This window comes from Nonomuraea antri, from assembly GCF_013283785.1.
GTDB classification, from domain to species: Bacteria; Actinomycetota; Actinomycetes; order Streptosporangiales; family Streptosporangiaceae; genus Nonomuraea; species Nonomuraea antri.
This window is the reverse complement of sequence record NZ_JABCPZ010000012.1, coordinates 1-93,302: the sequence shown is the minus strand read 5'-3', so window position 1 is coordinate 93,302 and position 93,302 is coordinate 1. Positions and strand designations below refer to the sequence as shown.

109 protein-coding genes and 1 tRNA gene are annotated in these 93,302 nt (G+C 69.2%); 65 read left to right on the top strand and 45 right to left on the bottom strand.

Going from position 1 to position 93,302, the window contains the following annotated elements; genetic code table 11:
- Window positions 1-350: ArsR/SmtB family transcription factor (locus HII36_RS06795; protein WP_173522193.1), on the bottom strand; the 350-nt coding region annotated here is incomplete at its 3' end.
- Window positions 351-438: 88 nt separating this feature from the next.
- Between HII36_RS06795 and HII36_RS06790 the strand changes: the two genes are divergently transcribed.
- The gene (locus HII36_RS06790; RefSeq protein WP_328807609.1) at window positions 439-1,590 is read left to right on the top strand and encodes an MFS transporter; all 1,152 of its coding nucleotides are present in this window, start codon (window positions 439-441) and stop codon (window positions 1,588-1,590) included.
- On the opposite strand, the gene HII36_RS06785 is transcribed toward HII36_RS06790, so the two are convergent.
- Window positions 1,539-2,132 (bottom strand): TetR/AcrR family transcriptional regulator, encoded by a 594-nt coding sequence (locus HII36_RS06785; protein ID WP_173522191.1) that lies wholly within the window; start codon window positions 2,130-2,132, stop codon window positions 1,539-1,541. The two genes, HII36_RS06790 and HII36_RS06785, sit on opposite strands and share 52 nt — an antisense overlap.
- A 72-nt stretch (window positions 2,133-2,204) precedes the next feature.
- Here HII36_RS06785 and HII36_RS06780 point away from each other — a divergent pair, with 72 nt between their 5' ends.
- Window positions 2,205-3,164, top strand: coding sequence for a hypothetical protein (locus tag HII36_RS06780; protein WP_173522190.1), 960 nt, complete (start codon window positions 2,205-2,207; stop codon window positions 3,162-3,164).
- Here HII36_RS06780 and HII36_RS06775 read toward each other — a convergent pair.
- Both HII36_RS06775 and HII36_RS06770 read right to left on the bottom strand, forming a co-directional pair.
- The gene (locus HII36_RS06775) at window positions 3,161-3,985 is read right to left on the bottom strand and encodes an undecaprenyl-diphosphate phosphatase (RefSeq protein ID WP_173522189.1); all 825 of its coding nucleotides are present in this window, start codon (window positions 3,983-3,985) and stop codon (window positions 3,161-3,163) included. The two genes, HII36_RS06780 and HII36_RS06775, sit on opposite strands and share 4 nt — an antisense overlap.
- 37 nt (window positions 3,986-4,022) lie before the next feature.
- A complete protein-coding gene (locus HII36_RS06770) occupies window positions 4,023-4,904 on the bottom strand; it encodes a MurR/RpiR family transcriptional regulator (RefSeq protein WP_217369234.1) in 882 nt (293 codons plus the stop codon).
- A 115-nt stretch (window positions 4,905-5,019) separates the two neighbouring features.
- On the opposite strand from HII36_RS06770, the gene HII36_RS06765 reads away from it, so the two are divergent.
- Genes HII36_RS06765 through HII36_RS06730 form a run of 8 tightly spaced genes read left to right on the top strand, consistent with a single transcriptional unit; the run spans window position 5,020 to window position 12,520 of the window.
- The gene (locus tag HII36_RS06765; protein WP_236003246.1) at window positions 5,020-6,153 is read left to right on the top strand and encodes a C45 family autoproteolytic acyltransferase/hydolase; all 1,134 of its coding nucleotides are present in this window, start codon (window positions 5,020-5,022) and stop codon (window positions 6,151-6,153) included.
- Window positions 6,150-7,757, top strand: a complete 1,608-nt coding sequence (locus HII36_RS06760) for an ABC transporter substrate-binding protein (protein WP_217369233.1) — start codon at window positions 6,150-6,152, stop codon at window positions 7,755-7,757. The genes HII36_RS06765 and HII36_RS06760 overlap by 4 nt, the downstream gene beginning before the upstream one ends.
- A gap of 3 nt (window positions 7,758-7,760) precedes the next feature.
- A complete protein-coding gene (locus HII36_RS06755; RefSeq protein WP_328807608.1) occupies window positions 7,761-8,675 on the top strand; it encodes an ABC transporter permease in 915 nt (304 codons plus the stop codon).
- Window positions 8,672-9,511 carry an ABC transporter permease gene (locus tag HII36_RS06750; RefSeq protein ID WP_173522186.1) on the top strand — a complete coding sequence of 280 codons (840 nt, stop codon included), beginning with the start codon at window positions 8,672-8,674 and terminating at the stop codon, window positions 9,509-9,511. The genes HII36_RS06755 and HII36_RS06750 overlap by 4 nt, the downstream gene beginning before the upstream one ends.
- Window positions 9,511-10,452 (top strand): ABC transporter ATP-binding protein, encoded by a 942-nt coding sequence (locus HII36_RS06745; protein WP_173522185.1) that lies wholly within the window; start codon window positions 9,511-9,513, stop codon window positions 10,450-10,452. The genes HII36_RS06750 and HII36_RS06745 overlap by 1 nt, the downstream gene beginning before the upstream one ends.
- Entirely contained in the window at window positions 10,452-11,213 is a 762-nt protein-coding gene (locus HII36_RS06740) for an ABC transporter ATP-binding protein (protein WP_173522184.1), read from the top strand. Before HII36_RS06745 ends, HII36_RS06740 begins: the two co-directional genes overlap by 1 nt.
- A gap of 57 nt (window positions 11,214-11,270) precedes the next feature.
- On the top strand, window positions 11,271-11,759 hold the full coding sequence (locus HII36_RS06735) for a SigE family RNA polymerase sigma factor (RefSeq protein ID WP_173522202.1): 489 nt from the start codon (window positions 11,271-11,273) through the stop codon (window positions 11,757-11,759).
- Window positions 11,756-12,520 (top strand): hypothetical protein, encoded by a 765-nt coding sequence (locus tag HII36_RS06730; protein ID WP_173522183.1) that lies wholly within the window; start codon window positions 11,756-11,758, stop codon window positions 12,518-12,520. Before HII36_RS06735 ends, HII36_RS06730 begins: the two co-directional genes overlap by 4 nt.
- Before the next feature lie 15 nt (window positions 12,521-12,535).
- On the opposite strand, the gene HII36_RS06725 is transcribed toward HII36_RS06730, so the two are convergent.
- Window positions 12,536-13,342 (bottom strand): NmrA family NAD(P)-binding protein, encoded by an 807-nt coding sequence (locus HII36_RS06725; RefSeq protein WP_217369232.1) that lies wholly within the window; start codon window positions 13,340-13,342, stop codon window positions 12,536-12,538.
- Between the two features lie 74 nt (window positions 13,343-13,416).
- Here HII36_RS06725 and HII36_RS06720 point away from each other — a divergent pair, with 74 nt between their 5' ends.
- The 4 genes from HII36_RS06720 (at window position 13,417) to lipB (ending at window position 15,743) form a co-directional block, all read left to right on the top strand.
- Window positions 13,417-14,337, top strand: coding sequence for an AraC family transcriptional regulator (locus HII36_RS06720; protein WP_173522182.1), 921 nt, complete (start codon window positions 13,417-13,419; stop codon window positions 14,335-14,337).
- The gene (locus tag HII36_RS06715; protein WP_173522181.1) at window positions 14,334-14,840 is read left to right on the top strand and encodes an HAD domain-containing protein; all 507 of its coding nucleotides are present in this window, start codon (window positions 14,334-14,336) and stop codon (window positions 14,838-14,840) included. Before HII36_RS06720 ends, HII36_RS06715 begins: the two co-directional genes overlap by 4 nt.
- Window positions 14,841-14,904: 64 nt before the next feature.
- Window positions 14,905-15,087 (top strand): PspC domain-containing protein, encoded by a 183-nt coding sequence (locus HII36_RS06710; RefSeq protein WP_173522180.1) that lies wholly within the window; start codon window positions 14,905-14,907, stop codon window positions 15,085-15,087.
- Between the two features lie 20 nt (window positions 15,088-15,107).
- Entirely contained in the window at window positions 15,108-15,743 is a 636-nt protein-coding gene (gene lipB, locus HII36_RS06705; protein WP_173522179.1) for a lipoyl(octanoyl) transferase LipB, read from the top strand.
- A 103-nt stretch (window positions 15,744-15,846) separates the two neighbouring features.
- Here the strand turns inward: lipB and HII36_RS06700 are convergent, their stop codons facing one another.
- Complete coding sequence (locus tag HII36_RS06700) at window positions 15,847-17,376, bottom strand: amino acid permease (RefSeq protein ID WP_173522178.1); 1,530 nt, start codon at window positions 17,374-17,376, stop codon at window positions 15,847-15,849.
- 208 nt (window positions 17,377-17,584) lie between these two features.
- Here HII36_RS06700 and HII36_RS06695 point away from each other — a divergent pair, with 208 nt between their 5' ends.
- From HII36_RS06695 to HII36_RS06685, 3 genes are read left to right on the top strand one after another with little or no spacing between them, the layout of a single operon-like run.
- Window positions 17,585-18,478, top strand: a complete 894-nt coding sequence (locus HII36_RS06695) for a cucumopine synthase-related protein (protein WP_217369241.1) — start codon at window positions 17,585-17,587, stop codon at window positions 18,476-18,478.
- A complete protein-coding gene (locus HII36_RS06690; RefSeq protein WP_173522176.1) occupies window positions 18,475-19,593 on the top strand; it encodes an NAD(P)/FAD-dependent oxidoreductase in 1,119 nt (372 codons plus the stop codon). Before HII36_RS06695 ends, HII36_RS06690 begins: the two co-directional genes overlap by 4 nt.
- Window positions 19,590-20,807 (top strand): class I adenylate-forming enzyme family protein, encoded by a 1,218-nt coding sequence (locus HII36_RS06685; RefSeq protein ID WP_173522175.1) that lies wholly within the window; start codon window positions 19,590-19,592, stop codon window positions 20,805-20,807. Before HII36_RS06690 ends, HII36_RS06685 begins: the two co-directional genes overlap by 4 nt.
- A gap of 16 nt (window positions 20,808-20,823) precedes the next feature.
- On the opposite strand, the gene HII36_RS06680 is transcribed toward HII36_RS06685, so the two are convergent.
- Window positions 20,824-21,369 carry a type 1 glutamine amidotransferase domain-containing protein gene (locus HII36_RS06680; RefSeq protein ID WP_173522174.1) on the bottom strand — a complete coding sequence of 182 codons (546 nt, stop codon included), beginning with the start codon at window positions 21,367-21,369 and terminating at the stop codon, window positions 20,824-20,826.
- Window positions 21,370-21,492: 123 nt separating this feature from the next.
- Between HII36_RS06680 and HII36_RS06675 the strand changes: the two genes are divergently transcribed.
- Window positions 21,493-21,765 (top strand): heavy-metal-associated domain-containing protein, encoded by a 273-nt coding sequence (locus HII36_RS06675; protein ID WP_173522173.1) that lies wholly within the window; start codon window positions 21,493-21,495, stop codon window positions 21,763-21,765.
- Between the two features lie 16 nt (window positions 21,766-21,781).
- On the opposite strand, the gene HII36_RS06670 is transcribed toward HII36_RS06675, so the two are convergent.
- Window positions 21,782-22,135 carry a ribosomal maturation YjgA family protein gene (locus HII36_RS06670; RefSeq protein WP_217369231.1) on the bottom strand — a complete coding sequence of 118 codons (354 nt, stop codon included), beginning with the start codon at window positions 22,133-22,135 and terminating at the stop codon, window positions 21,782-21,784.
- Between the two features lie 147 nt (window positions 22,136-22,282).
- Between HII36_RS06670 and HII36_RS06665 the strand changes: the two genes are divergently transcribed.
- Genes HII36_RS06665 through HII36_RS06640 form a run of 6 tightly spaced genes read left to right on the top strand, consistent with a single transcriptional unit; the run spans window position 22,283 to window position 28,710 of the window.
- The gene (locus HII36_RS06665; RefSeq protein WP_173522171.1) at window positions 22,283-24,094 is read left to right on the top strand and encodes an ABC transporter substrate-binding protein; all 1,812 of its coding nucleotides are present in this window, start codon (window positions 22,283-22,285) and stop codon (window positions 24,092-24,094) included.
- A complete protein-coding gene (locus HII36_RS06660) occupies window positions 24,091-25,146 on the top strand; it encodes an ABC transporter permease (RefSeq protein ID WP_173522170.1) in 1,056 nt (351 codons plus the stop codon). The genes HII36_RS06665 and HII36_RS06660 overlap by 4 nt, the downstream gene beginning before the upstream one ends.
- Window positions 25,143-26,024 (top strand): ABC transporter permease, encoded by an 882-nt coding sequence (locus tag HII36_RS06655; protein ID WP_173522169.1) that lies wholly within the window; start codon window positions 25,143-25,145, stop codon window positions 26,022-26,024. The genes HII36_RS06660 and HII36_RS06655 overlap by 4 nt, the downstream gene beginning before the upstream one ends.
- Window positions 26,021-26,995, top strand: a complete 975-nt coding sequence (locus HII36_RS06650) for an ABC transporter ATP-binding protein (RefSeq protein ID WP_173522168.1) — start codon at window positions 26,021-26,023, stop codon at window positions 26,993-26,995. Before HII36_RS06655 ends, HII36_RS06650 begins: the two co-directional genes overlap by 4 nt.
- Entirely contained in the window at window positions 26,992-28,008 is a 1,017-nt protein-coding gene (locus HII36_RS06645) for an ABC transporter ATP-binding protein (RefSeq protein ID WP_173522167.1), read from the top strand. Before HII36_RS06650 ends, HII36_RS06645 begins: the two co-directional genes overlap by 4 nt.
- Window positions 28,009-28,053: 45 nt before the next feature.
- Entirely contained in the window at window positions 28,054-28,710 is a 657-nt protein-coding gene (locus HII36_RS06640) for a hypothetical protein (RefSeq protein WP_173522166.1), read from the top strand.
- Between the two features lie 7 nt (window positions 28,711-28,717).
- Here HII36_RS06640 and HII36_RS06635 read toward each other — a convergent pair whose 3' ends face one another.
- Together HII36_RS06635 and HII36_RS06630 are read right to left on the bottom strand one after the other, a co-directional pair.
- A complete protein-coding gene (locus HII36_RS06635) occupies window positions 28,718-29,542 on the bottom strand; it encodes an NAD(P)H-binding protein (protein WP_173522165.1) in 825 nt (274 codons plus the stop codon).
- Window positions 29,543-29,603: 61 nt separating this feature from the next.
- The gene (locus HII36_RS06630) at window positions 29,604-30,779 is read right to left on the bottom strand and encodes an FAD-dependent monooxygenase (RefSeq protein ID WP_173522164.1); all 1,176 of its coding nucleotides are present in this window, start codon (window positions 30,777-30,779) and stop codon (window positions 29,604-29,606) included.
- Window positions 30,780-30,839: 60 nt separating this feature from the next.
- Here HII36_RS06630 and HII36_RS06625 point away from each other — a divergent pair, with 60 nt between their 5' ends.
- Window positions 30,840-31,406 carry a TetR/AcrR family transcriptional regulator gene (locus HII36_RS06625; RefSeq protein WP_173522163.1) on the top strand — a complete coding sequence of 189 codons (567 nt, stop codon included), beginning with the start codon at window positions 30,840-30,842 and terminating at the stop codon, window positions 31,404-31,406.
- Window positions 31,407-31,410: 4 nt separating this feature from the next.
- Here the strand turns inward: HII36_RS06625 and HII36_RS06620 are convergent, their stop codons facing one another.
- The 3 genes from HII36_RS06620 to HII36_RS06610 are packed head-to-tail and all read right to left on the bottom strand — an operon-like array spanning window position 31,411 to window position 33,005.
- The gene (locus HII36_RS06620) at window positions 31,411-32,049 is read right to left on the bottom strand and encodes a maleylpyruvate isomerase N-terminal domain-containing protein (RefSeq protein WP_173522162.1); all 639 of its coding nucleotides are present in this window, start codon (window positions 32,047-32,049) and stop codon (window positions 31,411-31,413) included.
- Window positions 32,050-32,067: 18 nt separating this feature from the next.
- Window positions 32,068-32,382 carry a DMT family transporter gene (locus tag HII36_RS06615; RefSeq protein WP_173522161.1) on the bottom strand — a complete coding sequence of 105 codons (315 nt, stop codon included), beginning with the start codon at window positions 32,380-32,382 and terminating at the stop codon, window positions 32,068-32,070.
- Window positions 32,379-33,005, bottom strand: coding sequence for an FMN-dependent NADH-azoreductase (locus tag HII36_RS06610; RefSeq protein WP_173522160.1), 627 nt, complete (start codon window positions 33,003-33,005; stop codon window positions 32,379-32,381). The genes HII36_RS06615 and HII36_RS06610 overlap by 4 nt, the downstream gene beginning before the upstream one ends.
- 74 nt (window positions 33,006-33,079) lie before the next feature.
- On the opposite strand from HII36_RS06610, the gene HII36_RS06605 reads away from it, so the two are divergent.
- Window positions 33,080-33,634 (top strand): TetR/AcrR family transcriptional regulator, encoded by a 555-nt coding sequence (locus HII36_RS06605; protein WP_173522159.1) that lies wholly within the window; start codon window positions 33,080-33,082, stop codon window positions 33,632-33,634.
- On the opposite strand, the gene HII36_RS06600 is transcribed toward HII36_RS06605, so the two are convergent.
- Genes HII36_RS06600 through HII36_RS06580 form a run of 5 tightly spaced genes read right to left on the bottom strand, consistent with a single transcriptional unit; the run spans window position 33,603 to window position 37,383 of the window.
- Window positions 33,603-34,346 (bottom strand): nucleotidyltransferase, encoded by a 744-nt coding sequence (locus HII36_RS06600; protein WP_217369230.1) that lies wholly within the window; start codon window positions 34,344-34,346, stop codon window positions 33,603-33,605. The two genes, HII36_RS06605 and HII36_RS06600, sit on opposite strands and share 32 nt — an antisense overlap.
- Window positions 34,347-34,379: 33 nt before the next feature.
- Window positions 34,380-35,270: a hypothetical protein gene (locus HII36_RS06595; protein ID WP_173522158.1), complete on the bottom strand. Its 891-nt coding sequence runs from the start codon at window positions 35,268-35,270 to the stop codon at window positions 34,380-34,382.
- Window positions 35,271-35,296: 26 nt separating this feature from the next.
- Complete coding sequence (locus tag HII36_RS06590; RefSeq protein ID WP_173522157.1) at window positions 35,297-36,235, bottom strand: ribose-phosphate diphosphokinase; 939 nt, start codon at window positions 36,233-36,235, stop codon at window positions 35,297-35,299.
- Window positions 36,236-36,253: 18 nt separating this feature from the next.
- Window positions 36,254-36,745, bottom strand: coding sequence for a GNAT family N-acetyltransferase (locus HII36_RS06585; RefSeq protein WP_217369229.1), 492 nt, complete (start codon window positions 36,743-36,745; stop codon window positions 36,254-36,256).
- On the bottom strand, window positions 36,742-37,383 hold the full coding sequence (locus tag HII36_RS06580; RefSeq protein ID WP_173522156.1) for an HAD family hydrolase: 642 nt from the start codon (window positions 37,381-37,383) through the stop codon (window positions 36,742-36,744). The genes HII36_RS06585 and HII36_RS06580 overlap by 4 nt, the downstream gene beginning before the upstream one ends.
- Window positions 37,384-37,527: 144 nt before the next feature.
- Here HII36_RS06580 and HII36_RS06575 point away from each other — a divergent pair, with 144 nt between their 5' ends.
- Complete coding sequence (locus HII36_RS06575) at window positions 37,528-39,360, top strand: alkyl/aryl-sulfatase (protein ID WP_173522155.1); 1,833 nt, start codon at window positions 37,528-37,530, stop codon at window positions 39,358-39,360.
- Window positions 39,361-39,381: 21 nt separating this feature from the next.
- Here the strand turns inward: HII36_RS06575 and HII36_RS06570 are convergent, their stop codons facing one another.
- Together HII36_RS06570 and HII36_RS06565 are read right to left on the bottom strand one after the other, a co-directional pair.
- Entirely contained in the window at window positions 39,382-39,969 is a 588-nt protein-coding gene (locus HII36_RS06570) for a hypothetical protein (RefSeq protein WP_173522154.1), read from the bottom strand.
- A 36-nt stretch (window positions 39,970-40,005) separates the two neighbouring features.
- On the bottom strand, window positions 40,006-40,371 hold the full coding sequence (locus tag HII36_RS06565; RefSeq protein ID WP_173522153.1) for a hypothetical protein: 366 nt from the start codon (window positions 40,369-40,371) through the stop codon (window positions 40,006-40,008).
- Between the two features lie 14 nt (window positions 40,372-40,385).
- Between HII36_RS06565 and HII36_RS06560 the strand changes: the two genes are divergently transcribed.
- Window positions 40,386-40,928 (top strand): hypothetical protein, encoded by a 543-nt coding sequence (locus tag HII36_RS06560; protein WP_173522152.1) that lies wholly within the window; start codon window positions 40,386-40,388, stop codon window positions 40,926-40,928.
- Here HII36_RS06560 and HII36_RS06555 read toward each other — a convergent pair.
- From HII36_RS06555 to HII36_RS06545, 3 genes are all read right to left on the bottom strand, one after another.
- A complete protein-coding gene (locus tag HII36_RS06555) occupies window positions 40,903-41,346 on the bottom strand; it encodes a GNAT family N-acetyltransferase (protein WP_173522151.1) in 444 nt (147 codons plus the stop codon). The genes HII36_RS06560 and HII36_RS06555 overlap by 26 nt on opposite strands.
- A gap of 31 nt (window positions 41,347-41,377) precedes the next feature.
- The gene (locus HII36_RS06550) at window positions 41,378-42,979 is read right to left on the bottom strand and encodes a BCCT family transporter (protein WP_217369227.1); all 1,602 of its coding nucleotides are present in this window, start codon (window positions 42,977-42,979) and stop codon (window positions 41,378-41,380) included.
- Between the two features lie 157 nt (window positions 42,980-43,136).
- Window positions 43,137-43,442, bottom strand: coding sequence for a YrhB domain-containing protein (locus HII36_RS06545; protein WP_217369226.1), 306 nt, complete (start codon window positions 43,440-43,442; stop codon window positions 43,137-43,139).
- Window positions 43,443-43,487: 45 nt separating this feature from the next.
- Between HII36_RS06545 and cutA the strand changes: the two genes are divergently transcribed.
- Entirely contained in the window at window positions 43,488-43,814 is a 327-nt protein-coding gene (gene cutA, locus HII36_RS06540) for a divalent-cation tolerance protein CutA (RefSeq protein WP_328807607.1), read from the top strand.
- A gap of 5 nt (window positions 43,815-43,819) precedes the next feature.
- The gene (locus HII36_RS06535; RefSeq protein WP_173522148.1) at window positions 43,820-44,164 is read left to right on the top strand and encodes a hypothetical protein; all 345 of its coding nucleotides are present in this window, start codon (window positions 43,820-43,822) and stop codon (window positions 44,162-44,164) included.
- A 9-nt stretch (window positions 44,165-44,173) separates the two neighbouring features.
- On the opposite strand, the gene HII36_RS06530 is transcribed toward HII36_RS06535, so the two are convergent.
- Window positions 44,174-44,314 carry a hypothetical protein gene (locus HII36_RS06530; protein WP_173522147.1) on the bottom strand — a complete coding sequence of 47 codons (141 nt, stop codon included), beginning with the start codon at window positions 44,312-44,314 and terminating at the stop codon, window positions 44,174-44,176.
- Window positions 44,315-44,387: 73 nt separating this feature from the next.
- Here HII36_RS06530 and HII36_RS06525 point away from each other — a divergent pair, with 73 nt between their 5' ends.
- The 4 genes from HII36_RS06525 (at window position 44,388) to HII36_RS06510 (ending at window position 47,614) form a co-directional block, all read left to right on the top strand.
- Window positions 44,388-45,590 carry a cytochrome P450 gene (locus tag HII36_RS06525; protein WP_173522146.1) on the top strand — a complete coding sequence of 401 codons (1,203 nt, stop codon included), beginning with the start codon at window positions 44,388-44,390 and terminating at the stop codon, window positions 45,588-45,590.
- A gap of 99 nt (window positions 45,591-45,689) precedes the next feature.
- Entirely contained in the window at window positions 45,690-46,298 is a 609-nt protein-coding gene (locus HII36_RS06520) for a cadmium resistance transporter (RefSeq protein WP_173522145.1), read from the top strand.
- Between the two features lie 92 nt (window positions 46,299-46,390).
- Window positions 46,391-46,705 carry an SCO4225 family membrane protein gene (locus HII36_RS06515; protein WP_173522144.1) on the top strand — a complete coding sequence of 105 codons (315 nt, stop codon included), beginning with the start codon at window positions 46,391-46,393 and terminating at the stop codon, window positions 46,703-46,705.
- A gap of 63 nt (window positions 46,706-46,768) precedes the next feature.
- Window positions 46,769-47,614: a DUF1963 domain-containing protein gene (locus HII36_RS06510; RefSeq protein WP_217369225.1), complete on the top strand. Its 846-nt coding sequence runs from the start codon at window positions 46,769-46,771 to the stop codon at window positions 47,612-47,614.
- An 11-nt stretch (window positions 47,615-47,625) separates the two neighbouring features.
- On the opposite strand, the gene HII36_RS06505 is transcribed toward HII36_RS06510, so the two are convergent.
- Window positions 47,626-48,540 carry a zinc-binding dehydrogenase gene (locus tag HII36_RS06505; protein ID WP_173522143.1) on the bottom strand — a complete coding sequence of 305 codons (915 nt, stop codon included), beginning with the start codon at window positions 48,538-48,540 and terminating at the stop codon, window positions 47,626-47,628.
- A 91-nt stretch (window positions 48,541-48,631) separates the two neighbouring features.
- On the opposite strand from HII36_RS06505, the gene HII36_RS06500 reads away from it, so the two are divergent.
- Complete coding sequence (locus HII36_RS06500) at window positions 48,632-49,165, top strand: TetR/AcrR family transcriptional regulator (protein WP_173522142.1); 534 nt, start codon at window positions 48,632-48,634, stop codon at window positions 49,163-49,165.
- A gap of 17 nt (window positions 49,166-49,182) precedes the next feature.
- On the opposite strand, the gene HII36_RS06495 is transcribed toward HII36_RS06500, so the two are convergent.
- Both HII36_RS06495 and HII36_RS06490 read right to left on the bottom strand, forming a co-directional pair.
- Complete coding sequence (locus HII36_RS06495; protein ID WP_173522141.1) at window positions 49,183-49,773, bottom strand: hypothetical protein; 591 nt, start codon at window positions 49,771-49,773, stop codon at window positions 49,183-49,185.
- Between the two features lie 15 nt (window positions 49,774-49,788).
- On the bottom strand, window positions 49,789-50,421 hold the full coding sequence (locus HII36_RS06490; RefSeq protein ID WP_173522140.1) for a histidine phosphatase family protein: 633 nt from the start codon (window positions 50,419-50,421) through the stop codon (window positions 49,789-49,791).
- A gap of 55 nt (window positions 50,422-50,476) precedes the next feature.
- On the opposite strand from HII36_RS06490, the gene HII36_RS06485 reads away from it, so the two are divergent.
- Window positions 50,477-50,944 (top strand): hypothetical protein, encoded by a 468-nt coding sequence (locus HII36_RS06485; protein WP_173522139.1) that lies wholly within the window; start codon window positions 50,477-50,479, stop codon window positions 50,942-50,944.
- Between the two features lie 168 nt (window positions 50,945-51,112).
- On the opposite strand, the gene HII36_RS06480 is transcribed toward HII36_RS06485, so the two are convergent.
- Both HII36_RS06480 and HII36_RS06475 read right to left on the bottom strand, forming a co-directional pair.
- Window positions 51,113-51,646, bottom strand: coding sequence for a DUF6461 domain-containing protein (locus HII36_RS06480; protein ID WP_173522138.1), 534 nt, complete (start codon window positions 51,644-51,646; stop codon window positions 51,113-51,115).
- Between the two features lie 60 nt (window positions 51,647-51,706).
- Window positions 51,707-52,078 (bottom strand): hypothetical protein, encoded by a 372-nt coding sequence (locus HII36_RS06475; RefSeq protein ID WP_173522137.1) that lies wholly within the window; start codon window positions 52,076-52,078, stop codon window positions 51,707-51,709.
- Between the two features lie 121 nt (window positions 52,079-52,199).
- On the opposite strand from HII36_RS06475, the gene HII36_RS06470 reads away from it, so the two are divergent.
- Window positions 52,200-52,649 (top strand): DUF6086 family protein, encoded by a 450-nt coding sequence (locus HII36_RS06470; protein ID WP_173522136.1) that lies wholly within the window; start codon window positions 52,200-52,202, stop codon window positions 52,647-52,649.
- On the opposite strand, the gene HII36_RS59140 is transcribed toward HII36_RS06470, so the two are convergent.
- Both HII36_RS59140 and HII36_RS59135 read right to left on the bottom strand, forming a co-directional pair.
- Window positions 52,638-53,186: a hypothetical protein gene (locus HII36_RS59140; protein ID WP_217369224.1), complete on the bottom strand. Its 549-nt coding sequence runs from the start codon at window positions 53,184-53,186 to the stop codon at window positions 52,638-52,640. The two genes, HII36_RS06470 and HII36_RS59140, sit on opposite strands and share 12 nt — an antisense overlap.
- Before the next feature lie 63 nt (window positions 53,187-53,249).
- The gene (locus HII36_RS59135; protein ID WP_217369223.1) at window positions 53,250-53,759 is read right to left on the bottom strand and encodes an Imm21 family immunity protein; all 510 of its coding nucleotides are present in this window, start codon (window positions 53,757-53,759) and stop codon (window positions 53,250-53,252) included.
- 265 nt (window positions 53,760-54,024) lie between these two features.
- On the opposite strand from HII36_RS59135, the gene HII36_RS06460 reads away from it, so the two are divergent.
- From HII36_RS06460 to HII36_RS06440, 5 genes are all read left to right on the top strand, one after another.
- The gene (locus HII36_RS06460; RefSeq protein WP_173522135.1) at window positions 54,025-54,258 is read left to right on the top strand and encodes a hypothetical protein; all 234 of its coding nucleotides are present in this window, start codon (window positions 54,025-54,027) and stop codon (window positions 54,256-54,258) included.
- A 122-nt stretch (window positions 54,259-54,380) separates the two neighbouring features.
- Entirely contained in the window at window positions 54,381-54,656 is a 276-nt protein-coding gene (locus HII36_RS06455) for a hypothetical protein (protein WP_173522134.1), read from the top strand.
- Between the two features lie 114 nt (window positions 54,657-54,770).
- Window positions 54,771-55,349, top strand: coding sequence for a hypothetical protein (locus HII36_RS06450; protein ID WP_173522133.1), 579 nt, complete (start codon window positions 54,771-54,773; stop codon window positions 55,347-55,349).
- A 472-nt stretch (window positions 55,350-55,821) separates the two neighbouring features.
- Window positions 55,822-56,481 (top strand): hypothetical protein, encoded by a 660-nt coding sequence (locus tag HII36_RS06445; protein ID WP_173522132.1) that lies wholly within the window; start codon window positions 55,822-55,824, stop codon window positions 56,479-56,481.
- A gap of 884 nt (window positions 56,482-57,365) precedes the next feature.
- Window positions 57,366-57,515 carry a hypothetical protein gene (locus tag HII36_RS06440; RefSeq protein ID WP_173522131.1) on the top strand — a complete coding sequence of 50 codons (150 nt, stop codon included), beginning with the start codon at window positions 57,366-57,368 and terminating at the stop codon, window positions 57,513-57,515.
- Here the strand turns inward: HII36_RS06440 and HII36_RS06435 are convergent.
- From HII36_RS06435 to HII36_RS06415, 5 genes are all read right to left on the bottom strand, one after another.
- Entirely contained in the window at window positions 57,510-57,788 is a 279-nt protein-coding gene (locus tag HII36_RS06435) for a hypothetical protein (RefSeq protein WP_173522130.1), read from the bottom strand. The two genes, HII36_RS06440 and HII36_RS06435, sit on opposite strands and share 6 nt — an antisense overlap.
- Window positions 57,789-57,811: 23 nt before the next feature.
- Window positions 57,812-58,261, bottom strand: a complete 450-nt coding sequence (locus tag HII36_RS06430; protein ID WP_217369222.1) for a WapI family immunity protein — start codon at window positions 58,259-58,261, stop codon at window positions 57,812-57,814.
- A gap of 4 nt (window positions 58,262-58,265) precedes the next feature.
- Window positions 58,266-58,505 (bottom strand): hypothetical protein, encoded by a 240-nt coding sequence (locus HII36_RS06425; RefSeq protein WP_173522129.1) that lies wholly within the window; start codon window positions 58,503-58,505, stop codon window positions 58,266-58,268.
- A 238-nt stretch (window positions 58,506-58,743) separates the two neighbouring features.
- On the bottom strand, window positions 58,744-58,971 hold the full coding sequence (locus HII36_RS06420) for a hypothetical protein (protein WP_173522128.1): 228 nt from the start codon (window positions 58,969-58,971) through the stop codon (window positions 58,744-58,746).
- Window positions 58,972-59,188: 217 nt separating this feature from the next.
- Window positions 59,189-59,782 (bottom strand): hypothetical protein, encoded by a 594-nt coding sequence (locus HII36_RS06415; RefSeq protein ID WP_173522127.1) that lies wholly within the window; start codon window positions 59,780-59,782, stop codon window positions 59,189-59,191.
- 839 nt (window positions 59,783-60,621) lie between these two features.
- Between HII36_RS06415 and HII36_RS06410 the strand changes: the two genes are divergently transcribed.
- The 3 genes from HII36_RS06410 to HII36_RS06400 all read left to right on the top strand — a co-directional run bounded on the left by HII36_RS06410 (window position 60,622) and on the right by HII36_RS06400 (window position 62,807).
- Window positions 60,622-61,143: a DinB family protein gene (locus HII36_RS06410; protein WP_173522126.1), complete on the top strand. Its 522-nt coding sequence runs from the start codon at window positions 60,622-60,624 to the stop codon at window positions 61,141-61,143.
- Between the two features lie 286 nt (window positions 61,144-61,429).
- Window positions 61,430-61,714 (top strand): hypothetical protein, encoded by a 285-nt coding sequence (locus HII36_RS06405; RefSeq protein ID WP_173522125.1) that lies wholly within the window; start codon window positions 61,430-61,432, stop codon window positions 61,712-61,714.
- A gap of 262 nt (window positions 61,715-61,976) precedes the next feature.
- Window positions 61,977-62,807, top strand: coding sequence for a DUF6461 domain-containing protein (locus HII36_RS06400; RefSeq protein ID WP_173522124.1), 831 nt, complete (start codon window positions 61,977-61,979; stop codon window positions 62,805-62,807).
- A 741-nt stretch (window positions 62,808-63,548) separates the two neighbouring features.
- On the opposite strand, the gene HII36_RS06395 is transcribed toward HII36_RS06400, so the two are convergent.
- On the bottom strand, window positions 63,549-64,220 hold the full coding sequence (locus HII36_RS06395; RefSeq protein WP_173522123.1) for a hypothetical protein: 672 nt from the start codon (window positions 64,218-64,220) through the stop codon (window positions 63,549-63,551).
- A 436-nt stretch (window positions 64,221-64,656) separates the two neighbouring features.
- On the opposite strand from HII36_RS06395, the gene HII36_RS06390 reads away from it, so the two are divergent.
- On the top strand, window positions 64,657-64,857 hold the full coding sequence (locus tag HII36_RS06390) for a hypothetical protein (protein ID WP_173522122.1): 201 nt from the start codon (window positions 64,657-64,659) through the stop codon (window positions 64,855-64,857).
- Window positions 64,854-66,209, top strand: coding sequence for a hypothetical protein (locus HII36_RS06385; protein ID WP_173522121.1), 1,356 nt, complete (start codon window positions 64,854-64,856; stop codon window positions 66,207-66,209). The genes HII36_RS06390 and HII36_RS06385 overlap by 4 nt, the downstream gene beginning before the upstream one ends.
- A 21-nt stretch (window positions 66,210-66,230) precedes the next feature.
- Here the strand turns inward: HII36_RS06385 and HII36_RS06380 are convergent, their stop codons facing one another.
- Window positions 66,231-67,043, bottom strand: coding sequence for an inositol monophosphatase family protein (locus HII36_RS06380; RefSeq protein WP_173522120.1), 813 nt, complete (start codon window positions 67,041-67,043; stop codon window positions 66,231-66,233).
- An 816-nt stretch (window positions 67,044-67,859) separates the two neighbouring features.
- Here HII36_RS06380 and HII36_RS06375 point away from each other — a divergent pair.
- Window positions 67,860-69,062: a Shedu immune nuclease family protein gene (locus tag HII36_RS06375; RefSeq protein WP_173522119.1), complete on the top strand. Its 1,203-nt coding sequence runs from the start codon at window positions 67,860-67,862 to the stop codon at window positions 69,060-69,062.
- A 412-nt stretch (window positions 69,063-69,474) separates the two neighbouring features.
- Here HII36_RS06375 and HII36_RS06370 read toward each other — a convergent pair.
- Window positions 69,475-69,545, bottom strand: a tRNA-Gly gene (locus HII36_RS06370).
- Window positions 69,546-69,644: 99 nt separating this feature from the next.
- On the opposite strand from HII36_RS06370, the gene dcd reads away from it, so the two are divergent.
- The 3 genes from dcd (at window position 69,645) to HII36_RS06355 (ending at window position 72,309) form a co-directional block, all read left to right on the top strand.
- Window positions 69,645-70,220: a dCTP deaminase gene (gene dcd / locus HII36_RS06365; RefSeq protein WP_173522118.1), complete on the top strand. Its 576-nt coding sequence runs from the start codon at window positions 69,645-69,647 to the stop codon at window positions 70,218-70,220.
- Window positions 70,221-70,681: 461 nt separating this feature from the next.
- Window positions 70,682-71,299 carry a DUF47 domain-containing protein gene (locus tag HII36_RS06360; protein ID WP_173522117.1) on the top strand — a complete coding sequence of 206 codons (618 nt, stop codon included), beginning with the start codon at window positions 70,682-70,684 and terminating at the stop codon, window positions 71,297-71,299.
- A gap of 5 nt (window positions 71,300-71,304) precedes the next feature.
- Complete coding sequence (locus tag HII36_RS06355) at window positions 71,305-72,309, top strand: inorganic phosphate transporter (RefSeq protein WP_173522116.1); 1,005 nt, start codon at window positions 71,305-71,307, stop codon at window positions 72,307-72,309.
- Between the two features lie 33 nt (window positions 72,310-72,342).
- On the opposite strand, the gene mshD is transcribed toward HII36_RS06355, so the two are convergent.
- Window positions 72,343-73,266, bottom strand: coding sequence for a mycothiol synthase (gene mshD / locus HII36_RS06350; RefSeq protein ID WP_328807606.1), 924 nt, complete (start codon window positions 73,264-73,266; stop codon window positions 72,343-72,345).
- 108 nt (window positions 73,267-73,374) lie between these two features.
- Here mshD and HII36_RS06345 point away from each other — a divergent pair, with 108 nt between their 5' ends.
- On the top strand, window positions 73,375-75,168 hold the full coding sequence (locus tag HII36_RS06345) for a bifunctional metallophosphatase/5'-nucleotidase (RefSeq protein WP_173522114.1): 1,794 nt from the start codon (window positions 73,375-73,377) through the stop codon (window positions 75,166-75,168).
- A 6-nt stretch (window positions 75,169-75,174) separates the two neighbouring features.
- On the opposite strand, the gene HII36_RS06340 is transcribed toward HII36_RS06345, so the two are convergent.
- A complete protein-coding gene (locus HII36_RS06340) occupies window positions 75,175-76,569 on the bottom strand; it encodes a sensor histidine kinase (RefSeq protein WP_173522113.1) in 1,395 nt (464 codons plus the stop codon).
- A 149-nt stretch (window positions 76,570-76,718) separates the two neighbouring features.
- Between HII36_RS06340 and HII36_RS06335 the strand changes: the two genes are divergently transcribed.
- The gene (locus tag HII36_RS06335; protein ID WP_173522112.1) at window positions 76,719-77,252 is read left to right on the top strand and encodes a DUF2243 domain-containing protein; all 534 of its coding nucleotides are present in this window, start codon (window positions 76,719-76,721) and stop codon (window positions 77,250-77,252) included.
- Complete coding sequence (locus HII36_RS06330; protein WP_173522111.1) at window positions 77,249-77,995, top strand: cytochrome c oxidase assembly protein; 747 nt, start codon at window positions 77,249-77,251, stop codon at window positions 77,993-77,995. Before HII36_RS06335 ends, HII36_RS06330 begins: the two co-directional genes overlap by 4 nt.
- 326 nt (window positions 77,996-78,321) lie before the next feature.
- Here HII36_RS06330 and HII36_RS06325 read toward each other — a convergent pair whose 3' ends face one another.
- Window positions 78,322-78,867, bottom strand: a complete 546-nt coding sequence (locus HII36_RS06325) for a hypothetical protein (RefSeq protein ID WP_173522110.1) — start codon at window positions 78,865-78,867, stop codon at window positions 78,322-78,324.
- Between the two features lie 69 nt (window positions 78,868-78,936).
- Entirely contained in the window at window positions 78,937-80,340 is a 1,404-nt protein-coding gene (locus tag HII36_RS06320; RefSeq protein ID WP_173522109.1) for an MFS transporter, read from the bottom strand.
- Between the two features lie 100 nt (window positions 80,341-80,440).
- Between HII36_RS06320 and HII36_RS06315 the strand changes: the two genes are divergently transcribed.
- From HII36_RS06315 to HII36_RS06300, 4 genes are read left to right on the top strand one after another with little or no spacing between them, the layout of a single operon-like run.
- Entirely contained in the window at window positions 80,441-81,853 is a 1,413-nt protein-coding gene (locus HII36_RS06315) for a purine-cytosine permease family protein (protein WP_173522108.1), read from the top strand.
- 36 nt (window positions 81,854-81,889) lie between these two features.
- Window positions 81,890-82,429, top strand: coding sequence for a hypothetical protein (locus HII36_RS06310; RefSeq protein WP_173522107.1), 540 nt, complete (start codon window positions 81,890-81,892; stop codon window positions 82,427-82,429).
- 44 nt (window positions 82,430-82,473) lie between these two features.
- The gene (locus HII36_RS06305; RefSeq protein ID WP_173522106.1) at window positions 82,474-82,800 is read left to right on the top strand and encodes a hypothetical protein; all 327 of its coding nucleotides are present in this window, start codon (window positions 82,474-82,476) and stop codon (window positions 82,798-82,800) included.
- A 3-nt stretch (window positions 82,801-82,803) separates the two neighbouring features.
- Window positions 82,804-84,933: a carbon starvation CstA family protein gene (locus HII36_RS06300; protein ID WP_173522105.1), complete on the top strand. Its 2,130-nt coding sequence runs from the start codon at window positions 82,804-82,806 to the stop codon at window positions 84,931-84,933.
- Window positions 84,934-85,027: 94 nt separating this feature from the next.
- On the opposite strand, the gene HII36_RS06295 is transcribed toward HII36_RS06300, so the two are convergent.
- Complete coding sequence (locus HII36_RS06295) at window positions 85,028-85,408, bottom strand: VOC family protein (protein ID WP_173522104.1); 381 nt, start codon at window positions 85,406-85,408, stop codon at window positions 85,028-85,030.
- Entirely contained in the window at window positions 85,405-86,250 is an 846-nt protein-coding gene (locus HII36_RS06290) for a hypothetical protein (protein ID WP_173522103.1), read from the bottom strand. Before HII36_RS06290 ends, HII36_RS06295 begins: the two co-directional genes overlap by 4 nt.
- A 585-nt stretch (window positions 86,251-86,835) precedes the next feature.
- Here HII36_RS06290 and HII36_RS06285 point away from each other — a divergent pair.
- The 7 genes from HII36_RS06285 (at window position 86,836) to HII36_RS06255 (ending at window position 93,294) form a co-directional block, all read left to right on the top strand.
- Complete coding sequence (locus tag HII36_RS06285) at window positions 86,836-88,167, top strand: FAD-dependent monooxygenase (RefSeq protein ID WP_173522102.1); 1,332 nt, start codon at window positions 86,836-86,838, stop codon at window positions 88,165-88,167.
- Between the two features lie 354 nt (window positions 88,168-88,521).
- Complete coding sequence (locus tag HII36_RS06280; RefSeq protein WP_173522101.1) at window positions 88,522-89,391, top strand: hypothetical protein; 870 nt, start codon at window positions 88,522-88,524, stop codon at window positions 89,389-89,391.
- A gap of 328 nt (window positions 89,392-89,719) precedes the next feature.
- Window positions 89,720-90,238, top strand: coding sequence for a hypothetical protein (locus HII36_RS06275; RefSeq protein ID WP_173522100.1), 519 nt, complete (start codon window positions 89,720-89,722; stop codon window positions 90,236-90,238).
- Window positions 90,235-90,813 carry a hypothetical protein gene (locus HII36_RS06270; protein ID WP_173522099.1) on the top strand — a complete coding sequence of 193 codons (579 nt, stop codon included), beginning with the start codon at window positions 90,235-90,237 and terminating at the stop codon, window positions 90,811-90,813. The genes HII36_RS06275 and HII36_RS06270 overlap by 4 nt, the downstream gene beginning before the upstream one ends.
- Before the next feature lie 321 nt (window positions 90,814-91,134).
- Window positions 91,135-91,659 carry a sigma-70 family RNA polymerase sigma factor gene (locus HII36_RS06265; RefSeq protein ID WP_456238009.1) on the top strand — a complete coding sequence of 175 codons (525 nt, stop codon included), beginning with the start codon at window positions 91,135-91,137 and terminating at the stop codon, window positions 91,657-91,659.
- Complete coding sequence (locus tag HII36_RS06260; RefSeq protein WP_173522098.1) at window positions 91,656-92,345, top strand: anti-sigma factor family protein; 690 nt, start codon at window positions 91,656-91,658, stop codon at window positions 92,343-92,345. The genes HII36_RS06265 and HII36_RS06260 overlap by 4 nt, the downstream gene beginning before the upstream one ends.
- Window positions 92,346-92,415: 70 nt before the next feature.
- Window positions 92,416-93,294, top strand: a complete 879-nt coding sequence (locus tag HII36_RS06255) for a PHP domain-containing protein (RefSeq protein WP_173522097.1) — start codon at window positions 92,416-92,418, stop codon at window positions 93,292-93,294.
- The last annotated feature ends 8 nt before the right edge of the window (window positions 93,295-93,302 follow it).

Here is a 93,302-nt window from a genome sequence, read left to right as displayed (position 1 = left end):
ACCTTGAGTTGCTGCAGTGTGAAGGTGGCGGGGCACGCTGGGCAAACCGCGGCGGACAGCACCGAGTCGAGCAGCCCGGGGAAGCGGGCGTCGAGGTCGTCGCGGCGCAAGCTCATGATCTTCATCCGGCCCACCTGCCTGGTGCAGACGACCCCGGCCTCGCGCAGCGAGCGGTAGTGGTGCGAGGCGGTCGACTTGTGCACGCCCAGCTCGTCACCGGCGGTGCTGCACGACAACTCGCCGCTGGCGGCCAGCCGGAGCACGATCTGCAGGCGCACGGGGTCGGCCAGGGTCCGCAGGATCTCCGTGAGCTGGATGTCCTCGGTGGCCGGATGGGGCAGCAGGCGCATGTTCCGACCCTACCTCCCTTGGATTGTTTGACAACAATCCAACTATACGACAGTTTGATGGAAGTCCAACTTTCGTGATGGAGGCTCAGTGAGCTCTCGGCTCTATCCCCTCGCTGTCGGAAATTTCGCCATCGGTACTGGCATGTTCGTGACGGCGGGGCTGTTGTCCCCGATCTCGGCGGATCTCGACATCTCGTTATCCGCCGCGGGTCAGCTCATGACGATCTTCGCGCTGGCCTACGCGGTGCTCTCGCCGCTGCTCGCCGCGATGACCGCGCGCCTGCCGCGCAAACGCGTGCTGCTCATCGGGATCGGCGTGTTCGTGCTGGCCAACGTGCTGACGGCGGTGGCGCCGACGTACCCGCTGGTGATGCTCACCCGCGTGGTCGCCGCGGCCGGGGCGGCCATGTTCACCCCGATCGCCTCCGGTGTGGCGAGCGCGCTGACCGAGCCGGAGCGGCGCGGGCGGGCGCTGGCGGTGGTGATGGGCGGCCTGGCCGTGTCGTCCGCGCTCGGCGTGCCGCTGGGCACCTGGCTGGGCGACGTCTCCGGCTGGCGGGCCACGCTGTGGCTGGTCGCCGGGCTCGGGGTGATCGGTTTCGCCGGGGTGGCGGCCGTGGTGCCCGACGTCCAGATACCGGTGGCCGGCGGGCTGGCCGAGCGGTTCGCGCCGCTGGCCGACCGGCGGGTGCTGGCCGTGCTGGTGACGCAGCTGCTCTTCTTCGCCGCCGGGTTCACCGCGTACACCTACATCGGCTCGCTCATCGACCTGCCGCTCACCGCCGTGTTGTGGGCCTGGGGGCTGGGCGGCGTCGTCGGCAACCACGTCGGCGGACGGCTCACCGACGCCTACGGCCCGCGCGCGATGGTGCTGATCGGCCTGGCCGCGGCCACCGTGTTCATGGCGCTCATCCCGGTGGCGAACCTGGCGCTGCCGGTGGCGCTGGTCTGGGCGTTCCTGTGGGGCGCGCTCGGCTGGGTGATCGCGCCGGCCCAGCAGTACCGGACCGTGGCCGCCGTCCCGGGCAACGTGCCGATCGGGCTCGGGCTGCTGTCGTCCGCCCAGTACGTCGGCCTGTTCGTGGCCGGGCTGTCCGGCGGCGCCGCGCTCACCTGGTACGGCAGGACCGGCGTGATCGTCCTGGCCGTCGGGCTCGGCCTGCTGGCCCTGCTGTTCACCCTGGTCACCTACCGTCCGGCGGCCTCCGTCTCGGCGAGGGAGAGCGTCCCGGTCAGGTAACGCTGCAGGTTCGGCGACACCGCGGCCACCACCTGGGCGGCGGGCATCGAGGCCAGCGGCTCGATCCGCAACACGTAACGGGACATGGCCAGGCCGATGAGCTGGGTCGCCACCAGCGCCGCGCGGACGTCCGCGCGGTCGCCGGTCAGCCGGGTGGTCAGCGGCCTGAGCAGTTCACCGGCCATGAGTCCCTTCAGCAGTTCGGCCGTGCCCGGCGTGGCGGTGGCCGCGTGCAGCACGGCCGAGAGCCGCCCGCCGTGCAGCGGGTCCTCCCACAGCTCCAGATACCTCGTCATGAGGCGTTCGCCGAGGCCGGCCGGGTCGCCGGCGAACGCCTCGGTCATCAGCCTGACCGGCATGCTGCCTTTGATCGCGGCCTGGAACAGGCCGTCCTTGGTGCCGAAGAAGTGCATCACCAGGGCGGGATCGACGCCGGCCGCCCTGGCCACCGCCCTGATCGTGGTCCCGGTGTAGCCGGTGGCGGTGAAGGAGGCGATGGCCGCCTCCAGGATCAGTTCCCTCGTCGGAGGTTCTTCGGTCATGGGGGTATTCAACCACGTTGAATTCATCTACCGTCGAGTTCAACATTGTTGAAGTCATCAGGTGGTGAAAAAATGCGGAAGATCATCGGGCTCGTGATCGGGGTCTCGCTGCTCGGCATGCTCTTCGCGGGCTCGTTCCTCGGCGCGTTCCACCAGCCGGAACCGCATGGGGTGCCGGTCGCCGTGGTCGCGCCGGCCGAGCTGGTCCAGCGGCTCCAGTCGGGCATCGACCAGCGCAAGGAGGGGGCGTTCTCGCTCGGCGCGTACCCCTCGTTCGACGCGGCGCGGGCGGCGCTGCTCGACCGTGAGGTCGACGCGGTGCTCGTGCCCGGAGAGGACCGGCTCGTGGTGGCCGGCGCGGGCGGCAGGACGGCCGCGACCGTGATCACCGCGGCCTTCCAGGGCGCCGCGCAGGCGCAGGGCCGCGTGCTGCGGGTGGAGGACGCGGTGCCGCTGCCGCCCGGCGACTCGGGCGGCATCTCCGGCATGTTCTACGTGCTCAGCCTGGTGCTGCCGGGCCTGGCGCTGGCACTGCTGCTCTCACGCGCCGCGCCCGGGCTCGGCCTGGCCGGCCGGCTCGGCGCCTTGGCGGCCGGCGCGCTGACGGCGGGCACGGCGGTGGCCTGGCTGGCCGACCCGGTGTTCGGCGCGCTGCCCGGCAGGTTCGGCTGGCTGGTGCTGGTGTCGTCGGGGATCGTGCTGACGATCGGGCTGGTCGTGTCGGGCCTGCTCAAGACCGTCGGCATGGCCGGGATGGGGCTGGCGGGGCTGCTGTTCATCCCGATCGGGCTGCCGGCCAGCGGAGGGCCGCTCGGGGCCAGGTTCATCCCCGAGTGGTACGCCGCCGTCGGGCAGTTCCTGCCGATCGGCCCGGCCGGCCAGGCCGTGCAGAACACGGTCTTCTTCGACGGCGCGGCACTCGGCGCCCCGCTCGGCGTGCTGACCGGCTGGGCGCTGCTCGGCCTGGTGCTGCTGATGCTGCCCGGCCGCCGCCCGGCGCCGGCGCCCGTGCCCGCGCCGGTCGCGGTCTAGGCGTCGATCCAGCCGAACGACACGGCGATCAGGATGAAGACGCCCAGCAGGATGCGGTAGACGACGAAACCGGTGAAGCGATGGTGGCTGATGAAGCGCAGGAACCAGGCCACCGCCGCGTAGCCGACGGCGAAGGAGATCACGGTGGCCAGGATGGTCGGGCCCCAGTCCGGGGCCTGGTTCTCGCCGATCTGCGACAGCTCCAGCAGCCCCGACGCCAACACCGCCGGGATGGCCAGCAGGAACGAGTACTTGGCCGCGTCTTCGCGCCGGTAGTCGAGCAGCAGGCCGGCGGTGATCGTGCCGCCGGAGCGCGAGACGCCCGGGATGAGCGCCAGCGACTGGGCGAAGCCGTAGACGATGGCGTGCGTGAAGCTGAGGTGCTTCTCCAGCGTGAGCTTGTTGCGCGCGGTGTGGTCGGCGATCCACAGGATGATCGCGAAGATGATCAGCGTGGAGCCGATCAGGCGCAGGTCGCGGGCGACGGTCTCGATCTGCGTCTTGAACACCACGCCGAGCACGCCGATCGGCAGCGAGCCGACGATGACGTACCAGCCCATGCGGGCCGCCCAGTTCGAGCGCAGTTCCTTGGTCCACAGCGAGCGCGTCCAGGTGGAGACGATCTCCCAGATCTCCTTGCGGAAGTAGATCAGCACGGCCGTCTCGGTGCCGAGCTGGATCACGGCCGTGAAGGCCGCGCCGGGGTCGTCCCAGCCCGCGAACTCGGAGACCACGCGGATGTGGGCGCTGGAGGAGATCGGCAGGAACTCGGTGAGCCCTTGGATCAAGCCCAGCACCACCGCTTCGAACCAGCCGATCACGACGACACCTTCCGTACGCGGGAGTGACGAGGTGAGGCTAGCGGAAACGGGGGCCCAGAAGTTGCTCGCGCAGGGCGTTCAGCGCGTGGGAATGTTCGACGGAACGGGGCTCGTCGAGTGAGTCGAGCGCCAGCAGCAGGGCGTCGGCGACGATGATCCCGGTCAGCGGCTCGGCGGTGATGCCGGTGGGCGTGTGCGGCGCGGCGAGGACCGCGTCGACCAGGTCGGCGAAGGCCCCGCCCAGTTCGTCGGAGATGAGGACGATCCCCGCGCCGACCGCGTGTGCGCGGTCGATGAGCACGGTGATCTCCTTGAGCTTGCGCCCCGGCTGGAAGATGACCAGCGCCTCGCCGTGGCTCAGCGACAGCAGGTCGTCGGCCAGCGCGAAGCCGGTGGCCGAGGTGGCCCTGGCCCGGTGGCCGCGCCGGCCCAGCTTGAGCGCCAGGTGCCTGGCCGCCGGGTCGGACGCGCCTGCCGCGTAGACGAGCACGCCGGGCGCGTTGACCAGCATCTCGACCGCCTTCTTGAACGCCTCGGAGTCGAACAGGCGGCGGCAGTGGTCGATGCGCTCGCGCGCCTCGTCGAAGACGCGTTCCCAGATGGCCGACAGGTCCTGCCCGACATGGCTGATGCGCTGCTGCAGCCGCACGTCGGGGGCCACCGACGAGGTGAACTCGGCGGCCAGCGCGCGCTTGAGCCCGGGCAGCCCGCCGAAGCCCAGCCGCTGCATGGTGCGGATCACGGTGGCGTTGCTGGTGCCGGTGGCGCCGCCCAGCTCTTGTGCGCTGGCGAACAGGATCTGCTCGGGCGAGGCGGTGATCAGGTATTGGCACACGGCCCGCTCGGCAGGCGACAAATCATCCCAGAGCTGCCTGACCACCGCTCTGAGCTGCTCAATCGGGCTGTGTGTATTTTCCATTACGACTCTTGACTCCCGTGTAGCGCTCATTACTCTTGGCTTGGAAACGACCGCTACAGACTTGCCGCCTCGTGAAATGAACGTTACAGGCATTTGGCCGGTCCAAGGAGCACCATTGAGCCTCACTTCCCTGCCGCTCGTCGAGATCTCCGGCGCCCCGCTCGAACGCGGCCGCCAGTACGGCGAGCAGGCCCGCGAGCGCGTGCGTCTGGCGCTGACCTACTACGCCGAGGCGTTCGCCCATTCCAGCGGCCTGACCTGGGAACAGGTCACGCAGCGGGCGGCGCGCTGGGTGGCGCCGAGCCAGGCGTTCGCCCCTGAGCTGGTCGAGGAGATGCGGGGCATCGCCGAAGGCGCCGGCGTCACGTTCGAGGACGTGCTGGCGCTCAACGCCCGCGGCGAGATCATCTACGACACCACGTTCAGCTCCATGGAGCCCGACGGCTGCACCTCGTTCGCGCTGCTGCCCGAGGCTTCCGGCGACGGCCACGTCTACGCCGGCCAGAACTGGGACTGGCGCGACGGCGTCTCCGACACGCTGATGGTGCTGCGGGTCGTCCAGCCGGGCAAGCCGACGGTGATCATGCATGTGGAGGCGGGGCAGGTCGGGCGGCAGGGGGCCAACTCGGCGGGCATCGCGCTCAACGCCAACGGGCTCGGCGGCCGCTTCGACGACACGGTCGGGGTGCCGCAGACGCTGATCAGGCGCCGGGTGCTCGACAGCGCCAACCTCAACGCCGCGCTGGAGGCGCTGACCAAGTCGCGCGCGCACATCGCCAGCAACGCGCTCATCACCCACCGCGACGGGTTCGCCGTCGACCTGGAGACCACGCCCGGCGCGGTCGGCTGGATGTACCCCACCGACGGCCTGCTCGTGCACGGCAACCACTACCAGGCGTTCATGCCGCCGCAACTGGCCGCCACCTACCGCCCCGGCTCGGCCGACTCGCTGTTCCGCGTGCCCAGGGCGGAGGCCGGGCTGCGCGCCGTGCGCGAGGCGTCGGGCAGCGCCGAGGCGCGCAAGCGCATCAGGGCGGCCATGTCCGACCACCTCGGCTATCCCGAGTCGCTGTGCACCCACCCCGACGAGACCCAGCCCGCCGTCAAGCGGTGGGCGACCCTGCTGTCGAGCTGCGTCGACCTCACCACCGGCGACTACTTGATCGCGGCCGGCACGCCCTGCGACCACGAGTACGAGCGCGTGCCCTGGAACCTCTACGACGGACCGCATGGAGAAGTGACCCCGTGAAGAAGACCCTCGCACTCGCCGGGCTGATCTGCCTGACCGCCGCCTGCGGCGGGCCGGCCGCCACCACCAAGGCCCCCGACCCGGCCAAGCTGACACTGGTCGACCAGACGGCCAAGGCCACCGGCGCGCTCGAATCGGCCGTCTGGCTGCTCGACGAGGAGCCGGGCACGCTCGACCTCGACGCCGACGGCGGCACCCCCAACCGCACCGTCATGGCCAACGTCTGCGAGCGCCTGATGCAGACCCAGCCCGACATGACGGTCAAGCCGTGGCTGGCCGAGAAGGTCGAGCAGCCCGACCCCAAGACCATGGTGCTCGACCTGCGCACCGACGCCACCTTCCACGACGGCACCCCCATCACCGCCGACGACGTGGTGTGGAGCCTGAAGCGGCACGCCGGCGAGGGCATGGACGAATCGGACGAGTTCGAGGACGTCGCCTCGGTGACCAAGACCGGCGACGCCCAGGTCACCATCGCATTCAAGAAGCCCAACGCATTGTTCGTGCAGGCCCTGGCAGGCGGCGCGGGCATCGTGCTGAACCAGAAGGTCATCGACGCGCAGGGCAAGGACTACGGCACCCCGGGCAACGACGACGCGTGCAGCGGCCCGTACCGGCTCAAGGAGTGGAAGTCCGGCAGCGAGCTGACCATCGAGCGTTACGACGCGTACTGGAACAAGGACGTCAAGCCGCTCACCAAGAGCGTCACGTTCAAGTGGGCCGACGAGACGGCGCTGGTCAACAGCCTGACCACGGGCGCGGCGCAGGGCGCGTACCTGTCCGACACGGGCCCGGCGGTGGCGCTGCAGGCCAATCCGGCGGTCAGCGTGACCTACGGGCCGACCACCCGGGTGTTCGTGCTGCTGCCCACCGACAAGGGCGTGATGAAGGACCCGAAGATCCGCCGCGCGCTGTCGCTGGCGATCGACCGGGCCGGCATCGCCAAGTCGGGCTTCGCCGGGGTGGCCAGGCCGTGGAAGGTGCCGGTCGGCGCGGGCGCCTGGTCGTACGAGAAGGCGGCCTTCCAGAGCGCCTACGACCAGCTCCAGGGCGCTCCCGACTCGCCGCGGATCGAGGAGGCCAAGAAGCTGGTGCAGGAGGCGGGCTCGCCCAAGGAGCCGATCGTGGTGGCCACCAACGGCGAGCAGTCGCGCACGGTCATCGCCAACGCGGTCGTCGACGCGGCCACCAAGATCGGCCTGACCGCGGAGATCAAGACCGTCCCGGCCGCGGAGTTCGGCAGCTTCTACACCGACAAGGCGCTGCGCGCCCAGGTCGACCTGGTGCCCGACGACTGGTACATCACCAAGTCCGACCCGATCGGCTTCTACGACAACGGCCTGACCGGCTCGTCGAACAACTGGGTCGGCTTCAGCTCGCCCGACTACGACCAGTTGGTCGCCAAGGCGCTGGAGACCACCGACGACGCCCAGCGCGCGAAAGACGTCATCGAGCTGCAGCGCCGCTTCACCGCCGACATGGTGTGGATCTCGCTGGTCGAGGTGCCGTCCGCGGTGGTGCTCGGCGGCAAGGTGACCGGGCCGCCCGCCTCGCAGGTGTTCATGGGCTACCCGTGGGCGGCCGACCTCGGGGCCAAGGGCTGAGCTGTGGTCCGCAAGCTCGCCGGGCTGGTCGTCACGCTGCTGGCCACCTCGTTCGTGATCTTCGGGGCGTCGTACGCGGCGCCCGGTGATCCCGTCACGTTCCTGGCCGGCGGCAAGGAGAACCTGACGCCCGAATACCTGGCCGCGATCCGCGCCCAGTACCACCTGGACGACCCGTTCCTGGTGCAGTACGGCCGCTGGCTCGGCGACGCGGTCACCGGGAACCTGGGCCGCTCGCTGCAGTACAACGACCAGGTCGGCGACCTGCTGCTGGCCCGGCTGCCCAGCACGCTGGGGCTGGTGGCGTACGCGGCGGTGCTGTTCGTGGTGTTCGGCGTGGCGCTCGGCGTGCTGGCGGCGGTGCGCGGCGGCCGCACCGACTCCGCCGTCGTGGCGGGCACCACGTTCGCCACCTCGGTGCCGCCGTTCGTCACCGGCACCGCGCTGATCTCGCTGTTCGGCGTGCAGCTCGGCTGGTTCCCGGTCATGGGCGGCGGCTCGCTGTGGCACCTCACGCTGCCCGCGATCACGCTCGCGCTCGGCGCGCTGGCCATCATCAGCCGGGTCACCAGGCAGGCCATGGTGGAGCAGCGCGAGCTCGACCACGTGAGCGTGGCCCGCGCGTCCGGGCTGGCCGAGCGGCTGATCGTGGTCAGGCACGTCTTCCGCGGCGCGCTCGGGCCGATCGTGACCATGTGCGGGCTGGTCACGGCCGGCATGCTGGCCGGCACGGTGACCGTCGAGACCGTGTTCGGGCTCAACGGCGTCGGCTCGCTGCTGGTGCACGCGATCAACACGCACGACTTCCCTGTCACGCAGGCGGTGCTGCTGCTCATGGTCACCGCCTACATCGCGGTGACCACGCTGGTCGAGCTGGTCCAGCCGCTGATCGACCCCCGAGTCAGGAGGACCTCGTGACCGCGATCGCGACGCTGTCGCCGAAGGCGGCCCAGCCGCTCGGCTACCGGCTCGCCGCCGCCTTCCTCGGCCTGGTCGTGGTGGCCGCGATCGCGGCGCCGCTGGTGGCGCCGTACGAGCCGGCCGCCGTCGACTTCGCCGCCACGCTCGCGCCGATGTCGCCCGACCACCTGCTCGGCGCCGACCAGTCGGGCCGCGACCTGCTGTCCAGGGTGCTGTACGGCGCGCGCACCTCGCTCATCGGCCCGCTGGCGCTGCTGGCCATCGCCTCCGTGCTCGGCGTCGCGCTGGGCACGCTGGCCGCCTGGCACCGCGGCTGGGTCGACGCCCTGGTCTCGCGGCTGACCGACGTCATGTACGCCTTCCCCGGGCTGCTGTTCGTGGTGCTGATCGTGGCCGTGTTCGGCAACGGCATGACCACGGCCGTGGTCGCGCTCGGCCTGGCCTACACGCCGACGATCGCCAAGTACACCAGGAGCGTGGCGATCGGCGAGTGCGGCAAGCCGTACATCGACGCCTATCGGGTGCAGGGCATGGGCGGGTTCACGATCTGCGTGCGGCATCTGGTGCCCAACCTGTCGCGGTCGATCGTCGGCTACCTGGTCGTGCTGTTCGGCGAGGGCCTGATGAGCCTGGCCACGCTGAGCTTCCTCGGGTTCGGCGCGCAGCCGCCGTCCTCCGACTGGGGGCTGATGGTCAAGGAGGGGCAGCCGGCCATCGTGCAGGGCGCGTTCCTGCCGGTGCTGGTGCCGGGCGCGGCGATCGCGCTGGTCGTCGTGTCGTTCAACGTGATCGGCGTACGCCTCGCCGACCGCATGGGCGTGAGGGGGACGTGATGTTGTTGTCCGTCGAGGGGCTGACGATCGAGGCGGGCGGCAGCCGGCCGATCCTGCGCGAGGTGTCGCTGAGCGTCGGCCAGGGCGAGATCGTCGGCCTGGTCGGCGAGTCCGGCTCGGGCAAGTCCACCATCGCCCGCTCGGTGCTCCGGCTGCTGCCCCAGCACGCGCGGGTGTCAGGACGAGTGCTGGTCGAGGGCGACGACGTGCTGACGATGGACCCGGGCGCGCTGCGGAACCTGCGGGCCTCCCGGGTGTCGATGATCTACCAGGACCCGCGTTCGTCGCTGAACCCGGTGCGGCGGATCGGCGACTTCCTGACCGAGCGCATGGTGCACACCCTGGGCCGGTCCAAGGCCGAGGCCCGGGCCAGGGCGCTGGAACTGCTGACCGCGGTCGGCATGCGCGAGCCCGAGCTGCGCCTGCGGCAGTACCCGCACGAGCTGTCCGGCGGCATGCTGCAGCGGGTGGTCATCGCCGCCGCGCTGGCCGCCGACCCGGCGCTGCTGCTGGCCGACGAGGCCACCAGCGCGCTCGACGTCACCACCCAGGCCGAAACGCTCGCCCTGCTGCGCAAGGTCCAGTCCGAACGCGGCCTGGGCATGTTGTTCATCACCCACGACCTGCACCTGGCCGCCGCCTTCTGCGACCGCGTCCATGTGCTGTACGCGGGCACCGTGGTCGAGTCGCGCCCGGCCAAGGAGCTGTTCGACGACCCGCGCCACCCGTACACGGCCGGGCTGCTGGCCTGCACGCCCGACCTGGCCGATCCCCGGCCGATCCAGCCCATTCCCGGCCGGCCGCCGTCGCTCGACGACGTCTTCGACGGCTGCCCGTTCGCGCCCCGCTGCCCGCACGCCGCCGACGTCTGCCTGACCGGGCGGCCAGAACCCGTGACCGTCGCCGGCGGATCCGCGGCCTGCCATCTGGTGGAGGTCTGATGCTCGCCGTGACCGATCTCAGCAAGGCCTTCCACCGTACGGTCGCCGCCGACCGGGTCTCCTTCGAGCTGGCCAGGGGCGGCTCGCTGGGCCTGGTCGGCGAGTCCGGCTCGGGCAAGACCACGATCGCGCGCATGCTGGTCGGCCTGGTCACCCCCGACTCCGGCACGATCAGCGTCGACGGCCGCGTCCGGGGAGCCAGGGAACGCGGCAGGGCCGCCAGGCTGCGCCGGGCCCGCGAGATCCAGATGGTCTTCCAGGACCCGTACGTCTCGCTCGACCCCCGGCTGACCGCGCTCGAATGCCTGCACTCGGTGCTCAGACTCCACGGCAGAGACCGGTCGCTGGCCGCCGGCCTGCTCGACCAGGTGGGCCTGGGCAGCCGCGAGGCCGGGGCCAGGCCGCACCAGCTCAGCGGCGGGCAGCGGCAGCGCCTGGCCATCGCCAGGGCGCTCGCGGTCGAGCCGGCCGTGCTCGTGCTCGACGAGGCCGCGGCCGCGCTCGACGTGTCCATCCAGGCGCAGATACTCGAACTCCTGGCCGAGGTGCGCCGCGAGTCCGGGGTCGCGCTGCTGTTCGTCAGCCACGACCTGGCCGTCGTCAGGCACCTGTGCGACGACACGCTCGTGCTGCACCGGGGCGTGGTCGTCGAACGCGGGCCGGTCGAGCGGGTGCTGGCCGAGCCCGAGCACGCCTACACCCGGCTGCTGCTCGACTCCGTGCCGCGTCCCGGGTGGGACCCGGCCCGGGTGACCCGATAGGAGAATTCCGCTCGAAGGTGTCATCCGATTCGTGCCGCCAGACGGTAGAGATCGGTGATGGATGCGTTCGGCGAGTACGTGACGGCGCGGTCGGCGCGGCTGCGCGGTACGGCGTACCTGCTCACCGGTGACTGGGCGACGGCTGAAGACCTGGTGCAGACCGCGCTGGCCCGGGCCTGGGCGGCCTGGCGGCGGATCGAGGGCGACCCCGACCCGTACGTCTACCGCGTGCTCGTCAACACCCACGCCTCGTGGTGGCGGCGGCGCTGGCGCGGCGAGGTGCCGACCGAGCGGCTGCCGGAGACCGCCGCGTCCGGCGACTTCACCCGCGAGGTGGGGGAGAAGGACGCGCTCTGGAACGCGATCAGAGGGCTGTCCGAGCGGCAGCGCGCGGTGATCGTCCTGCACTACTTCGAGGAGCTGACGCTGCCGCAGTGCGCCGGCGTGCTGGGCTGCTCGCTGGGCACCGTCAAGACCCAGCTCGGCCGGGCGCTGGCCAAGCTGCGCGTCCATCCCGAGATCAGGCTGGCGGAGGTGGAGCGATGACGTACACCGAGGAAGACCTGCGCGAGCTGCTGACCGAACGCACGGCCCTCGGGCCGGGGAGGAGCGTGAGCATCGCGATGATCAGACGACGGGGGCGGCGGGTCAAGGCGGCCAGATGGGCGGCGGGCGTGGCGCTGGCAGGGGCCGCCGCGGCCGTCGTGGTGTGGGCGCTGCCCGCGACCGTGCCCACGAACGCGCCCGCGCCCGCCGCGCAGCCGTCGGCGGCGGGCTCGACCACGACCTCGGCCACGACCTCGGCTTCTGCTTCGCGCAAGCCGGTCGACCCGCGGGGGCCGCTGCCGAAGACCTTCGGCGACCTGGTGAACATCGGCGGCGCGGGCTCCGACAGGTCCGCCGTCAGCGTGCCCGTCACGGTAGAGCCGACGAGCCATCTCACCACGGTCAGCGTCAGTTGCACCGACCCGGGGGGCTGGGTGGTCACCCAGGTCAAGAACAGCTCGGCGGCCAAGGTGACCGACTGCGCGGGCGGCCGGGTGGAGCACCGCTACGCCAAGTCCGCCCTGCCGCCCGACTGGACCAGCAAGCCGCAGATCATCCGGGTCTGGGTGTTCCCGGCCACGTCGCTGGTCGAGCGGGTCTCGCTGGCCGACTGCGAGGTGCCCGACAAGGTGAAGGGCACCTGCAACGGCAGGTTCGCCGTGGAGGAGCTGACCAGGTTCGAGGTGACCATCGGGCTGGGCGCCGAGCTGGGCGGCGTCCAGCCGGGCGCGTGGAGCGCGGCGGTCTTCGACAAGCGCTGAGCGGACCGCGCAGGTCTACGCCGTGCCCTGGGCGAACGTGCGGGCGAAGTCGGTGAAGTCGCGGGCCGGGCGGCCGAGCGCCTGGCGCACCCCGTCGGCCACGTACGCGTTGCGCCCGTCCAGCACGTCGGTGAACAACGCGTTCAGCCCGGCCGCCTCCTCCTCGGGCACCCCGTGCTCGACGGCCGAGGCGAGGAACTCGGCGGAGGTGACCGGCAGGTACACGATGTCCCTGCCGGTCGCCTTCGACAGCTCGGCCGCCACGTCGGCGAACGTGAGCAGCCTGGGGCCGGTCAGCTCGTAGTGCCGTCCGGCGTGGGCGTCCCCGGTGAGCGCGGCCACGGCGATCTCGGCGATGTCGTCCACGTCGAGGAACGGCTCGGCCACGTCCTGGGCGGGCAGCGCGATGACGCCGCTGAGCACCGGGTCGAGCAGGAAGCCCTCGCTGAAGTTCTGCATGAACCAGCTGCAGGTCAGGATCGTCCACTCCAGCCCGGAGCCCTTGACGACCTCCTCGGCGGCCTGGGCCTGCTCCTCGCTGCGGCCCGACAGCAGCACCAGCCGCCCGACCCCGGCCGCCTTGGCCTGCTCGACGAACGCCTCGATGTCCGCGAGCGCCCCCGGGAAGGCCAGATCGGGATAGTAGGAGAGATAGGCGGATTCGACCCCGTCGAGCGCGGGGGCGTAGGTGGCGCGGTCGGCCCAGTCGAAGGCCGGCGTGGCCGAGCGGGAGCCGGAACGTACCGGCAGCCCGAGCGCGGTCAGCCGGTCGGCGATGCGGCGGCCGGTCTTGCCGGTGGCGCCCGTGATCAGAATCGTCATGTTCCTAGTAAGCCGCCATTCGGTTGGACTCTCCATGGTTGAGAAGCGCAATCCCATATGCGATCGTCTAACCCATGGATCAGCTGGCCGCCCTCCTCGACGGGCCTCGGGCGCGTAACGCGTTCCTGCTGCGCTCGTTGCTGAACCCGCCGTGGTCGCTGCGCATCCAGGACGAGGCCCCGCTCACGCTGGCCGCGCTCGTCCGCGGCTCCGCCTGGGTGCTGCCCGACCGGGGCGACCCGATGGAGCTGGCGCCGGGCGAGGTGGCGATCCTGCGCGGGCCCGAGCCGTACACGGTGGCCGACCACCCGGAGACCGCGCCGCAGATCATCATCCACCCCGGGCAGCACTGCACCACGCTCGACGGGCAGTCCCTCTACCAGGCGATGGACCTGGGCGTGCGAAGCTGGGGGAACGACCCCGACGGGGCCACCGTACTGATCACCGGGACGTACCAGATGGAGGGCGAGGTCAGCAGACGGCTGCTGGAAGCGCTGCCCGCGTTGCTGAAGCAACCCGGCGGCCCGGTCATCGGCCTGCTCCGCGACGAGATCGTCAAGGACGAGCCGGGCCAGGAGGCGGTGCTCGACCGGCTGCTCGACCTGCTGCTCATCGCGGCGCTGCGATCCTGGTTCGCCACCCACGAGGCGCCGGCCTGGTACCGGGCGATGGGCGACCCGCTGGTCGGGCGGGCCATGCGGATGCTGCAGAACAACCCGGCACACCCCTGGACGGTCGCCGCGCTCGCCGCCCAGGTGGGTGTCTCGCGTGCCTCGCTGGCCAGGCGTTTCACCGACCTGGTCGGCGAGCCGCCGATGGCCTTCCTCACGGACTGGCGCCTGGCCATGGCCGCCGACCTGCTGCGCGAGCCGGACGCCACGGTCGGCTCGGTGGCCAGGAAGGTCGGCTACGGCAGCCCGTTCGCGCTGAGCACCGCGTTCAAACGGGTGCGCGGCGTCAGCCCGCAGGAGTATCGGGCGGGAGTGCTCGGATGAAGCCGCTGCTGCTGGTCGACGTCGACGGGGTGCTCAACCCGATGAGCCGTCCCTCGCCCGACTTCCGCCGCTACCGGTGCAGCATCGGCAGCGAGGTCTACACCGTGCACCTGAACGCCAAGCACGGGCGCGGCCTGCTCGATCTGGCCCTGGCCACCGGGGCCGAGCTGGTCTGGGCCACCACCTGGGAACACCACGCCAACGACTGGATCGCGCCGCGGATCGGCCTGCCCCCGCTGCCCGTCATCCCCATGACCCCCGTGCTGCCCAACGAGCACGGCGAGATGTTCAAGACCCCGCACGTGGCCGCGTACGCCGAGCGTCGGCCGTTCGTCTGGTTCGACGACCAGGTGTGGGCGGAGGACGAGGAGTACCTCAGGGTGCATCAGGGTCTCGATGATTTCCTGCTCGTCCACGTCGATCCCAGACATGGCCTGACCAGGGAACATCTGGCCATGGCGCACGAGTGGCTGACCCTTACAGGGTTTTCTCAGGGTCCGTAGTGGGAGAGGTACGACCTGGCCGACCGTTTCACAGATAGGTCGTAACCACACGGAGGAACAAGGAATGTACCGCTCAAGAGACCACAAGATCATCGCTGGCGTCTGCGGCGGTCTCGCCGACAAGATGGGTCTGCCGCCCACGCTGGTCCGGATTCTCTGGCTGATCCTGTCGCTCCTGCCCGGCCCGATGTGGGTGCTCTACATCGCCATGTGGATCCTCGTCCCCCAGGAGCCGAAGAAGTACTAGGGCGGCATATCCTCGAAGGCATGAGGGCAAGGCCGCTGACGCTCGTCCAGGATGAGCTCGTCGACTACGACATGGCGATGGAACGCATGGCCGACCTGGTCGGCCGGCGCCAGCGGGACGAAAGTCCCGACACACTCTGGCTGCTCAGCCATCCGTCGGTCTACACGATCGGCCGTCGTACGCCGATGGAGCACCTGCCCGACCCTTCACGTGGCATCCCCGTGGTCGAGACCGGCCGCGGGGGCCAGCTCACCTACCACGGCCCCGGCCAGCTCGTCGGCTACCTGATCGTCAAGCTGTCGGAAGACCAGGGCATCGTCGACTACGTCCGCGAGGTGGAGCTGCGCCTGGTGGAGGCGCTCGGCAAGCTCGGCCTGCCCGCCGAGCGCCGTGACACCCCGCCGGGTTCCGAACTGCTGACGGGCGTCTGGACGGCCGAGACCGGCCGCAAGATCATCTCGATCGGCATGCGCCAGAGCCGCGGCGTCACCAGCCACGGCTTCGCGCTCAACGTCGACGGCGACCTGGAGCCGTGGCACTGGGCGGTCGCCTGCGGCATGCCCGACGTGGACATGACCTCGCTCAAGCGCGAGCTGGGCGACGTCGCCATGGCCGACGTCCGCGCCGCGGTCGCCGCCGCCTTCGAAGCGTCCTGACACTTTCCTGCCGAGGGGCGCGCTCCTGGCGAAGGGCACTCTCCTGACGAAGGGCGCTCTCCTGACGAGGGGCGCGGCCGGCACCACGCCCCTCGCCGGAGTCTCAGGGGACGGGCACCTCGTCGATGGTGCGGCGGGGGCCCTTGAACCAGTGCTTGGCCGACACCGCCCACCACAGGGCGATGCCGATGAGCACCACGCCGACCGCGATCGGCGCGTAGTTCACCGACGTCCAGGTGAAGTCGGCGTTGCCGGGCACGCCGGCCGGTGAGAACGGCATGATGAAGTAGATCGAGACGATCACGATCTCGACGCAGGCGATCCAGCACAACACCCGATACTTCCTGCCCAGCGTCCACGGGCCGGGCTGGAACGCCTCGCCCATGCGCAGCCGCAGCCAGATCGGGATGAGGAAGGCCAGGTAGAGGCCGATGACCGCGATCGAGACCACGGCGTAGAAGGCGACAGGGGTCGAGGAGCCGGGCGGGGCGTACAGGGCGGGCAGGGTGAGCAGGGCGGCGGCCACGCAGCCGCCGATGATCGCGTAGACCGGGGTGCGGTTGCGGTCGACCTTCGACCACAGCCGCCAGCCGGGCACCGCGCCGTCGCGGGAGAACGCGTACGTCATCCGCGACATCGAGGTCACGCAGCTCATGCCGCAGAAGAACTGGCCGATCGTGGAGATCGCGAAGATCGCGGTGGCCAGCGGCGACGACAGCGCGGTCTCGAAGATCGCGCCGACGAATCCGCCCTGTTTGTTGATCTCGTCCACGTTGGTGGCGGCGAACAGGAACGACAGCAGCAGGATCCAGCCGCCGATCGCCGAGTAGAAGATCGACTGCCACAGGCCGCGCGCCGCGGACCTGGCCGCGCCGTGGGTCTCCTCCGAGACGTGGGCGCAGGCGTCGAAGCCGGTGATCGTGTACTGGGTGAGCAGGAAGCCCAGCGGCAGCACGTACAGCCAGAAGGGCAGGCCGTCCGAGCCGTCGCCGAAGCCGGAGTTGTTGTTCGTGCCGAAGAAGACGAACTCGGCCGACTGGTGCTGGCTGGGCGCGAAGATCAGGATGGCGACCACGATCGCGGCGCCGGCCACGTGCCACCAGACCGAGACGTTCTGCAGCAGCGAGATGAGCTTGTGGCTGTAGATGTTGATCAGCGCGTGCAGCGCCAGGATGATCACGAACAGCAGGAACGCCTGCGGCAGCGTGGCCTCCCAGCCGCCGTTGGTCAGCCGGTTGAGCGTGATGTTGAGGAACGTGGCACAGCCGTAGTCGACCGAGGCGGTCACCGCGATGAGGCCGATCAGGTTGAGCCACCCGGTGAACCAGCCGTGGATCGGCTTGCCCATCTTGGCGGCCCACCAGTAGATGCCGCCCGCCGTCGGGTACGCCGAGACCAGCTCGGACATGCAGAAACCGATGATCAGGATGAACAGGGAGATGAGTGGCCAGCCCCACGAGATGGCGATGGGGCCGCCGTTGTTCCAGGCTTGACCGAAGGTGGTGAAGCAGCCGGCGAGGATCGAGATGATGGAGAAGGAGATCGCGAAGTTGGAGAATCCGCTCCAGGTCCGGGCCAGCTCCTGCTTGTAGCCGAGCTCGGCGAGTCGCCTGGAATCCTCTTCAAGGGTCATGAGGTCTCCCTGGGGGGGCGCGGAGGACGCTCTATTTGGTCTACGTCTAGACCATTTCCTTGCCAAGGACAAGGCGTTACAGCCGAGTTTCGACTCTGTCAGTAACGGAACGTCGGCAAGTCGGAGCCCCAGATTACCGACCGCGACTCTAACATTACTGAATGTGAATGAGTCGAAGCGCATAGAGATCAGTTGGCCGAGCCTGGGAATGACGGTGTCGGCCACGCTTGACGAGCGCAATCTCGCGCTCTCCGAGGCGTTGTGGGACGCACTGCCCTACTGCACGCTGCAAGGTCATGCACTGGTGGCCGGCCGGCACCTGTACCACCTGGCCCCGATCCACGGCCTGCTGCATCTGCCCGCCACCCACCGCGTCGACCGCCGTACGGTGCCCGACGGCACGGTCTTCTGCTCCCGCCTGCAGCACCTCGGCATCAAGTACGGCGAGCTGACCGAGCCCATGACCGCCACTCCGGTCGGACAGGTGGCGGAGGCGGACCTCGACGTGCTCGCCGAGGCCGGGCAGGCGGTCTGGGAGGCCGTCTTCTCCACCAAGAAGCCGGTCCTGGCCGAGGTGCGCCGGGCCGACACCGCCACCGGTCACCGGCTGCCCCTGCTGGGCGCGACCAACCCGCAGGTGAACGCGCTCATCCGGGACGTGCACGCGGAAACGGACCGGATCTGGCTGCAGGCGCCGCGCGAGCTGGTCGACCTGCACGAGGGCCGCGTCGCCTCGGGCGCGGGCAGCTTCGGCACGCTGCTGACCACCCTGGTCTTCGTCAACGGCGAGACCCGGCCGCTGGGCTACGCCTGCTACGGCGGGCTGGTGCGGGCGGCGTCGGAGGGCATGCCGATGGACGCGCTGCGGCACATGGCCCGCGTCCTGGCCGGCACCCCGGCCGAGTTCCTCGGCTACTGCGGGCTGGAGAACCTGTGGGGCTTCACCCGCAGGATGCTCGACCTGCTCGACTCCATCGACGACCGCGACGACTTCACCGCCCTGATGGCGCACCTGGCGCTGTACGTCAACTGCCTGGGCAGCTGGAACTCGCACCTGTTCCCGTGGGAGGCGGAGCAGCGTCCCGGCGGAGTGCCGGCGTGACGGCCGAGCGCACCGGGACGGTGGTGATCGGCGGCGGCGTGATCGGCCTGTCGATCGCCTTCCACCTGGCGGAGGCGGGCGTCGCCACCGTGCTGCTGGAACGCGACGCGCTGGGCTCCGGCGCCTCGAAGGCCACCGCGGACGTGGTGCGGGCGTACTTCGCCGGCAACGTCGCCAGCTCGGCGCTGGCCGTCCGCAGCCTGGCCGCCTACCACGCCTTCCCCGAACGGCCGGGCTTCGACCTGCCCCTGCGGCAGGTCGGCTACCTGGTGCTGTTCACCGAGCCCGGGCAGGTGGCGAGCTTCGAGGCCGACCTGCCCGGTCAGCGCGCCGCCGGCGTCGAGGTCGAGCTGATCAGCCCGGACGAGGCCAGGCGGCGCAACCCGCTCATCGGCGACGACGTGCCGCTGCTGGCCGCCGCCTGGTCGCCGGCCGCCTACGTCTCCGACACCGCGGCCATCGTCAAGGGCTACGCCGAGGCGGCCAGGAACGCCGGCGCGGAGCTGCGTACGCACTGCCCGGTCACCGCCGTCGACCCGGCCGCAGGTCTCGTCCACACCACGGACGGCCCGGTCCGGGCCGAGGCGATCGTGTGCGCGGCCGGCGCCTGGTCGGGCGATCTCGCCAGGTCGGCGGGAGTGCGGCTGCCGCTCACCGAGCCGGTCGTGCAGGAGCTGCTCACCACCGGGCCGCTGCCGCGCACCCCGGACATCCCGGTCACCCTGCACGCCGCCAGCGGCCTGCTCGTCCGCCTGCGCGGCGACCGGCTGCTGATCGGGATGGGGTACCCGGACCAGGAACGCGAGCTCTGGCGCGAGCGGGTGGCCACGCAGCTCGCCGCCGTCTATCCGGGCCTGGCCGGGGCCGAGCTGCACACCGCCGTCACCGGCGTGCGCGACGCCAGCCCGGACCGCACCGCCTTCCTCGGCCGCGCGCCCGGGGCGGCCACGTTCCTGTACGCCGCCGGCTTCTCCGGCCACGGCCTGTGCAACGCCCCGGCGGCCGGCGAGCTCATCCGCGACCTCTGCCTCGGCCGGGACCCGGAGCTCGGCCAGGACCTGGGCCTCGACCTGGCCCGGCTGTCGGCCACCCCGGAACGGGCGGGGGAGCGATGACCTCGGACGGCGTGAAGGGCGGGCTCGGCCCCGCCGTGCTGCGCGGGCTGCGCTCGGCCGGCTCGCGCGAGGCGCTGGTGCACGAGAACCGGCGGCTGAGCGGCGACCAGGTGCTCGCGGCGGTGTCGGCCGGGGTGGCGGGACTGATCGCCCGGGGGGTGCGGTCCGGCGACCCGATCGCCTGCCTGTACGGCACCCACCCGGAGTCCCCGATCGCCCGGCTGGCCGCGCTCATGCTGGGCTGCCCGTTCGTGCACCTGCTGCCGGCCGTCCCGGTGCGGGTCGCGGCCGAGACGATGCGGGAGATGGGCGTCCGCGTCCTGCTCCACGAGTCGACGATGGCCGAGACGGCGGGGGAACTGCTCGCGGAGTGCCCGGTGCCCGTGCACGCCCGGCTGGGGTACGAGACCGGCGACCTGTTCGCGGCCGGGCCCGCGCCGGCGATCGCGCCCGTCCGGGTCGGGCCGGAGGTCGTCTCCTCGGTGACGTTCAGCACCGGCACCACCAGCCTGCCCAAGGCCGTCGCCTACAGCCACCGGGCCGAGTCCGCCCAGCTCATGACGGCCAAGTCGGTGTACGGCCGGGGCCCGTGGCGCTACCTGCTCCTGCCCGGCGACCACCTGCCCAACCAGATCACCCTGTGGACGCTGGCCACCGGCGGCACCGCGATCCTGACCGACGACGCCGGACCGGAACGGTTCGTCCGGCTCGCCAACGGCGAACGCGTGACGCACGCGGAACTGCCCACCTCGGCCCTGTACGACCTGGCCGATCACCTCGCCGCCACCGGGGTGCGGTTCGACCGCCGGCTGCGCTCGCTGGCCTACGGCGGCGAGGCGGCCGTCCCGGTGCGCCTGGCCCGGGCCGCCGAACTCCTGGCCCCGGTGTTGCTGCACTGCTACGGGTCGACGGAGGCCGGGTTGATCACCGCGCTGCCCGCCGCCGCCCACGCCAGGGCGGCCCTGCTCGCCTCGGTCGGCTTCCGCGCACCGGGGGTCGAGGTACGCGTCTGCGACCAGGACGGTGTCCCGCTGCCCGCCGGCGCCGCCGGTGAGGTGTGGACCCGATCGCCGCAGGTCATGACCGGCTACGTGGGCGACTCCGAACGCACCGCGGGCAAGCTGCGCGGGGGCTGGCTGCGTACCGGCGACCTCGGCCGTCTCGACGCCGACGACTACCTGTTCCTGCTCGGCCGCCTGGAATCGCTCTCCTGAGCGGGTATCGTCCGGCTCACTTGCCGAGCTGATCGACGGCGGCCTGGCAGAAGGCCTTCAGGTCGTCCGGCTTGCGGCTGCTGACGAGCGCGTTCGGCCCGTCGGTGCAGATCACGACCTCCTGGTCCACCCAGGTCGCGCCCGCGTTACGCAGGTCGGTCTGCAGGCTCGGCCAGGAGGTGAGGGTGCGGCCGCGCACCACGTCGGCCTCGATCAGCGTCCACGGGCCGTGGCAGATGACGGCGACCGGCTTGCCCGAGTCGAAGAAGGCGCGGGCGAAACGCACCGCGGCCGGGACCGTGCGCAGGAAGTCCGGGTTGGCCACACCCCCGGGGAGTACCAGGCCGGCGAACTCGGCCGCGTCGGCGTCGTCGACGGTCGCGTCCACGGCGAACGTGTCGGCCTTGTCCAGGTGGTTGAAGCCCTGGATCTGGCCGGGGGCGGTGGAGATCAGCTTGGGCGTGCCGCCGGCCTGCTTGACCGCCTTCCACGGCTCGGTGAGCTCCACCTGCTCGACGCCTTCGGGCGCGGCCAGGAACGCGATCGTCTTGCCCTGCAACATGGGGAACCCCCTCGCGACGGTGATGTCCCCTCCCCACTAACCGGGCGGTTCCGATCTATGCGTTGCCATTACCCCCAGGGGGTATATAGTGTCTCCTGCAACGTCAAGAGTGAGGAGTGGGACATGACTGTCACGACGTACCAGGTTGAGGGCATGACCTGCGGCCACTGCGTCAGCTCCGTGACCGCCGAGGTGAGCAAGGTGGCCGGGGTCAGCGGGGTCCAGGTCGACCTGGCGGCCAAGGCCGTGACCGTGACGAGCGCGGCGCCGCTCGACGACGCGCTGATCAACGCGGCGGTGCTGGAGGCCGGCTACGAGCCGGCCGGCCGGACCCCGGGCGTGCAGCTGCTCCCGCAGGCCGCCGGCTCGTGCTGCGGCTCGGGCGGCTGCCACTGACCTGTCGGCGACCGGCTCAGCCGGGCGGGCGTTTCAGCGCCCACAGGGTGTGCGCCGACCAGGCGGCGGTCGCGCCGACGGCGTACCAGAGCAGGTCGGGCGGGTTGAACGTGCTGCCGAGCAGCGGCTGCAGCACCGCCGGGATGCCGCCGAGCTGGGCGAACTCGATCGCCCAGCTCAGCCCGGCCGACAGCAGCGCCACCACCCAGGGCCGCAGCCGCGGCCAGATCAGCAACAGCAGCGCGTAGATCAACACGGTGTAGAACGCGTCGCCCAGGTACTTGGACACCGGACCGTTCCACAACAGCCGGACACCCAGCCCGGCCACGACGGTCAGGACGGCGGCGACGGCGATCGGCGGACGAGGCACCAGCTCAACGTAGTGCCAAGCGCTCTGAAAATTTACACCGCAAAAGGAAACGAGACTGAAACAATTTTCCGTCACTCGTTGACACGCACTGTTCATATGGTGTGCCTTTCTCTACACAGGAACCCCCCGCCTGAAGGTGAGGCACTTATGAGGAAATGGTTCGCACGCCTGGCTGCGCTGGGCGTCGCGCTCTTAGTAGCAGGTCAGGGCCAGGCGGCCCTCGCCCAGGATCCGGCGGCGGGGAACAAGGTCCTTCGGGTCGGCGCCACCCAGGCCATGGACTCGATGAACCCGTTCCTGGCGGTCCGCGTCGTGTCCACGCAGATCCACCGGTGGATGTACGGCTACCTCACGGTGCCCGACTCCAAGACGCTGGCGCCCAGCCCGGACCTGGCCGAGTCGTGGACCACGTCGGAGGACGGGCTCACCTGGACCTTCAAGATCCGTAACGCCAAGTGGTCCGACGGCAAGCCGGTCACGGCCGAGGACGCCGCCTGGACGTTCAACAAGATCATGACGGACGAGGCGGCCAAGACGGCCAACGGCCCCGCCGTGGAGAACTTCGAGAGCGTCACGGCCAACGGCCAGGACCTGGTCATCAAGACCAAGGCGCCCCAGGCGTCCATGCTGGAGAACCCGATCCCGATCATGCCGAAGCATGTGTGGGAGGGCGTCACCGACATGGCCAACTACGACGCCGAGAAGTACCCGACCGTGGGCAGCGGCCCGTACATCGCGGTCGAGCACGTGAAGGACCAGTTCGTCAAGCTCAAGGCCAACCCGAACTACTGGCGCGGCGCTCCCAAGGTCAACGACCTCCAGGTCATCTTCTACGCCAACCCGCAGGCCGCCATCGCCGGTCTGAAGAAGGGCGACATCGACCTGATCGGCCGGCTGAACCCGCCGGAGTTCCAGGCGATCCAGAACGACCCGAACATCGAGGCGTGGAACACCCAGGGCCGCCGCGCGGCGTACCTGCAGATCAACCACGGCGCCACGACCACCGACGACAAGGCCATCGGTGACGGCCACCCGGCGCTGAAGGACCAGAAGGTCCGCCAGGCGCTGCACTACGCCATCGACAAGCAGAAGCTCGTCGACGAGGTGTGGAACGGCCTGGCCAAGCCGGCCGACGGCTCGATCGTGCCGCCGATGTACAAGGACTTCTTCTGGGAGGCCGGCGGCGACGTCAAGGTCTCCTACGACGTGGCCAAGGCGAACCAGATCCTCGACGAGGCGGGCTACAAGAAGGGCGCCGACGGCGTCCGCACGATGCCCGACGGTGACCGCAAGCTGGAGTTCCGCTTCAGCATCCACACCGAGACCCCGCTCGAGGACAAGCTCGCCGAGTACCTGACCGGCTTCTTCAAGGAGATCGGCATCACGCTGACCACCAAGAAGCTCGACTCCAGCAAGTTCACCGAGGAGACCGGCGTCACGGCGCTGTTCGACATCGCGATCTCCGGCTGGTCGGTCAACCCCGACCCCGAGGAGGTCTTCGCCACCCACCTGTGCAGCCGCAGGCCGGCACCGGGCGGCGAGGGCGGCGGCACCGAGTCGTTCTACTGCGACCCGACCTTCGAGAAGCTCTACCAGGACCAGCTCAAGGAGCTCGACCGCCCCAAGCGCGCCGAGATCATGAAGCAGATGCAGGAGCGCCTCTACACCGACGCCCCGATCATCGCCCTCTACTACACCAACGACCTTGAGGGCTACCGCAAGGACCGCGTCACCAGCATCACCCCGATCCCCGAGGACAAGGGTCTGCTGTACGGCGGCAGCAGCTACTGGCCGTTCTACACGGTCGACGTCAAGGCGAGCGCGGCCAGTGGCGGCGCGAGCGGCGGCGGGTCCAACACCGGCCTCATCGCCGGCGTCGTCGGTGGCGTGGTGGTCATCGGTCTGGCGGCGTTCTTCCTGACCAGGCGGCGCAAGAGCGTCGCGGACGAGCGCGAATGACAACACCGCTAGAAGCAGCAGAGCCCGCCGCCGCGCAGGCGGCGGGCCCCGCTGACGAACGCCCCACCCACCGCGGCACGCTGCGTTACGCGCTGTCGAAGGTCGGTGGGGCGTTGTTCAGCATCGCCATGGTGATCGTCGGCACGTTCTTCGTGTTCCGCCTGCTGCCCGGCGATCCGGTACGCAACCTCGCCCAGGGCCGCAACATGACCCCGGCCCAGCTCGACATGGAACGGGCCAGGCTCGGCCTGGACAAGCCGTTGATCGACCAGTTCTTCGACTTCGTCGGCAAGACGTTGCGCCTGGACCTGGGCATGTCGTACGAGTACAAGCGCCCCGTGCTCGACCTGATCGGCGAGCGGCTCGGCCCGACCGTGCTGCTGGCCGGCACCGGCGTGGCCATCGCGGTCACCCTGGGCATCTGGCAGGGAACCAGGGCCGGCTGGCGGCACGGCAGCCGGTTCGACCGCTTCTCCACCGGCACCTCGCTGGTGTTGTGGTCGGTGCCGACGTTCTGGCTCGGGCTGCTCCTGCTCATGGTGTTCGGCGTGGGCATCGGCCCCATCCCGGGGCTGTTCCCGACGCGCGGCATCCAGAGCGTCGACGCGCCCGACGGGTTCGCGTACATCCTCGACGTGGCCTCCCACATGGTGCTGCCCTGCGCCACCCTGGTGGCCGTCGTCTACGCCCAGTACCTGCTGGTCATGCGCTCGTCGCTGCTGGAGGAGGTCAGCCAGGACTACGTCACCGTGGCCAGGGCCAAGGGCCTGCGCGACGACGAGGTCCGGCGCAGGCACGCGGTGCCCAACGCGTTGCTGCCGACGGTGACCCTGGTCTTCATGCGCATCGGCTTCGTGGTCGGCGGCGCGGTCACGGTGGAGTACATCTACAGCTGGCCGGGCCTGGGCATGTTGTTCAACGAGGCGATCAGCGTGCCCGACTTCACGTTGATGCAGGGCACGTTCATGCTCATCACCGTCGCGGTGATCCTCATGAACACGCTGGCGGACGTGGTGTACCACTTCCTTGACCCGAGGGTGAGGTCGGCATGACCGCAGTCGCCTCGGCTCGCCGGCGGCTCGCGCTGAGCCGCTTCTGGGCGGGCTTCCGCGCGCACCGGGCCGGCATGATCGGCCTGGTCGTGCTGGTCGTCGCGGTGCTGCTGGCGCTGGTCGCGCCGCTGTTCATCAGCGAGAACGTGACCAGCGTGGTCAGCGGCACCGGCAAGCAGTGGGACTCACCCAGCCTCAGCGAGCCGTTCGGCACCGACGAGTCCGGCCGGTCCATCCTGCTGATGGTCTGGTGGGGCTCGCGCACCTCGCTGCTGATCGGGTTCCTCGCCGCGGTGCTGAGCATCGTGATCGGCCTGGTCGTGGGCATCGCCGCCGGGCACTTCCGGGGCTGGCTGGGCGGCGCGCTCATGCGGGTCACCGACTGGTTCCTGGTGCTGCCCTCGCTGGTCACCGCCCTGGTGCTGTCGGCCATCCTGGGCGGCAGCACGTTCACCATCATCATGGCCATCGGCATCACCACCTGGCCGTCCACCGCCCGGCTGATCAGGGCGCAGACGCTGGCGGTCGAGGCGCGGCCGTACATCGAGCGCTCCAAGGCGCTCGGCGCCGGGCACTGGCACATCACCACCAGGCACGTGCTGCCGAACGTGGCGCCGCTGCTGCTGGCCAGCACCACGCTGGAGGTGGCCAGCGCCATCGTCACCGAGTCCACGCTGGCCTTCCTGGGCGCGAGCGCGAACAAGACCTCGTGGGGCTCGATGTTGCGCGGCTCGTACGACTACGGCGCCGCCACCCAGGGCGCCTGGTGGTACATCCTCATCCCCGGCCTGTGCATCCTGGCGGTCGTCATGGCGTTCACGCTGTGCGGCCGGGCCCTGGAAGCCGTGCTCAACCCTCGGCTCAGGAGGGCCGCATGAGCCTGCTCGAACTGGACGACGTCTCCGTGACGTACCGCATCGCCTCAGGCGAGGTGCCCGCCGTGCGCGGCGTCTCGCTGGAGCTCGGTGCCGGGGCGGCGCTCGGGGTCGCCGGCGAGTCGGGATCCGGCAAGTCGACGCTGGCCATGGCGCTGCTCCGGCTCCTGCCGAAGGACGCACGCGTCACCGGCCGGATCCTGCTCGACGGCGAGGACGTCCTCACCATGAAGTGGGGACGCATGCGCGCGGTCCGCTGGGCCGAGGCGTCGATCGTGTTCCAGGGCGCGCAGCACGGGCTCAACCCGGTGCGCAGGATCGGCGAGCAGATCGCCGAGCCGCTGCTGGTGCACGGCCTGGCCAAGCCCGACGGCGCGCAGAAGCGCGTGGCCGAACTGCTCGAACAGGTGGGCCTGCCGAGCTGGCGGGCGCGCAGCTACCCGCACGAGCTGTCGGGCGGCCAGCGGCAGCGCATCATGATCGCGATGGCGCTGGCCTGCTCGCCGCGCCTGATCATCGCCGACGAGCCGACGACCGCGCTCGACGTGATGGTCCAGGCCCAGGTCCTGACACTGATCAAGGAGCTGGTGGCCGAGCACGACATCTCGCTGATCATGATCTCGCACGACCTGTCGGTCCTGGCCGACGTGTGTGATCAGCTCGCGGTCATGTACGCGGGCCGCGTGGTCGAGCACGGCCCGTCGCGCGAGGTGTTCCACGACGCCAGGCACCCCTACAGCCGGGCGCTGGCGGCGGCGTTCCCCACGGTGGGCGACCCGGTCTCCAGGCTCGCGCCGCAGGGGCTGGGCGGCGACCCGCCCGACCCGATGCAGCTGCCGACCGGCTGCTCGTTCCACCCGCGCTGCCCGGTGGCGCTGGCGGAGTGCTCGACCCTGGACGTCGACCTGTGGCCCGCCGGCGACCGGCGTACCGCGGCCTGCGTGCACGTCCGGGCGAAGGAGGAGGCCTCATGACCGAGACGCAGACCACCGAGGAGGCCGTCGACACCGCGCGCGGCACCCTGCTGGAGGCCCGCGACCTGCACGTGGAGTTCTCCGCGCGCGGCCGCAGGGCCCGCGCGGTCGACGGCGTGAACCTGGCGATCGGCGAGGGCGAGATCGTGGCCCTGGTCGGCGAGTCGGGCTGCGGCAAGACCACGCTCGCCCGCACCCTGCTCGGCCTGGAGAAGCCCACCTCCGGCGAGGTCAGGTACGGCGGCCGCGCCCTCGACTACCGCTCCAGGGCGCTCAAGGCGTACCGCAGGCAGGTGCAGCTCGTGCTGCAGGACCCGACCGGGTCGCTCAACCCCAGGCACACGGTCTACGAGGCCGTCGCCGAGGGCCCGCGCATCCACGGCCTGGCCGACGAGGAGGAACTGGTCGCCTCGGCGCTGTCCAGGGCCGGGCTGCGCCCGCCCGAGCGGTTCTTCCAGCGTTACCCGCACGAGCTGTCGGGCGGCCAGCGGCAGCGCGTGGTCATCGCCGGCGCGCTGGCGCTGAACCCGAAGGTGATGATCGCCGACGAGCCGGTGGCCTCGCTGGACGCCTCCGTCCGCGGCGAGATCCTGGCGCTGATGCTCAAGCTCAGGGACGAGCTGGGCCTGGCCGCGCTGGTCGTCACCCACGACCTGGGCCTGGCCTGGAACATCGCGGACCGGGTCGCGGTCATGTACCTGGGGCGGATCGTCGAGTCCGGGCCGGTCGAGCAGGTGCTGACCGCGCCCAGGCACCCGTACACGCAGGCGCTGATGTCGGTGCTGCCGGAGTCGCCGGAACGGGTGGTGCTGACCGGCGAGCCGCCGGACCCGACCAGGATCCCCGGCGGCTGCCGCTTCCACGCCCGCTGCCAGGTGCTCGCCTCGGGCAGGGCGGCCGAGGCCGGGGTGGACGGCCGGTGCCGTTCCGAGCTGCTGCAGGTGCTCCCCGCCACCGCCGACGCCCAGACGGCCTGCCACTACGCGGCCACCCTCACCGGACAGGACGGCTAGACAGGGGGCCTGGACGTACTCCGTCCGGGCCCCCGACCATGAGGTGTGGATCTCCCCGAGGCCGAGTGGCCGATCATCGACCTGCTGGACGCCGCCGACGAGGAGCAGACCCCCGGCCCCCGGCTGCACGCGTTCATGACGGAGTCCGCCGCCCTGCTCGAACGGTTGCCCGGCTCGGCCGAAGCGCACTTCGTCCGCGGCTACGCGCTCTTCCTGGCCTCCAGGCGGGAGAGCGCGCTCGTGCCCGGCGCGCTGGAGGAGATGGTCACCGCGATGCGCCTGCGGTCCGGGCACCACTGGGCGCGCTACAACGCGATCATTCTCAGCCACGAACTGGGCGACCACTCCGCCGTCATCGCGCATTTCCTGGGCCTGGACCGCGACTTCTTCGCCGAGGACGGCAAGGACTGGCGTTACCTGGTGGCCTGGGAGTACGCCGTGGACTCCTGGGCGCGGCTCGGCCAGGCCGACCGGTTCGCCGCGGAGCTGGCCGGGCTGGTGCGGGCCTATCAGCACTACGCCGACTCCGACGAGATCCTGCACAAGCCGGAGAACCTGTTGCGGCTGCTGGCTGAGCTGCGGGCGGGCGGGGTCGAGACGCTCACCCCCGCCGCCCGCGACTCGTGCGCGCGGCTCCTGGCCGCGCGGCTCGCGCTGCTCGTCCCTGGCTCGTGGATCCGCGAGGACGAACTGCGGCCGTGATCGGCGGTCAGGGGCGGAAGGCGGCGGCGTGCTCGGTGGCCCACTCGGTGAAGCTGCGGGCCGGGCGGCCGGTGATCTGCTCGACCGTCGGCACCACCGTGTAGCCGACCTCGGGCGTGTTCCCCAGCGCGCCGATGAGGAATTCGATGGTCTCCTCGCCCATGCCGTTCTGCCGCCACTTGGCGCGAGCCTCGTCCTCGGTCAGCTCGACGAAGCCGATCTCCTGCCCGATCGCCGCGCCGAGCAGCCGCACCTTGTCGGTGAGCGCGATCGCCTCGGGCCCGGTCAGCACGTACGACCGGCCGCCGTGGCCCCCGTCGACCAGCACCTTCGCGGCCACCGCGGCGATGTCGCGCTCGTGCACCATGGCGCTCACCCGGCCGCCGAACGGCTCCTTGATGACGCCTTCGGCCTTGATGGAGTGCACCCACCACTGCAGCGTGTTCGACATGAACTCGACCGGGTGGAGCAGCGTCCACTCCAGGTCGGTGGCGGCCAGGGCCTGCTCAAGGGGGCCGTCCTCGCGGCCGCCGAGCACGGTGACCCGCCGCACGCCGGCCTGGGCGGCCAGCTCGGCGAGCCGCGCGCCGTCGGGGAGCGGGGCGTAGTCGTCGCCGGCGAAGTTGATGAAGTGCACGCCCGTGACGCCGGCGAAGGCGGGGGCGACGCTGTCCGGGTCGGCCAGGTCGCCGGCCACGACCTCGACGCCCTCGGGGAGGTCGGCCTTGGCGGGGTTCCTGGTCAGGGCGCGCACCCGCTGCCCTGCCCGCAGCAGCTCTTCGACGACGAGACGGCCGACGGTGCCGGTGGCTCCGGTGACGAGGAAGGTCATGGCGAACCCCAATCTTTATGGAACGGAACGTTCTGCTCTTAGTCTAACAGAACAGAATGCTTCATTCCACATAATCCTTGAGGCTGATCGCCGTGGCCGCCCGGTGGATGGGTCCGGCGATGCGGTCGATCATCTTGTCCCTGCCCGGCAGGCGCGGGAGCAGCCGGAGCGCGGTGAGCTGGATGCCGATCGCCAGCCGCGACGGCATCACCATGCCCTTGACGTTGGCCGGGCCGAGCGCCTGGTTGGCCGCGACGAACGGGCGCAGCTCGCGCTCGTACCCGTCCGCGCCGCCGCCCGTGGCCAGCTCGCCCGCCAGCACGTACGCGCCCACCAGCGCCAGGCTGGTGCCCTGGCCCGAGGCGGGTGAGGCGCAGTAGGCGGCGTCGCCGACCAGCACGACCCGGCCGGTCGACCAGCGCTCCATGTGGATCTGGCTCATCGAGTCGAAGTAGAAGTCGTCCGACCCGCGCACCGCGTCGAGCAGCCCGGGCACCTCCCACTCCATGCCCGCCAGAGCGTCGGCGAGCAGGTCCTTCTGCCGGGCGACGTCGCGGTGGTCGTAGTCGAGCCGCGGCGAGGCCCACATGAACAGGGCCTTGGCTCCGGCGCCCCGCGCGGTGCTGTAGACGTTCGCGGTGCGGCCGGGGGCCGCGTGCACGGCCTCCTCGTGGTCCAGCGCGAGCGTGTTCGGGACCGTGCTGATCGAGATGTAGTGGCCCAGGTGGCGCAGGAACTGCGACTCGTCGCCGAAGGCGAGTCTCCTGGTGGTGGAGTGCACGCCGTCCGCGCCCACGATCAGGTCGAACCGGCGCGGGGCGGCACGCTCGAACGTGACCAGCCCGTCCGCGCCGATGCCGGTGATGCTGTCGTCGAAGAGGTACTCGACGTCGTCGCGGGTCAGGTCGTGGAGCAGCTCGTTCAGGTCGCCGCGCATGATCTCGGCGTCGTCGCCGGTGCGGCCGCCGAACAGGTCGGCGTCCATGCTGGCCTTACGCCGCCCGCGCCGGTCGTAGTAGTGGGCCTGCCGCATGCCGGTGGCCCGGGCGCGGACCGCGTCGAGCAGGCCCATGCGCTCGATCACGTCCAGCGCCGCGCCCCTGATGTCCACCTTGTAGCCGCCGGTGCGGATGGCCGGCGCGCGCTCGACCACGGTCGGGTTGAAGCCGTGGCGGCGCAGCCAGTACGCGGTCGCGGTGCCGGCGATGCTCGCGCCGGAGATCAGGATGTTCTTCATGTCTTCGACGGTACACACGTCTTAGACATATGTGCAAGACGGTTGTGCTAATCTTCTCGCATGGGAAATCGGGAGGACCTGCTGGCCGGCGCCAAGCGGTGTCTGATGGAGAAGGGCTACGGGCGCACCACGGCCCGCGACATCGCCAACGCGTCGGGCGTGAGCCTGGCCGCCATCGGCTACCACTTCAGGTCGAAGGAGGCGCTGATGAACGAGGCGCTGTTCCAGGCGATGCAGGAGTGGGGCGACGAGCTGGCCGCGATGCTGGCCGCCGAGGTCGAGCCGGGAGCCGGGCCGCTGGAGCGGTTCGAGGCGGCGTGGGACCGGGTGGTCGAGTCGTTCACGCGGCTGCGGCCGCTCTGGGTCACCCAGTTCGAGCTGCTGGGGCAGATCGATCACGTGCCGGAGGTGCGCGAGCAGCTCGTCCGGGGGATCAAGGAGGCGCGGGAGGGGCTGGCCGAGCTGATGCAGGGCATCGACCCGGCCGCCGACCCCGAGCGGGCGCGCCTGACCGGCGCGTTCTACCAGGCGATGCTGACCGGGTTCCTGTCGCAGTGGCTGCTCGACCCGGACAGCGCGCTGTCGGGCCGCGAGGTGGTCACGGCCCTGCGCATGGCGGTGGGCTGAGCTCTCAGAAGGCGCTTATCGTGGCCGGCGCCCGCTCGGCGCGGCTCAGCGTGCGGATCACCGCGGTCGCGCCGTGGCGGTGCACGGCCAGCCGCGCCAGCAGCTCGACCACCGGGTCGATGACGGGCGCGGGCAGCTCCGGCGTCTCGATCCCGACGCTGGACGCCAGGTCGTCGGAGTGCACGACGATCTCCATCACCCGGGTGAGCAGGAAGTCGTCCAGCCGCAGCGACCAGCCGGCCCACGGCAGGCGCACGACCCGGTCCTCGGGCTCGGCAGGCAGGGCGGCGCGCAGGAAGTCCAGCACCGAGCGGGCCTCCTGGGTCATCGTCTCGTGGCCGTCGGCCGCGGCGGCCTCGCCGTTGCGCCGCACGCTCACGTTGCTCTCGTGGTCGAGGCCGGCCTGCACCCACGGCGAGCTGACGTAGTGGTCGAGCAGCGGGATCGGCGGCTGGATCTCGCCGTCGACCTGGAGGGCGTCCCTGACCCTGACGAGCTGGTGCGACAGGTGGACGGCCAGCCCGCCGACACTGAACTCGGTGAGTGCGCTGGGCTTGCCCCACGCGGTGCTGACCACGGGGTTCTGGAGCAACGACAGCGCGGACTCGGCCGCGGCCAGATAGGACTGCCTGATCTCCCCCATACGCCGTCCTTCCCGGATTCAGGTGGTGACTCGGGCCAAGACTATCCCTCCGACGATCAGGGCGAGCGCGGCCATCCTGCCCACCGAGACGGGGTCGTCGTTGAGCACGATGCCCAGCGCGATCGCGCCGACCGCGCCGATCCCGGTGAAGACCGCGTACGCGGTGCCGACCGGCAGCGTGTTCATCGCCACGGACAACAGCCAGACCGCCGCGGCCATCAGGAGCAGCGAGATCAGGGTGGGCAGGGGCCTGGTGAAGTTCTGGGTGGGCTTGATGCTCTGCGACCAGGCCACCTCGACCAGGCCGGCGAGCGTGAGTATCAGCCAGTTCACCGGGTGACCTCCTTGAGCGCGGCGGCCAGCGACGCCTCGTGCTCCTCGCGCCGCTTGGCCAGGGCCGGGTCGGTGAGCGCGTTGACCATCTCGACGTGGATGAACGTGACGTCCTCGACGGCGAAGTGGCCCTTGAAGAAGTCGCGGAGGTAGCGCTCCTGGTGGTCCACCGGCTCGCGCGGGGTGCCCGGGCCGTACGCGCCGCCCCGGGCGCCCGTCACCACGAACGACCTGCCCTTCAGCGACATCTTCGGAAAGGTGATCTGGTCGATCCACGCCTTCAGCGACGACGGAATCGAGAAGTTGTACATCGGGGTGCCGATGAGGATCACCTCGGCCGCGACGACCTCGTCGAGCAGCGGTTCCAGGATGTCCCACGCGTCCTGCTGCGCGGGGGTGCGCACCGCCTCGCGGTACCGCGCGATGTCGGTGATCTCGTGCCCGAGCACGTAGTCGCACAGCTCGGTCCACGCCTCGCCTATGTGCGGCACCGGGTCGGCGGCCAGGTCCCGGTGGACGTAGCCGGCGCCGGGGTGGGCGGCGCGCCAGGTCTCGGCGTACGCGGCCGACAGGCGGCGGGAGAACGACGCGCGGCGGGCGCTGGCGTCCAGGTGCAGCAACATGGGGGTCCTCCAATAAGTGGACATGGTGTCCGCTTCACTATAACCGGACGCCGTGTCCACATACAATGGACGGCATGGAACGCGCCGACGCCGCACGCAACCGGGCCAAGATCCTGGAAGCCGCCGCCCTGCTATTCGCCGAAAAATCGCCGCAAGACGTGACGATGGACGACATCGCGAAGAAGGCCGGGGTCGGCCGCGGCACGCTCTACCGGCGCTACCCCGACCGGGCCTCCATCGCCGTCGCGCTGCTCGACGAGCACGAGCGGGCCCTGCAGGAGAAGCTGATGCGCGGCGAGCCCCCGCTCGGGCCGGGCGCGCCGCCCGCCGAGCGCCTGGCCGCCTTCTACGCCGCCATGGTCGAGCTGCTGGAGGATCACTCCCACCTGGTGCTGGGCAGCGAAGTGGGCCGTTCGCGCTTCGAGACCGGCGCGTACGGCTTCTGGCGCGTGCACGTGCGCGCCCTGCTCGTCGAGGCCGGCGTGCCGGGCCCGGACGCGCTGGTCGACCTGCTGCTCGCGCCGCTGGCCCCCGACGTCTACGCCTACCAGCGCGCCGACCGCGGCCTCACCCCGGCGCAGATCACCGCGGGGCTGGTCAGGCTGACGCGGACGCTAGCGCCCGCTTGATCGCCGTCCTGATGAACCGCCTGGCCAGCATCGCCCGCCTGAACCGGCTCAATCGCGGCGCGGGCGTGCCGTAGCGGCGGGCCCGGACGTCGTCCACCACGTTCATCGGGGCGCCCAGCTCGGCCAGCACCTCGAACGCCTCCCGCTTGCTGATCAACCGGCCGTCCCGCAGCGTCACCGTGGCCCTGGCGACCGTCACCATGCCCAGGTCCACCCAGATGTCCCGCAGCCAGCGCCGCCGTCCGCGGGCCTTGGCCAGCCAGAAGTCACGCAGGTCGGCCCGGACGAACGCGGCCAGCTCGGCGTCCGACACCGGCGGCAGCAGCCCGGCGGGCGGCGGCCCGGCCAGCACGCGCCCGCCCGCGTGCAGCTCGCGGCGCGTCACCGCGGTGACGGGACGGCTGAACAGCTCCTGATGCGCCCACGTCACGTGCTGGGCCGACAGGTCGGCCAGTTCCCGGCGCGCCAGGTAGGAGCAGTGCAGGTGCTCGGCCAGCGGCAGCGTGATGCCCTCGTGCATCCGCCGCAGCGCCTGCCGCCGGTCCTCGGTGAGCGGCGACTCGACGATCGCGATCAGATCGAGGTCGCTGCGGCCGGGCTGGTAGTCGTCGCCGGTGGCCAGCGACCCGTGCGCCCACAGCGCGACCAGCGGCACCACCGGTTCCACAGCCTCATGGAAATGTCTGAGCAGCCGCTCGGTGTCCATGTCCATGCTGCCACTATGATCGGCGCCGCCCGGCCGGCGCTACCCGTCCTCGTTCTCACCGGGGCTGACGTCGAAGGCGACGTCGGCCAGGTGAACCGTGCGAACCTCCGGGGCGTCGAGGAGCTTGCGCAGGTCGGCGAGCCGCCAGCGGTCCACGAGGAGCCCGTGCACCTCGTTGTGCTCGGCCGCCTGCTTGAGCGGCCCGTAGTACAGCCCGAAGGCGCTGAGGTCGTCGTCCTCGTCGAGCAGCCCGACCCAGTCGCGGAACTCCGCCAGCGCCGCCCGCGGCTCGGCGGCGCACTCGTGGTCGACCTTCTCCCAGTAGTCCAGGACCATGCCGCGGTTCCAGACGATCGCGTTGTAGGAGGACGGGTCGCTGGAGTCGTCGGCGAAGGGCACGTCGTAGACGTAGGAGACGTCCGCGCCGCCGCAGATCCGGTGCTCGGCGTTGAAGGCGACCAGGCGCTCGGTGGTCAGTGGCGTCTCGAACTCCACCACGGCGACGGCCACGAGCGTCTGAGGCAGCCCGTCGATGACCTTCTTGACCTGGTCCGCGGGGGCATGTCCCATGGCGAGGGCGTCGGCGACGCCGCCGGTCGGCCCGCCGAGCGAGGGGGCCCGGAGGTTGCCGAACACGTCCAGCACGATCTCGTGGTCCCTCTCGCCTCCGCCGGGGCCGGCCAGGCGCGGTTCTCCCCACATCCGGTGGGCGGTGGCCAGCAGGCCGCCGCTGCCGCCGTAACCGTTACTCAGCCGTTCGTGCGGGTTCGCGACGCGCGCGGCGGTGCCGTACACCTCGACCATCCGCCGGTCGTCGCCGAACAACCACAGCGCCCGGTCGAGCGCCTCGCCGGCCAGCAGCAGCGCCGCCGTGACCGCCAGGACCTTGAGCAGGGACCTGGCCACGCCGGCCCAGTCGGGTTCTCCCACGTTTAACACGGTGTGACTCCAGCGGCTCAGGGGGCGTTGAACAGGGCGCTCACCGACTCGCCGTCGTGGATGCGGCGCATGGCCTCGGCCAGCGCCGGGGCGACGGACAACACGGTCAGTTTGTCGCTGGGCTTGGGCGAGGGCACGGTGTTGGTGCACACGATCTCGGCCACCTCGGGGAACGCGCTCAGCCGCTCGACCGCGCCACTGGCGAACAGGCCATGCGTGCACGCCACCCGCACCGACCGCACGTCCCGTTCGCGCAGCCGTTCCAGCAGCTCGATGACCGTGCTGCCCTTGGCGATCTCGTCGTCCAGGATGATGACGTCCTTGCCCGCGACGTCGCCGATGACCGAGCTGATCACCACCCGGTCGTCCGGGTAGCGCTGCTTGGCGCCCATGGCGACGCCGGTGCCGAGCAGGCGGGCGAAGTGCGCGGCCTCCTTGGCGTTGCCCAGGTCGGGGGAGACGACGACCGTGTTCGACAGGTCGTACCTGCGGAAGTGCGCGGCCAGCTCGCGCAGCGCGTGCAGGTGGTCGACCGGGATGCTGAAGAAGCCGTGCACCTGCGGCGAGTGCAGCGTCATGGCCAGCACCCGGCTCGCGCCCGCGGCCACCATCAGGTCCGCGACCAGCCGCGCGCCGATCGAGATGCGCGGGGCGTCCTTCTTGTCCGACCTGGCGTAGGCGTAGTGCGGCAGGACGACGGTCGTCCTGGCGGCCGAGGCGCCGCGCGCGGCGTCGAGCATGAGCAGCAGCTCGACCAGGTTCTCCTGGACCGGCGGCACCAGCGGCTGGATCAGGAAGACGTCACGCTCGCGGCAGTTGGCCTGCAACTGCACTTCCAGTACGTCGTTGGCGAACCGGTTGACCTGGACCGGGTGGAGGGGGGTGCCGAGGTGGGAGCAGATCTCCTCAGCGAGTTCGGGATGGGCGCTGCCGCTGAAAACCGTGATGTCTCGCACGATTCAGAAAGGATAGCTTCACGGGCTCACGTAGTGATGAAGGAGGGCTGGTTCGCCGGCCGCGTTGAGCCAGGTCGCCCGGGTGCTGCCGACTCGACGCCAGCCGGCCCGCTCGTACGCGGCGATCGCGGCCCGGCCCTCGTCGGAGACCTCCAGCTTGAGCGGGACGTCCGCGGCGGCGCGCACGGTGTCGAGCAGCCGCGCGGCCAGGCCGTGGCCGCGGGCGGCGGGGGTCACGAACAGGCGGACGATCTCCGCGTCGTCCGTGAGCCCCACGTGACCGGCCACGCCGCCGCCGGCCGCCGTCGCGACCCAGGCCAGGGCGAGGTTCGACGGGGTCAGCCAGCGGTGCGGGTCGGCCGGCCAGTCCACCGGGTAGCGGTCGGCGGCCTGCACCTCGGCCAGGGCCGCCACGCACGCGTCCAGGTCGTCCGGGGTTCTGGGCCTGATGTCGCTCATGGGAACGGGGTTGCCCTGCCTGGACAGGTTCTGTGTGAACTGGTTCTTCACGTGAACAGGTTGACGGTCAGTGCGTCCAGGTCGGGCAGGACGTGCGCGGCCAGGCCGAGCGCGTCGGGCGCGGGCGGGTAGCGCGGGTGCGGCACGGCGATGACTCGCATGCCGGCCGCGTGGGCCGAGCGCAGGCCGTTGCTGGAGTCCTCGACCGCGACACAGCCCTTGGGATCGACGCCCAGGCGGCGGGCGGCCTCCAGGTAGCCGTCGGGGGCGGGTTTGCCGCGTTCGACCTCCTCGGTGGAGACCGTGGCGGCGAAGCACGAGGTCAGGTCGGTGGCGTCGAGCACCACGTCGATCAGCGCCCGTGGGGAGGAGCTGGCCAGCCCCAGCGGCAGGCTCGCGGCCAGCCGCCGCACCGCCGCCTGCGCGCCGGGCAGCAGCGGGACGCCGGCGTCGCGGTAGCGGGCCGCCATCTGGTCGATCACACCGCGGGCGATCTCGTCCGGCGTCAGCCGTACGCCCAGTTCGTGCAGGTAGGCCGCCCACTCGCCGGTGCTCATGCCCATCAGCCTGGACTGGGTGTCGGGCTGCCAGACGCCGCCGTGGTCGGCGACGAAGGCACGGCGCACCTCCTCCCAGACCGGCTCCGAGTCGACGAGCACTCCGTCGAGGTCGAACACGCACGCTTCCATCGCGGCCCCCTGAGATGATCCAGCCCGGCTACCAGCCAATCACATCACGGGTTACGGCAGTGTTTTATGGGGAAATGTCCGTTAAATGTCATGTTTAAGGTATTTACCGAGCTTTCGGCTCTGAAATATGGGCAGGTAGCGGTCATGGCAGACCTTCCATTCCACGACCGGGGCGACTTCGATGACGCCGACCGCGGGTTCGTCGCCAAGCTCAGCCCCGCGGTGATCAGGAACGCGTCCGGCGACGTGGTCTGGGACATGGACTCCTACGGCTTCCTGGCGGAGGAATGCCCGCAGACGGCGCATCCCAGCCTGTGGCGGCAGGGGCAGCTCTGCGCCAAGCAGGGGCTGTACGAGGTGGCCGAGGGGATCTACCAGGTACGCGGGTTCGACCTGTCGAACATGACGCTGGTCGAGGGCGAGCGCGGGGTCATCGTCGTCGACCCGCTGATCTCCACCGAGTGCGCCAGGGCCGGGCTCGGCCTGTACCGGGAGCATCGCGGCGACCGTCCGGTGACCGGCGTGATCTACACGCACTCCCACGTGGACCACTTCGGCGGCGTGCGCGGCGTCACCAGTGGTGACGTGCCGATCCTGGCCCCGGCCGGGTTCATGGAACACGCGGTGTCGGAGAACGTCTACGCGGGACCGGCCATGAACCGCCGATCCGTCTACATGTACGGCCCCGCCCTGGACCGCTCGCCGACCGGCCAGATCGGGGCCGGGCTCGGCATGACCACCTCCACCGGGACGATCTCCCTCATCCCGCCCACCCTCGACGTCACCCGTACCGGGCAGGAGGAGACGATCGACGGGGTGCGCATCGTCTTCCAGCTCACCCCGGGCACCGAGGCGCCCGCCGAGATGAACTTCTTCTTCCCCGGCCGCCGGGCGTTGTGCATGGCCGAGAACGCCACCCACAACCTGCACAACCTCCTCACGCTGCGGGGCGCGCTCGTCCGTGACGCGCGGATCTGGGCGCGCTACCTCACCGAGGCCATCGCCCTGTTCGGGCACGAGAGCGAGGTGGCCTTCGCCTCGCACCACTGGCCGACGTGGGGCGCGGAGAACGTCGTCCGCTTCCTGTCGCAGCAACGCGACCTGTACGCCTACCTGCACGACCAGACCCTGCGCCTGATCAACAAGGGCCTGACCGGACCCGAGATCGCCGAGGTCGTACGCCTGCCGCCGGAGCTGGAACAGGCCTGGCACACCCACGGCTACTACGGCTCGGTCAACCACAACGTGAAGGCCATCTACCAGCGCTACCTGGGCTGGTTCGACGGCAACCCGGCCCACCTGTGGGAACGCACCCCGCGCGAGAGCGCCATCCGCTACGTCGAGTGTCTGGGCGGCGGGGCCGCCGTGGTCGCCTTCGCCCGCCGCTACCTCGAGGAGAACGACCTGCGCTTCGCCGCCCAGCTGCTCAACCACGCCGTCTTCGCCGACGAGGGCAACAAGGCGGCCCGCGACCTGCTGGCCGAGGTGTACACGCGGCTCGGGCACGGCTGCGAGAACGGCACCTGGCGCAACTTCTACCTGATGGGCGCGCTGGAACTGCGCGACGGCATCGTGCCGACGCCCGTGCAGACCGGCTCGCCCGACCTGATGCGCGGGCTGAGCGTCGCGCAGATCTTCGACTCGATCGCCATTCGCGTGGACGGGCCCAAGGCGTGGAACGAGAGCTTCGCCATCGACTGGCACCTGACGGACCTGGGGGAGCGGTACCGGACGACGCTGTCCAACGGCGCGTTCGTCCAGCAGCCTGGCCCCGCCGACGCCGGGGACGACACCGGGGACGAGGCGGTGCACGAGCCGGCGGATCTGACGTTGCGCCTGACCAAGGCGCAACTGCTCGGGCTGCTCGCGGGCAAGGAGGTCGAAGGCGTGGAACGGGAGGGCGACACGAGCGTGTTGCAGCGGCTCGTGGCGGTGCTGGACGAACCGATCCCGAACTTCGCCATCGTCACGGCCTGAGCCGCCGCCGCGTCCGTCCCGTCAGGTGCCGATGGCGAACCCGAGCACCAGCAGGACGAGGAACGGCGCGCCGATCGCCCCCGTCCAGATGATCGCCTTCCTGGAGCGGGTGAAGAGCGCGGTCAGGAACGCGATCAGCGCCAGCCCGAACGGGAGCGCGACCAGCAGCGCGACCGCGTTCCACACCCCGCGCGCCCCGGTGGGCAGCACCCGGTCGCCCTCCGGGGTCAGCGCCGCGGGGAAGACCTCGCCCGGCTCGGCGTCCGGGACGGTGTCGATGACGATCGGTTCGCGCGACCGGTCGTCGAAGACGAAACGGGCGTCGCAGTCGTAGCGTCCCTTGCCGACGCGTTCGCACGACAGGACGGTCGCGGTGCCCGGCGTGCCGGACCGACCGAGCGCCAGGTCGAGGTCGGGCATCGTGACGGAGATGACCGTGACGACCAGCCAGATGAGCAGGCCGGCCGGGATGACCAGGCTCAGCGTCATCCCGATCGTCCCGCCGACGCCCAGCGGCTCCGGTTTCTTGACGTACGCCTGCTTGCCCGGCTTCCTGGCTCTGCTGTTGTTCGGGGTGCGTGCCACGATGTCCACTTTGACCGCGGGCACTTGAGAACCACCTGTGATCGGCTTAGTGCCGCGGCCCTACCCCCTGTACTGGTACCAGGGGCCGGTCACATGCCGGGCGTCGTCAGGCTCGCCGGCCGGGCTCCAGACGTAGCCCACCGGCTCGCCGCCGAGGTCGATGCCCTCCTGGAAGTAGACCAGGCCGTCGACCCGGGAGATCGAGGTGAACGTGAGCTCGCCGACCGTCCGCTCGGTGAGCGTGTCGCCTTCCTCGATCGTGTGGGCGAGCGCCTGCATGGCCGCCATCGAACGGCCGAACCGCTCCTCGTGGCCCGGCGCCGTCGCGAGCACCGCCACCACCAGGACGACCCCGGCCACCAGCGCCCCGACCACGATCGCGGCCCTGCGCGCGGCGGATCCTTCGACGACCACGGCACCCGTCATGCGACCATGCTCGCATGATCAGTTCGCTGTCACTAGTCCGCCGGGTCAGGCCCTACGAGGACCTGGGCGGGGGCTCGTCCAGGACCGAGCGGTGGTTCCTGGACCTGGTGATCGACGGCGACTCGCTGCTGGACACGCTGGCCGGACGCAGGCCCGCGCTCGCGGACCTCTCCTCGGTCCTGGGGCTGGCGCCGCCCTTCGACGAGAACGACGTGGGCGCGCTGCTCGGCCGGTCCCCGTCACCGCTGACCGACGGCAGGATCCCGCTGTACGTCTGCCCCGAGTGCGGTGACCTCGGCTGCGGCGCGGTGACCGCGGTCGTGGAGCGCGCCGGCGACCGGGTGGTCTGGCGGGACCTGGGCCGGCAGACGGACTACGAGGACGAGGTCGACCGCGACGGTCTCACCGGTCTGGGTCCGTACGTGTTCGACCGGGCCCGGTACGAGGCGGTGCTCACCGCGATGCCCGCCGCGCCCGCGCGGCCGTCCTCGCCGCCGCCCTCGGCCCGTGGGTGGCGCATTTGGTCGGCGATCAGGTCGCGGCCGGGCGGATCATGACGACGTCCACCTCGTCCTCGCTCTCGAAGGCGAACCCGTGCCGCTCGTACAGTCGGCGCGCCGGGCTGCCCCGCAACACGATCAGCCGGACCGTGACGCCTTCGCGGTCGCACTGTTCGAGCAGCCGGCTCACCACGGCGGATCCGATGCCTCTGCCGTGCAGGTCCGGGTTCAGGTAGAAGTGCTCCAGCCAGTAGGAGCCCGCGTCCGGGCGCAGCGCGACGCAGCCGGCGAAGTCGCCGCCGACCTCGATCACCCAGGTGTGCCGCGGCTCGTACGCTTCCCGCATCCGTTGCCGTACGCGGTGTTCGTCGTATCGTCCGAGCCGTTCGAGATCGGGCCGCATGACCACGGCACGCAGCTCGAGCATCGGATCCAGGTCGGCCGCCGAGGCCGGTCGAAGCTCCCAATCTGCCACGATCGGCATGTTATCGCCCAGCATGCACCTTTCAGCCGGGTGTGCGGCTGCCGGGCTCGGGCGGCTCGGCGTCGTCCTCGCCGCTGACCCGGCGCAGCGCGCGCGGCAGCCCGTGCGGATGGACGCCGCGCGGCGGCCCGGCCCCCGGATCCTCGCGCAGCTCCTTCACCAGCGCCGCGCACAGCAGCAACATGACGACCACGAACGGCAACGCGACCAGCACCGTCGCCTGCTGCAACGCCTTCAGCCCGCCGGCCAGCAACAACACCAGCGCGACCGCCCCGACCAGCACCCCCCACATCACCACCAGCGGCCTGGCGGGATGCAGCGAACCCCGGCTCGACAACGACCCGAGCACCAGCGAGGCCGAGTCCGCGCTGGTGATGAAGTAGAGCGCGACCAGCCCTGCGGTGATCGCGGTGGAGACCAGGCTGAGCGGCAGGTGGTGCAGGAGCGCGAACATCGCCGCCTCCGCGCCCTCCTTGATCGCGCCGGTGAAGTCCGCCGCGCCCGACAGCTGCAGCCACACGGCGCTGCCGCCGCTGATCGAGAACCACAACAAGCTCGCCCCGGACGGGATGAGCAGCACGCCGAAGACGAACTCGCGAATCGTCCTGCCCCGGGAGATCCTGGCGATGAAGGCGCCCACGAACGGGGCCCAGGACATCCACCACGCCCAGTAGAAGAAGGTCCACGCGCTGAGCCAGTCCTTGTCCACGAGCGTGCCGGTCCGCGACGACATCATGAGCAGGTTGTCCAGGTAACCGCCGAGCGAGGCGGGGATCAGGCCGAGTATCGCCACCGTGGGGCCGAACAGCAGGATGAACAGGGCCAGCGCGCCGGCCAGATAGACGTTGAACGTGCTGAGGAGCCGCACGCCGCGCTCCACCCCGCTGGCCGCCGAGACGACGAACCCGGCCGTCAGCACGACGATGACGATCACTTCCAGCCGCCGTCCGCTGAGCCCGAACAGCTCGTCGAGCCCGTACTCGACCTGGAGCGCCCCCAGGCCCAGGCTGGTCGCGGTGCCGAAGGCGGTGGCCAGGATGGCCAGCAGATCCAGCACCCGCCCGGCCGTCGGACGGGGCCGGCCGCCGAACAGCGGGGTGAACGCTGCGCTGAACCGGTTGCCCCGTCCCCTGCGGAACGTGGAGTAGGCCAGGGCCAGGCCGGTGACCGCGTAGATGGCCCAGGGGTGCAGGGTCCAGTGGAACAGGGCGTACTCCATCGCGGTCTGCGCCGCCTGGGGTGAGCCCGGCCGGATGTCCAGGCCGGGTGGCGGGCTGAGCAGGTGCGTGATGGGCTCGGCGACGCCGTAGAACATCAGGCCGATGCCCATGCCGGAGCTGAACATCATCGCCGTCCAGGCGAGGTTGCTGAACTCCGGGACGTCGTCGTCATCGCCGAGCCGGATCCGTCCGAACCGGCTGAAGGCCAGCACGACGGCCAGGACCAGGAAGAAGTCGGCGGCCACCACGAACAGCCAGCCGAAGGAGTGCACCACCCAGCCGAGCGCCGCGTCCCCGGCCCTGGCCAGCGACTCGGTGAAGATCGCCCCCCACAGCACCACCGCCAGCAGCAACCCGACGGCGACGGCCAGCAGCGGGAGATCGGCTCTCAGCCGGCGCATCATGCCTCCACGTGGTCACTACACAGCGTGAAGAGAATGATCCCCTGCGTGAAATCCGCTAACCGCGCTAGATTGATCATGCTTTGTGACGGAGGGCGCGATCCCGGGGTCGTCGGCGCCTGGCCCGCTGCGATTCGCGCCGCCGCCGGCTGACGCGCCTCTAGCTCAGCGGGTGCTCGCGTTCGTACTCGCGGACGTAGTGCTCGATGTCGTCCGCGGTCCCCGTGAGTACCGCCGTGCCGTCGCGGCGGTCGACCAGGATCGGCGCGTTACCGGCGAGCGAATCCCGGATTCTGCCCGACTTCAGGTACTTGCTGGACTGGTAGTAGTAGACCCATCCGACCGGGTATTCCTCCATGCCGATGATGACGAACTCGACATCGTCGGCGAACCATCGGCCCATGTCACGGCGCAGCCGGGCCACCTCCGCCGCAGCGATGACCCGGGCCTCCGACTCGGTCAGCACTCGCTCATCATGCAGCTTTTCTCCCTGCCTCGTAAGGTTGGGTGCGTGGCCGATTACATCGAGGTCCATGTCACCGCGGGCGATCGGGACGAGGCTGGCGAGATCTGCCGAGCGGTGGTCGGGCGCCGCCTCGCGGCCTGCGCCCAGGTCGTCGGGCCGATCAGGTCGACGTACTGGTGGGAGGGCCGGCTCGAAGAGGCCGAGGAGTGGCTGGTGCTGCTGAAGAGCACGTCCGCGCGCTTCGACGAACTCGCCGCCCGGGTGCGGGAGGTCCACTCCTACGACGTTCCCGAGATCATCGCGGTCCCGGTCGTCGCGGGCAGCGCCGATTACCTGGCCTGGATCGACCGAGAGATCGCGAGCGGATCGTGAGTGCCGTGGAGGAGTCCGCGCAGTACGCCAGGTACCGGCGGGATGGTGCGGTGCTCGCGGAGATCGGGCGCCGGCTTGAGCCTCAGGTGTCCCGCTTGCCGGTACGCATTCCTGGGGATCTGGCGGCTGCCGCCGTCGCGGCCTGGGAACGCGACGAGCCCGGGGACCTCGGTGATCTCCGTGGTGAGACCCATGAACAGCGCGGCGTTCGCGATCAGGCGGGCGCGCTCGCCCTGATCGGCCTCGCCATCACCGAACGCGGAACCGCCGTGGACGGTGACGCCGTCCTGGTCGAACTCGACGTCACGGAGATCGCAGCCGCCCTCACAGCAGCCCTCGAAGCCCGCTGACCCCCGGGCTCAACCGCCATCGGAGCGGCTGAAGAACTCCTCGATCAGGCGGAAGAGCGTCTCGATGGCGACCGGTTCAGTCTCGGGACGAAGATCGCCGTCCGACTTGTGGCCGGCCGGCTCGACGAACCACAACGCGAGCCAGCTCACCAACCGGAGCGTTCGATTGACCGCTTTGATCCCAGTGACTTAACTGTGCGCCATCCGCGCTCTTGGAGGCCATGTGTCCGGCGCCCCGCCCTCGTACCCGTTCGCCGGCCCGAGCCCGCTCGAACCGCCGCCCGAGTGGGCGGAGCTGCGCGACGCCTGCCCCGTCGCGCCGATCCGGTTGGCCAGCGGCGACCACGCGCTCCTGCTCACCCGGTACGCCGACGTCAAGCAGGTCCTGTCCGACCCGCGCTTCACCCGTCAGCTCGACGCCCCGGACGCCGCCCGCGTGACCGCGAACGAGTCCGGCGGGGTGTTCGGCAGCGGCGGCCGCAGCATGAGCGGCGACGAGCACCGCGCCTGGCGCCAGCTCGTGGGCCGGGCGTTCACCGCCAAACGGGTCATCGCGCTGCAGCCCGGGATCAAGGCGATGACCGAGCACCTGGTCGAGCGCATGACCGCCGAGGGCGCGCCCGCCGACCTGGTGAGCGGCGTCGGCTTCCCGCTGCCGGTCTGGGTGATCTGTGACCTGCTGGGCGTGCCGGACTCCGACCGCGACAGGTTCGCGTACTGGTCGGACACGATGCTCAGCATGACCAGGTTCGCCCAGGACGAGATCGACGCCGCCCAGGCCGACTTCGACGCCTACCTGCTCGCGCTGCTGCGGGCCAAGCAGGCCGCACCTGGCCAGGACGACCTGATCAGCGAGCTGCTGTCGATGGTCGCGGGCCTCGACGGCCGGCTGACCGAGAAGCTCATCCTGGGCACGTCCAAGGCGCTGCTCGTGGCCGGGCACGAGACCACCGCGAACATGATCGGCAAGATGGCCGCGCTGTTGCTGGCCGATCGGGCACGGTGGGAGGCGTTGCTGGCCGACCGGGCGCTGGTCCGTCCGGCGGTGGAGGAGGTGCTGCGCTTCGACGCCAACCCCGGCTTCGGCATGCCGCGCTACCTGAGCGAGGAGGTCGAGGTCGCGGGCGAGATCCTGCCGAAGGGCACGACCGTGATCTGCAGCATGGCCGCGGCGAACCGCGACGAGCGGCAGTTCGAGCAGGCCGAGCGGATGAGCCTGGACCGCTCGCCCAATCCGCACGTGGCCTTCGGCGTCGGCCCGCACTCCTGCCTGGGCCAGGCGCTCGCCCGCGTCGAACTGCAGACCGTCCTGGAGGTGCTGCTGGCGCGGCTGCCCGCGCTGGAGCTGGCCGTACCCGCCGACGAGCTCAGACGGCGGGAAGGGCTGGTGGTCGGCGGGCTGGTGGCGGTGCCGGTCCGGTGGTGAGCACGCCAGGCCCGGGTGGTGAGCACGCCAGGCCGGTGGTGAGCAGGCCGGGCCGGTAGTGTCGCCGGGACATCCTGCCGTGGAAGGGGACGTCTCGTCGTGAACGCGGGCATCATCGGGCAAGCGGTGGGATTGTTCGCCGTCACGAACGTCGACGACCTTCTGCTCCTGGCGTTGTTCTTCGCCCAGGGCGCGGGACGGCGCGGAGCCGCCGCGCGGGTGGTGGCCGGTCAGTATCTCGGCTTCCTGGGCATCGTGGCCGTCGCGGTGGCCGTGGCTTTCGGCGCCACCTTCCTTCCCGAGCCGGTCCTGCCGTACCTGGGTCTGCTCCCGCTGGCCCTGGGCGTCAAGGCAGGCCGGCAGGCGTGGAAGGAGCGCCGCAACGGGCACGACGGCGACGGGCCGACGGCCGAGAAGCATGCCGGTGGGCCGAAGGCCCTGGAGGTCGCCGCGGTCACCTTCGCGAATGGCGGCGACAACATCGGCGTGTACGTCCCGGTCTTCGCCACCGCCGGCCTCGGCTCGATGACCGTCTACGTCGCCGTTTTTCTGACTTTGGTGGCCGTGTGGTGTCTCGCCGGCCGGTTCTTCGCCACCCGGCCGATCGTCGCCGAGGCCTTGAGCAGGTGGGGTCACATTCTGCTGCCGGTCGTGCTGATCGGCGTCGGCCTGCTCATCCTGATCGAGGGCGGCGCCTTCGGGCTGTAGAACTTTCGAGGCGGGGTGTGCATGGTGAACCCCGGCACCGGGACGCGCATACACTCGGCGCTCCAGCCCCAGGTCGAAGCATGGAGCCCAGAGTGACGAAGTTCCGCGAACCCGGTCCGCTGGGATGCGTCGCGCTCATCTACGCCGGTCTGGTGCTGGCGGTGGGCGTCTACTCGATCGTGGTCCTGCTGACGGTTCAGGATCCGATCCTGCTGTCGGGGGTCGCGCTCCTCTTCCTCACCTTCCCCATCGGGTGGGGGATCTGGCAGCTCTGGGACGTCCTGCCGGTGGAGCTGATGAATCCGATCGTCCTCGTCCTGCTTCTGATGGGGGCGGGATGGTTCCAGGCGTGGGCGGGCCCGTACCTGGTGAGGCACGTGAAACGGCGGCGCCGGGACGCCGACTGATCGCGCGCTGCCCTACGGTATCGGGTAGTTCGGCGGCATTCTTGACGATCGGGGGGAGACCGCGTGCGACTGACGACTCCGTCCGCGCCGGTGGACGTGGCGGCGCTCGTCCCGGAACTGGCCGGGCAGGGCCGCACCACGGTCCGGCTGCACCCCCGCCGCGGAGCTCCCGCCGTCACCGAGAGTTCCATGGGCGGCCCGCTGCTGTGGCCCGCGGACGAGGCTTGGCCGTACTGCGAGGCGTCGCAACACGCGGACCCGTCGGGAGTCTTCGGGCGGGTGGCGATGGTGCCCGTCCTGCAGATCTATGCCCGAGATGTCCCGGAACTGCCGTTCCCCGCCGCAACGGACCTGTGCCAGGTGTTGTGGTGCCCCACGAGTCACGAGCCCGATCACGCGCCCGTGCTCCACGTGACCTGGCGGGACTCGCGGCTCGTCACCGGCGTCCGCACCGAGGCGCCGGAGCCGGTGGAGTCCGAGGCGGACTACCTGCCCCTGCCGTGCGTGCTGTCTCCGGAACGCGTGCGGGAGTACCCGTCCGCATGGACGCTGCCGGAAAGCCTGGACGAACGGATCGAGGACTCCGGCTGGAGCTACCAGTACCACCTGTCCACGGCGCCGGGCACCAAGGTCGGCGGCTGGGTCCACTGGATCCAGGACCCGATGCCGATGGAGTGCGCCCGCGGCCACGAGATGTCGCACCTGCTCACCGTCGCGAGCCGCGAACACGACGCCGAGTCCGGCCGGGCCTGGACGCCACTGGAGGAACAGCACCTACTCGGCCCCTACCAGGTCCCGGAGCTGCAGGAACCGGCGGACATCACGATCGGCGACGCGGGATCGATGTTCGTCTTCGTCTGCGTGACGTGCCCTGACCGTCCCGTGGAGACGATCGTCCAGCACTCCTGACCGCCCGCGGCTCAGGTGATCGTCAGCACGGCCTTGCCGCGCAGCCGGCCCGCCGCCATCGACTCCAGGACGTCGGACGTCTCCTGCCAGGGTCCCCGGTGACCGATCTCGACCTGCAGGGTTCCGGCGGCTGCCAGGTCGAGCAGAGTGGCGAGGTCGTCGCGGTCGTCGGAGTGGCCCAGGTAGACGAAGTGCCGCAGGGTCAGTTCCATGCCGCCGCCCAGGAGCTGGAAGAAGTCCAGCGTCAGCGGTTGGCCGCCGGCCTGGCCGTACCAGAGGAACAGGCCGCCCTGGCGCAGCCGGGTGGCCGCGGCCGAGCCGAGCGTGCCACCGACCGATTCCAGGACGACGTCGAAAGTGGCGGCGGGCAGGGCGTGCACGTCGTGGACGACCGTGGCGCCGGCCTGGGCGAGGTGGCGCCAGGCGTCGTCCTCGCGGGCGACGACGGTGATCTGCGCGCCGGCCGCGATGGCGAGCTGGACGAGGAACTGCCCGACGCCGCCGGTCGCGCCGGTGGCCAGCAGTCGCCGTCCGGACAGCGGGCCCGCCGCCTTGAGCAGGCGCAGCGCGACCATGCCCGCCAGCGGGAGGCAGGCGGCGATCTCGGGAGAGAGCCCGGCGGGCAGGGGCGCGAGGCTGTCGGCGGGGACGGCGACGAGCTCGGCCGCCGCGCCGCCGCTGGGCAGGTGGAAGACGACCGGCGTGCCGCGCGCCGGCCCGCCGTCGGCGGGGATCTCCACGGTGCCGACCGCGTCGATGCCGGGCCGGAAGTCGGTGCCGGGAGTGGCCAGGTAGAGGTAGTCGGGGCGGTTGAGCGAGAAATGCCGGACGCGGACGAGAGCCTGGCCGGCGGCCGGGATCGGGTCGGGAAGCTCGGCGAGTTCGGTGAGCCGGCCGGTCTTCCCGGTGGGGACGAGCGCACGCATGGCGATACTCCTCGGACAAGAAACGGTAGTGTTGCCACCGGATCGTAGAGAGAGAAACGGTAGTAGCACTACCGTTTGTGGGGGAGGTCACATGCCGCGCAAGGACCAGCTGCGCAACCGTCAGCGCCTGCTGCAGGCGGCACGAGAGGCCTTCGCCGCGCACGGACCGGACGTGAGCATCGAGCAGATCGCCAGGCAGGCCGGGGTCGGCGCGACCACCTTCTACCGGCATTTCCCGTCAAAGGACGACCTGGTCGACGCGCTGCTCGACCAGCTCGCCGACGGCGCCAGGCAGGTGGCGGCCCGGGCGCGGGAGATCGCGGACCCCTGGGAGGCGTTCGCGGTCGTGTTCACCGAGGCGTGCGTGCTGGAGGAGTCCGATCTGGAGCTGTTCGACCTGCTGGCCCGAGTGAGCCCGCCCAGCGCCGCCAAGGGCCGGGAGGTCACCGCCGAGGTGATCGCGCCGCTGGTGGCCCGGGCGCACGACGCCGGCCGCCTACGACGAGACGTGGACGTGGCCGACGTCGCCGCGCTGATGCGAATGGCCGACGCGGCGCCGCCGCAACGCCGCGGCAAGGCGCTCCAGGTCCTGCTGGCCGGCCTGGCCGTTGAACAAGCAGAGTGAACGCGGGCCGGTGCCGCTCAGCAATTTCCGTCGCCGCTGTAGCTGTACCAGCGGCCCTTGATATGGCGGTAGCTTTCGCCGTCGCTGTCCATGCTTTCGCTGGGTTCGCCGACGGGCAGCCAGAGGAGGCCGGTGTCGGAGCACAGCAACAGGTTTCCGACGGCGAACCTGACGCTGCCGGGAACCTCTTTCTCGGTGAGCAGGTCCGGGTGCCGCGCCCCGTCGCACACGTAGTACAGGCCCACCCGGTGACACGGCTCCCTACGTTCGGGATTCTCGTTCACCGCCCTGACGTAGGCGGCCAAACTCTGTTCCGAGATCGTGAAGCGAATCCACGACGGCGCGTCGGTGATGAAGGCGAGCAATACGACGCCGGCGATGTACCACGGAATGAGCGAACGGTTGAAGGCGCCGCTCGGTGCGGTACCCCGGTAATCGGCCCAGGCCATCCGGAGCGCCCAGTAACCGATGAGGACCAGCCCCACGGGGAGCCCGTAGAGAAACGTCTCGAACCCCAGCCAGGACGGGTGGCTGGCCCAGATCAGAAGGACGGCCGCCCCGCCGGAGCAGAAGACCAGAAACGGTAACCCGGGCGGCTTGTCGATCACGCCGTCACCTTAACGTCATCCAGTGAAAGTCTTTTCGTTGTACCGGATGAGCGTCCACCTCGGCGGCGGCCATTGTGTCGGATCTTGATCGGTGACCCATTCCGTGATCGACGCGGGCGACACCTTCAGGTCGAAGGACCGGTAGACCGGTAACAGTCCGAGAGCGTTGAACGAGACCTCGACCGTCTCGGCATGGCCGACGAGAACCACGCTCTCGCCACGGTGGCGATGGGCGAGGTCGATGATGGCGCGGCTGATGCGGGTCACCAACTCGGCCCAGGTCTCATTGCCTTCCTGAAAGGGACGATGGATGCCACCGCCTTCGACGCCGAGCCGGCGGGAGAATTCCGCGTGGGTGAGCCCGTCCGCCTCGGATGGCGTGTGCCAGGTGCAGAGCCCGCAGTCCTGCGCGACCGGCAGGCCACTGGCCGTCGCGATGGCGGCGGCCGTTTCCACCGCCCGCGGCAAAGGCGACGAGTAGATGGCCGCCTTTCCGGTGCCGATTTCAGCGGTGATCCGGCTCGCGAGGTGGGTGGCTTGAGCGCGTCCGGTATCGGTGAGACCGCGGCACCCCTTCGGCCCGCCGATCACGCCTGCCTGCTGGTGGTGAGAATCTCCATGACGTACGAAGAGCAGCCGAGTCCGCATGTGGTGGAGCATGCCAGAGGCGGGTTTCCTCGCACGCGTCGAGAAAGGCGGAACGGTGAGCAGTATCGTTCGAGCGGTTACGGGTGAGATGAGGGCCGAATACGGGCTCTTCGCCATAGCCGGCGTCGTCGAAGGCTGTTTGGACAGTTCGGCGCTCTTGGAGCTGGAACCTCCAGACGGGCCGGCCGACAGATTCGCCGCAGGTCGCGACGGGCTCATCATCCAGACGGCACACCTCCGCAACCTGCACGAGATCCATGGCCGTATCGAGCGGTGGGACGGGCCGCCTTCGATTGATCCCTGGGAAGAACTGTGGACCGGCCGGCTCTTTGTGGGCCCGGAACTGGTCGGCGTCGCAGCTTGGACGGCCGGTCATTCACTCGCGTTGAAATTCGATCTGGGGCAAGGCGAGACGACCTGGACCGCGCGGGTAGCCACCAAAATCCTTCAGACCGAGGAAGAAGTCGACTTCCCGCAGGCGATAGCCCAGGTTGAGCTGTTCAAGATCCAGCTGTGGACCTGACGACTCCGTACCCCCTTAATACCCCCGACGACCTCGCCCCCGGGCCTAAATCGATGCGTTGGAGTCCTGTTCCGCGGTCACCTGCAAGATGCCAACGGCACCACCACCTCGGTCCAGGTATCGCCGCCCAATCCACAGCCTGGGGATACACCGGGGAGCAAACGTCGGTCACGCCCGCCTGATCGAGCCCATCAACGAAGGTCTGACGAAGTCGGCGCGCTGCAGACGCACCCCGGTGGCACGCTCGGCCAGAGCAAGGGCATTGGGAAGCGGTTCTTCGGTGGAATCGTCGCGATCGAGCCCCAACTCATGCACATCGGCCAAGAGCGGATCGGGGAAAACGCCGTCTCGAAGGGAGTATGCGAACCAGCAGAATGAACTGACCCGCCGGCCATCGACGAGGTAGCAGAAATCGTCATGCTTGAGATCGACGAACACGGTGGCCGCGACGGTCCCTGCGGACAGGGGAACCGACTGCTCCCAGAGCATCCCCGCCCATTCGTACTCGAGAACTGTCCCGCCGTGCGCCGAATAGCCCCCGACCCGGCACCCGTCGGTGGCGTCCGGAACGGCCCCGATCCGGCGAAAGGCCTCGTCGGGAGATAGTCCGCGGACGAACGTCAGGCACAATCCCGCATCGCCATCACCATCGGTGCACAGCTCCGCCAGCCACGCATAATCAGCCGCGGTCGCACCGCTCACGAACATCTCTCCTCGGACGGAAACGCGGCCGGCTGCCAAGGCCGTTCACCAAGCGGACCATCAGGAAAGAAGCCGATCTTCTTGCGGGTCATAGCAATTCAGACCCAGCCGGGCCGCAACCTGGGCCGCATACGCAGAGGCCTCCTCGGCCCGGCGATACACCATCGGAAAGTAGATGTACGGCCCGGCCGCCTCGCCGATCAGCGGAGACGTGGACCATGGAATGTCCTCGTACCCGTCGTCATCCTCGTCCACATCGTCCAGATCCGGCCAGCGCTGTAGCAACTGCTCAACGAACTTCGCGATCAACGGAGCCGGCGGGACTTCCACGTCCGTGTCGATGTACTGCGAGTACAGAGCGCTGTGCGTCTCTCCGGCTTTCTGATCGCTGGACGGGCGCTCGCCCTCCCAGACCGCGAGGTCGTAACTCATGCACAGATGATGCCAGCCACCGAACCACAGGCAAGATCGCCGTCGCGTTCCGAAGAGCCTGGAAGGATGGCGAGGCGTCTACTGACGCCGAGGAAGCCAGACCATGGCGGAACGAGGAAACGTGAGCCAGTACTTCCGCGTCGGAGACCAGATCCTCTGGAACCCCTCCAGCGGCGTCGCCGGCCTGTTCATGCGCTCAGCCGAGGCTCTCGCCCCCGAAACAGGCCTGCCGACGGGGCTCGGCCCTATGGAGAGCGATGAATGCGAGATCGATCCGGCCACGTTCGCAGTCTTCGTGTCCGCGCTTGTCGAGCGCTATGAGCGTTCGAACCATCCGATCCTGCATTCACTCATGGACGGCTTCATCGCAACGGCCCTGGTGCTCGTAGAACGCAGCGGAGCAGAGCTTTCCCCGCCTGACACGAATGACACCACCTGGAAAGACGTGCAGGTGAGCGAGCATTCCGAATGGCCGCTGGATCGCCAGTTACACGAGATTGATCGATGGGCGGCCCTTTCCGCACGGCACGCTCGCGCGATGCCGTGGCCCGGGCCGCAATCAACACCGTAGCCCGGGGCAGGCCCGACCCACGTCCCCCCGAACCTGCTGGCTGCGATACTGACCCGACACGGAGCAGGCTGCCCGGCGAAGGGAAACGCTGTGCGTCAGGCCATCGATACCGCGCTGTTGTCCGTCATCGGCTTCGTCAATCAGGCGGTCTTCGTGGTCTCCAGGGGGCGCGTGGTGCTCCATCGCTTCCACGGCATACCGGAGGCGCTCCTCACCACCACAGGACCGGCCGTGACCATCGAGGAGCCCCTGATAGTGGGGTATCTGCCAGACGGCGGCGACTACATCGTCCTGGACACAGAAGCCGAGACCACAATCTCGACCGCACTGCGCACCGCCACCGCCGCGACCCTCTTTGATCAGCAGATACCAGTCGACATCACCCTGTTGACCGACCCCACCGAACGCGCCGCCCTGCTCAACCGGATCCTCAAGCAGGCCTCCATCTATGAACGACACGAAGTGACGCGGCACCACCAAGTCCCCATCGCCCGACTGACGCCGCACCAACAAACCCACACCCTGTGGTTCGGACATGTTCGTCAGGCTTCCGGAAAACGTTCGACCCTTCGCAACCACTCATCGAGGTTGCCAGGGCAGTCAGATTGCCGGCTGAAGTTGGACAAGGATCATCGAGCTGTCCTCGACCTGCGCATAGGCGGCTCGGACCCGGTACGGGCCGGGCTCGAGGTCTATGTCGAATCGGTCGTCGGGCTCGAGTTCAGCACCGGGAATGGCGGAGTCGAAGAGCACCACCGCCTCCCGTACCTCCCAGTTCACATCTTCGTCCGCGTCCCAATCCGGCCCCGCCGCGAGAACTCGCTCGGCTGCCGCGACCAGCTCGGATTCGGAGTCTGCGCCGACCCAGAGCAGGAAGGCACGTTCGGCCGCGAGATAAGTCGTCATGGCAGGTTCGCCGCCGAAAACGAGAGCCTGCTGCGTGCCGACGGCGATGGCGCCGATATAGCCTTCCACGGCGCAGGCACGGCCGTAATCGCCCCAAGTCTCGACGGGACCATCGTTGTCGTCCACGCCTGCCCAGGAGTTGAGCTCGGACTTGGGGACCGCGATCAGCGGTCCTCCTGCGGTGCTGACCCAGGTACGCAGCACTGATGGCCTCACATTTCTAAGCGTCTTGAGGACAAGGTACGGGCACGAACCCAGGACGCGCTGACAGCGGGAACGCCAGCCGGGGCCGATATCTCGGATGTCGTGGTCCCTCTACCTAAGGCGGCGTTCACCGACAACCGCGTCCTGCAGAGTCGAAGCCGCACGTGAGATCAACCATCGCCTCAGCTCCGCCGAGGTACGGGCCGGAATCGGCCGGCGCCGAATACGAGATGAGCACGCCGAGCCGACATGACAGCCTACGAGCATGCCCTTCGAGGAGTTCGAGCATTCCGGTACTCGATACGCCGTGCTGTTCATGTATTCCGTACCTGACGCCGCTTGGTGCGTCGAGCTGAGCGAATCGGTCCCGGCGCCGGCGACCTGGTCCGACATTCGCAACGCCGAAACCCACTTACCCGGGCCCGCGTTCATCTCGGCGATAGTGCCTGAACGAGGACCTGACCAGGGAACCGACGATCTACTTTCCTCCCGATGGTGAGCGCGCCGTCCCGTACGAGGTGATGCGCTGGTACCTGGAGAAGGTCGGCCAGGAGATCGCCCGCAGCCGCGGCGACGGATCGGCGAATTGCCCGCCGAACCAGCCGACGACATGATCGGCTCATGCCGAATGATGCGACGCTGCTTCGAACGCTGGCCGAACTGCTCATGGACCTGGCCTGGTTCCTGGAAGGGAGCGACGACGACGTCATCGATCCCGACGACGCGGTAAGACAACTGGAGTGGATCAGCTACCGGCTCCGTCAGCTACCGCCCGGCGACCGGTCCGCGTTAATCGCTTTGATCCGCGAGCGCGCCGAGTCGGAATCAGAGCCGGCGTTCCAGGAATTCCTGAAAGAGGCGCCGCAAGCCTTCGGGCTGCTCGACGAGGACGACTGACCGCACCGCGGCGGACACAGGCTGCCCGTCAAAAATGCGGCGGGCGACGGTCGTTTCCAGATCGCGATTCATCGGTGGGGTGTCGTATCGCTCGCCGGAGATTAAAGTGAGCCCGTGATGATCGACAGGCCGCCCGGCTGGTGGTTCCTCACCCTGGCCTCGGTCACGGCACTGATCAGCTTCTACGGCACCAGCGTGTCCTGGTGGTACTTCGAGACCTTCGGCTTCATGTTTCTCGCCTGGGGTTCACTGATGCTGACCTGGCTCGTCCGTCTGGTCGTGGCGGCGTGGAAGGCCAGGCGCGCGCTGACCGCCGCGCGATTACTCCGCTGGCTGCCGGTCCCGCTGATCTTCTGCGGAGTCGTGGCCGCGCTTTCTGCGGACGCCCCCTTCTGGGTGCGGTTCACCCTGTCCGAAGCCAGTCTTGAGAGGTACGCCAAGGAGATCGCCGGCGGCGTTGAACCCAGCCCGGGGTGCCGCTGGGTGGGGCTGTATCGCATTTGCGGCGATTACCAGAACGGGGGCGAGGCCATTCCTGGCGGCTCTCGCTTCCTCGTAACGGACTGGCCGCTCATGCCGTCGAGGGGATTCCTCTGGTTCCCCAACGGTCAACTGTCGACCGAGGATCTGGACGGCGATTACAGGCACCTCACCGGCCCTTGGTACGGCTGGAAGGGATGGGACGGCGTATGACCGCTCGATGAAAGCCGGGTGTCTTCGCGCATGACTATCTGATCCAGCGGTGAGCAGCGTGCTCGGGTCCCGCTCGTGCCCGCCGGATGCTCCATGTACTGGTACATGTCGCTGACTCAGCCAGGTAACCCGTTTCCCTCTGCGACGGTGACGGGTGGGACTTTCCCGAGGAACAATCGCCCGAGGTCGCGATCGCGACCGTCACTCCGTCCTTGGTCGAGCGGTTCGACAGCCGGGTCAACGGCCAGGATCTATACCGGCAACTGAGTCAGGCCCATTAGGAACCGATCAGCCATGGAACCTGCCGGCGGCCGAGAAATCGACGTGCGCCCCTTGAACCGAACTGCCGTACCGCAGCCCATGCAGAGCAACCGGCCTCAGCCACAAACCAGGCCCGCCTGATCGGGATGCCTGCCGTCAACCCGCCCGAAAAGAAGACGCGCCAAGGCCTCGGGCAAGAGATGATCGTGCCGTGGGCTTCAGGACATACGCCGGACGCGTCCGCGACCGTGATCTCCCTTTCAAGAGACGCTTCAGCGCACTGAGGTGCGCAGTCGGCCACTACCACCCGATCGGGTTCAACGCGACCTGGTCATACCTGACCACGACAGGAAACCTTCGACGCGATGAGTCGGCCCTGATCCGGGCGCTGGACGTGCTGGAGCTCAGCAGGAGCGCCTGGCTCGCGGAGATCGACGCCTTCGCCGCCCGGCGCCGCCTCGAAAAGCGCAAGCATCGCCGCAGTCCGTTGGCGTCCGAGACGCGATACCTGTATGGATATAGATGGCCTGGCCCAGAAGGCCATCGGGTGATGTTCCGAGCGGTCGGCATTCTGTGGGCCCAGCATGCTCTCGTCCCGTTCCCAGAAGTGTCGACCTCGGAGAGGGACAAACTCGTCGAGCTGAACGCCACCATCGCCGACTGCGTATCGACCTACCTTCGTAACAACGGCACGGTCGGCTCAGGGCACAGGGATACTCTCCACAGCTGCCTGCGTAAACTCAACACGCATCTGATTCACCATTTCCCCTCTCCGTTCCACGATGCCTTTGTCTATCACCATCGCCTGCTCAAGGTGACAGAACTGCTGGTCAACGACGCGTTTCCCGTTCGCCACCGAGAGCCCGGCTGAACGCGCCCGAAAGCAGTACCGAGAAGAGCTCCGACAGCCCAATGGGCGGTGCGATGCGGGCTGAGGTCGGTCGTGAGTGACCGCGGTCGACCCCTCGTGACCTCGGTCAACTCTACGATGTGCCATTACGACGCCGTCGTCTGTCGCGATCGGAGTGATGAGCATGGGATTGACGACACCCTCGGCGCCGCTCGACGTAGCGGCCGTCTTCCCTGAACTGGTCGGCCAGCGCCGGACCACGGTCCGACTGCACCCGCGTCCGGGAAAACCGGCCATCACCGACAGCTCCATGGGCGGACCGCTGTTGTGGCCGGCGGATGAACCTTGGCTGAGTTGCCCCGATCCGCAGTCTCATAGCCCCTCGACGGTTGGGATCCACTTCCCTTGGTCCCGGTCATGCAGCTTTTCGCTCAGGACGTTCCCGAACTGCCCTTCCCCGACAACACCGACACCCTGCAAGTGCTGTGGTGCCCGCTCGATCACGAGCCGTACTTTCAGCCACACACAGTCGTGCGCTGGCGAAAGGCGGACGGAGTCGGAAGTCCGTTCATCGAGGCCCCCGAGCCGGATCCCGACAGCGAGGACGACTACCTCCCCGCGGCTTGCGTCCTCTCGCCGGAGCGGGCGGAGGAGTACCCGGCCGGCTGGGCACTTTCCGATGAGCTCAGGGCTCGGGTTTGGGCATGGGAGGAGAGCCCTTCGAACCCTGACGACTGGAGCTACTTCTCGCACCTCTCGACTGCTCCAGGGAGCAAGGTCGGAGGTTGGGTGAAGTGGATCCAGGACCCAGTGCAACTCGAATGCGGCCGAGGCCACGAGATGGCGCACCTGCTGACCATCGCGAGCTGGGAACTCGACATCGAGAGCGGCAGGCGCTGGCTCCCATGGAAGAGCGTCCGCTGCTCACCCCGTACGCCCCTCAGGAAGTGCAGAACCCCACCGACCTCATGATCCAGGACGCCGGATCGCTCTACATGTTCGTCTGCCTGGAATGCCCCGAACGCCCCGTGGACTCGCTCAGCCAGGGATCATGAATCCGGACGCACGGCGTCGCTGCGAATCCGAAACTCTTCCAGCCATCCGGCCACCTGCTCGTCACTGTGCAGGTAATCGTCATCAAGGTTGGGGCGCAAGTCGATGCCGTGAAGGAGTTGTAGCGCCCACCATACGAGGTCGTCGTCCACGGCTGGGTCTTCCGCGCAGACCCATTGGGCAGCCCATCGGTCGGCTTGGTCGCGGGTCACGGAGCCGTTGAGGATGCCGTCGAACTGCGCTTCGACCTGCGCGCGGGATGGTGCGGTGAACACGGACTCAGGGTCTCACGCGCCGGTCATTCCCGACCCAGGACAGGGAATCGCTCTTCCACAGCAACCAGGGAATCGACGATCATCGGGATGTCCGTCTGATCCAAGCCTTCCACCTCGAACCGGAGAGTGTTGCGCATCGAAGGATGGTCCGAGATCGTCCCCGCGACGGAAAGCGAACCTCTTGGATGACACTCCACGATGAGTTCCACCCAATGCTCCATCGAGGACAGTACGGCGCGCCCCTGAACCTCTGCGTGGATGCGTTGCAGATCCACCCGGAAATCACGTAGTTCGTCGACTCGGAGACCAGCGTCGACCTTGGCGACAAAACCTCCGACGCGCACGCGGATGGGAGAGGTGAGCCAGTTACCGTCCCAGAAATCAGTGGTGCCAGGGTGCATGCGATCCACTACTTGGATCGCCACGTGATCGGTCTGCTTGCTCCTGCCAATGACGATCTCTGTGGAATCCATGCGCTCATCCTGCACGAGCAGGCATGGCCTCGCGCACTCCGTCCGCCGCCTCTCGGGTCTGGGTGATGAGTTCGACGAGGTCATGGCGTGCGGCTGCCGTCGAAGTCGACGACCGCGACTCCGGGTCACGGGTGTCGTTCACGTTGCCTTGGGCGTGCTCCACCTCGGCCGCCATGTCGCGGTCGCCATTGGCGGTGACGACATCAGGGGCCTCGGTCCTGATGATGTCACCGGCGATCGACATGGCACGTTCGGCAATGGAGAGCGCTGAGCTGGGCAGATGCCGGCCGATCGGCCGTGAGTTCCGGTAAGTCCACTCGGCGAACGAGCGTGGGGGAGGACATGGCTTACTGGTACCCACGGCATACCTGTGTTCGTTCAGTCGGGTCGCGGGAGAAGGGGCCGCACACCTCCCATGCCGGCCTCACCTGGACGGTTCTCCCGGGTGAACGTGCTCACACCGAGAGTTCTCCCGCAACGGCTCATAGCTTGTACAGCTTGTCGAACGGCGTAGTGATACGTACTTGCCGAGATCCGAAATCGACGAACACGGCGAGCTCGTCTTCTACGCCGATGACGACGCCGAGGCCATATCGATCATGGCTCACCTGGTCGTTCATGCTGAACCGCTCGGCAGGCGGAGCGGGAGGCGGGGGCTTGAAGGGACTTGTGGGCAGGTGGCGACGGAGGGCGCCGCTGGCTGGTTTCATCCCCTTCAGTATGTGCTGTCCGAGAGAGCGCCCGCTACGGAGGATCGATACCTCGCCGAAGCAATCGAAGTCGGAGCGGGGACGTGGCGCCTGATCTGGCCCGTCACGGTGAGAGCGGGCGACAGAAATCGGACCCGCTCCGTCAGCCCGGGAACCGCCCTCCCGGCAGAAGGGCGCGGGTGTGAGAGTCACCGGCGCAATGGCCAGTCGGCTGCGTTCACCCCTCACTCCAGTTGTCGAGGACGATGACGGGTGCCTCTTCCACATCCAGCCATTCGCTTTCAAGGCGCATGCCGGTGGACGCCTCGATGAAGGCGAATGCCGCGCTGCGCTTGCCGCGACCGTCGTCCGGATCGAGGTTGTCGAGCATCGGCAGGAAGTCGGCAAAGATGTCGGGGTCGCCCTCCTGGATACGATGCTCGGCGAAAATGAAGTAGCTGATCCGTGCCTTGATCTCGCCATCGGCGGCGTGAAGGATCGTGTATCCCCCGTTGAAGTGCCAGGTCGTCATCCATACCCGTGACGTCTTGCTGAGTTCGACGAGGATGCGATCGGGCGTGGCGTAGCCGCAGCTGAACTCCAGGAAGCCATGGGTTCCTTCGCTCTCGAAGGCGAAGAGCACCGGCTGCTCCTCCGTGTAGGCCTCCTCTATGGGGTATTCCATGATGTGTTGCGGCTCACGGCCTCCGTTCAGCCGGCGCAGGAGGTCGTCCACCGTGATCTCGTCGTCGAGGGGTTGCACGACCGTCCAACAGAGCGCGTGCTCCAACCACTGGTGCCAATCGAAGAGATCCCGGTAGTGGTCGATCATGGGGCTGATTGTCGCGGAAGATCGGGCAACCGCGTTTGGTTGATACGGCGGGGACGGCGCATCATGCCCGGCTGTGCACCGTCCCTGCGTGCGGGACGGTGCTGTGAACACGAACCCAGGTTTCACGTGACTGACGCGGCGCGAGCGCGGGGTGCCGCGAGAACAACCCCAGGCCGTACGCGCCGCGACTGGGCCGCCTGGGCGGCGCACAGCGCGCCCTTGACACGTACCAGAGCCATTCAGCAGTGCTTGGCGGATTCCCGCATCTCGGTGATGAGTTCAACGAGGTCGGCCAGGAACTTGCAACTGGCGGCAATGGCTGGGTGCGAGGTCATGCTGTGCGAACCACCTTCCCGATTCGACTACAGCAGCTCCGACTTCACGGGCGATGATGACGCCTGCGCCGGTGTCCTCTTCAGCGGGGCGGTGATAGCTGTAGAAGCTCTTTCATGATCACGGCTACGCAGCAGGCAAACACTGACGTGGGAGTCCCGCGGGTTCCCCTTGATCGCTCTACGACCGGCGTCCAACGAGCACGACACGAGCCGCAGTCAGCCCGGAAGGGGGCACCAGCGGTTGCGTCCGCAGGCGACCCGGGGCATGGACGGTGGTCCGCTTGCCAAGCTTCGGCGCAAGGACGGCCGACCGGGGGCACCGGAGTGCGTGGAAAACAGGTTTCCCATCAGGGCTTCGGCCTGTACGGTGCGACTGCCGGAGGGCTCGGCACCCCCGGCTGCGGAGAGGAGGTGAGCGCGATGTCGAGTTCGACCGTCGTGCCGCCCATCCGCCGTACTCGCGGCTGAGACCGGGCGGCTCCACTTGACTCACTGGAGCTTTCGATGACCGAAGTCCAACGTCCGCCGCTGACCGCCGGCGAGCGGGCGCAACTGACCGGATGGCTTGATCTGCAGCGTTCCTTCGTCCGGATGAAGTGCGAGGGGCTCAGCGAAGAGGACGCCCACCGCGGGCTCCTGCCCACGTCCCCGTTGATGACGGTGGCCGGGGTGGTCGCGCATCTGCGCTGGGTCGAGTACTCGTGGTTTCACCTCAGCCTGCTCGGTGTGCCCGACACCGGCCAGACTCCGTGGACCGAGGACGGGCATCCCGACGCGGAGATGTTCGTCGCCGACGTGCCGCTGGCCCGATTGCTCGACGAGTACGACGCCGAGTGCGCGCGCTCCAACGCGGCGATCACCGGCCTCTCCCTGGACACCGTCGAAAGCGGGGCCCCTGAGGGGAAGGCGGCGTCGCTGCGGTACATCCTCTGCCACATGATCGAGGAGACCGCCCGCCACGTCGGGCACCTGGACATCCTCCGGGAACTGCTCGACGGCGCGACCGGCTACCAGAAGATGGCCTGACCACCAGCGGATCCCGCGCACTTCAATACACGGCCTGATGGCCGCGAGGTACGAACAAGTCCGGAAACAATCAAGGCCCGGGTCGGGATCCACATCCCTACCCGGGCCTTAACCATGAGAGTCGAGTGACGGGGAAATCGAACCCGCGCTGTCAGCTCTGGAACTGCGTCGATCCACCCGCGTCGAGGCGCTGACCTCGGCGTACGGCGCGACGCGAGTGACCGTGGTTGCCCTCGTTACCGCCCCCTAACGGCCGCTAATGGCCCGAAGCAGGGAGGATGGAGACGTGAACAAGCAGGTCGCCGTTGAGATCGCCGAAAACTACTTGGCCCGTTGGCGTCGCGTCGCGGTCTTTTCCGAACTGGCTCTCATGGAAGAGAACGGCGACAAGGATTGGGAGAACGTCATCGAACGCGATGGCGAGGAGTACAAGGCGCTCTTCTATGTGCTCCCGGACTCTGACGGCTGCCTGCGCATGGTCGTGGCGGTGAACGACAGAAGCTTTCGATCGTCGGTCGCTCCAGTGACACGCGACGAGATCATGCGGCCGGATGGCAGTTACCGCGAGTAGCCCTTCATGCTGCGCACCGGTGAATACCTCTACCCGTCTCGGTCATGTCACAATGCGGAATCCCGCTCAAAACCGCGATTCGAGGCAGGGAGTGGTAGGAGCCCCCCGGGGCTCAAACCCGTAACCTACGAACTAAGATCCAGTTCAAGTCGTTCCGGAGCGTTCATTGCAGGTCAGAAGCTGTGCACGATCTAACCTGAACGGATCTGACGACACCTCGCTGCTCTCTCACGAGCTTGGTTTCATAAGTAAACTGTCCAACATGTCGGACTCCTCATTTCGCTCGATGCGCATGACGCGCCTCGTCCGTCCTCCGGGTATTCCCGGCATCCGGAAATGGGCCGAGTCCAACGGCCACAGGGTCGGGAGGAGCGGGATGATTCCCCCTCGCGTTCGCCAGGCCTATTTCGCCGCGAATCCTGAGGTGGTCGAGGTCGTCCGCGTCTTTGCACAAGACTCGGGAGTCGGCCCGGATGTATACGACTGGCCTGATGACGGACCGCTCGGCCCGGTCTACGCGATCGCCTTCGTCCGTGGTCTCGACGAGCAGGAGGTCCTCCACCGCCTTGGTGCCGAAGGGCAGGACATCCGGCTCATTTCTGATGCAGAGGTCGCCGGGCATCAGGGAGCGGACGGTCCTGAAGAGATCATCACAATTGCTCGTCTCGGAAATTGGGTCGTCGCCGAGTGCAAAGGACGTCGAGGGAGCCGACTCGAACACGTCAAAGCGCTGTCTATCGGTGGCGGCGAGGCCGTCGCCGTACAACGTGACCGCGGCGCACATGACAGATTCATCTACGCAGTGGACGGGCAAGTGGTGACCAGCTTCACGCCGTCTCGCCCTTTCGACCGCCGAGGCAGCGACCCGGACAGATTGAACGGTCACCTTCGCCTGTTGGGCATCGACCCCACCGGCGACGACATTGTGGACAACGCCGTCCCTGCGGCTCTGGCTCTCGCAAGCAGGATCAGCGGCGTGGTGATCATCGATTTCGGCGGTAATGAGCTCCCGCCGCACTTCGCCGACAGGTTCAGCGGTGCGAAGATCCTCAATCGCGAGTCTCCCAGACTGGGGGCTGTCCTCGGTCAATGATGGAGCCCGGCCCGATGACGACCATCCCTGGGCTTGAGCTGCAATCAACTCTCGGACGAGAGCATGGGCACTGGAATCCTCTTCACAACGACCTGCAACCTGCTGGCAACTCGGTCGACAATCGCCCTGATGGCACCATCGCCAGCCCGCTAATCGAGCAGAGCGCGCAGAATAGCCGTCTCGGAAACCGGGACGCTCGGCGATGATCTCCAGCAGGACGTCAGTGCCCGCGTCGCCTGTCGGATAGAGAATTCCCGCATGGTCGTTTCCGACTGCTGATCGAATCCTGCTATCGGCGTTCCGATTGTCTTGTGAGTACTCTCGGGAAAGCTTCCGTTACGGTCTTCGTCTGATACCACCTCGGCCCTGGAATCACCGCTCAATCCTGGCCTTGGGGTTCATGAGAGCAGCGCATTCCGTGCCCCACTTGCCACCGCTTCGAGCCCGAATCCTTCGGATGACCTGGGCTCACACAGATGGAGCGGGTGACGAGAATCGAACCCGCGCTGTCGGCTCGGGAACTGCAAGGATCACAGCTCATCATGGCCCCCAGCCGGCCGGCAGGCCGGTCGTCGGTGAGCGTGATCGCACCCTCGACGCCCTGTCTAATTGCACGCCAATTGCCCGATGACAGCCAGGACCGGGGTTCTCGCGCGACGCTAGTACCTTCCCGTCCGATCATCCTGGGCTCATAGCTGGTTCTAGTGGGACGATCCTTCGGGATTGGTAGCCGCTGCGACGTCAGAGCTGCTCGCATTCCCAGGACGGCCCCGCAATGCTCGGCGGCGTAGTCACCCAGCCCTTGACGGAATGCCAAGTGGCGGGCCACTCATGAGGAGGACGCGCCAGGATCGCGCAGACCTCGCGCGCCAGTTCCGTCGGGCTGCGGCCGTGCCAGGGAGTGGCGACGAAGATCTGGTAGTCAACCTCGATCTCAAGCCAGGCCACGAACAGATCAGGATCTCGGGGGACGGCTCTCTTGGCGCTGAGGCCGTAAGTCGCAAGTCGGTCATGGTCGATGCTCGTCAGCACCAGCCGGCCCGCGGTGCGCATCGGGGTCTCCCACGAATGATCTGCGGCCACCCGCGCGACCTCCGACTCGTACTGAGTGGCCGAGAAGCAGGCGCCTCGGTTCGCGGGTACCTCTCGCGACCATTCCCAGCGCACCAGGTCCCTATCACGGGTGATGGTGACGTCCGTGCCCCCGCAGTCGTAGACGCCGCAGGCGCCGCAGCGAGCGATCGCGACCGTGTGCGGCAGGGAACCGGCCAGCAGTCGATCGGCCGGGACCAGGACGTCGTACGGATCCATCCCCAGCCCCGCCCCGGCGGAGGTCATCGCCGCTCCGTTGACGTAGACCTGCAGCTGGAATGATTCGCTGCCTGGCCTGCTGGACGCGGGCGCGACCGCCAAACGGAGAAGGTCGACGCCCCGTTCTCCGCCGTTCCCATTCACGCCACTCATGAGCCACCATCATGACGGCCTGACCGCCCGCTTTCGCCCGTGCAACCTGATCATCTACCAGCGATCCGCCTGGGCTCGGGCCACACGGAGAGACACGTAATCCGGTGGGCGGTGGCTGAGGAACGAAGCCCGGCATCTGCGCGGTGGCGCGGCAACCTCGGTCGGTGCGTTCGGTTGGGGGCGGTGCCCGGCCCGGCGTCCCGCCGTCGTCCGGACCGACCCCCAGGCCGCACGCCCGGACGGCGGGTGGGCGGAGGGCCGGGGGTACGGCGGCGCGCCGTGCCGCCGCTCGATACCTACCAGAACCATTCGGCAGCGCGCTGACTGTGGTTGCTGGTGTTTCGTGCCTCAGAGCCTGCTGACAAAGGGTTTGGTCGCTGAGCCGGTGACCACGGATGCCCTGGCCGAGTCAAACGCGCCCTACTTCGGCGCCGAGCTCGACGAGGGCAGCCTGGTGCCCGCCGACGAGGACCTGGACAAGGTGGGCTTCGAGGACCGGCTCACCCGCTCTCCTGCCGGAGCCGTCACGTCCAGCGGGAGAATGATCGCTTCTGTCGGTACGCCCCCCTACGCTGCCATGGCATGACCTTCTCCCCAGCCCGGCCGGACCTGCTGGGCTACCGGGCCAAGCTCGACTCGGTTTCTCCCGCGCACGCCTGGAAAACGGCCCGCGAGCTCGTTCTCGACGGCCGCGAAGACGCCCTCACGCTGGCCGCCGAATTCGCGGAGATCGCTGAGCCGTTCACCGACAAGTTGCTCAAGCTCTGGCCAGAGGCGCCTGACCCGGACGGTTTCGCCGAACTGCTGCTGGGGCCCGCGTTCACCCGCGAGGGGCGTACCACGCTGGAGCTGCGCCGCCGCGAGACGATTACCGGAGTGCGGCACCTGACCATGCTGCGAACACTGCGCCTGGACCACTGCAAGCACCTGACGGACCTGTCCGACCTCGCCGCGCTGACCGGGTTGTTCCGACTCGAGCTGGACGGCTGCGCGGCCGTCACCGACCTCAGCCCGCTGTCGGGTCTCCCCGTACTGAAAACACTCATCCTCCGCGGCAGTCGGGCGCTCACCGACATCACCCCGCTGCTCACCCTGCGCACCCTGCGCCATCTCGACCTGCGCAGCAGCGGCGTGACCAGCGTCGAGGGGGTCGGCGACGCCTTCCCCCACCTGGAACAGCTCGACCTCGGCCACTGTCGGGCGATCGAGGACGTTCAACCCCTGTCGGGGCTGCGTCGCCTGACCAAGCTGGTCCTCTCCGGAACCAAGATCCGATCCATCGCCGGGCTGCGCGACTTAAGCTCCGTCACCGAGCTCACCATGCACTGTGCCCGCCTGACCAGCCTCGACGGCATCGAGGCCATGCCCGGGCTGCGCCGGCTGTGGCTCAGCGGCTGCACGAACCTCACCAGCCTCGAAGGCCTCGGCCACCACCCCCACCTCACCAAACTCGGCCTGCCGAACGCGCGCATCCCGGACCTGCGCCCCCTGTCCCGCCTGCCCGCCCTCACCGAGCTCAACATCGACAATTGGCAGAAACTGACCTCGCTGGACGGGCTGGAAGACCACCCCTCACTCGCCGAGATCAGCCTGACCTACGCCCAGGACCTGCGCGACTTTTCCGCCCTGGCCCGCATGCCCGCCCTGCGCATGCTCACCCTGCAGGGTCTCGACCAGCTCACCGATCTGACCCCATTCGCCGGGCTGTGGCAGCTCGAGGAGCTCCACGTAGCCTTCGACGATCATCTGCGGACCCTCGGCGACCCAGGGAACCTGCCCGGCCTGCGCATCCTGGGCCTCCACCACTGTGGTGCCCTGGCAGACCTGGGGGCGCTCATCGACCTGCCGTCCCTCAAGGAGGTACGGGTGAATCAATGCCCCGCGCTGACGTCCACCGTCATCGCCGACCTGGAGGCCCGGGGACTGCTCGTCGGCTGAGGGGCACCTGTGGTCACCGACTCAGCGGCCGAATCCCTTTGTCAGCAGGCTCTCAGAGATGAGTTGGACGAGGTCGGCCACGAGCCCGGGGCCGGCGGCGATGGTGGCGTGTGAGGTCATGGTGTGCGGGCTGCCGTCGAGGTCGACGACCGCGGCTCCGGCTTCGCGGGCGATGATGACGCCTGCGGCGGTGTCCCAAGGTTTGTTGCTGAGCATGATGTTGGCGTCGATCCTGCCGTCCGCCACCCAGGCTAGGTCGATCACAGCGGAGCCGAACATCCGTACACGTTGGACGCGTGCCGCCAATTCTTGGGTGAGAGCGAGGCGGGGGCGGTTTCGTTCGTGGGCGTTGTCGCCAACCGCGTAGTCGCCGAGGGCCACGATGGCGGTTTCCAGGTCGAGGACGTCGCTGACCTGGATGTGGGTCCCGTTGGCATGGGCGCCGGCTCCTTCGGCCGCCGAGTAGCGGAGGTCGAGGAACGGCAGGTCGATGACCCCGAGGATGGACATGTTGTTGTCGACCAGGCCGAGAGATGCCCCACAGAGCGGGATGCCGTGCAGGAAGTTGGCGGTTCCGTCCACCGGATCCAGGGCCCACAACAGTCCGTCGCCAGAGTGAGCGACTCCTTCCTCTTCGCCGAGGAATCCGATCTCGGGTGTTTCTTGAGCCAGAAACTCGCGGACGGCTCGCTCGACGGCGTAGTCCACCTCGGTCGCCATGTCGCGGTCGCCCTTGCTGGTGACCACGCCGGGCGCCCGTGTTCTGATGATCTCGGCGGCGATCGAGACGGCTTGTCCGGCGATGGGGAGAAGGGCTTGGGCGTCGATGGTCATACGGGTTTGCTCCGCTCCCAGATGTCTCTGAGCACCTGGTCGAAGACGAGGACTACGCCGAGATGTGAATCAAGGAGCGTCCGAGGACAGTTCGTCTCTACAGCCTGGACGTCCCAGAGCATGCCGGCCAAGGCGTATCGGCTGTTGCGGGCGGCGCTCACGACCGCTGTGGAGGCATCCCGCGCAACCCCCGTCGGATGCGTGAGGCAGATACAGGGCACATGGAAGGACGAACTGGCCGAGAGCCTCGGCCACCGCCCTTCGGAAACGTACGCGAGATCAAGTGGCTGGGCGAAAGGCAGCCCTGTATGCCCGCGATCGACTCCTTCGGCGGTCTGCCTTACGGCTGTCATTCGGCCTTGAAATGCGGGTATCGCTGCCCACTTGCCTCAGGGATTCGAAGGGGCGAAGACCCTGGGAGGCACTGTCTGAGCGGATGACGCGCGGAGCGCCCGACGGACGAAGCCGATGCTGTGAGGGTTGGAGCGGGTGACGGAATCGAACCCGCGCTGCCGGCTCGGGAACTCTTTCAAGATCACGAGGTCTGAGAAGGCGAAACGGTGAGCTGGGCCGATGCCGGCCAAGTGCCCACGAGTCCCCGGCGCTCCCCCTTGATCGCCGTACGAACGGGCACGCAGCGGGGCGCGAGCCGGCAATTGAAGCACAATGCCCACACGAAGATCGGCCAGCACCGGACGTTTCCAACGCGATGCGCACACCTCGCCCGCCTGAGCATCCCGTCCGCCCGTAGGGGAAACGGGCCAGGGCCATGGGTCAAGGCGGAGACTGTCACACCTGCCGGTCACACTTCAGCCCATGGGCATCAGATCCGACTTCTCGTTGGACCTCCAGCTTGAGTACGTTCACGAACAGGCGGCCAACGACGAGGTGAAGCGAGCGGTCACGTCCGCGCTCCAGCACATGCGAACTGGACGCGGCGGCCACCGCAAGGGTGGAAAGGCGCTCGTGCAACTCTTGACACAGGCGCGCGGACACGCGGCATCGCTCGGCGAGTGGCAGGTTGTGCGACTGCTGCAGGACTCTCTGGATTACGTCGAGGAACGTATCCTGCAACCGGAGTTCGACGAGAGATATCGTCTTTTTCAAGACGGCATACGCAATCAAAGGTTGCGGAAGTACGTGGCGAACATGCTTGAGATAAATTTCAAGTACGTCGCCGAGGCTGGGCGCGAATTCTTGGACGAACACCCCGGCGCAGATATGGATGATCTACTGGCCTATATCGACTCGCTCAGCCATGACGCTCGGTATCTCTCAGCACCGGAAGGTCGGCCAGGGCGATACTCGCTCCTCCGCGGCCGGAGAGAGACGATGGTGTGGCTGGAGCGCGTGCTCCAGGAGCGGGTTGATATCGAAGACCCGGAGGAAGCCGCTCAACGGATTGCCGCGTCACCAGAGGCATGGGCTCTCCTGGCCGCTGATTCAGACGGTCAGGTGATCCTCCGGGCATCCCAGCTTCAGCGGCGCTCGGCCCTCCTGGAAAGCCTGCGCAGAGTCGTGGAGGACACGACCGCCACGGAGCTGGACCTGCAAAGGGCGCTGGAAGGACAGCACTGGATCTTCGGTGGGCGTTTCGTCGGGGAAGCCGCACAGCGCAGATTGGTGTCGGGTGACGAGGTGGACATTCCTCTGATCCGCGGCGATGGAAGTCTTCACGTCGTCGAGTTGAAGCGGGCGATGAGCATGAAGGGTTCTCTGGTGAAGAAACATCGCGGAGCCTGGGTGCCTACCGCTGAGGTGCATGATGCCGTCGGCCAAGCCGTCAACTACCTTGTCGGATTAGACGAGAACCGTCAGCAGATCCTCGAAGACTTCGGCATCGAGACACGCCGAGCAAGCGCAGTCGTTCTGATCGGCCATCCAGCCGTCCAGCCGAGCGTGCCAGAACAAGAGATTAACGAAGCACTCAGGACGTTCAACACCCACGTGAACCGTGTTGAAGTCATCACGTACAAGGAGCTCATCGACAACGCCAGACGCTCCCTCGGGGACCTCTGAGAACATGGTGGCTGCGTTGTGGCGCAACGCCGGAGTGCCGGCGCCTCGGGTCGCTGAGTGGCAGGGGCACAGCGTAAGCGAAGAGCCCTCACGCCGGCTGCTTCGCCCCTCATACCGGGCTGCCGCGGTCCGGAGCACATGCGCATGGTCTGGCAGGAGGTCGATGACATGGGAGCGCTGGTCATCACTGGGCACAAGGACAGCCCGATGCGGCTGGATGGAGGCCGTGCGAGTGATCGAGCGTACCGGGCCTACACTTCCATGATCTCCATCACACAGGAGACATGATCGCGCCGAAGCCATCGGCAAGCACTTGATCGGGCACGAACGGGCACGCGGAGATCAACAGTCCTGGGACAAAACCAAAGCCCAGGCGCCGAATCCATCGGTCCGCCTGGGCCTTCACGTTGAGAGCGGGTGACGGGAATCGAACCCGCGCTGTCAGCTTGGGAAGCTGATGTTCTGCCATTGAACTACACCCGCGTGACACGAAGTCGCGTCCCCCACTGTAGCGGAAACTTGGCCTACTTCACCAAGCCCAGCGCCCCCGGTCTCTCCTCCGGGGACGGTAAGTTGCTCTCCGTGCTGCTATCTGACCGCGACATCCTTGCTGAGATCGACTCCGGACGCCTCGCGCTGGATCCGTTTCATCGCGACATGATCCAGCCATCCAGCATCGACGTGCGGCTGGATCGCTTCTTCCGGGTGTTCGAGAACCATCGTTATCCGCATATCGACCCTGCTGTCGAGCAGCCCGACCTGACCCGGATGGTCGAGCCTGAGGGGGACGAGCCGTTCATCCTGCATCCGGGGGAGTTCGTGCTCGCCTCCACTTATGAGGTGATCTCGCTGCCGGACGATCTGGCGTCGCGGCTGGAGGGGAAGAGTTCGCTGGGCCGGCTGGGGTTGCTGACGCATTCCACGGCCGGGTTCATCGATCCGGGGTTCAGCGGGCACGTGACGCTGGAACTCTCCAACGTCGCCACGTTGCCGATCAAGCTCTGGCCGGGGATGAAGATCGGGCAGCTGTGCGTTTTCCGGTTGAGCTCGCCGGCGGAGCATCCGTACGGTTCGGCCAAGTACGGGTCCCGCTACCAGGGGCAGCGGGGGCCGACGCCGTCGCGCTCGTTCCGGAACTTCCACCGCACTCAGATTTGAACCACCCCCGCCCCGATGTGCAAGATGTCCCGTTCGCTGTCCGCCGATGTCCCGCCAGGGAGACGCCGATCTCCCGCCGGGGAGACGTCGATGGCCCGCCCGATGTCCCGTTCGGGGGGACGCCGATGGCCCGCGCGGCGAGACGTCGAGGTTCCGGCCGACGCGTCTGCTGTGGCATCCCCGGGCGGAACTCGTTGAACACGGGGCAAGAAAAGTGAACATCAGATGAACATCGGGGGAACAACAACGTTGGAGGATGCCCCGGCAAAGCACCTGAGGGGCACCACTAGAGGGGGACGTTTAGGCCGGAAAAGCAGCAAAAACCGGCCAAACTACTCCCCGCACCGGTGTGGCACAACATACGGAGGGTAGCCAGCAGGAGAAGGGGACATGAAGTTCGCATTTCGCCTGGTAACCCGTACCCTCTTCCACGGACCATCCCCGCACATCTGGAGAACGACGTGCGCCTGCGTCTCACGCCACGTGAGGACAGCTACTACGACCTGTTCGCCGACTCGGCGAACAACCTGGTCACCGCATCGCGTCTGCTGGTAGAGATCATCAGCGACGGCTCGGACAGGGAGGCCCTGGCCGAGAAGATGCGCGCTTGCGAGCACGCCGGGGACGAACGCACCCATGCGATCATGAACCGGCTCAACGAGAGTTTCATCACTCCCTTCGACCGCGAGGACATCTACCGCCTCGCCTCGAACCTGGACGACGTGATGGACGCCATGGAGGCCGCCTCCGACCTCATCGTCCTGTACCAGCTCGACCACCTGCCCAAAGACGTGGTCAGGCAGGTCGAGGTGCTGGAACGTGCCGCCGAGCTGACGGCCGAGGCCATGCCCCGGCTGCGGTCGATGAAGAACCTCAACGAGTACTGGATCGAGGTCAACCGCCTGGAGAACCAGGGTGACCAGGTCTACCGCAGGCTGCTGGCCAAGCTGTTCAGCGGCGAGTACGACGCCCTCACGGTCATGAAGATGAAGGAGGTCGTCGACGCGCTGGAAGAGGCCGCCGACGCCTTCGAGCACGTGGCCAACACGATCGAGTCGATCGCGGTCAAGGAAAGCTAGGCCCAGTGGACCTCACGCTCGCCCTCGTCATCGGCGTGGTCGTCATCGCTCTGGCCTTCGACTACACCAATGGCTTCCACGACGCGGCGAACGCCATCGCGACCTCGGTCTCGACGCGGGCACTCACCCCGAGGGCCGCGTTGTTCATGGCGGCCGCGATGAACTTCATCGGCGCGCACCTGGGCACGCAGGTGGCCCAGACGGTCGGTAAAGGCATCATCGACGCCCCGAAAGGCTCACACGGCCTGGTCATCGTGGCCTCTGCGCTGATCGGCGCGATCGTCTGGAACCTCATCACCTGGTATTTCGGCCTGCCGTCCTCCTCCAGTCACGCCCTGATCGGCGGCCTGATCGGCTCGGCCATCGCTTCGTCCAGCGTGGTGCACTGGGACGGCGTCATCGAGAAGGTCGTCATCCCGATGGTGCTGTCGCCGACGATCGGCTTCACACTGGCCGCGTTGATCATGATCGCAATCTACTGGATCTTCCGCCACGCCCAGCCGGGCAAGGCGAACCGCGGGTTCCGGTACGCGCAGACCGTCTCGGCCGCCGCGATGGCGCTCGGGCACGGCCTGCAGGACGCGCAGAAGACGATGGGCGTCATCTTCCTGTCGCTCACCGTCGGTGGCTACGCCAACGAGGGCGATCCCATCCCGCAGTGGGTCATCCTGGCCGCCGCGGGTGCCATCTCGCTGGGCACGTACGCCGGCGGCTGGCGGATCATGCGCACGCTGGGCCGGCGCATCATCGCGCTCGACCCGCCCCAGGGTTTCGCCGCCGAGTCGGCTGCCGCGACCGTCCTGTACGGTGCGGCCATCGGGTTCGGCGCGCCCATCTCCACCACGCACACGATCACCTCGGCGATCATGGGTGTCGGCGCGACCAAGCGGCTGTCTGCCGTGCGGTGGGGCGTCGCCGGCAACATCGTGACCGCCTGGGTCCTGACCATCCCGGCCGCGGCCCTGGTCGCCGCCGCCTCCTACTACATCCTCCACTGGATCGTGGAGTAGCGGCCCTCCCTCGTCACGTCCGAGGGCTCGGGCTCACGTCTGAGGACGGGGGCTCGGGCTCTCGTGCACGTCCGCGTACATCACGTCCACGTCCCAGCGTTTGAACCCGAGGGACTCGTACAGCCTGATCGCCGCCGTGTTGGCCTCGTCCACGTACAGCATGACCTGGGCGAGGCCGCGCGCGCGCAGGTGGCTCAGACCGGCCAGGGTCAGCGCCTTGCCCAGGCCGGTGCCCCGCTGCGCGGGGTCGATGCCCACCACGTACACCTCGCCGAGCGGTTCGTCCCCGCCGTGGACCTTGGTCCAGTGGAAGCCGGCCAGCCGGTCGCCGCGCCAGGCCAGGAAGAAGCCCGCCGGGTCGAACCACGGCTCGCGTTCGCGTTGCAGCAGGTCGTCCAGCGTCCACGCGCCCTGTTCCGGGTGGTGGGCGAAGGCGGCGCGGTTCACCTCGAGCCACGCCTGCTCGTCCTGACCGGGGACGAACGCGCGCAGCCGCACCCCGTCCGGCAGCTCGTGAGCGGGCAGCGGGTCGAGCAGCGAGCGGCGCATCCGCCACAACGAGCGCACCCGCGCCAGCCCGGCCGAGGCCGCCAGCGCCGCGCCCGCCGGATGGTCGCCGTGCGACCACACCCGCGCGCCGCCGCCGGTCAGCTCCAGCACGGACGCCAGCAGCCGCCTGCCGTGCCCCGCGCCCCGATGCGCGGGGTGCACGACCAGCTCCGCACTCGGTCCCTCGACCTCGTCGGCCGGGTCGACGTGCGCGTAACCCGCCAGCGTGTCCCCGGCGTACAGCAGCAGGGACCGGGCGCGCGGGTCGCCACCGTGGCGGAGGTGGAGCATCGCGTGCTCGTTGAGCGGGCGGACCCCGTCGGTCGCCGCGGCCGCCGCCACGAGGCCGAGCACGTCGTCGATTTCCAGGTCATCCAGGCGTTGTCTGATCTCCACGCGCGCACTCACACGACGAACTCTAGGCGTACGACTGGCAAATAACGCCATGTCCGAGCCGGATGAATCGTTACCTTTGCGACATTAGTTACATAGATTGCCGCCGTAACGTCTGAGGCCATGACGTCCCGTTCCCTCCTCCGGCTGACCATGGCCGGAGCCGTCGCTTCGGGGGCGGTCCTGCTCGCCTCCGTCCTCCCGGCGGGTGCCAGCACGACCACCGCCTCCACGGTCAGGACCGTTCCTGTCCGGCTCCTCGCTCTCAACGACTTCCACGGTCACCTCGAACCCCCGACCGGCTCCTCCGGCCGCATGGTGGACGAGAACGGCAAGACCGTCGACGCGGGCGGCGCCGCCTACGTGGCCGGCCGCATGAAGGCGCTCACCGACGCCAACACGATCGCCGTCGCCCAGGGTGACCTGATCGGCGCCACCCCGCTGATCTCGGCGGCCTACCACGACGAGCCGTCGGTCGAGTTCCTCGGCAAGCTGGGGCTCAAGGTGGCCGCGGTCGGGAACCACGAGTTCGACGAGGGCTACGCCGAGCTGCGCCGGATCATGAAGGGCGGCTGCCACCCGGTGGACGGCTGCTCGCCCGCCGGCGAGTGGAAGGGCGCCCAGTTCGACTACGTCGGCGCCAACGTCCTGTTCAAGAATCCGAGCGAGAAGTCCGACGCGCTCAGCGCGCTCGGCAGCTCCGACCGGATCAAGAAGCTGCTGGCCGGCTGGGGCGTGCCCGCCCTGCCGCCGGTCAGCATCCAGTGGAAGAACGGCGTGCCGATCGGCTTCATCGGCCTGGTCACCCAGACCACGCCGAACATCGTCACCAGCGAGGGCATCAAGGACCTCAAGTTCGTCGACGAGGTCAAGGCCGCCAACGTCGCCTCCAAGCTGCTCAAGCTGGTGGGCGTCAAGGCGCAGGTCGTCCTCATGCACGAGGGTGACCAGGTCACCGCCGGCCAGTCGCCCGACGCCTGCAGCGCCGTCCCGGGCGCGGGCAACCGGATCGCCACCCAGGTCGACCCCGAGATCGACCTGGTGCTCAGCGGTCACTCGCACCAGGCGTACAAGTGCGTGGTCAAGGACCCGGCCGGCCAGGACCGCCTGTACTCGCAGGGCGGCTCGTTCGGCCGCGTCATCACCCAGGTCGACCTGCAGGTGAACACGCGCAGCCGGGACATCGTGCGCTCCTCCGTGGTGGCCGACAACCACGTCGTGACCCGCACGGACGCGGACCCGGACATCGAGACCTTCGTCAAGGAGTGGAAGGACCGGGTCGCCCCGGTCGCCAACCGCCCGGTCGGCAAGATCACCACTGGAATCACGAACGAGGCCGGGCCGACCGGTGAGTCCCCGCTCGGCGACCTCATCGCCGACGCCCAGCTCGCCGCCACCAAGACCGGCGGCAACGCGCAGCTCGCGCTGATGAACCCGGGCGGCGTCCGGCTCCCGCTGAGCTTCCTGGGCTCCCCTGCGGGTGAGGGCGACGGGGTCGTGACCTACGGAGAGGCCTTCGCCGTCCAGCCGTTCAACAACCTCATGCAGGTCGTCACGCTCACCGGCGCGCAGCTCAAGACCGTGCTGGAGCAGCAGTTCACCGGCGGGCCGAACAACCAGGCCTTCACCAAGATCCTGCAGCCGTCGGCGAACTTCACCTACACCTACACCCAGAGCGCCGCGTGGGGCTCCAAGGTGTCGAACATGAAGATCGACGGCGTGCCGGTGACCGACACCCAGTCGATCCGGGTCGCCGCCAACAACTTCCTGGTCGGCGGCGGTGACGCCTTCCTCGCCTTCAAGGACGGCACCGACCTGTGGAGCGGTCCGCTGGACATCGACGCGTTCGTCGACTACCTGGGCCAGAACAACCCGGTCGCGCCGCCCGCGACCAACCGCATCACCGTCCTGCCGTAGCAGTTCTCACGGGGCCCGCCGGCGATCGCCGGCGGGCCCCTTCCCATGCAGCGGCAGGCGGGCGACGAAACGGGCGCCGGGCTCATGCGGGACGATCACCAGCGTGCCGCCGTGCGCGGTGGCGATCTCCCGCGACAGGGGCAGGCCGAGCCCGCTGCCGCCCTTGTCCTTCTCCCGCGACTCACGCAGCCGGGTGAAGCGCTCGAAGACGCGTTCCCTGTCCCGCTCGGGGATGCCGTGGCCGTCGTCGGTGACGCTGACCAGCACGTGGTCGTCCTCGACGGTCACCCGCAGGTCGATCCTGGTGGCCGCGTGCCTGGTGGCGTTGTCCAGCAGGTTGGTCAGCAGCCGGTCGAGCTGCATCGGGGAGCCGTACACCGGGGCGGACGCGCACAGGTGCGGCGTGATCGGCACCCGGCCGCCCTGGCGCAGGCTGACCTGGTCCTCGGCCAGCCGGCAGATGTCCACCACCCGGCGGTTGGCCACCGCGCCCGCGTCGATCCTGGCCAGCATCAGCAGTTCGTCGATGATGCCGGTCAGGCGCTCGGCTGCGGCCAGGGCGCGGGCGCCGGTGGCCGGCCAGTCCGTCTCCTCCGGGTACTCGTTGGCCACCTCCAGCTGCGTGCGCAGCGCCGAGATCGGGCTGCGCAGCTCGTGCGAGGCGTCGGCGACGAAGCGCCGCTGCGTCTCCGCCGAACGTTCCAGCCGGTCGAGCGTGTGGTTCGTGGTGGCCGCCAGGTCGGTGATCTCGTCCCCGTGGTCGGGTACGGACACGCGCCTGCTCAGGTCCTGCCCGGTGATCTCGGCCAGCTCGGACCTGATCCGCTCCACCGGACGCAGCGCGAACCCCACCGTCAGCCAGGCCAGGCCCGCGACCATCAGCAGCACCAGCGGCGTGCCGATGAACACCAGCACGTAGAGCAATTTCAGCGCCCGGTGCACGTCGCTCAGCGAGGCGGCGCCGTAGACGACGACCGGCCCGGACGGCGTCCGCACCCGGATGGCCATCACCAGGTACTGCGCCTCCGGCTCGTCACGCAGGCCGAACAGCACCCGCTCCCCGGTGTGGACGGTCTCGACCCGCGGGGCCTTGAGGTCGGTCACGCCCGGGTCGCCGCGCAGGCCGGGGCTGGCGGCCAGCATCCGCCCGTCGGGGGAGACGACCATCAGGAGCTGCACGTGCTGCGGGGTCTCCAGCGTGCTCGGCAGCCGTCCCATCCTGGCCTCGCTGGCCACCCGCCGCACCGCCAGCTCCACCCGGGTCTCGACCGTGCCGTGCAGGTTGCTGGGGACGGTGGCGAGCGTGATCGTGGACGTCGTGGTGAAGACCGCCGCCGCGATCAGGGTCGCGATCGTGGTGAGCCGCGCCCGGATCGAACGTGGAAAGAGCCCCGTCACCATCCCCGTCCCCCGTATCACTATCTGTGACATTTACCCCCGAACGTCGTGACATCACCAGTGCCTGACCCGCGCCCGCGCGGCTTCGAGATTCGGTAATGACCAGCGTTTCGCCACGTGGGACCGGCGCCGGCGGAACCGATAGTGGACGCATGCAGACCAGGGCGGCTCGCGCGGCCACACGCCGGCTCATCGCACTGCCGGGGACCGTGCTGGGCGTCGGGCTCGGCGGATTCGTCGACGGGATCCTGCTCCACCAGGTCCTGCAGTGGCACCACATGTTGTCCAGCACCGGCACGGCGAACATCGACGTGCGCGACTACCCGGTCGACACCGTCCCTGGCCTGCGGATGAACACCCTGTGGGACGGCCTCTTCCACACCTTCACCTGGCTGGCCGTGCTGATCGGGATCGCGCTGCTGTACTCGCGGGTGACGCGCTCGTACGGGCTGGTGTGGCGCTCGCGGATGCTGTGGGGCTGGATCCTGGTCGGCTGGGGGCTGTTCAACCTGGTCGAGGGCATCATCGACCACCAGCTGCTGGGCGTGCACCACGTGCGTACCGGGCCCGGGCAGATCTGGTGGGACCTGGGCTTCCTGCTGCTCGGGGTGCTGCTCATGGTCGTCGGGTGGCTCGTCCAGCGCGGCGGGAGCGTGCTCGACCTGTGCCAGGACCGCGAGCGATGACCCTCAGGGCGGCGAGCTTCTGCGCCGGCGTCCTGCTGCTGGCCGTCGCGTGGACCGGGCCTGTGGCCGACTGGGCGCACCACGACTTCCGCGGGCACATGCTGCAGCACCTGCTGGTCGGGATGCTGGCGCCGATCGCGCTCGCGCTCGGCGCGCCCGTGTCGTTCCTGCTGCGCCGCCTGCCCAGGACCTGGGCCCGCCGTCTCGGCCGGGTGCTGCGCAGCCGTCCGGCGCACGTGCTGGCCGATCCGTGGCTGGCGCTGACGCTGAGCACGGGCGGCATGGTGGCGCTGTACTGCACGCCGCTGCACCACCAGGCGCCCGCGCCGCTGGTGCACGCGCACTTCCTGCTGTCTGGGTACCTGTTCGCGTGGGTCATCGCCGGCCGCGACCCGGCGCCCGGTCGGCCCTCGGTGCCGGCGCGGCTGGTGGTGCTGGGGGTGGCCATCGCGGTGCACGCGGGGCTGTCGCAGGCGATGTACGCGGGCTGGGTGCACGTACCGGTGCCGGAGGAGCAGCGGCGGGGGGCGGCGGCGATCATGTACTACGGCGGCGACCTGGCCGAACTCCTGCTCGCCCTGGCCCTGGTCGGCACCTGGCGCCTGCGGCGGCTAGAAGGCCTCGTCCTCCCAGATGTACCAGGGGCCGGTGTAGTGCCGGAAGCTGCCCGGGCCGTCGATGTCCGGTTCGCCGCCGGGGCTCCACATGAAGCTGTCCCGCTTCCCCGTCGGCACCCCTTCTGAAGCCAGCTGGGCGTAATGCTCCATGCCGCCGCGTGACAACGCGAAACGCCAGGTCTTCGGCGCGTCCAGGAACACCAGCAGGCCGACCAGCACCACGATCAGCGGCGTCACGGCCCACTGCGGCCGATTGCGGCGCAGCCAGGCGCCGCGCCCCCGCCTGACGATCCGGTTGGCCGTCGCGATCAGCCAGGCCAGGCCGAGCAGCGGCCAGCCGAGCAGGGCGAGCACGGCCGTCTCGAAATGCCCGCCGGGCAGGCTCGCCGCGTAGAACGTCACCAGCCCCAGCAGCACCGTGACCACGACCCAGGGCCGGCCGGTGCTCTCCGTCAGTCGCTGATCCACCACACGTACCAATCGCCGTCGATCCTGCGGTGGTCGTCGGGGTTGAGCCCGCCGCCCGGCTTCCAGACCAGCCCGTACGCCTCCAGGAACCCGCCCGCGCCCTCGATCGTGAAGCTCGCCCCGCCAGGAACCCGCTCGGCGGAGAGCACCGGGTACAGCCCGATCCACCCACCGTCCGGCGGCGGCGCGCCGCGTGCGACGCTCGTCGCGAACCGGTCGAGCGCGGCCCTGGACAGCTCGAAACGCACCTGGACCGGCACGCCCCACTGGATCAGCGCCCCGGCCAGCACCACCGCCAGCGGCGCGACGGTCCAGCGCGGCCACTCACGGCGCAGGCAGCCCCACCGGCCGACGAAGGTGAAGATGAAGAGCGCGGCCCACACCGGGACGAAGACCAGCCAGGCCGGCCCGAGCAGCATCACCAGCCCGAAATCCGTCCCCGGCAGGCTCGTCGCCCACAGCGAGGCCGGCACCAGCACGATCAGGAACGCCGCCACCACCCAATGACGGATCCGGCCAGATGTTCGCACGCCGCGCATCGTAGCGATCTTTCGTGGTGGTTCAGGGGAGCGTTCGTGCGGATTCGGTGCAGCCGGGCGCTACTTGGCGCGTGACTTGAGCAGGTCGTACGCCGCCGCCGCGAGCGCCGCCACCACGAACGCCACGATCACGGCCACGCCGTGCCTGAACGCCGTCCCCCAGCCCTGACCCAGCGAGCCGAAGAACGTCGACCCGGCCGCCGCGATCCCGAAGGACGAGCCGAGCCGCTGCCCGGTCTGCAGCACCCCGGACGCGCTCCCGCCCCCGGCCGGCGGCACCTCGGAGAGCGTGATGGCCACGTTCGGCGAGATCACCAGGCCGCTGCCGATGCCCGCGACCAGCAGCGGCAGCGCCGTCGCCAGCCCGACGCCCTGGCCGGGCACCAGCAGTGTGGCCGCCATGGTGGCCAGCAGCCCGGCGATCACCAAGGCCAGCCCGATGGCCACCACCCGCCGCCCGGCACGCGAGACGAGCCTGCCACCCACCACGGACGCCACCGCCGACCCCACCGAGAACGGCGTCACCGCCAGCCCGGCCAGCAGCGCGCTGTAACCCAGCCCGCTCTGCAGGTACAGGGTGAAGATGAAGAAGATCCCGGTGAACCCGGCGAAGTAGAACAACGCGATGGCCGAGCCCAGCCGGTACGACCGCTTGCCGAACAACGACAGGTCGACCAGTGCTTCCCTGCGGTAACGCCGCTCCCACGCGATGAACCCGGCCAGCACCGCGAACGCCGCCGGGATGAGCAGCCACTTGGCGTTGCCCTCCCACTGGTGACGCTGGATGAACGGCAGCAACAGCCCGGCCACGCCGATGCCGAGCAGCAGCACGCCGATCGGGTCCAGGCTCTCCTTGCGCCGTCCCGCCGGTTGGGGCGCGGGCAGCAGCTTCCAGGCCAGCGGCAGCAGCGCGATGCCGATCGGCACGTTCACCAGGAACACCCACCGCCAGCCGTGCTCGGGACCGAACATCGTCACCAGCACGCCGCCGATCAGCGGCCCGGCCCCGGTGGACACCCCGATCGTGGCGCCGAGCCCGCCGAACGCCCGCCCGCGCTCCGGGCCGTGGAAGACCTGCTGGATCAGCCCGGAGACCTGCGGGTTCAGCAGGCCCGCCGCCATGCCCTGAACGAGCCTGGCCAGGATCAGCACGTGCATGTCCCAGGCCATGCCGCAGGCCGCGCTGGAGACGGTGAACAACGTCACGCCCCACATGAACATCGCCCGCCGGCTCCTGGCGTCGCCGAGCCGTCCGCCGGGGACGAGCAGCAGGCCGAACGTCAGCGCGTATCCGGACAGCGTCCACTGCAGCCCGTCCTCGTCGGCGTGCAGCCCGTCGCGGATGGACGGCAGCGCGACGTTGACGATGCTCACGTCCAGGCCCGTCATGAACGCCGCCACCAGGCACACGCCCAGCGCCCGCCTGCGCGTGTCGAACCCGGACGCCTCCGTCACGGCGCTCATGATTCCCCGAGAGATCCGAAGTATCGGATTTCGCCGACAATGATTTCTTTGCCGTCACCCGGGGGATCTCCGGCGAGCACGGCAGGTGTAACGTCCGATCATGGAACAGCTGACCGTCGAACAGAACGGCATCAACGCGGTTCCGGCCGGCGAGCGGCGCGGCAAGCCGTTCGATCTCTTCTGGCCGTGGGCCGGGTCCAACCTCTCGCTGTTCGGCATCGCCTTCGGTCTCTACATCGTGGGCCTCGGCCTGGGCGTGCTGCCGGCGATCGTCACCGGTGTGCTCGGTTACGTCCTGTCGTTCGGCCTGGTCGGGCTGGTCGCGATCGCCGGCGCCCGCTCCGGGGTGCCGACCATGACGCTCGGCCGCGCCCCCTTCGGCTACCAGGGCAACAAACTGCCCGCACTGCTCTCCTACATCTCGAACGTCGGCTGGGAGATCGTGCTGGTCACGCTCTCCGCGCAGAGCGGCGCGGCCATTCTCGGCCGGATCGCCCCGGCGCTGTCCGGCACGACCGCGACCGCGATCTGCTTCGCGGTGGCCGCGCTGGTCACGATCGTGGTCGGCGTGTACGGCCACGCGATGATCATGACGGTTCAGCGGTACCTGACCTACGCGTTCGTCGTGCTGACGGTGGCGTACATGATCTTCATGGCCGACCGGCTGGGCACCTCGCTCAGCGGCGGCCAGGGCGGGCTCGGACAGTGGGCGGGCGGCGTCATCTTCGCCATGACCCTGCTCGGCCTGGGCTGGGTGAACTGCGGCGCCGACTACTCCCGCTACCTGCCCGCCGACTCCAAGGGCAGATCGGTGGCGCTGTGGACGACGGTCGGCGGCGCCGTGCCGCCGATGATCCTGCTGGTCTTCGGGGTGCTGCTGGCCGGCGGCGACCCCGAGCTGAGCGGCAAGGCCGCGGCCAACCCGGTGGAGGCGCTGGCAGGCGAGCTCGACACCTGGTTCCTGCTGGCGTACCTGCTGATCGCCATCGGCGGCTTCCTGGCCGGGGCGATCCTGGACATCTACTCCTCCGGGCTGTCGATGCTGGCGCTCGGCGTGCCGGTCAAGCGGCACTACGCGGTGCTGATCGACGGGCTGCTCATGGTGCTCGGCGGGTACTACCTGCTGTTCGTCTCCGACAGCTTCTTCGCCACCTTCCAGGCGTTCCTGACGATCATCGGCGTCGTCATGGCGGCCTGGGTGGCGATCTTCCTGGTGGACATGTGGCGGCTGCGCGACGGCGGCCGGGCCTACGACGAGCGGCTGCTGCGTCCTGGAGCTCCGGCCGTGCACTGGCCCGGGCTGGTGTCGCTGGTCGTCGCCTCGGTGGTGGGGCTCGGCCTGGTCACCAGCGGCGACGCGAACATCGCCCGCGTCGTCGGGTTCCTGATGAGCGAGGAGCTGAAGTCGAGCACGTTCGGGGCGGCCAACATCGGGGTGATCATCGCGTTGCTGCTGGCCGGGCTGCTCTACTTCGCGTTCACCGCGGTCAGGCGCCCGCGCGGCACCGGGTAGCGGGATTCCCGCCCGGACGGTTACTGTTGGTCACTGATGATTGACTTTCCGTTGCCGTCGGCGTTGCGGCTGCTGCGGTGGGCGGTGCACGGCACGTTCTGGGTGCTGCTGGTCATCGCCGTGGCCGACGCGCTGCACGCCGGGCGCGGCGGCGTGGCGCTCGCGGGCGCGCTGCTCGGGTTGCTCGGCCTGGCCGGGCTGCTCGGGCTGCTCTACGTGCTCGGGCGCGGCTCCTGGTTCGGGCCGGTGTGGCTGGTGCTGGTGACGGTGGGCTGGGCGGGTCTTGCGGCGACCGCGCCGTCGTTCGGGTGGCTGGCCTATCCGCTGTGCTTCGCCTACCTGCGGCTGCTGCCGGTGTGGGCGGCGATGTACGGCGTGGCCGTCCTGACGGCGACGGCCGCGGCGACGGGGGTCTGGCACGCGGGGGCGGTGACGATGCCGGTGGTGGCCGGGCCGCTGGCCGGCGCGCTGGCGGCCACCCTGCTGGCCCTGGTGTACGAGGCCATCCACGCCGCCTGCGATAGGGAGGCCGCTCGAGACCGTAACGACGGTTTCGGTATGGGCGGCACCGGGTAAAGCCGTCGTTAGCTTCTGAGCTGCCTGGTAGTCAGGAGCCCCAGATGTCCCGTATCACGCTGACGCCCGCCGCCCGCGACGCGCTGCGCGCCGAAGAAGTGGTCTTCTTCGACTGGCACGTGACCGGCCTCTGCTGCGCCGACGCGGGAGAGTTCTCGCTCCGGCCGTTGCGGCGTACGCGACTGCCCCGGCACGCGCGCAGACTCGGGACCGATCTGGTGTACGCCCACCCCACCGCCTGGGTCCATCTGGTCGAGCTGCCGGTCACGATCGACTGCCGACCCGTGTGGCGCTGGCGGCGCTTCACGACCGATCTGCCGCCGGACGCCGGGCTGAGGTGCTGCCTGGGGCGTCCCGTTCATGGGAGGTAACCGGTGAAGGCACGCTCCATCATCATCTGGACGGCGGTCGCCGTCATCGGCGCGGCGGGGTGGGGAGCGCTCGCCCTGTCCAGGGGCGAGAACGTGAACGCGGTCTGGCTGCTGGCCGCCGCACTCGGCTCGTACGCCATCGCCTACCGCTTCTACGCCAGGTTCATCGTCAAGAAGGTGCTGCGGGCCGACGACCGCCGCGCGACCCCGGCGGAACGGCTCGACAACGGCATCGACTACCACCCGACCGACCGCCGGATCCTGTTCGGCCACCACTTCGCCGCGATCGCCGGGGCCGGGCCGCTGGTCGGGCCGGTGCTGGCGGCGCAGATGGGCTACCTGCCCGGCACCATCTGGATCGTGGCCGGGGTCATCTTCGCCGGCGCCGTCCAGGACATGGTGATCCTGTTCTTCTCCATGCGGCGCAACGGCCGGAGCCTCGGGCAGATGGCCCGCGACGAGATCGGCCCGGTCGGCGGCGCGGCGGCGCTGATCGCGGTGTTCGCCATCATGATCATCCTGCTGGCGGTGCTCGCGCTGGTCGTGGTGAACGCGCTGGCGCAGTCGCCGTGGGGCGTCTTCTCCATCGCCATGACCATCCCGATCGCCCTGTTCATGGGCTTCTACCTGCGAGTACTGCGGCCGGGACGGGTCGTCGAGACCACCGCGATCGGCGTCGCGCTGCTGCTGCTCGCGATCGTGGCCGGCGGCTGGGTGCAGGAGTCGAGCTGGGCGCCGATCTTCACGCTGAGCCCGTCCGCGCTGTCGCTGTGGCTGATCGCGTACGGGTTCATCGCCGCCGTCCTGCCGGTGTGGATGTTGCTGGCGCCGCGCGACTACCTGTCGACGTTCATGAAGATCGGGACGATCGCGCTGATCGCGGTGGGCATCGCGATCACCATGCCGGTGATGAAGACCACCGCGTTCACCGAGTTCGCCTTCAACGGGGAGGGGCCGGTCTTCGCGGGCTCGCTGTTCCCGTTCGTGTTCATCATCATCGCCTGCGGGGCGCTGTCGGGGTTCCACGCGCTGATCTCGTCCGGGACGACGCCCAAGATGATCCAGAAGGAGAGCCAGGTACGGATGATCGGCTACGGCTCCATGCTCATGGAGTCGTTCGTCGCGATCATGGCCATCACCGCGGCCTGCGTGCTGACACCCGGGCTCTACTTCGCGATGAACGCACCGGCCGGGGTGGTCGGCACCACCGTCCAGTCGGCCGCGCAGGCGGTCAGCAACCTGGGCTTCGTTATCACCCCGCAGGAACTGCAGGCCGCGGCGCAGGCGGTGCAGGAACAGACGCTGATCGCGCGCACCGGCGGCGCGCCGACGCTCGCCGTCGGCATCTCCCAGATCTTCTCCGCGTTCCTCGGCGGGGCGTCGCTGCAGGCGTTCTGGTATCACTTCGCCATCATGTTCGAGGCGCTGTTCATCCTGACCACGGTCGACGCCGGCACCCGCGTCGGACGCTTCATGCTCCAGGACACCCTCGGCAACCTGTGGAAGCCGATCTCCCGGGTGAGCTGGTGGCCCGGGCTGCTCGCCGCCAGCGCGGTGGTCGTCGGAGCCTGGGGATACTTCCTCTACCAGGGCGTCAACGACCCGCTCGGCGGCATCAACCAGCTCTTCCCGCTGTTCGGCATCGCCAACCAACTGCTCGCCGCGGTGGCGCTCACCGTGGCGACCACGCTCCTGATCAAGAGCGGCCGGCTCAAATGGGCCTGGATCACCGGCATCCCGCTCGCCTGGGACGTCGCCGTCACCCTCACCGCCAGCTACCAGAAGGTCTTCTCGCCCGACCCCAAGCTCGGCTTCTTCGCCCAGCGCGACCGCTTCCAGACCGCCCTGGACCAGGGCCAGGTGCTCGCCCCCGCCAAGACGCCCGACGCGATGCGGCAGATCGTCATCAACTCCACCGTGGACGGGGTGCTGGCGGCGCTGTTCGCCGTCCTGATCATCATCGTGATCCTGGACGCGGCCCGCATCTGGATACGGGCGATCCGGGCGCGGGAGCCGCTGCCGAGTACGGAGGCGCCGTACCAGGAATCCACGATCGTGGCACCGTCCGGACTGATCGCCACCAGAGAGGAACGCCGCCTGATGGCGTCTTCGTCCTCGGGGGACAGCCCGTGATCTAGTCGCGGTCCACGGCCTCCTCACTCAGCCGCGGTCGCGTTGACGACCGACGCGCTGGGGAGGAGGCCCGGCGGCGATGCCCACGAGACGGTCAGCGGTAGTTGCTCAGTTCGATCAGGTTCTGGTCGGGGTCGCGCAGGTAGACGCTCAGCAGCGTGCCCATCGCCCCGGCCCGTTCCACCGGGCCCTCCTCGATGTCCACCCCGTGCTCGGTCAGCTCGGCCACGACCTGGTCCAGCGGGTCGGCGACGATCAGGCACAGATCCGCGCTGCCCGGCGTCGGCCTGGCGGCCTTGGGCTCGAACTCGTGCCCAGCCTCATGCAGGTTGATCTTGCTCTGGCCGAACCTCAGCGCGTGCCGCCCGTCGCCGAACGTCGCCGCCTCCATGCCCAGCACCCGGGTGTAGAACGCGACCGTCGCCGTCACGTCCGCGACGGTCAGCACCAGGTGATCGAGCCGCTCGATGTTCATGTGTTCACCGTACGAGCGTCGGCCGGTCGCAGTGCGGCCAGCGCGGCGGCCGGTGTGTCGGCGAAGAACCGCACCGTGGTCGCCGTACCCGACTTGCCCAGCGGCCGCACGTACGCGACGGGCTCGGTCAGCTCCACCACCAGGTTCGTCTGGGACGACACCGCCACGCTTAGCCGCCCGTCGGCCCCCCTGACCATGCTGCTCTCGTTGTAGCTGCGGCTGACGCGTACCGAGGCGATCTGGTCGCGGGGGATGCGCAGGTCGAAGTAGGCGCCGTAGCGGATGCGCAACTCGTCCGCGGTGATGACGTGCGGGTGCACCTCGCACGCGGCGGCCAGCGCCACCGCGAACAGGACGCTGTAGACGTCCAGCACCAGCACCCCGAACCGCAGCCACGCGGGCGCGTCGATCGCCACCAGCAGCAGGTCGAGGCCGACGGTCTCCACCACCATCGCGAACAGCATCACCAGCATCAGCGGCCACTGCTCCTTGGCGTACGACACCGCGGTCGCCCCCTCAGGCACCCCGGCCCGCCGGCGCAGCACCCACCTGACGATGCTGACCATGCCCTTGACCTCGAACATCACCACCTTGAGCACGGGCTCGGGCACCAACGTCCGCACCGCTTCCTCCGCCGCCGCCCGCCGTCCAGCTCCTCGCCGGCGAGCCGCCAGGAACAGCCGACACCCGGTCACCATCTCCAGCCCGAACACCAGCACCACCGCGACCTCGACGGCGACCACGAGCGGCGCGGGCAGCGACACCCCGGACACGATCATGATCACGATCAGCAGTTCGGCGGGGATGACGGTGTACAGCGCCGCACGAGCGAACCTGAGCATCACACCTTCTCTCCTGTGAGCTGGAAACTCTCCTGTGAGCTGGGGAAACGAGGGAACGGGCCCCACGTGCCTCCATTGCACACGTTGACGTCGCGTCAAGGTCAAGCCTTGTCCTGAGCTGCAGACGTGGGTGCGTAGTCAAGATCGGATTCCTGCGAACCGGCATACGTGCAACTCGCCGGCGTCCTCCGTCGGCCATCGAATCAGGAGAGTTGGCCGTCGGCCAGCCGGTCCCCTCTGAGAAGGCCCTGATCCACGAGCACGGGAGACCGTCCGCCGTGCGATCGCCGTTCTTCGCGCTGAGGGGCTGGCGGAACGTCGCCAGTACGGTGTGGCGGAGGGCGTACCCCTCTTCGTCGTGCACTACGACGGGCAGGCGGACAGCGTGTACGCGGCCGACCGAACCGTGCTGGAAGTTCCCCGCTGATGCGATGGCCGCTCGGCTGACTGGTAACCCACTTCGATCCGCGGCTGAGGCTGAACGATGAGTTTTGCGCGGATCCGTGGTCGATACCGCTGGCACACCGACGGTGGTGGGTCTGTGCCGGGAGTGTCCGGCGCGGGAGGAAGCACATGGAGGCAGTGATGAGCGTCGACGACTCCAAGCGGGAGCACACCACCGGCACCGGCGAGCAGGGGCCCAGGGTGTTGGTGGCGGGGGCGAGCATCGCGGGGCCCGCGCTGGCGTACTGGCTGCGGCGGTGGGGGGCCGAGGTGACCGTGGTGGAGCGGGCTCCTGGGCTGCGTCCCGGCGGGCAGGCGGTGGACGCGCGGGGGATCGCCAAGGAGGTTCTCGGGCGCATGGGGCTGGACGCGGCGGTGCGTGCGGCCTGTACCGACACCGCCGGTGCGCACACCGTGGACGCGGACGGGCAGGTGCTGCAGACCTTCCGCGCCGAGGACGACGGTGGCGACGGGTACATTGCGGACATCGAGATCCTGCGCGGGGACCTGGCCCAGGTGCTCTACGACGACACCCGCGACGGCGTCGAGTACGTCTTCGGCGACCGGATCGCGGAGCTCGTCCAGGACGCGGACGGGGTGGACGTGGTCTTCGCGGGCGGCGGCCGGCGGCGCTTCGAGCTGGTGGTCGGGGCCGACGGGTTGCACTCGCCGCTGCGCGCGATGGTCTTCGGGCCGCATGAGCGGTTCCTCCGCCACCTCGGGCACGTGCTGGCCTTCTACAGTCTGCCCAACGAGTTCGGGCTGGACCGCTGGCTGCTGGAGTACCAGGATCAGGAGACCGGGCGCTCCGCCCTCCTGCGGCCCATCCAGGACGCCACCCGGGCGATGGCCGTGTTCTCCTTCACCTCGGCCGACTTCGACGTCGACCACCGTGACGTCGAGGCACAGAAAGTTCTGCTGCGTGAGCGGATGGCGGGCCTGGGCTGGTTGACCCCGGACATCCTCGCGCACCTGGACGACACCCCGGACTTCTACCTCGACCAGGTCGCCCAGGTGGTGATGGACCGCTGGTCGAGCGGACGGGTGGGGCTGCTCGGGGACGCGGCGTTCAGCTCCTCGCCGTTGTCGGGGCAGGGCACCGGGCTGGCGCTGGTCGGCGCCTACGTGCTGGCCGGAGAGCTGGCCGCCGCCGGATGGGATCCCGACGCCGGGTTCGCCCGCTACGAGGCGCTGATGCGCTCGTACGTCGAGGCCAACCAGGAGATCGGCCGGTTGAACGCGCGCAGCCGCGACCTCCCCGGGCCGGACGTCGAGCCGCTTCCCGATTTCGCCGGTGAATGGTTCGGCGAGCTGATCGGGCGCGCGATCAATGGCGTCGAGCTGCCCGACTACGCGGGGGTGCTGGGCTATGCGGGGGTGCCGGGTCATGCGGGGGCGCCCGACCACGCGGGGGTGCCGGACTCCGCAGCACTGGCCGGATCGCCGGTCACCTCGTCGTCGGCCAAGTCGTAGGCGTCACACGTGACGGGTCGGGGGACCGGCGCTTCCGTGGGACACCGCCGGACGACCTACACAAGGCGGGCGCGGATCGCGACAACAGTGGGTGCTTTGTCCATGGCGTACGTGCGTCAAGGTCGAGCGTGGTCCGGCGATTGTGTGGAGTGGTGTGACGGGGGTGCCGGACAATTGGTACGCCTGCGATAACAGATGTTCATGAGGGCGGCTGTTCCGCGATGACCCGTCCAGGCGCCTGGCTCTGGCGATCACGGGGGCGACGATGGCAGGGGTTACGCGGGTCGTTGGACGACGACGTCGCCTCTCGTGAGTGGGTCGAGTCTGTTCTTCGGGATCGTGGGTGGAAAGTCGATGGCGGTGTATTCGGGGTCCGACGGCGGCCAGGACCTCTCGTGGCTGGTGCGGGAGGAATCGCGGGGGTTCAGCGGGGAATGGCTGGACGTGGACGCCAAGACGGTCGTCCCGCTGCTCGCCGCGTCTTTCGACGACGGGCGGCTCGCCACCCGCTGGTCCGGCGCAGCCGTGGCCGCCGGCGCTTCTCATGGCCTGATCGCGCGCATCGATCAGGGACGTGTGGTGGCCGAACGGGTCGTCCGGGTGGAGATGTCGGCGCGGGAGCTGGGTGCGGCGCTGCCGGGGCGTGACGTGCAGGCGTTGGTGGCGTTGCCGGATCTGTCCGCCGCGCTGCTGTTCACCGGGCGGGGCTATGCGTTGCTGGCCGGGAATGTGACGTTCGTGCGTGCTTGTCTCGACACCGGGGTCGACCAGGCCAGGGCGCGGTTCTTCCGGGACGCTCAGCGGCTCGGCTCGATTCGTCCAGACCTGGCGGAGGAGAACCGTCCGCACTGGCGGGCGTGGCGGACGGCGGCGGAGGTGCGTCCAGAGTCGAGCACCGCGCGGCAGCTCGCGCTGATGGCGTCGTTCGCCGCGGCACGGCTGGACGGCAGGCGTTTCGTCGCCAAGTGGATGGGCGCGCGCGGCCGGGCGCTGGATGCCGGTGAACGGCTCTTGGGCCGGTTCGACGAGTTGATGAACGACGTCTTCCACGCCATCGACGACTGCGCGCTGGACCCTGACCTGTGGGAGCGGGGAGACCTCACGGAGGAGGAACTGCGGGTGCGCGTGCTCGACGTCTTGCGGGAGCTGGGGACGATGGCCTGCCCCGCACGGACATTCCGTCATGGCGTTGAACCCTCCTCCGGAGCGCCGCGTACAACGTGACGGAAACGGCGCCCTCCCTGGCGGACGGTTCATCGGGATTGGTGTGCCGCGGGATCCACGGAGGTGCCGAATGGGGAGTGGAGTTCATGGCCGATCTCCGGCGGGCCGCAGGGTCTTGAAGCCTCCGCCGCCGCTCGTGATCGGGCTGGTGGTGGGGGTGCTGATCGGGGCCGGTGCGACCTTGGTGGTTGTCGGGGGTACTCGGGGTGATGTCTCGCAGGCCCAGGCGCAGGCCCAGGTTCGGGCGCCGGACGGGGGCGCCTCGCCGTCCGGTGAGCCTGCGGAGAAGCCGTCCGGTGAGCCTGTGCGGAAGACGTTCGGTGAGCCTGTGCGGAAGCCGAGTCCGACGGCGGCCGCCGTCGTGGCGCCGGTCAAGGCCGACTTCGCCGGGCGGAGCGGCGGGGGCATGGTGGCGTTGTCGGTGCGTGACGGCAAGGCCGTGGCCTACTTCTGCGACGGAAAGCGCGAAGCCTGGCTCGAAGGTGACGTCAGGGAAAATCGGGCCGATCTTTTCGGCACCAGGGACACGGACATCAGGATCACCGCCACGCTCGCCTCGGGGCGGGTCACGGGGACTCTCGATCTGGGCGAATCCCCGCAGCGGTTCGTCGCGTCCACGGTGAGGAAGCCCTCGGGGCTGTATCGGGCGACCGCGCGGGTGCGCGGCGCGAAGGTGGTCGGCGGGTGGATCGTCCTGGCCGACGGACGTCAGGTCGGCGCGGTCAGCGTGGACGGCGTCCCGGCGCCCGCCCCACGGCTCGAACCCGGCAGGGACGTGCGCACCGACGACGGCACGACGTTGCGGCCCAGAGACGTGGACGCGTTCTTCCAGGAAGTCGTCACATGACCGGGCTGCCCTTCGGGTTCACGGTCCGGGTGCCGGACTCCTGGTACCGGTTCGAGGTCGCCCGTGCCGGTGAGCTCGCCGGGCTCGTCGACGCCAGGATCGAGGCCGTTCCCGCGCTGCGGCCGCATCGGGACGCGCTGGTGCGGGCGCTGCGTGCGGTCGCCGGGCTGGCGGCCAGGCACGGGGCACTGCTCGGCGCGGCGATGACCGGGCGGCGGCTGTGCGTCGAAGGTCCGGTCATGGCCACGTTGATGGTGCTGCACACGTCGGGACGGCTCGATCTGGACGGTGACGTCATCGAGGCCATCGCCGCCACCGGCCCGGCCGGGCGGACGGTCAGGCTCGTCGAGCTTCCCGCCGGGCGGGCGGTACGGGTCTCCGGCACGTCGGACGTCGTGTTCGCCCAGACCCTGATCCCCATACCCGGCGGGCATGGCGTGCTCGACCTGGTGCTGACCAGCCCGCACGCGAGCCTGGCCGAGCCGATGCTCGACCTGTTCGACGCGATCAGCGCCACGCTGGCCTGGTCGGAGCCGGCGTTGGTGCCGAGTCAGAAATCCGAACAAGGGAAATAGCGGCTTTTGTCGGGGCGGTCGCATCTCCACTGAATGGCGATATTTCGTAGCCGGTCGGTACTTCTTGGTTGCGGGATTCGGGCGGCCGGAATAGGGGAGTCGGGGTCGGGTCATCGGGTTGCCGCTGTGATTCCGGTGACTGGACGTGCTGATGGGATCGACGTCGGCGCTTGGCCCGATTTATTGCTGAATATAGCCGTATAGCAACAAGAGGGGCGCATGGGGGGAAATCCGTGTCTTGTTCCCCGCCGCTCACCAGGGCGATAATTCTCTAATCAGGGGAATTTCATGGTTTACACAGCACGAGGAGTTCACCCCCTTGTGAAACATCGTGTGTCCGAAGAAGCCATGGTCCGGGCGCTGTACCGCGAATATGGCGGCCCGTTGATGGCCTTCGCCGTCCGGCTGACGGGCGGCGACCGGCGCTGGGCCGAGGACGTCGTACAGGAAACCCTGCTCAGGGCCTGGAAGAACCTGGCCGACCTGCGCACGGAGAGCGGTTCGCTGATGCCCTGGCTGGCCACCGTGGCCCGCCGCGTCGTGATCGACAATCGCCGACGTCCAGGCGCGCGTCCGCTCGACACCGTCGAGGAGATCCCCGAGCGCGGACGCAACGCGGACACCGAGGACGAGCGCCTGCTGCGCGAGATCGTGGTGAGCGACGCCATGATGTCGCTGTCGCCGGCGCACCGCGAGGTGCTCACCGAGACCTTCCTGCGCGACAGGACGGCCCAAGAGGCCGCGGACATCATCGGCGTTCCCCTCGGAACGGTGAAATCCCGGGTGTACTACGCCATGCGGGCGTTACGCGTCGCACTGGAGGAAAGAGGGGTGACGCTCCCATGACGGAGGTACGCCACGAGGACGTCGCCGCCTACGCGCTCGGCCTGCTCAGCGAGGAGGAGCAACGGGCGTTCGAGCGGCACCTGGACGGCTGCTTCAGCTGCGCGTCCGAGGTCGGCACGTTCGTCGCCATGGGCGACCTGATCAGGGACGTCGACCCGGACGACCTCCACCCGGCCGCCCCCGACATCGAATCGCTGGTGGTGCGCAGGGCCGCCAAGGAACGCCGGCGCCGGGGATTCCATCGCATGTTCATGTCGGCCGCGGCGTCCCTGGTGGTCGCCTCGGGGGTGTTCCTGGCGATCAGCTCGTTCGCCGACCGGCCGAACCCGGACAGCATCCACGGGCCGGCCAGGGAACTGCTGATGACCGGCAAGGCGTACTCGGCGACCGACGCGTCGACCGGGGTGACGGGTGTGGTCGGGGTCGAGGACAAGGGCTGGGGCACGCACGTCGCGCTGGAGCTCAAGGGCGTCAAGGGGCCGCTCAAGTGCCGCATGACCGCCTTCGGTGACGACGGGCGCTCCGAGGTCGTGGCCAGCTGGGGGGTGCCCGCGCAGGGGTACGGCGTGCCGGGCGCGCCCGATCCGCTGGTGCTGCACGGGGGGACGAGTCTGCCGCAGTCCGAGCTGAACCGGTTCGTGATCGAGACCATCGACGGCCGCACCCTGGTGACGGTCCCGCTCTGACGATCGCAGCCGCGACGGTCTCCGGCCGGCCGTCCCGGGCCTACGATGCGTTTCGACGGAAGGGCAGCCGATGCGCATCGATCTTCACAGCCACTCCGCCGTCTCCGACGGCACCGAACCGCCGGCCGAGGTCGTGCGGCGGGCCAGGGCCGGCGGGCTGGACGTGCTCGCGCTCACCGACCACGACACCGTCGCCGGGCACGCGGCCGCCGCCGAGTCGCTGCCCGCCGGGCTGACGCTGGTGCCCGGTATGGAGTTGTCGTGCCGGCGCGGGGGGCAGAGCATTCACCTGCTGGCGTACCTGTTCGATCCCGGCGACGCCGACCTGCTGGCCGAGTGCGTACGCATCAGGCAGGCGCGCGAGGAGCGCGGCAGGCTCACCGTCGAGCGGCTCAACGCCCTGGGCGCGCCGGTGACCTGGGACGCCGTGGCCGCGCTCGCCGCCGGCGGGCCGGTCGGACGGCCGCACATCGCGCGGGCCATGGTCGCCGCGGGCGTGATCAGCACGCCCGAGCAGGCGTTCACGCGGGAGTGGATCGCGCCCGGCGGGCGCGCGCACGTCTCCAGGTACGCGCTCGACCCCGAACGCGCGGTACGCCTCGTGCGGGCGGCGGGCGGGGTTCCGGTGCTCGCGCATCCCAAGGCGAGCCGGCGCGGGCCCGTCGTACCGGACGAGTGGATCGCCGACCTGGCCGCGGCCGGGCTGTTCGGCCTGGAGGCCGACCACCTGGACCACCACCGTCCCGCCCGCGACCAGGTCCGGGCGCTGGCACGGGAGCTGGGGCTGGAGGTGACGGGCGCCAGCGACGACCACGGTGAGCTGACCGGCCACCGGCTGGGCTGCGAGACGACCGCGCCGGAGGTGTACGAGCGGCTGCTCTCCGAGGCCACCGGCGCCCGCCCGATCACGCCGGCGATCGAGAACCCACAGCGCACACCCAGCCCCTGACCCCCGGC

What these genes read in the sequence shown, in the direction of transcription:
- HII36_RS06285 (WP_173522102.1), top strand. Translation starts at nt 86,836, where the DNA reads ATGAGCGTCGACGACTCCAAGCGGGAGCACACCACCGGCACCGGCGAG.
- HII36_RS06560 (WP_173522152.1), top strand. Translation starts at nt 40,386, where the DNA reads ATGATCAGTTCGCTGTCACTAGTCCGCCGGGTCAGGCCCTACGAGGAC.
- HII36_RS06415 (WP_173522127.1), bottom strand. Translation starts at nt 59,782, where the DNA reads ATGATCGACCACTACCGGGATCTCTTCGATTGGCACCAGTGGTTGGAG.
- HII36_RS06605 (WP_173522159.1), top strand. Translation starts at nt 33,080, where the DNA reads ATGGAACGCGCCGACGCCGCACGCAACCGGGCCAAGATCCTGGAAGCC.
- HII36_RS06340 (WP_173522113.1), bottom strand. Translation starts at nt 76,569, where the DNA reads ATGGTGACGGGGCTCTTTCCACGTTCGATCCGGGCGCGGCTCACCACG.
- HII36_RS06715 (WP_173522181.1), top strand. Translation starts at nt 14,334, where the DNA reads ATGAAGCCGCTGCTGCTGGTCGACGTCGACGGGGTGCTCAACCCGATG.
- HII36_RS06645 (WP_173522167.1), top strand. Translation starts at nt 26,992, where the DNA reads ATGACCGAGACGCAGACCACCGAGGAGGCCGTCGACACCGCGCGCGGC.
- HII36_RS06600 (WP_217369230.1), bottom strand. Translation starts at nt 34,346, where the DNA reads ATGGACATGGACACCGAGCGGCTGCTCAGACATTTCCATGAGGCTGTG.
- HII36_RS06695 (WP_217369241.1), top strand. Translation starts at nt 17,585, where the DNA reads ATGACGGTGTCGGCCACGCTTGACGAGCGCAATCTCGCGCTCTCCGAG.
- HII36_RS06575 (WP_173522155.1), top strand. Translation starts at nt 37,528, where the DNA reads ATGGCAGACCTTCCATTCCACGACCGGGGCGACTTCGATGACGCCGAC.
- HII36_RS06305 (WP_173522106.1), top strand. Translation starts at nt 82,474, where the DNA reads ATGTCCCGTATCACGCTGACGCCCGCCGCCCGCGACGCGCTGCGCGCC.
- HII36_RS06665 (WP_173522171.1), top strand. Translation starts at nt 22,283, where the DNA reads ATGAGGAAATGGTTCGCACGCCTGGCTGCGCTGGGCGTCGCGCTCTTA.
- HII36_RS06620 (WP_173522162.1), bottom strand. Translation starts at nt 32,049, where the DNA reads ATGGGGGAGATCAGGCAGTCCTATCTGGCCGCGGCCGAGTCCGCGCTG.
- HII36_RS06650 (WP_173522168.1), top strand. Translation starts at nt 26,021, where the DNA reads ATGAGCCTGCTCGAACTGGACGACGTCTCCGTGACGTACCGCATCGCC.
- HII36_RS06335 (WP_173522112.1), top strand. Translation starts at nt 76,719, where the DNA reads ATGCAGACCAGGGCGGCTCGCGCGGCCACACGCCGGCTCATCGCACTG.
- HII36_RS06710 (WP_173522180.1), top strand. Translation starts at nt 14,905, where the DNA reads ATGTACCGCTCAAGAGACCACAAGATCATCGCTGGCGTCTGCGGCGGT.
- HII36_RS06635 (WP_173522165.1), bottom strand. Translation starts at nt 29,542, where the DNA reads ATGACCTTCCTCGTCACCGGAGCCACCGGCACCGTCGGCCGTCTCGTC.
- HII36_RS06720 (WP_173522182.1), top strand. Translation starts at nt 13,417, where the DNA reads ATGGATCAGCTGGCCGCCCTCCTCGACGGGCCTCGGGCGCGTAACGCG.
- HII36_RS06660 (WP_173522170.1), top strand. Translation starts at nt 24,091, where the DNA reads ATGACAACACCGCTAGAAGCAGCAGAGCCCGCCGCCGCGCAGGCGGCG.
- HII36_RS06455 (WP_173522134.1), top strand. Translation starts at nt 54,381, where the DNA reads ATGCCGAATGATGCGACGCTGCTTCGAACGCTGGCCGAACTGCTCATG.
- HII36_RS06655 (WP_173522169.1), top strand. Translation starts at nt 25,143, where the DNA reads ATGACCGCAGTCGCCTCGGCTCGCCGGCGGCTCGCGCTGAGCCGCTTC.
- HII36_RS06345 (WP_173522114.1), top strand. Translation starts at nt 73,375, where the DNA reads ATGACGTCCCGTTCCCTCCTCCGGCTGACCATGGCCGGAGCCGTCGCT.
- HII36_RS06745 (WP_173522185.1), top strand. Translation starts at nt 9,511, where the DNA reads ATGTTGTTGTCCGTCGAGGGGCTGACGATCGAGGCGGGCGGCAGCCGG.
- HII36_RS06700 (WP_173522178.1), bottom strand. Translation starts at nt 17,376, where the DNA reads ATGACCCTTGAAGAGGATTCCAGGCGACTCGCCGAGCTCGGCTACAAG.
- HII36_RS06270 (WP_173522099.1), top strand. Translation starts at nt 90,235, where the DNA reads ATGACCGGGCTGCCCTTCGGGTTCACGGTCCGGGTGCCGGACTCCTGG.
- HII36_RS06725 (WP_217369232.1), bottom strand. Translation starts at nt 13,342, where the DNA reads ATGACGATTCTGATCACGGGCGCCACCGGCAAGACCGGCCGCCGCATC.
- HII36_RS06430 (WP_217369222.1), bottom strand. Translation starts at nt 58,261, where the DNA reads ATGGATTCCACAGAGATCGTCATTGGCAGGAGCAAGCAGACCGATCAC.
- HII36_RS06295 (WP_173522104.1), bottom strand. Translation starts at nt 85,408, where the DNA reads ATGAACATCGAGCGGCTCGATCACCTGGTGCTGACCGTCGCGGACGTG.
- HII36_RS06290 (WP_173522103.1), bottom strand. Translation starts at nt 86,250, where the DNA reads ATGCTCAGGTTCGCTCGTGCGGCGCTGTACACCGTCATCCCCGCCGAA.
- HII36_RS06735 (WP_173522202.1), top strand. Translation starts at nt 11,271, where the DNA reads ATGGATGCGTTCGGCGAGTACGTGACGGCGCGGTCGGCGCGGCTGCGC.
- HII36_RS06320 (WP_173522109.1), bottom strand. Translation starts at nt 80,340, where the DNA reads ATGAGCGCCGTGACGGAGGCGTCCGGGTTCGACACGCGCAGGCGGGCG.
- HII36_RS06565 (WP_173522153.1), bottom strand. Translation starts at nt 40,371, where the DNA reads ATGACGGGTGCCGTGGTCGTCGAAGGATCCGCCGCGCGCAGGGCCGCG.
- HII36_RS06685 (WP_173522175.1), top strand. Translation starts at nt 19,590, where the DNA reads ATGACCTCGGACGGCGTGAAGGGCGGGCTCGGCCCCGCCGTGCTGCGC.
- HII36_RS06420 (WP_173522128.1), bottom strand. Translation starts at nt 58,971, where the DNA reads ATGAAACCAGCCAGCGGCGCCCTCCGTCGCCACCTGCCCACAAGTCCC.
- HII36_RS06440 (WP_173522131.1), top strand. Translation starts at nt 57,366, where the DNA reads ATGGAAGAGCGTCCGCTGCTCACCCCGTACGCCCCTCAGGAAGTGCAG.
- HII36_RS06375 (WP_173522119.1), top strand. Translation starts at nt 67,860, where the DNA reads ATGGGCATCAGATCCGACTTCTCGTTGGACCTCCAGCTTGAGTACGTT.
- HII36_RS06255 (WP_173522097.1), top strand. Translation starts at nt 92,416, where the DNA reads ATGCGCATCGATCTTCACAGCCACTCCGCCGTCTCCGACGGCACCGAA.
- HII36_RS06780 (WP_173522190.1), top strand. Translation starts at nt 2,205, where the DNA reads ATGCGGAAGATCATCGGGCTCGTGATCGGGGTCTCGCTGCTCGGCATG.
- HII36_RS06490 (WP_173522140.1), bottom strand. Translation starts at nt 50,421, where the DNA reads ATGCGGACTCGGCTGCTCTTCGTACGTCATGGAGATTCTCACCACCAG.
- HII36_RS06385 (WP_173522121.1), top strand. Translation starts at nt 64,854, where the DNA reads ATGACCTTCTCCCCAGCCCGGCCGGACCTGCTGGGCTACCGGGCCAAG.
- HII36_RS06400 (WP_173522124.1), top strand. Translation starts at nt 61,977, where the DNA reads ATGTCGGACTCCTCATTTCGCTCGATGCGCATGACGCGCCTCGTCCGT.
- HII36_RS59140 (WP_217369224.1), bottom strand. Translation starts at nt 53,186, where the DNA reads ATGTCCGAACCACAGGGTGTGGGTTTGTTGGTGCGGCGTCAGTCGGGC.
- HII36_RS06770 (WP_217369234.1), bottom strand. Translation starts at nt 4,904, where the DNA reads ATGGAAAATACACACAGCCCGATTGAGCAGCTCAGAGCGGTGGTCAGG.
- HII36_RS06280 (WP_173522101.1), top strand. Translation starts at nt 88,522, where the DNA reads ATGGCGGTGTATTCGGGGTCCGACGGCGGCCAGGACCTCTCGTGGCTG.
- HII36_RS06315 (WP_173522108.1), top strand. Translation starts at nt 80,441, where the DNA reads ATGGAACAGCTGACCGTCGAACAGAACGGCATCAACGCGGTTCCGGCC.
- HII36_RS06425 (WP_173522129.1), bottom strand. Translation starts at nt 58,505, where the DNA reads ATGTCGATCGCCGGTGACATCATCAGGACCGAGGCCCCTGATGTCGTC.
- HII36_RS06330 (WP_173522111.1), top strand. Translation starts at nt 77,249, where the DNA reads ATGACCCTCAGGGCGGCGAGCTTCTGCGCCGGCGTCCTGCTGCTGGCC.
- HII36_RS06475 (WP_173522137.1), bottom strand. Translation starts at nt 52,078, where the DNA reads ATGAGTTACGACCTCGCGGTCTGGGAGGGCGAGCGCCCGTCCAGCGAT.
- HII36_RS06630 (WP_173522164.1), bottom strand. Translation starts at nt 30,779, where the DNA reads ATGAAGAACATCCTGATCTCCGGCGCGAGCATCGCCGGCACCGCGACC.
- HII36_RS06550 (WP_217369227.1), bottom strand. Translation starts at nt 42,979, where the DNA reads ATGATGCGCCGGCTGAGAGCCGATCTCCCGCTGCTGGCCGTCGCCGTC.
- lipB (WP_173522179.1), top strand. Translation starts at nt 15,108, where the DNA reads ATGAGGGCAAGGCCGCTGACGCTCGTCCAGGATGAGCTCGTCGACTAC.
- HII36_RS06740 (WP_173522184.1), top strand. Translation starts at nt 10,452, where the DNA reads ATGCTCGCCGTGACCGATCTCAGCAAGGCCTTCCACCGTACGGTCGCC.
- HII36_RS06785 (WP_173522191.1), bottom strand. Translation starts at nt 2,132, where the DNA reads ATGACCGAAGAACCTCCGACGAGGGAACTGATCCTGGAGGCGGCCATC.
- HII36_RS06730 (WP_173522183.1), top strand. Translation starts at nt 11,756, where the DNA reads ATGACGTACACCGAGGAAGACCTGCGCGAGCTGCTGACCGAACGCACG.
- HII36_RS06505 (WP_173522143.1), bottom strand. Translation starts at nt 48,540, where the DNA reads ATGCGTGCGCTCGTCCCCACCGGGAAGACCGGCCGGCTCACCGAACTC.
- HII36_RS06460 (WP_173522135.1), top strand. Translation starts at nt 54,025, where the DNA reads ATGCCCTTCGAGGAGTTCGAGCATTCCGGTACTCGATACGCCGTGCTG.
- HII36_RS06380 (WP_173522120.1), bottom strand. Translation starts at nt 67,043, where the DNA reads ATGACCATCGACGCCCAAGCCCTTCTCCCCATCGCCGGACAAGCCGTC.
- HII36_RS06675 (WP_173522173.1), top strand. Translation starts at nt 21,493, where the DNA reads ATGACTGTCACGACGTACCAGGTTGAGGGCATGACCTGCGGCCACTGC.
- HII36_RS06410 (WP_173522126.1), top strand. Translation starts at nt 60,622, where the DNA reads ATGACCGAAGTCCAACGTCCGCCGCTGACCGCCGGCGAGCGGGCGCAA.
- HII36_RS06310 (WP_173522107.1), top strand. Translation starts at nt 81,890, where the DNA reads ATGATTGACTTTCCGTTGCCGTCGGCGTTGCGGCTGCTGCGGTGGGCG.
- HII36_RS06580 (WP_173522156.1), bottom strand. Translation starts at nt 37,383, where the DNA reads ATGGAAGCGTGCGTGTTCGACCTCGACGGAGTGCTCGTCGACTCGGAG.
- HII36_RS06500 (WP_173522142.1), top strand. Translation starts at nt 48,632, where the DNA reads ATGCCGCGCAAGGACCAGCTGCGCAACCGTCAGCGCCTGCTGCAGGCG.
- HII36_RS06625 (WP_173522163.1), top strand. Translation starts at nt 30,840, where the DNA reads ATGGGAAATCGGGAGGACCTGCTGGCCGGCGCCAAGCGGTGTCTGATG.
- HII36_RS06260 (WP_173522098.1), top strand. Translation starts at nt 91,656, where the DNA reads ATGACGGAGGTACGCCACGAGGACGTCGCCGCCTACGCGCTCGGCCTG.
- HII36_RS06680 (WP_173522174.1), bottom strand. Translation starts at nt 21,369, where the DNA reads ATGTTGCAGGGCAAGACGATCGCGTTCCTGGCCGCGCCCGAAGGCGTC.
- HII36_RS06610 (WP_173522160.1), bottom strand. Translation starts at nt 33,005, where the DNA reads ATGTTGCTGCACCTGGACGCCAGCGCCCGCCGCGCGTCGTTCTCCCGC.